Raw genomic sequence first — 113,569 nt, 5'->3', positions numbered from 1 at the left:
GAAGAGTAGGCCAAGGCCGCCAACGAAAACGCCGCCCGATGGGCGGCGTTTGCATATCCGTAGGGTGCGCCGCGCGCACCAGATTTTCGGACCGCGATACCACTAGGCGGCCCCGCGACACCCTACGGGCGGCGTAGCTTACGTAGGGTGGATCACGCTCTATCGATCCACCGAGTCGGTGGATGTGAAAAGCGACATCCGCCCTACGCGCTAAATAGCCCTCTCCCGCCCTACGGGCACCCTCGGCTTTAGCTCCTGCGTCGCCCTACCTCCTGCATCCTTGCAGTCGTCTCCCATAAATGGGAGAGGGTCATCAGCTGGGCCGCAAGCGGCCGCTTTCTTTACTGACGGACACCTTCGATGGAGAGGATCAGCTCGACGGTCTCGGACGCCGGGCCGAGGTCCATGGCGATATCGAAGTCCTTCAGCTTCAGCGTGGTGCTGCCCTCGAAACCGGCGCGGTAGCCGCCCCAGGGATCGGAGCCTTCGCCGATGAACTTGGCGGCGATCACCACCGGCTTGGTCACGCCGTTGAGGGTCAGGTTGCCGCTGATGTCGGCGCTGCCTTCGCCGGTGGACTTCACCGAGGTGGACTCGAAGGTCGCGGTCGGGTGCTTGCCGACGCTGAGGAAGTCGTCGCTGCGGATATGCTTGTCGCGCTCGGCATGGTTGGTGTCGACGCTGGCGGTGTTGAGGGTGACGCTGACGGTGCTCGCCTCAGGATTGGCGGCGTCGAAGCTGAACTTGCCGTCGAAGTCCTTGAAGGTGCCGTAGAGCCAGCTGTAGCCCAGGTGGCTGATCTTGAAGTTGACGAAGGCGTGCTGGCCTTTCTTGTCGATGGCGTAGTCGGCGGCCAGGGCCTGGCCACCGATCAGGGCGCTGCCCAGTGCCAGGGCGACGAGGGTTTTCTTCAACATGGGTGAATCTCCTGCTGAGGTTGAGCGAAGGGCGCGGCTCACGGCCCGCGCCGGAAGGAACGACGAATCAACGGCCGAACATGCGCAGCAAGGTGCTGTCGCGGTCGATGAAATGGTGTTTCAGCGCGGCCAGGGCATGCACTCCGGCGAACAGCACCAGGCCCCAGGCCAGGTACTCGTGCACCAGGCCGGCGACGTCCTCCTGCTGCGGCAGGCCGGTAACAGTAGCCGGCACCGCGAACAGGCCGAACACCTCGATGGCGCGGCCGTCGGCGGTGGAAATCAGGTAACCGGAAAGCATCAGCACGAACAAGCCGAGGTAGAGCAGGCGGTGACCCAGCTTGGAGGCCAGGCGGGTGGCCCGGTCGTGGCTGGCCAGGGCCGCCGGCGGCGGGCTCAGCCAACGCCACAGCATGCGCAGCAGCATCAGCGCGAACAGCGCGATGCCGATGCTCTTGTGCAGCTCGGGGGCGCGCTGGCGCCAGGGGTCGTAGTAACCCAGCTCCATCATCCACAGGCCCAGGCCGAACAGGCCGAAGACGGCCAGGGCCACCAGCCAGTGCAGCAGCACGCTGACCAGGCCGTAACGGGAGGAAGTGTTGCGCCACTGCATGGGAAGGCTTCCGGAGACGAGAGGTTGAGCAAGACTAGCGACAAATCTATCGATTTAAAGCGGAAAATTTCGCTATGAAATATCGAGAAATACGATATTTGCACGATGGATTTCCGACCAGCCAGCTTAGTCCAACGCCGCCACCGCGAAGTTCGTCGGCAGGCGCCAGACGGCAGCTGGGGGCGGATCGACGGCAGCGCCTTCTGGTAGGCTGTGCCGCTGAAGATTGGGAGATGCGCCATGAGCTTGAACGACCAGTGGATGCAGCGCGACCTTAACGTGCTGTGGCACCCCTGCACCCAGATGAAGGACCACGAGCGCCTGCCGCTGATTCCGATCCGCTCTGGCTCCGGCGTCTGGCTGGAGGACTTCGACGGCAAACGCTACCTGGACGCGGTCAGCTCCTGGTGGGTCAACGTGTTCGGCCACGGCAACCCGCGGATCAACGCGCGCATCCGCGAGCAGCTGGACAGCCTGGAGCATGTGATGCTGGCCGGTTTCACCCACGCACCGGTGGTCGAGCTGTCCGAGCGCCTGGTGCAGATCACCCCGCAAGGGCTCTCCAAGGTGTTCTACGCCGACAATGGCTCCTCCGGCATCGAGGTGGCGCTGAAGATGAGCCACCACTACTGGATCAACAGCGGCAAGCCTGAGAAGAAGCGCTTCGTCACCCTGACCAACAGCTACCACGGCGAGACCGTGGCGGCCATGTCGGTGGGCGACGTGGCGCTGTTCACCGACACCTACAAGGCGCTGCTGCTCGACACCCTCAAGGTACCGAGCCCGGATTGCTACCTGCGCCCCGAGGGCATGGGCTGGGAAGAGCACTCGCGGACTATGTTCGCCGCCATGGAGCAGACCCTGGAGCAGCACGCCCACGAGGTCGCCGCGGTGATAGTCGAGCCGCTGATCCAGGGCGCCGGCGGCATGCGCATGTACCACCCGGTGTACCTCAAGCTGCTGCGCGAAGCCTGCGACCGTTACGGCGTGCACCTGATCCACGACGAGATCGCCGTCGGCTTCGGCCGCACCGGGACCCTGTTCGCCTGCGAGCAGGCCGGCATCACCCCGGACTTCCTGGTGCTGTCCAAGGCGCTGACCGGCGGCTACCTGCCGATGGCCGCGGTACTCACCACCGACCAGGTCTACGGCGCCTTCTACGATGACTACGCCACCCTGCGCGCCTTCCTCCACTCGCACACCTACACCGGCAACCCGCTGGCCTGTGCCGCGGCCCTGGCGACCCTGGATATCTTCCGCGATGACGATGTCATCGCGAAGAACAAGGCCCTGGCCGCGCGGATGGCCAGCGCCACCGAACACCTGAAGGATCATCCGCATGTGGCCGAGGTGCGCCAGACCGGCATGGCCCTGGCCATCGAGATGGTCGCCGACAAGGCGAGCAAGACCGCCTACCCCTGGCAGCAGCGCCGCGGCCTGGCGGTGTACCAGCACGCCCTGAGTCGCGGCGCCCTGCTGCGCCCGCTGGGCAGCGTGGTGTACTTCCTGCCGCCCTACGTGATCAGCCCGGAGCAGATCGACTTTCTCGCCGAGGTGGCCAGCGAGGGCATCGATATCGCCACCCGCGAAACCGTCAGCGTGGCGGTGGACAACCGCTATCCCGGGCATCGCGATCCAGGCTGAGGCGGTAGCGCTGACAGCTCCGTCCGTAGGGAGCGCCGTGCGCACCAGCGCCTGATCCCAGCCCGCAAGCAAGGGCTGCGGGGCGGGGACGCGGTGCTTTAAACTTGCCGCTTCGAACTGACCGCCGGCAGCTGCCCCTATGCGCCTATCCCGTTTCTTTATCGACGCTCCCCTGTCCCTCGGCCAGCACGAGCTGCCCGAGGCCCAGGCCCACTATATCGCCCGCGTGCTGCGGCATGCCGCGGGCGACGCGGTGCAACTGTTCGACGGCAGCGGCCGCGAGTACCAGGGCGAACTGATCGAGGTGGGCAAGAAGGCGGTGCGCGTGGAGCTGCGCGAAGCCTTCGATGGCCTGGCCGAATCGCCGCTGCGCATCCACCTGGGCCAGGGCCTGTCGCGCGGCGAGCGCATGGACTGGGCGATCCAGAAGGCCACCGAACTGGGCGCGGCGGAGATCACCCCGATCGTCTCGGCGCGCTGCGAGGTGCGCCTGAAGGACGAACGCGCCGACAAGCGCCTGGCCCACTGGCGCCAGGTGGCTATCAGCGCCTGCGAGCAGTGCGGCCGCTCGGTGCTGCCGGTGATTCATGCGCCGCAGGAGCTGGGCGTCTGGCTCGGCGCGGTCGAAGCCGAACTCAAGCTGGTGCTGCACCCGGTGGCCGAGCCCTGGGCCGGCCATGCGCCGCCGCGCTCGCTGGCGTTTCTGATCGGTCCGGAAGGCGGCCTCGGCGAGGCGGAGGTGGCCCAGGCCAAGGCGGCCGACTTCCACGCCGCGCGCCTCGGCCCACGGGTGCTGCGCACCGAGACCGCGCCCGTGGTGGCGCTGGCCGTGGCGCAGCAGCTGTGGGGGGACCTGTAGGGCGGATGCAGTGCGGGCATGCCGGCACGCCCGCACTGCTACAGGCGTGGCCGCGGCTAGGGTTGCGGCCGTTGCCAGGTAGGTTGGCGCTGAGCGCAGCGAAGCCCAACAGGAAGCCCAAAGGACTGCGCTCGACAATCCCTGGCGTCCCACAATCCACCGTTGGGCTTCGTCGCACGCTCCTCAACCCAACCTACAGGCTGCACCCTGACCCACCACAGGTTGCGGCCGTTGCCAGGTAGGTTGGCGCTGAGCGCAGCGAAGCCCAACAGGAAGCCCGAAGGACTGCGCTTGGCAATCCCTGGCGTACCAAAATCCGCCGTTGGGCTTCGTCGCCCGCTCCTTAACCCAACCTACAGGCTGCCCCCTAACCCACCACAGGTTGCAACCGTTGCCAGGTAGGTTGGCGCTGAGCGCAGCGAAGCCCAACAGGACGCCCGAAAGGCTGCGCTCGGCAATCCCTGGCGTCCCACAATCCGCCGTTGGGCTTCGTCGCACGCTCCTCAACCCAACCTACAGCAGCCCGGCGTCTTCCAGCAGTTGCTCCAGGCCGACCAGATCGGGGATGCGCACCACGTCCTCGCCGACTCGCGCCGCGCCCAGCTCCAGCGGCGCCAACGCGACGTCGGCGGCCGCCAGGTCGCTGGCGACCTTCAGCGAGCGCGGAATGCCCTGCACCAGCAGGGCGATGAACTTGACCTTGGGCCGGCCGCCCAGGGCGTTGATCACCGCCACCCGCGCACCGCTGGCGACCTGCGCCTGGCCGCCGCTGGCGGCCTCGAAGGACAGCAGCGGCAGGCGCAGGTCGCGCCAGGCGATCTGGCCGAGGAACCAGGCCGGCATGCCTTCGCTGACCTGCGGCGCGCGGTAGGGGATCAACTCGGCCACCGCCACGTTGGGCAGCAGCAGGGTGCGGTCGGCCAGGGGCACCAACAGACCGGTCAGGTTGGCGGCGCTGTTCTGGGCGGCGACGGCTTGGCTCATTGAAACGTCCTCAACTGCAGTGTTCGGCGAGGTGGTTGACCAGCGCCACGGCCAGCTCGCGCGGATCGGCGCTGAAGCTGCTGTAGCCGCCCTCGCGCAGGCTGTCGGGCATGCTCGGGCTGGCGCAGCTGTCGCCGCGCTGGGTCCAGATCAGGCCGCCCTGGCGCTTGACGTAGGCCGCCGCGGCGCTGCCGTCGCTGCCCATGCCGCTGAAGGCGATCACCCCGCACTGGGCGCCGAACTGCTGCGCCAGGTTGAGCATCATCTGGTCGATGGACGGGCTGTAGGGCTCGGGCCAGCCGCGTTCGGCGATCTGCATCGCGCCGTCCTCGGCGAAACCCAGCTCGTGCTGGATCGGCGCCACCACCACCTCGCCGCAGCGCACCGGGTCGCCCTGGCGCGCCGGGTTGACGTGCCACTGGCTGTGCCGACCGACCGCCTGCGGCAGCGCCGCTTCGAAACTGGCGTCGATATGCTGGGCATAGACGAAGCCGATCGGCAGGCCGCCGGGCAACGCATCGAGGAACGCCTTGACCGCCGCCGGGCCACCCAACGAGGCGGCCAGCAGCCAGACCTGACGCGCCGGTTCGCCGGCTTTCAGCGGCGTGTCGGCCAGCGCCTGCGGCAACTCCAGACGCGCCGGGCGCTGCGCCTCGTCGAGCAGCGCCTGCAGGCTCGGGCCGACCGCCTGGGTCGGATCGCCTACCAGGCGCTTGAGCTTGCCGAACAGGCTGCGCTCCCAGCGCGGGTAATTCTCCGAATGGCGCTCGGGGGCGTGCCCCTCGCCGAACAGCACCGGCGCGCTGGCGCGCTCCAGCAGGCTGTCGACCAGCGGCGAGTCGTCCGACTGGGCCAGGTCCACCAGCCACAGGTCGGTCTCGCAGGCGGCCAGCTGCTCCTCGTCGAGCCGCGCCGGGTCGCTGTTGAGCACCACCTGATAACCGCCACCGGCCAATGCCTGCTGCAACACATGGCGCTGCAACGAGGTGTCGGCGATCACTGCAATACGTGCCGCGGATTTGTCTGTCATGTCCGTTTGATCCGGTGGCTATCCACCAACTGAGCGATGGTGTCGAGCAGCAAGGACTCCTGATAGGGCTTGCCGAGGTACTGGTTGACGCCGATGGCCATGGCCCGCTCGCGGTGCTTCTCGCCGGTACGCGAGGTGATCATGATGATCGGCAGGTCCTTCAGGCGCTCGTCGTGGCGCACCAGGGTGGCCACCTCGAAGCCGTCCATGCGCGGCATCTCGATGTCCAGCAGCATGATGTCGGGCTTGTGCTCCTGCAGCTGGGCGATGGCGTCGACCCCGTCCTTGGCGGTGACCACGTTCATGCCGTTGCGTTCGAGCAGGCGGCTGGTGACCTTGCGCACGGTGACCGAATCGTCCACCACCATCACCAGCGGCGGCCGGTCGACTTCCACTTCCTCGCTGATCGCCACCTGGCGCGAGGCCAGGCGCGGAGTCAGCTGACTCTGCAGGTGCGCATGCAGCACGCGGATGGTCGCCAGCAGGTCGAGAATCACCACCACCCGGCCGTCGCCGAGGATGGTCGCCCCGGAGATGCCATGCACCCCGGCGAACTGCGGGCCGAGGCTCTTCACCACGATCTCGCGCGAGCCGGCCAGGCTGTCCACCTGCACCGCCACGGCGTGCTCGCTGGAACGCACCAGGATCACCGGCAGCGGCAGGCTCTGGCCGACCAGCTTGGGCTGCTGGCCGTTATTCAGCAGGTCGCCCAGGTACTTCAGTTCGTAGGCCTGCCCGGCGTACTCGAAGCGTGGCGCAGTGGGCGCGCCTGCGGCGGAGCCGCCCTGCTCGTAGAGCGCCTCCAGCTCGTAGGGCGAAACCCGCACGATGCCTTCGATGGTGTTCAGCGGGATGGCGTACAGGTCCTCGCCGGAATACACCATCAGCGCGCGGTTGACCGACACGGTGAACGGCAGACGGATGGTGAAGCGGGTGCCCTGGCCGACGACCGAGTCGATGCTCATCGAGCCGCCGAGCTGCTTAACCTCCGAGTGCACCACGTCCATGCCGACACCGCGGCCGGAAATCTGGGTGACCTTCTCGGCGGTGGAGAAACCGGCCTCAAGGATGAACTGGAGGATCTCGTGGTCGGTCAGGTCGCTGTCGGCATCCATCATGCCGCGTTCGATGGCCTTGCGCCGCACCGCGTCGAGGCGGATGCCGCCGCCGTCGTCGTCGAGGGTGAGGACGATGTCGCCGCCCTCGCGGCCGAGGTTGAGGCGGATGGTACCGGTTTCCGGCTTGCCGACGTCGCGGCGCACGGCAGTGGGCTCGATGCCATGGTCGACGGCGTTGCGCAGCATGTGCTCCAGCGGCGCGACGATGCGTTCGAGCACGGTGCGGTCCATTTCCCCTTCGGCGTTGCCGACGACGAACTCGACCTGCTTGCCCAGCTCGCCGGCCACCTGCCGCACGATACGGCGCAGCCGCGGCACCAGGCGGTCGAAGGGCACCATGCGGGTGCGCATCAGGCCTTCCTGCAGCTCGGTGTTGACCCGCGCCTGCTGCAGCAGCAGGGTTTCCGCGTCGCGGTTCTTCGCCGCCAGGGTCTCCTTCAGGTCGAGCAGGTCGGAGGCCGACTCGAACAGCGCCCGCGACAGCTGCTGCAGCTGCGAGTGGCGGTCCATCTCCAGCGGATCGAAGTCCTCGTAACCGGCGCGCTCGGCCTCGGCCTGGTAGCGGCTGAGGATCTGCGCCTGGGTCTCGGTGTCGAGGCGGCGCAGCTGGTCGCGCACCCGGTCGATGGTGGCTTCCATCTCGCTCAGGGTAAAGCCGACGTCGCTCACCTGCTGTTCGACCCGACCGCGGAAGATCGAGGTCTCGCCGGCCAGGTTGACCAGGCCTTCGAGCAGCTCGGCCGGCACCTTGACCAGTTCCTGCGGGGCGCGACGGGACGCGGCCTCGGCCGCCGCCTCGGCGGCGCGGCGCACGAACGGCAGCACCTTGGGCGCCTGCACCTGGCTCGGCAGCTCGCTGGCGGCGACTAGCGGAACGACCAGTTGGGCCGCCAGTTGGGCCGCCAGTTGGGCGGCCGGTTGCGGCGCGGCCTGGCTCGGCGCTGTCGGCTCGGGCTGGGCGACCAGCTGCGGCTCGGCCAGGCTGGCGCTGAGGCGCTGGCGCAACAGATCGAGCTCCTTTTGCAGCCCTTCGAAACCGGACTGCACATCGAGCAGCAGGCTCTCGGGCCAGGGGGCGCCCTGCTGCAGCGCCTCGCTGAGGTGCTGCTCGAGGTCGTGGCTCATGTCGCCCAGGCGCTTCTGCCCGGCCAGCCGCGCACCGCCCTTGAGGGTGTGCAGAATGCGTAGCATCTCGTCGATGGCGGCGCCGTCGTCGCGCTGCTCTTCCCAGCGGCCGATGGCCGCCTCCATCGCCTCGAGTAGGTCGTCGCCCTCCTCGAGGAAGATGTCGAGGATGTCGCTGTCGGCCTCCTCGCCGTCGTCGCTCTCGACGAAGGCCTTGAGCTGGACCGCAGACGGCATGCTCAGTTGCTCGTCGGGGTTGGCGCGAAAGCGCTTGATGGTCTCGATCAGGGCGTCGCCCGGCGGCACCGCACGCTGGCCGCGCACCGCCTCGAGCATCTCGGCCAGGCGGTCGTGGCAGGCCTGCAGCAGGCCGAACAGCTCGGTGCTGGCGCGCAAGCGACCGCCGCCCAAGCCTTCGTAGAGGAATTCCAGTTCGTGGGCCAGGTCGCCGATCTCGCGGATTTCGGCCATCCGCGCACCGCCCTTGAGGGTGTGCAGGTCGCGCTGCAGGGCTTCCAGCTCCAGGCTGTTGTCGACGTCGGCCATCCAGCGCTGCAGGGCGGCGCCGGCGCTGTCGATGATGTCGAAGCCTTCCTCGAGGAAGATCTCCACCAGCTCCGGATCGCGCTCCTCGTGCCAGCTGGTCGGCGCCGCGGCCTGCGGCTCGCGCTCGGCCGGCGTCGGCAGCTCCGCCGCGGACTCATCGACTGCCGGCGGCGCCTGATCGAACGGCGCCTCGGCGGGATCGTCGAGCACCAGCAGGTCTTCGTCCTCGACCAGGGCCAGCGGCGGCAGCTCGCCGGCATCCAGATCCAGTTCGAGCGGTTCGGCGGCCTCCAGCGCGTCCTCGTCCAGGGACGGATCGGCCAGGGTCGCCGCGGCCGACAGGCTCTGCGCGCCGCCCTGGCGGAACTGGCGGATGGCCTGGATCAGGTCTTCGCCGGCCGCCAGCGGCTGGCGCGCCTGCAACTGATCGAGCATCAGCGCCAGGCGGTCGTGGCTCTGCTGCAGCAGGCCGCCCAGGGCCTCGCCGTAGTTGTAGCGGCGGTCGACCAGGCCTTCGTAGAGCGATTCCAGCTCGTGGCCGAGGTCGCCGATCGGGCGGATCGCGGCCATCCGCGCGCCGCCCTTGAGGGTGTGCAGGTCGCGCTGCAGGGACGACAGCGGCAGGCTGTTGTCCGGTTCGCCGAGCCAGCGCTCCAGCGCCTGGCCGGCGCTTTCGAGGATATCCACCGCCTCTTCGAGGAAGATTTCCACCATCTCCTCGTCGAGGTCGGCATCGGCCGGGCTGAAGCTGGCTTCGGCTTCGGGCTCGGGCTCGGGCTCGGGCTCGGGCTCGGGCTCGGGCTCGGCAATGCTGTCCTCGGGCAGCTCGAAGACGGCGAACTCCGCGCCCGACGCCTGCGGCTCCGGCTCCGGCTCCGGCTCGGGCTGTTCCTCAGCCTGCAGCAGTTCGGCCGTGGCCTGGTCCAGCTCGATGACTTCGAAACCCTCGGCGCCGGGGGCGAGCAGGGCCAGGGTGGCCGGGTCGATGGCTTCGCCGAGCAGGTCGCGCAGCGCCTGCACACGCTCGGGCTGGGCGCTGACCTGCAGCGCCGCGGCAACCTGATCCATCATGCCGATCAGCGCCTCGTGGGCCTTTTCCGCCTCGTCGAAGAAGCGCTCGCTGACCGCCAGGCTGCCCTCCTCGACCGCGCCATAGAGGTCCAGCAGGGCCTCGCACAGCTCGTCGATCTGCGGCAGCTCGGCCATCTCGGCGCCGCGGCCGAGGGTGGTCAGCTCTTCCAGCAGGGCGGACAGCTCCTGGCGCTCGGACGGGTGCTCGCGCCACTTGCGCAGCAGGTCCTCGGCGTCCAGCAGGATGTCCATGCCCTCGGCGAGGAAGATGCCGATCAGTTGCGGGTCGCGGCTCTCGCCGCTCTGCCCGAGGCGTTCGCCTTCGGCGGCGTCGAGGCGCTCCTGGTGCAGCTTGTGGACCCGGGCGAGGAAGTCCTCGGCACCGGCAATCGGCGCCAGCGGCTGGCTTTCCAGCTGCTCCAGGGCGGCGCGGAACAGCTTCTCGGCGCGGCTGAGCAGCTCGGCCTCGGCCATGTCGACGCGAATCAGGTTGGTCTTGAATTCCTTGACCAGCTTCTCCAGCGGCGCGGCGATCTCCGCCACCGGCAGGATGCCGGCCATATAGGCGCTGCCCTTGAGGGTGTGCAGCGCGCGCTGCAGGTCGTCGGTCACCGGCTGCGGCAGTTCCTGCGCGCAGTCGGCGAGAAAGCCGACCAGGGTGTCCAGATGGGTCTCCGCCTCGTTGCGGAAGATTTCCAGCAACTGCGGGTCGAGGGGCTCGCCATCGAGGGGCTCGCTCTCCTCCACGGCGGCGGTAGCCTCGACAGCGCCCGCGGGCTCGGCTACCTGCTCGGCGGCCGGGGCGTCAGATTTTGGGAGGGCTTGGCCCTTGGCCAGGGCATGCGCGGTGGCAGCCAGCCGGTCGACGTCGTCGCGCTGGCGCTGCGCCTTGGCGGCGAATTCCTCGACCAGCGCCGGCATCAGCGCCACCACGTCGAGCACCACCTGCTGCACCGGCTCGCTCGGCGCAATGCTGCGATCCAGCACGCGGTTGAGCAGGTTCTCGATGGACCAGCCCAGCTCGCCGATGATCAGCGCGCGAACCATGCGCCCGCTGCCCTTGAGGGTGTGGAAGGCACGCCGCACTTCGATCAGGGCGTCCTTGTTCTCGGTATCGGCCTGCCACTGCGGCAGGTATTCGGCGATGGTTTCCAGCACCTCGCCGACTTCTTCGATAAAGACTTCCAGCAGCTCTTCATCCACCGGCTCTTCATCAGCAGGCGGCGGCAACAGGCTCGGCGGCACCTCGGCGGCCGGCGGGTTGATCGCCTGCACCGGCGCGGCCATCACGTCGGCCATCGACAGCGGCTTGGCAAGGTCCTCCACCTCGATCAGCGGCGCCGGCTCGGGGGCGCTGGGCAGCTCGACCTCGGGCAGTTCCAGCTCGGCCAGGTCCAGCTCGTCCCACTGCTGCGGGGCGGACAGCTGTTCCAGGCTCAGCTCTTCCAGTTCCAGCTCAGGCTCGGGCTCGGCGGCGAGGCCCTGCGGGCCGTCGTCCAGCTCAAAGGCGAAATCGTTGAGCGGCTGCAGCTCCTCCAGTTGCGGCTCGGCCGCGACCTCGAAGGGCTGCTGGTCGGCGTCGGCCGGCTCGGCCAGGTCGAACCCCGGCGCGAAGGACGACTCCTGCGCGGCGGCGACCGGCTCGCCGTCGGCCAGGGGTTGCTCCAGCTGGCTGTCCTCGGCGCCGAGCAGCTCGATTTCCTGCAGCGGGTCGGCCAGCGGCGCCAGCGACTCCTCCTGCGGCTCGACGCGATCGAGGATCGACGGCTTTTCCTTGAGCGGATAGCCCAGCGCTTCCAGGCTCTCCTCGGCCACGTCGAGAATCAGATCGCCCTGGCTGCCGTGGTCCTCGGACAGGCGCTCGAGGTAGTACTCGACGCTGGTGATGGCGTCGGCCAGGGTGTCCAGGCTCTGCCAGTTGGGCACGGCCTTGCGCGCCAGCAGCTGTTCCTGGATATAGCGGTTGCAGGCGTTGAGCAGGTCGGCGGCGCGCTGCAGCGGGATCATCGCCAGGCCGCCACGGACCTGGGTGAGCAGCTCGGGCACGCGCGCCAGGTGCTCGTGGTTCCACTGCGAGGCGATGAACTCGATGATCGCGTCCTTGGCCTGTTCCAGGCCGTTGCGCGCTTCCTTGATCACCAGCTGGTGGATCTGCGCCACGTCGGTGGTCGGCAGGTGGCTCTGTTCGCTCTGCCCGTCGTCGCTCGGGCCAACCATGCCGGCCAGGGTCGCCTCGACGTACAGCAGGGCGCCGGCGACGTCCATCAGCACCGCGTCGCTGGGCTCGCGCTGGCCGAGGGAGAGGCCGTGGATCACGTCGATCTGATCGAGGATGACCTTGCGCGGCTGGCCGAAGCCGAGCACCGCCAGGGTATCGGCGATCTGCTTGAGCGGCGCCAGCAGGCCGTCCAGCTCGCCGGCCTGGCTGCGGTCGCTGCGCACGAACAGGTCGAGGCTGTCCTTGACCCGCACCAGCTCCTCGCACAGGGCGGCGACCACCGAGCGCATGGCGTCGCGGTCGGGGCCGGCCAGGCGGGCGCGCTCCTCGTCCACCACCTCGTTGTCGGGCAGGGCGTCGTCGAGGCGGTACTGTTCCTTGAGCGCGCGGATGCGCGGCGACTGCGCCGGCGCCTTGGCCACGTAGAACAGCAGGTTCTTGGTCAGCTCGTCCGGCGCGGCCTGGTTGATGCCGTCGGCGCCCTGCTCGACCAGGCGCTTGAGCTCCTTGTCGACCTGGCGCAGCAGGGTGCGCACCGAGGTGCCGTTGACCACGCTGCCGTTGGCCAGGCCCTCGACCATGCCGGAGGCGATCTGCCACAGGCCGCCCAGCGGGGCGTCCTTACACAGGGTTTCCAGGCGGGCGAACACGCGCGCCATATAGCCGAGGTTGGTGGCCAGGTCCTGGCCGCGGATCACCCCGACCAGGGCCATCTGCAGCATCTGCCGCAGCTTGCGCAGCAGCACCGGCAGCTCGGCGGTGCGCAGCCGCGCCAGGCTGTCGGATGGCAGCGCCGGCTGGCGCACCGACATGTCCGGGGCGAACAGGCTGGTTTCCGACAGCAGCTTCTCGCCGCGCGCGGCGCGCAGGTCGTTGAGCAGCGGCAACACCACCATCGGCAGGTCGCGGCGGGCGGTCTGGATACGGTCGAGGTACACCGGCAGCTGCAGGATGGCCTGCATCAGCACTTCCAGGGCTTCGCCCTGGTTGGCCACGCGGCCTTCCATCAACGCCTTGGCCAGCTGCTCCATTTCCTCGGCGAGCAGCGCGGCGCCGTAGAACTCGACCATCTGCAAGGTGCCGTGGACCTGGTGCACATAGGTCAGGCAGAAACGCATGCGCGTGGGGTCCTGCGGGTTCTCGACGAACGCCTCCAGGGCCTGCCGCGCCTGCTTCAGGGTTTCCGCGATCTCGCCTTTGACCCACTCCAGGGCGACATAGTCATGCCGATCACCCATAGCCACTCCACTCATAAACTTGGCCTTATCCCTTGCGGGTAAACGCCAGGACTCGCTCGTCGGCCACCGGCACCAGCGCCGGATGCTGCCAACCGGCTACTTCACCCACGCCCACCACCAGCAGCCCCCCGGGCGCCAGGCTCTCGGCCAGGCGGTTGAGGATGTCGCGGCGACGCCAGCGGCGGAAATAGATCAGCAAGTTCTGACAGAAAATCACGTCCATGCCGGACATCGGCGCCTTGGCCAGTTCCAGCACATTGAGCTTGGCGCAGCACACGCGCGCCGCCAGACTCGGCACCACCTTGAAACGTCCGTCGGCCTGGGCGAGGAAGTAACGCTCGCGCAGGTCGCCGTTCACCTGTTCCAGACGCCGCGCCGAGTAGCTGCCCTCGCGGGCCTTGCTCAGCGCGCCCTGGCTGATATCCGTGCCGGTCACGGCGAAATGCTCGGGCGACTCGCTGCCCTGCAGCGCTTCGGCCGCCAAAATCGCCAGCGAATAGGGCTCCTCGCCGCTGGAACAGCCCACGCTCCACAGCTCCCAGGGCCGCGTCAGGCCGGCGGCCAGTCGCTCCTGCAGGTACTGCGCCAGCACCTCGAAGGACGGCGGGTGGCGGAAGAAGCGGGTTTCCTGCACGGTCAGACGATCCAGCAGGGTCGACCACTCCACCGCGCCACGCGGCCCGTCGGTGACCTGGCGGTAATAGCTGGCGTAGTCCGTGACGCCCAGTTCGCGCATGCGCGCACTCAGGTTGGTCTGCAGGAAGGCGCGCCGCTGCTCGCTGATCACCACGCCGGTGCGCGCTTCGAGCAGCGCCTGCCAGTCGTGGAAGTCGGCTTGCGACATATCGGCCACCGGGCGCAAGGCCCACACGCCGCTTGACTGCATACCTTCGCCCTGAGTCATGGCTGTCGTGCGGCGACTGCGAGCAGCCGCCGCCCTCCTTTATCAGGCGTCCGGGAGGGTGAAGCCGGACACCGACTTGCGCATCTCACTGGCCATCTTGGCCAGGTTACCGATGCTCTTGGCGGTGGCGGTGGTACCCGAGGACGTCTGCGAGGTGATTTCCTGGATCACGTTCATGGTGTTGGAAATATGGCCGGCCGAGGAGGCCTGCTGACGGGCGGCGTTGGAGATGTTCTGGATCAGCGCCGCGAGGGTTTTCGATACCTTCTCGATCTCCTCCAGGGCCACCCCGGCGTCCTGCGCCAGGCGGGCACCGCGCACCACTTCGGAAGTGGTCTGCTCCATGGAGATAACGGCTTCGTTGGTGTCGGTCTGAATCGTCTTGACCAGCGCCTCGATCTGCTTGGTCGCCGCCGAGGAACGTTCCGCGAGGCGTTGTACCTCGTCCGCTACCACGGCGAAGCCGCGGCCCGCATCACCGGCCATGGACGCCTGGATCGCGGCGTTCAGGGCGAGGATGTTGGTCTGGTCGGCAATGTCGTTAATCAGGCTAACGATGTCACCGATCTCCTGGGACGATTCACCGAGGCGTTTGATCCGCTTCGAGGTGTCCTGGATCTGCTCACGGATGTTATCCATGCCGGTGATGGTGTTGTGCACCACCTCGTTGCCCTTGTTGGCGATGGCTACGGAACGTTCCGCTACCGCGGAGGATTCCGAGGCGTTCGCCGATACCTGGTCAATGGAGACCGCCATTTCGTTGATCGCCGCCGAGGCGCCGGCGATTTCCTGGGCCTGGTGCTCGGACGCCTCGGCCAGGTGCATCGCCGTGGCCTGGGTTTCCTGGGCCGCACCGGCGACCTGAACGGCGGTCAGGTTGATGGTGGCCACCAGGTCGCGCAGCTGGTCGATGGAGTAGTTGATGGAGTCGGCGATGGCACCGGTGAAGTCTTCGGTCACCGTCGCGGCCACGGTCAGGTCACCGTCGGCGAGGTCGGCGATCTCGTCGAGCAGTCGCAGAATCGCCGCCTGGTTACGCTCGTTCTTCTCGGCGGTCTCGGCCAGACGGCGGTTGGTCTCACGCACCATCACCAGGCCGATGAGGATGATCGAGCCCAGCGCCAAGGCGCCCAGCACATAGCCAAACAGAGTGTTGATGGCACGACCCGAGGCCAGGTCTTCGAAGCCGCCGGCCAGCTCGGACGCCTTGTCCAGCAGGGTCTGCGACACGCTGAAGATGGCGTTCGCCGATTCGCGCACCTGGAACAGTTCCGGCGAGGTCTCGAGAATCTCGTCCACCGAACCGGATACGAATTCGAACAGCTCGGAAATCTCGGCCAGACGCTCGAGGGCTTCCTCGTCGGTCACCTGGCTGATTTCCATCGCCGCGTTGCCTTCGAGCATGGCGGCCAGTACCCGGCCGAACAGGCTGGCGTCGCGACCGAACATGTCGGCGGCCTGCACCGAGTCTTCGTCACCGGCCAGCACCTTGTTCACCGAGCCGAGGATACGTTCGGCCAGCAGCGACTGGCGCTGGGCCACCGAGACCTGGGCCGCCGGCGCACCGCTTTCCAGCAGGATGTCGACCACTTCCTCGTACTCGACCTGCAGCTGCGGAATGGTTTCCGCCAGGGTCGCGGCTACCTGGTGCAGCGACAGTACGGTCTGCTCGCTGGCGAGAATGGCGTCGGTGTTCTGCCGCAGGCTGTCCCAGTCCTGCTGCACCGCGGCCATCTGCGCCTGCACCGCTTCCGGTGCCGGCGGCAGGCCGCTGTTGGCGTCGCCGTCGGTCAGATAACCCCAGCGCTGCTGGAAGTCGTTGCGCGCGTCGCGCAGCAGGCCGAAGGCCTCGGCGGTACCCGCCGCCGCTTCCGTGGCGTTCTTGGCGATACGCTGGGACAGTACGCGCAGCTCACCGGAGTGGCTGATGTACTCGGTATCGTAGTTGGACTGGGTGTTGATGTAGGCGAAGTTCGCGAACAACAGCACGATGGAGACGATCAGCACGACGAACAGCGCCGCGATCAGCGTGCTGCTGCGTGCCCCAACCAACAAATTGCCTGCATTGAGTTTTTTCATTATCTGGCCCCCGCCTGGACCGACCGCACTACGGTTCCCATGTAACGCCAAAGGGTCGGCAGAACCGACCCAACCGATTTTTTCTAATAAGCGACATCGAGAAAGCCCGGATCGCTGGCCAGCGCATGAGGGCTGAACACCAACCAGGGCTGTTCCCGTTGAAAGACACCGTGGATAAAGGGCGCGATGCTCGCCTCGAGGGGCGGCAACTGCTCGGAGAAGGCATCCACGGGAAAATGTTGCATGCCGAACACCTCGTCGACCGTGAGGCCAGCGAAGATTTCCTGGTGATCGACCACCAGCACCCGCCGCAGCTTGCGCAGCGGCGACAGTTCGTTGCCGAAGAAGCCGCACAGGTCCATCACCGGCAGCAGACGACCGCGCACGTTGGCGACGCCCTTGACCCAGCCCTTGACCCCCGGCAGCAGGGTGTGACGCGGCTCGTGCAACACCTCGCCGACTTCCCCCATCGGCGCGACGAACAGCCGTTCGCCCATGCGAAAGCCGATGCCGCTCCAGGTCTGCACCGCCGCCTGCTGCGACGGCAGGCCGGCCGCCAGGGCGCGGCAACGCTGGTCGATGTCGAGGAGAATCTGGAAAGGGGTCTGCACGTCCGACATGCCAGCCTTGGCCTTCTTCTTATTTAATACGCGGACGACGCGGCATCAGCCGGCCAGCACCGCATTGAGGGTTTTCAGCAAGGTGTCTTCGTCGACCGGCTTGGTCAGGTAGTCCTTGGCGCCCTGGCGCTTGCCCCAGACCTTGTCGGTCTCCTGATCCTTGGTGGTGACGATGATCACCGGAATATGGCTGGTCTCGGCGTCCTTGGTCAGCTGACGGGTGGCCTGGAAGCCGTTGAGGCCCGGCATGACGATGTCCATCAGTACGGCGTCGGGCTTCTCCTGGCGCGCCAGGGCGACGCCGTCGGCGCCGTTTTCCGCCTTGAGCACCTGATGGCCGTGCTTTTCCAGCATGGCGGTCAGCTTGTACATCTCGGTCGGGGAGTCATCAACAATCAGAATTCGAGCCATGGTGTTTCCCAATACAGAAGAGGCGTACGGCCCTGCAGGCCGCGGCGTCAGGAGGCTTGTTCCACCGGGATGAAGTCCGGCACGTGGGCCTTGATCGCCCCGAGCAGCTCTTCCTTGCTGAAGGGCTTGGTCAGGTACTGATCGGAGCCGACGATGCGCCCCTTGGCCTTGTCGAACAGGCCGTCCTTGGAGGACAGCATGATCACCGGGGTGGATTTGAAAGCACTGTTGTTCTTGATCAGGGCACAGGTCTGATACCCATCGAGACGCGGCATCATGATGTCGACAAAGATGATGCTGGGATGGGTGTCGGCAATCTTGGCCAGGGCATCGAAGCCATCGACCGCGGTGATGACCTCGCAACCCACCTTTTTCAGCAGAGTTTCCGCGGTGCGACGAATCGTTTTCGAATCGTCGATCACCATTACTTTCAAACCCTCGGAATGCTGTTCCATTTTCGCCCTACCATCGCCTCGGTGAGTCGTTATATTCGCGTTATCAGTGTGCCTGAGGCCCTGTCACCGATGGGCTTGACCCAATCGTCGGGCCTTTTTAGCACACTCTCCCCATGCAAGCTATAAGCCCGCCGGGGCGGCTCCCGCCCTTGACCAAGGCCCCGGCCGACGCCACCCTGACAGCCTGTGCTCGGCGCGGCCAACCCGGCCGCCGCCCCATTTCTCGCGGAGAGTTACCCCCATGAGCCTTCGTCTCGGGATCGTCATGGATCCGATTGCCAGCATTTCCTTCAAGAAGGACAGCTCGCTGGCCATGCTGCTGGCCGCTCAGGCGCGCGGCTGGTCGCTGTTCTATATGGAACAGCAGGATCTCTACCAGGCCCGCGGCCAGGCCCGTGCCCGCCTGCGCCCCCTGGAAGTGTTCAACGACGCCCAGCGCTGGTTCGCCCTGGGCGCCGAACAGGATGCCGCCCTCGCCGAACTGGACGTGATCCTGATGCGCAAGGACCCGCCCTTCGATAACGAATTCCTCTATTCCACCCACCTGCTGGAGCAGGCGGAACGCGACGGCGTGCTGGTGGTCAATCGGCCGCAGAGCCTGCGCGACTGCAATGAAAAGCTGTTCGCCACCCAGTTTCCCCAATACACGCCGCCGACCCTGGTCAGTCGGCGCCCCGACATTCTGCGCCAGTTTGCCGATGAGCACCGTGACATCATTCTCAAACCCCTGGACGGCATGGGCGGTTCGCAGATATTCCGCCACCGCGAAGGCGACCCCAACCTCTCGGTGATCCTCGAGGCGCTGACCCGGCATGGCCAGCAGCAGATCATGGCGCAAGGCTACCTGTCGGCGATCAAGGACGGCGACAAGCGCATCCTGATGATCGACGGCGAAGCGGTGCCCTACTGCCTGGCGCGCATCCCGGCCGCCGGCGAGACCCGCGGCAACCTGGCCGCCGGCGGCCGCGGCGAGGCGCGCCCACTGACCGCGCGCGACCACGAGATCGCCGCCGCGGTCGGCCCGACCCTACGCGAGAAGGGGCTGCTGTTCGTCGGCCTGGACGTGATCGGCGAGCACCTGACCGAGATCAACGTCACCAGCCCCACCTGCATCCGCGAGATCGACGCCGCCTTCGACACCCGCATCGGCGAGCGTCTGATGGACTGCATCGCGGCCAAGCGCGCGGCAAAAGCTTGACGCAGGTGGCAGCCTGGCGCTTCAGGCTTGCAGCCTGAAGCGTCGCGCCGCAGACTGCGCGACATCCGCCAGCAGACCCGATATGCGATGAACGCAGCAGCCACCCCACCCGCCGTTTCCACCGCCGCCGTCCGTCCGGCGGATCGCCTGGGGTTCACCCTGTTCCTCGCCGCGGCCCTGCACGTGGCGCTGATCCTCGGCGTCGGCTTCGGCCTGGAGCCACCGAGCCAGATCAGCAAGACCCTGGAAATCACCCTGTCCACCTTCAAGAGCGAGGAGAAGCCCAAGCAGGCCGATTTTCTCGCCCAGGACAACCAGCAGGGCAGCGGCACCCTGGAACACGCCGCCGCGCCGAAGACCACCGAACAGGCGCCGTTCCAGGACAGCGAGGTGCGCAAGGTCACCCCGCCGGCCACCCCGCAGCAGCCGGCTACCCGCCAGGAAGCGCCCAAGGCCGCCGTCGCCACCCGCGCACCGCAGCAACAGAAGACCCCGGTCAAACGCAAGGAAGCCAAGCCGGTTGCGGAAACGCGCCCGGCGCCAGTGTTCGACTCTGCCCAGCTGTCGGCGGAAATCGCCAGCCTGGAGGCCGAGCTGGCCCAGGAAGTCCAGGCCTATGCCAAACGGCCGAAGATCCACCGCCTCAACGCCGCCTCGACCATGCGCGACAAGGGCGCCTGGTACAAGGACGAGTGGCGCAAGAAGGTCGAGCGCATCGGCAACCTCAACTACCCCGACGATGCCCGCCGCCAGCGCATCTACGGCAGCCTGCGCCTGCTGGTCTCGATCAACCGCGACGGCTCGCTGTACGAGGTGCAGGTGCTGGAATCCTCCGGCCAGGCCGTGCTCGACCAGGCGGCCCAGCGCATCGTGCGCCTGGCCGCGCCCTACGCCCCCTTCACCGGCGACCTGGCCGATATCGACCGCCTGGAAATCATCCGCACCTGGCGCTTCGAGCGCGGCGACCGGCTGTCGAGCAACTGACAGATCGGCGTACACGCGGTAAGCGCAGTCGCAGGTAGGGCGCACTCGCGGAGCAGTAGGCCGGGCGATCTTGTAGTCAACGCCGATGGCGGACAGCTAGCCTCACTACGAGCGGCCGGCGATCCGGTCCGCCCTACAGCTTGAAGCCTGCCCGCTTAAGGCCGAAACTAGCGCCATGAAGATTTCAGCCCCCACCTCACTCAAGCACCACTTCCTGATCGCCATGCCGCACATGGCCGATCCGCATTTCGCGCACACCGTCACCTACCTGGTCGAACACAACGAACAGGGCGCCATGGGCCTGGTGATCAACAAGCCCAACGGCCTCAACCTGGCCGACGTGCTGGAACAGCTGCGCCCCGAGGAGGAGCCGGCGGCGCTGTGCCACAGCCTGCCGATCTTCGCCGGCGGCCCGGTGCAGACCGACCGCGGCTTCGTCCTGCACCCGGCCGGCCCGCAGTTCCAGGCCACCCTGGAGCTGGGCGAGCTGGGCCTGTCCACCTCGCAGGACGTGCTGTTCGCCATCGCCGACGGCACGGGCCCGGACAAGTACCTGATCACCCTCGGCTACGCCGGCTGGGAGGCCGGGCAACTGGAAGCGGAGCTGGCCGACAACGCCTGGCTGACCTGCCCGGCCGACAGCGCCATTCTCTTCGACCTGCCCTTCGACCAGCGCCTCAATGCCGCCGCCGCACGCCTGGGGGTCAACCTCAGCCTGCTCACCTCGCAAGCCGGGCACGCCTGATGGCCGAGGGCAAGCCGCTGCGCCTGCTGCTGGGCTTCGACTACGGCACCAAGCAGATCGGCGTCGCCGTCGGCCAGGTGATCACCGGCCAGGCCCGCGAGCTGTGCGTGCTCAAGGCGCAGAACGGCGTGCCGGACTGGAGCCGGGTCGAAGCCTTGATCAAGGAATGGCAGCCGGATGCCGTGGTGGTCGGCCTGCCGCTGAACATGGACGGCACGCCCAGCGAGATGAGCGCCCGCGCGGAGAAATTCGCCCGCCGCCTCAATGGCCGCTTCAACCTGCCCGCCTACACCCACGACGAACGCCTGACCACCTTCGAGGCCAAGGGCCAGCGCCTGCGCGAAGGCCAGAGCGGCGGCTACCGCGAGCGCCCGGTGGATGCCATTGCCGCCGCCCTGCTGCTGCAGGGCTGGCTCGAGGAAAACTGTCCGGGCTGAGCGACTCGGCCCGCACCAAGGAGTTTCGCCATGCTACCGAACCCCAACGAGCTGCTGCCGGCCATGGCCAGCGCCCTGACCCAGCACCTGAACCAGCGGCAGATCGCCGAGCCGCGCTTTATCGGCATCCGCACCGGCGGCGTCTGGGTCGCCCAGGCCCTGCTCGCCGCCTTGGGGCGCGACGACGCGCTGGGCGTGCTCGACGTGTCCTTCTACCGCGACGACTTCACCCAGAACGGCCTGCACCCGCAGGTGCAACCGTCCGAACTGCCGTTCGAGATCGAAGGCCAGCACCTGGTGCTGATCGACGATGTGTTGATGAGCGGGCGCACCATCCGCGCCGCGCTGAACGAGCTGTTCGACTACGGCCGTCCGGCTAGCGTGACCCTGGTCAGCCTGCTCGACCTGGGCGCCCGCGAGCTGCCGATCCGCCCCGACGTGGTCGGCGCCAGCCTGTCGCTGGCAGCCAACGAGCGGGTAAAATTGTCCGGCCCCACGCCGCTGACCCTCGAACTCCAGACGCTCGCCAACTGAGACTCCCGCGATGACGCCACTCGCCGCCAAGCGCCCGCTGCAGCTGAACGACCAAGGCCAGCTGCGCCATTTCCTCTCACTCGACGGCCTGCCCCGCGAGCTGTTGACCGAAATCCTCGACACCGCCGACTCCTTCCTCGAGGTCGGTGCGCGCGCGGTGAAGAAGGTGCCGCTGCTGCGCGGCAAGACCGTGTGCAACGTGTTCTTCGAGAACTCCACGCGCACCCGCACCACCTTCGAACTGGCGGCCCAACGGCTGTCGGCCGACGTCATCAGCCTCAACGTGTCGACCAGCTCCACCAGCAAGGGCGAGACCCTGTTCGACACCCTGCGCAACCTCGAGGCCATGGCCGCCGACATCTTCGTCGTGCGTCATGCCGACTCCGGCGCCGCGCACTTCATCGCCGAGCACGTCTGCCCGAACCTGGCGATCATCAACGGCGGCGACGGCCGCCACGCCCACCCGACCCAGGGCATGCTCGACATGCTCACCATCCGCCGGCACAAGGGCGACTTCGAGAATCTGTCGGTGGCCATAGTCGGCGACATCCTGCACTCGCGGGTAGCGCGCTCGAACATGCTGGCACTGAAGACCCTGGGCTGCCCGGACATCCGCGTGATCGCGCCGAAGACCCTGCTGCCCATCGGCCTCGAACAAAGCTACGGCGTGCGCGTGTTCAGCGACGCCAACGAGGGCCTCAAGGACGTCGACGTGGTGATCATGCTGCGCCTGCAGCGCGAGCGCATGCAGGGTGGCCTGCTGCCCAGCGAAGGCGAGTTCTACCGCCTGTTCGGCCTCAGCGAGCAGCGCCTGGCGCTGGCCAAGCCCGACGCCCTGGTGATGCACCCGGGGCCGATAAACCGCGGCGTGGAGATCGAGTCGGCGGTGGCCGACGGCCCGCAGTCGGTGATCCTCAACCAGGTCACCTACGGCATCGCCATCCGCATGGCCGTGCTGTCGATGGCCATGAGCGGGCAGAACGCCCAACGTCAACTCAATGCCGAGGAGGCCAACTGATGCGCACCGCAATCCTCGGCGCCCGCGTGATCGATCCCAGCAGCGGCCTGGATCGGGTCGCCGATCTCTATCTCGACGGCGGCAAGCTGGTCGCCATCGACCAGGCGCCGGCCGGCTTCATCGCCGAGCAGACGCTCGCCGCCCAGGGCCTGATCGCCGCCCCCGGCCTGGTCGACCTGTCGGTGGCCCTGCGCGAACCGGGCTACAGCCGCAAGGGCAGCATCGCCAGCGAAACCCTGGCCGCCGCGGCCGGCGGCGTCACCAGCCTGTGCTGCCCGCCGATCACCCGCCCGGTGCTAGACACCCCGGCGGTGGCCGAGTTGATTCTCGACCGCGCCCGTGAGGCCGGCCACACCAAGGTCTTCCCCATCGGCGCGCTGAGCAAGAACCTCGCCGGCGAGCAGCTTGCAGAACTCGTCGCGCTGCGCGATGCCGGCTGCGTCGCCTTCGGCAACGGCCTGGACAACTTCCGCAGCAGCCGCACCTTGCGCCGCGCGCTGGAATACGCGGCCACCTTCGACCTGCAGGTGATCTTCCACTCGCAGGACGCCGATCTGGCCGAAGGCGGCCTGGCCCATGAAGGCCCGACCGCCAGCTTCCTCGGCCTGGCCGGCATCCCGGAAACCGCCGAGACCGTGGCCCTGGCCCGTGACCTGCTGCTGGTGGAACAGAGTGGCGTGCGCGCACACTTCAGCCAGATCACCAGCGCCCGCGGCGCCGAGCTGATCGCCGCCGCCCAGGCGCGCGGTTTGCCGGTGACCGCGGACGTGGCGCTGTACCAGCTGATCCTCACCGACGAGGCGCTGATCGACTTCTCCAGCCTCTACCACGTGCAGCCGCCGCTGCGCTCGCGGGCCGACCGCGACGGCCTGCGCGAGGCGGTGAAGGCCGGGGTGATCGCCGCCATCGCCAGCCACCACCAGCCGCACGAGCGCGACGCCAAGCTGGCGCCCTTCGCCGCCACCGAGCCGGGCATCAGCAGCGTGCAGCTGCTGCTGCCGCTGGCCCTGAGCCTGGTGCAGGACGGCCTGCTGGACCTGCCGACGCTGCTGGCGCGTCTGTCCAGCGGCCCGGCCGACGCGCTGCGCCTGCCGGCCGGTCGTCTGGCCGTCGGCGCCGCAGCCGACCTGGTGCTGTTCGATCCGCAGGCCTCCACCCTGGCCGGCGAACGCTGGTACTCCAAGGGCGGCAACTGCCCCTTTATCGACCATTGCCTGCCCGGCGCGGTGCGCTACACCCTGGTGGATGGTCATATCAGCTACCAGGCCTGATGCGACCAGCAGTGCACGAGCCCGCCATCCGGCGGGCTTGTTGTTAGTGCGCATCCACCTGGAAAACCCTTGCTGCGCGCGGCGCCCCCCCCGGATCCGCCCCTGGGATTAACGACGCCCACGACGAGCTGTCCTGCCCGCGGCATGCTTTTCGCTCGCCACGACATTGGTCGGATGAGTGACTCGACGGTCATGATCCACGTCAGGATAGGCAGCCGAATCTTTGCATACGCCACCGCTTTGGGATCCGCGCCCGCGCCGCAAGGCGCCGGCTCGGCGTCGCGCTGGCCCAGTTCAGGAGCTTTTGAGTTATGTCGCGCTTACCTGTGATCGTGGGTTTTGGGGGGTACAACGCAGCCGGGCGCAGCTCCTTCCACCATGGCTTTCGCCGCACCGTGATCGAGACCCTGGACGCCCGCGCGCGCCAGGAGACGCTGGCCGGGCTGGCGCAGATGATGAAGCTGGTGCGCGTGGTCGACGGCCAGTACCGCGATCAGGACGGCCAGCCGCTAAGCCTGGGGGAAATCGAGAGCCGCTACGCCGAGCAGATTCTCGCCGGCACCCTGGTGCGCCGCATCGAGAAGCAGCATCTCGACCCGGACGCCGCCCACTGGCAGAAGAGCATCGGCCTGGCCCCCGGCCATAGCGGCAGCCTCAGCTTCCTCACCCTGCGCAAGCAGCTGCCCGAACCGCTGCCGGCCAACTGGTCGGTGCAGGAGCTCAATGCCAGCGAGGTGCAGGTCACCCTGCACGACAGCTGCGAGTTCAAGGTCGACAGCTACCGCCCGCTGGCGGTGAAGTCCGCCGGCCAGCTGCCCACCGGCTTCGAACCGAGCGAGCTGTACAACTCGCGCTTCCACCCGCGCGGCCTGGCCATGACCGTGGTCGGCGTCACCGACGCGCTGCGCTCGGTGGGCATCGACTGGCAGCGCATCGTCCAGCATGTGGCGCCGGACGAGATCGCCGTGTTCGCCAGCTGCATCATGAGCCAGCTCGACGAGAACGGCTTCGGCGGCATGATGCAGTCGCGCCTGAAAGGCGGCCGGGTCACCGCCAAGCAGCTGGCCCTGGGCCTGAACACCATGCCGGCCGACTTCATCAACGCCTACGTGCTCGGCAGCGTCGGCACCACCGGCAGCATCACCGGCGCCTGCGCCACCTTCCTCTACAACCTGCAGAAGGGCATCGAGCAGATCGCCTCGGGCAAGGCGCGCGTGGTCATCGTCGGCAGCAGCGAGGCGCCGATCAACCAGGAGTGCATCGAGGGCTACGGCGCCATGGGCGCGCTGGCCACCGAGGAAGGCCTGCGTCAGATCGAGGGCAAGCAGGATGTCGACTTCCGCCGCGCCAGCCGCCCGTTCGGCGACAACTGCGGCTTCACCCTGGCCGAGGCCTGCCAGTTCGTGGTGCTGATGGACGACGAGCTGGCCCTGGAGCTGGGCGCCGACATCCACGGCGCGGTGCCGGACGTGTTCATCAACGCCGACGGCTTCAAGAAATCCATCTCCGCCCCCGGTCCCGGCAACTACCTGACCGTGGCCAAGGCCGTGGCCAGCGCCGTGCAGCTGCTCGGCCTGGACGCCGTGCGCAGTCGCAGCTTCGTCCACGCCCACGGCTCCAGCACCCCGGCCAACCGGGTCACCGAGTCGGAGATTCTCGACCGCGTCGCCAGCGCCTTCGGCATCGAGCAGTGGCCGATCACCGCGGTCAAGGCCTTCGTCGGCCATTCCCTGGCCACCGCCAGCGGCGACCAGGTGATCGCCGCCCTCGGCGCCTTCAAGTACGGCATCCTGCCCGGCCTGAAGACCATCGACGCGGTGGCCGGCGACGTGCACCAGCAGCACCTGAGCCTGTCCACCGTCGATCGGAAGCTGGGTGAGCAGGCAATGGACGTGGCCTTTATCAACTCCAAGGGCTTCGGCGGCAACAACGCCAGCGCCCTGGTGCTGGCCCCGCACGTGGTCGAGCGCATGCTGCGCAAGCGCCACGGCCAGGCCGCCTTCGACGCCTACCTGGCCCGCCGCGAAGCCACCCGCACCGCGGCCGCGGCCTACGATAGCCAGGCGCTGCTGGGCCAATTGAACATCATCTACAACTTCGGCAACGACATGATCGACGACCAGGCGATCTCCATCACCACCGAAGAAGTGAAGGTGCCCGGCTTCGACCAGCCGCTGGTGTTCAAGAAGGACGAGCGCTACCGCGATATGCTCGATTGAGCGTGTGGCGCTGTGGGAGGGGCTTCAGCCGCGACAATCGCCACTGAAGCCCCTCCCGCTGGTTTTATGCCAACCCGCGCGCCAGCTCGATCAGCTCGCCACGCCACTCGGCGGCGGCCGGCAAGGCTAGGAACGACGGATTGAGAAAGGATTCGCGCGCCTGGTAAGCCAGCGGCGCGCCGGCCAGATCCAGCACTTCGCCGCCCGCCCCTTCCAGCACGCCCTGCGCCGCCGCGGTGTCCCACTGCGAAGTGGGCGCCAGGCGCGGGTAGCAGTCGGCATTGCCCTCGGCCAGCAGGCAGAATTTCAGCGAACTGCCGATATTGGCCAGCGCCGGCTCGCCGAAGCGCGCGGCCAGGCCGCCGAGCAGGCGCTCCTGGGCCGGGCTCGAATGGCGCTTGCTGGCCACCAGGGTAAAGCCCTGCGCCGGCGCCAGACGCACGCCGATCGGCTGCTCGCCACCCGGCACTTCGCTGCGCCAGGCACCCAGACCAGCGCCACCGTAATAGCAGCGCCCATTGGCCGGAATGCCGACCACGCCGAACACAACGCGGCCGTGCTCGATCAGCGCGACATTGACGGTAAATTCTTCCGACCCGGCGATAAATTCCTTGGTGCCATCGAGCGGGTCGACCAGCCACCAGCGCGTCCAGCCGGCGCGCTCGGCCAGGGGAATGTCGGCGGCCTCCTCGGACAGCACCGGCACCGCCGGTGCCAGCGCGCGCAGGCCATCGAGCAGGATATGGTGGGCAGCCAGGTCGGCGGCGGTGACCGGCGAGGCATCGGCCTTCTCCGTCACCGCCACGTCGCTGCGCCAGTACGGCAGGGTCGCCGCGCCGGCGGCGCGTACCAGTTCGATCACCTGGGGAATATAGGGATGACTCACTGCACGAACTCCCCACGCTGACTCAGCAGGTCGCGCACCAGGTACAGCGCGGCCAGGGCGCGGCCCTCGCTGAACTGGGCGTGCTGGGCCAGGCTGGACAGCTCGCGCAGGTTGATCCGGTCGACCCGCATCGGCTCCGGCTCGTCGCCCGGCAGGCGCTCCTCGTACAGGTCGCGCGCCAGCACCACCTGGATCTTCTGGCTCATATAGCCCGGCGACAGGCTCAGCTCGGTGATGTATTCCAGCTCGTGCGCCCCAAAACCCGCCTCCTCCTTGAGTTCGCGGTTGGCCGCCACCAGCACGTCTTCGCCCGGCTCGATCAGGCCCTTGGGCAGCGACAGCTGGTAGTCGTCGGTGCCACCGCAGTATTCCTCGACCAGCACCGCATGCTCGGCATCGAGCATCGCCACCACCATCACCGCGCCGTAGCCGACGCCCTTGCCCACCAGACGCTCGTAGGTCCGCTCGACGCCATTGGAAAAGCGCAGCTGCAGCTCCTCGACGCGGAACAGGCGGCTGCTGGCGACTATTTCACGGGCGAGTACCGTGGGCTTCTGACGCATGGGACGACTCCTTGGCGTGACCTGGCGGGTTATCATACCGCGGCTTTTCCGATTATCCCCGGCGCAGATTGCACGTTCGCGACGCAGGCCGGCAGATTCACGACCTTCGAGCGCAAGACGTCCCCATGCTTCCACTGCCCTGGCACCAGATCGACACCGTCCTGCTGGATATGGACGGCACCCTGCTCGATCTGCACTTCGACAACCACTTCTGGCTCAAGCACCTGCCGCAGCGCTACGCCGAGCACCACGGCCTCAGCCTGGCGCTGGCCGAGGCCGAGCTACTGCCACTGTTTCGCCAGCACGCCGGCACGCTGAACTGGTACTGCACGGATTTCTGGAGCCGCGAGCTGAACCTCTCGATCCGCGATCTCAAGCGCGAGGTGGCCGATCTGATCGCTCTGCGTCCGGATGCCGAGCTGTTCCTGCGCGCCCTGCGCGAGGCCGGCAAGCGCGTGGTGCTGATCACCAACGCGCACCGCGACTCGCTGTCGCTGAAGCTCGAACGCGTGGAGCTGGCGCCCTGGTTCGAGCGGCTGATCAGCTCCCACGACTACGGCTTTCCCAAGGAGGACCAGCAGTTCTGGTTCGCCCTGCGCCAGGACGTCGAGTTCGACCCGGCGCGCAGCCTGTTCATCGACGACAGTCTGCCAATCCTGCGCAGCGCCGGACGCTTCGGCGTCGCCCAGCTGCTCGCCGTACGCCAGCCGGACAGCCAGGCCGGTCCCAAGGACACCGAGGAGTTCGCCGCGGTGGAGGATTATCGGGCGCTGTTGCAGGGGCTAGCCGGGATGCGCTTGTCGTAGGCGCCGGCTGACCGCCCCCTGCAGGGGAGGCGTGTTTATTCGGGAATGCGCAATACCTGCCCCGGATAGATCTTGTCCGGGTGGCCGAGCATCGGTTTGTTGGCCTCGAAGATCTTCATATAGGCATTGGCGTTGCCGTATTCGATCTTGGCGATGGCGCTCAGGGTGTCGCCCTTCTTCACCGTGACGAAGCGCGCCGCCAGCGCCGGCGTGGCGACGCCGATCTGGTCGTCCACCTCGCCGACCCCGGCGACGTTGCCCAGGACCAGGAGGATCTTCTCCTTCTCTTCCTGGCTGGCCACCTCGCCGCGGGCGGTTACCTTGTCGCCCTCGACGCTGACCTCGATATTCGGATTGCCCAGGCCGACCTTGGCCACGTGCTCCTTGAGCGATTCGGCGGCCTGCGCCTCCTGACCCACCAGCGACTCCCACAGCTTGACCCCGGCTTCTTTGACAAAGGCGAAGATACTCATGGCGATTCCTCTCGTGCCTTGTGGATGGCCGGGCAGGCAGCGCCCGGAAGCGCAAGTCTAGATGCTGCAGGGCGGGTGGGCGTGCCGTTGGTCTCAGAGTGGCGCCGGGCTGTAGACCCTCGGCGCGCTATGGTGCGGCAGGTGGATCAGGTTGAGGCGGTGCTGGCGCGCCCAGCGCACGCACAGGTCGGTGGGCGCGGAGAGGCTGACCAGGCTGGCGAAGCCGGCGCGCACCGCCTTGTGGATCAGCTCCAGGCTGCAGCGGCTGGTGACCACGGCGAAACCGCGGCGGCCGTCGCGGCCCTCGCGGCGCAGCGCGCCGATCAGCTTGTCCAGGGCGTTGTGGCGGCCGATATCCTCGCGGCACAGGACGATCTCGCCCTGCTCGTCGACGAACAGCGCGGCGTGCAGCGCGCCGCTGTGGCGCGCCAGGCGCTGCACCGCAGCGATGCGTGCGCGCAGCTCATGCAGGTGCGCGGCCGGCGGCAGGGGGCTGTCGGCCAGCTCGGTCAGTTGCGGCAGCGCCTGCTCCAGCGCCGCCACCCCGCACAGGCCGCAGCCGCTGGTGCCGGCCAGACTGCGCCGCTGCTGCTTGAGCGCCCAGAAGGCGCGGTTGGCGATCTGCACCTCGGCGTGGAAGGCCTCGCCCTGACGGCCGATCTGGATGTCGTAGATTTCCTCGACGCCCTCGACCAGCGCGCCGCTCAGGCTGAAGCCGACCACGAAATCCTCCAACGCGCTGGGCGAGACCATCATCACCGCATGGCTGATGCCGTTGTAGGCGATGGCCAGGGCGCATTCCTCGGCCAGCACCGCATGACCGCTGCGCGCCGCCTGGTCCAGCTCGACATAGGCGTAGCCGTCCCGCGCCGGGTGGGCGGTGCGATCATCGGCGAGCGGGTCGGCGGTACGGCGTGACATGGGATGCTGGCTCCTCGCGAGGATCGTAGGGTGGATCACGCTTTACCGATCCACCGTGGTGCCGCAATGGTGGATGAAAAGAGCGTCATCCACCCTACGCCGAACCGAGACTTTAGGTTATCCGACACTTGCAGCTGTCTGGTGCGCACAGCCTGGGCGGCCCCGCGACACCCTACAGGGCTCGCGCGGCCTGCGGCTCGATCTGCCCGCGCAAATCGCGCAGCACCTGCAGCACGAACTCGCTCAGGCCCTCACCGCCGCTGGCGTCCAGGTGAGCGTAGAGCGCCGTGCGCATCTGCGGGTCCCACTGCCGCTTGAGGTGCTGGGCATACTCCGTGCGCGCCTGGGCGGGATCGGGCTGGGAGGCGAAGAAGGCGCCGATCTGGTTGGCCATCTTGATCAGTTGCGTGGCGTTCATGCCCATCGAAAAGTCCCCCTGGGTAGGATGGGTCGGGCCGCGTAGGTCGAGCGCAGCGATAGCCAGGCCGCCGGGCAGGTGCCCCGCACGCCGGTCATAGCTGCACCACCTTGATCTGCGGCAGCAGGTTGACCTGCTCGCGGGTGAAGGTATCGAACTCCTGCTGCCAGTCTGATGGCGCCTCGACCTTGCGCACCTGTACCGCGGTGACCTTGTACTCCGGGCAGTTGGTGGCCCAGTCGGAGTTGTCGGTGGTGATCACGTTGGCGCCGGATTCCGGGTGGTGGAAGGTGGTGTACACCACCCCCGGCTGCATGCGCTCGGTGACCCTGGCGCGCAGCACCGTCTCGCCGGCGCGGCTGTCGATGCCGACCCAGTCGCCGTCCTTGATGCCGCGGTCCTCGGCGTCCACCGGGTGCAGTTCCAGCACGTCCTCGGGGTGCCAGGCCGTGTTGGCGGTGCGCCGGGTCTGCGCGCCGACGTTGTACTGCGAGAGGATGCGCCCAGTGGTCAGCACCAGCGGCCGCTTGCGCGAGGTGCGCTCGTCGGTGGGGATGTACTCGGTGACCATGAAGCGCCCCTTACCACGCACGAAGGCGTCCTCGTGCATGATCGGCGTGCCTTGCGGCGCCTCGTCGTTGCACGGCCACTGGATGCTGCCCAGGCGCTCGAGCTTGGCATAGCTGACGCCGCTGAAGGTCGGCGTCAGCGCGGCGATCTCGTCCATGATCTCGGACGGATGGCGGTAGTGCATCGGGTAGCCGAGGGCGTTGGACAGCGCCACTGTCACTTCCCAGTCTTCCTTGCCGGCCAGCGCCGGCATCACCTTGCGCACCGGCGAGATACGCCGCTCGGCGTTGGTGAAGGTGCCGTTCTTCTCCAGGAAAGAGGCTCCGGGCAGGAACACGTGGGCGTACTTGGCGGTTTCGTTGAGGAACAGGTCCTGCACCACCACGCACTCCATGGCCTTGAGCGCATCGGTGACGTGCTGGGTGTCGGGGTCGGACTGCGCCGGGTCCTCGCCCTGGATGTAAATGCCCTTGAAGGTGCCGGCATGGGCCGCGGCGAACATGTTGGGGATGCGCAGGCCCGGCTCGTCGAGCAGCTTGACGCCCCAGGCCGCCTCGAACTGCGGCCGCGCCACCGGGTCGGAGACGTGGCGGTAGCCCGGCAGTTCGTGGGGGAAGGAACCCATGTCGCAGGAGCCCTGCACGTTGTTCTGTCCGCGCAGCGGGTTCACCCCCACCCCGGGCCGGCCGATATTGCCGGTGGCCATGGCCAGGTTGGCGATCGCCATCACGGTGGACGAGCCCTGGCTGTGCTCGGTGACGCCCAGGCCGTAGTAGATCGCCGCGTTGCCGCCGCTGGCATACAGGCGGGCGGCGGCGCGCACCGAGGCGGCCGGCACGCCGGTCAGGGCTTCCATGGCCTCGGGGCTGTTGCGCGGTTCGCTGACGAAGGCGCGCCACTGTGCGAAGGCTTCGGCCTCGCAGCGCTCGGCGACGAAGGCCTCGTTGATCAGGCCCTCGGTGGCGATCACGTGGCCCAGGCTATTGAGCAGGGCGACGTTGCTGCCCGGACGCAGCTGCAGGTGATGCTCGGCCTTGATGTGCGGGCTGCGCACCAGGTCGATGCCGCGCGGGTCGGCGACGATCAGCTTGGCACCCTCGCGCAGACGGCGCTTGAGCTGCGAGCCGAATACCGGGTGGCCGTCGGTGGGGTTGGCGCCGATCACCAGCACCACGTCGGCGGCCAGCACCGAGTCGAAGTCCTGGGTACCGGCGGACTCGCCGAGGGTCACCTTGAGGCCGTAGCCGGTCGGCGAATGGCAGACCCGCGCGCAGGTGTCGACGTTGTTGTTGCCGAAGGCGGCGCGCACCAGTTTCTGCACCAGGTAGGTTTCCTCGTTGGTGCAGCGCGAGGAGGTCAGCCCGCCGACCGCGTGGCTGCCGTACTGCGCCTGTATCTCCTTGAAGCGCCGGGCGGCATGGCCGATGGCCTCGTCCCAGCTCACCGGGCGCCAGGGCTCATGGATGCTGTCGCGGATCATCGGCGTCTTGATGCGGTCCGGGTGGGTGGCGTAACCCCAGGCGAAGCGGCCCTTGACGCAGGCGTGGCCGTGGTTGGCGTGGCCATTCTTGTTCGGCACCATGCGCACCACGGTGTTGCCCTTGACCTCGGCGTTGAACGAGCAGCCGACGCCGCAGTAGGCGCAGGTGGTGGTGACGCTGCGCTCGGCCTGGCCCAGCTCGATCACCGACTTTTCCATCAGCGTGGCGGTCGGGCAAGCGTTGACGCAGGCGCCGCAGGACACGCACTCGGAGTCGAGGAAGTCCTCGTCCTGGCCGGCAGCCACGCGCGAATCGAAGCCACGGCCGTCGATGGTCAGGGCGAAGGTGCCCTGCACTTCCTCGCAGGCGCGCACGCAGCGGTTGCAGACGATGCACTTGGCCGGGTCGTAGCTGAAATAGGGGTTGGACTCGTCCTTGGCCTCGGCCAGGTGGGTCTTCACCGGGTCGTAGCGCACCTCGCGCAGGCCGACCACGCCGGCCATGTCCTGCAGCTCGCAGTTGCCGTTGGCCGAGCAGGTCAGGCAGTCCAGCGGGTGGTCGGAGATGTACAGCTCCATGGTGCCGCGACGCAGTTCGGCCAGTTTCGGGCTCTGCGTGCGCACCACCATGCCCGCCTCCACCGGGGTGGTGCAGGACGCCGGGAAGCCGCGGCGGCCTTCGATTTCCACCATGCACAGGCGGCACGAGCCGAAGGGTTCCAGGCTGTCGCTGGCGCACAGCTTGGGCACGGCGATGCCGGCCTCCTGGGCCGCGCGCATCAGCGAGGTGCCGGCCGGCACGGTGATGGCGTTGCCGTCGATTTCCAGGGTTACCGGAGCACCGCTGCGAGCAGGGGTGCCATAGTCGAGTTCACGATACAGGGCCATGGGGACGCCTCCGGATCAGCGGGCTTCGGCGGCGTCTTGCGCCATGCCGAAGTCCTCGGGAAAGTGGTTGATGGCGCTCATCACCGGATAGGGGGTCATGCCGCCAAGGGCGCAGAGCGAGGCGCCGAGCATGGTGTCGCAGAGGCTCTTGAGCAGCTCGATGCGCCCCGGCTGCGGGCCTTCGGAGCGAGCGACTATGATCTGCGCCAGCAGCTCCTCGCCGCGGGTCGAGCCGATGCGGCAGGGCGTGCACTTGCCGCAGGACTCCACCGCGCAGAACTCCATGGCGTAACGGGCCATGTCGGCCATGTCGACGCTGTCGTCGAATACCACGATGCCGCCGTGGCCGAGCACCGCGCCGAGGGCGGCGAAGGCCTCGTAGTCCAGCGGCGTGTCGAACTGCGACTCGGGCAGGTAGGCGCCGAGCGGGCCGCCGACCTGCACAGCGCGGATCGGCCGGCCGCTGGCCGAACCGCCGCCGTACTCGTAGAGCAGCTCGCGCAGGGTGATGCCGAAGGCCTTCTCGATCAGGCCGCCGCGGGCGATGTTGCCGGTCAGCTGGATCGGCAAGGTGCCGAGCGAGCGGCCCATGCCGTAGTCCCTGTAATAGGCGCCGCCCTTGTCGAGGATGATCGGCACCGAAGCCAGCGAGATCACGTTGTTGATCACCGTCGGCTGGCCGAACAGGCCCTCGATGGCCGGCAGCGGCGGCTTCGGCCGCACGGTGCCGCGCTTGCCCTCGATGCTTTCCAGCAGCGCGGTTTCCTCGCCGCAGATATAGGCGCCGGCGCCGCGGCGCAGCTCCAGGTGGAAGGCCTTGCCGCTGCCGAGCAGGTCGTCGCCCAGGTAGCCGGCGGCCGTGGCGCGGGCGATGGCCTCGAGCAGCACCGCCTCGGCGTGCGGGTATTCCGAGCGCAGGTAGATGTAGCCCTTGGTCGCCCCAACGGCCAGGCCGGCGATGCACATGCCCTCGATCAGCACGTAGGGGTCGTCTTCCATCACCATGCGGTCGGAAAAGGTGCCCGAGTCGCCTTCGTCGGCGTTGCAGACGATGTACTTCTGCTGGGCCTGGCAGCCGAGCACGGTGCGCCACTTGATGCCGGTGGGGAAGGCCGCGCCGCCACGGCCGCGCAGGCCGGACTCGGTGACCTCGGCGACTATCGCCTCGGGCGTCATGCCGAGGGCGCGCTTGAGGCCGCGGTAGCCGTCGTGGGCGAGGTAATCCTCCAGCGACAGCGGGTCGGTGATGCCGACGCGGGCGAAGGTCAGGCGCTCCTGGCGCTTGAGGTAGTCGATCTCCTCGGTCAGGCCCTGGCCCAGCGCATGCGCCTTGCCTTCGAGGAAACCGGCATCGAACAGGCCGGCGACGTCGCGCGCCTTGACCGGACCGTAGGCGACGCGGCCGGCCGGCGTGGCGACCTCGACCAGCGGTTCGAGCCAGAACAGCCCGCGCGAGCCGTTGCGCACCAGTTGTACCTCGATACCGCGCGCCGCAGCCTCGGCGACTATGGCCTGGGCCACCTTGTCGGCGCCCAGGCTGAGCGCGGTGGCGTCGCGCGGGACGAAGACCTTGATCGACTCGCTCATGCGCGTGCCTCCTGTTCGGCCAGCAGCGCCAGCAGTTCATCGGCATCGACACGGCCGTGCAGCTCGCCGTTGAGCATGGCGTTCGGCGCACAGGCGCAGTTGCCCAGGCAGTACACCGGCTCGAAGCTCAGGCTGCCGTCCGCGCGGGTCTCGCCCAGCGGCAGGCCGAGTTTCTCCTCGAGCTCGGCGGTCAGCGCCTTGACCCCCATCGACTGGCAGGCCTCGGCCTGGCACAGCTTGAGCACCTGACGACCGGGCGGCGTGGCGCGAAAATCGTGATAGAAGCTGACCACCCCGTGCACCTCGGCGCGCGACAGGCAGAGGTCCTCGGCGATCAGCGGCAGCAGCTCGGGCGGCACCGCGCCGAGGCGGTCCTGGATGTCGTGGAGGATCGGCAGCAGGGCGCCGGGCTGGCCGCGGTGGGCGGCCAGTACCTCGCGGGCGACGGCCTGGCACTGCTCGGGGGCAAAGCGCTGGGGAAGAACAGCCATATTCGATGCTCCAGCCGGCGGAGGTCGCCGGTACTGTCGGGGGAGATAATCCGCGCCAGTCACGGCTGCTGGTCGGCTTATCCCAAGCGAAGCCATTGGGCTCGCCATATATGAAGTAAAGTTCTTATACTCGGACGCAAAGCGCCCATGCACGGCAAACTAACATGGGAAATTGGCCACACAAATATGAAGCCTTGAACATATGATCCGTATCGATATCCAGCCGCGCTGGCGTTTCCACCAGCGCGACGGCAGCAGCCTCGACCCGCAGGGGCTGGAACTGCTGCAGGCGGTACACGACACCGGCAAGCTCACCGAGGCCGCCGCCCGCGTCGGCTATTCCTACCGCCATGCCTGGAACCTCTTGGGCAAGTGGCAGGCGTTCTTCGGCAGCCCGCTGATCGAGCTGGAACGCGGCAAGGGCGCGCGCCTGGCGCCGCTGGGGGAGAAACTGCTGTGGGCCGACCAGCGCATCCGCGCGCGGCTGTCGCCGCAGCTGGACAACCTGGCCGGCGAGCTGGAGCTGGAGCTGAACCGGGTGCTGCAGGCCAGCAACCCCGGCCTGCGCATCCATGCCAGCCACGGTTTCGCCGTGGCGGCGCTGCGCGAGTGGCTGGAGCGCGACCCCAGCTGGCAGTGGGAGGTGCAGTTTCGCAGCGGCAGCGAGGCGATCATCGCCCTGCATCGCCACGACTGCGAGGTGGCCGGCCTGCACGTGCCGGCCGGCCCGCTCGGCGCGCTGAGCATGGCCCGCATCCAGCCCTGGCTGCGCCCCGACCAGCGGGTGATCACCTTCGTCGTGCGCACCCAGGGGCTGATGCTCGCCCCCAGCAACCCGCACGGCGTGCGCGGCCTGGCGGACCTGGCGCGCGGCGAGCTGCGCTTCGTCAACCGCGAGCCCGGTTCGGGCACCCGCCTGCTGCTGCAGGACCTGCTGCAGCGCGCCGGCCTGGACAGCGCGGCGATCAGTGGTTTTCACAACGAGGAGTTCACCCACGCGGCGGTGGCCGCCTACGTCGCCAGCGGCATGGCCGACGCCGGCTTCGGCGTCGAGGCGGCGGCGCGCCGCTTCGGCCTGGATTTCATCCCCATGGCCCGCGAGCACTATTGCCTGCTGTGCCGCGAGGACAGCCTCGAGCTGCCGGCCATGACCGCCCTGCTGCGGGTGCTGCAGAACCCGGAGTTCCAGGCGCGCATCGGCCAACTGCCCGGCTACGCCCTCAGCCGCCCCGGCGAGGTGCTGCCGCTGACCCAGGCGCTGGAGCAGTGGGGCCGCGAGAGCCTGCTGTGAGCGCCACCCCTGCGCCCGTTTGGCGAAACCGTGAACCAGTTCCACAACCAGACCAGTGGCCGACGGGAGGTCGGGAACCCGGCATGGGCGCCGCAGGTCAATGGAGCAACTCTCGCCGCAAGGCGGCTCTGTCATCGAGGTGTTCATGAAGTCACTGCAACTGCTGTTCCTCTCCCTTAGCCTGACCAGTGGCGCCGCCCTGGCCGGCAATACCGAAGCCGGTATTGGCGGCGCTCTGGGTGGAGTGCTGGGCGCTGCGGTCGGCAAACAGGTCGGCGGCAATACCGGCGCGGCCATCGGCGCCGGTATCGGCGGCGCGGCCGGCAGCGCGGTCGGCGCGGATCGACGCAGCCGCACCGAAGCCGCCATCGGCGGCGCCCTGGGCGCGGCCGGCGGCAACGTGATCGGCCAGCAGGTCGGCGGCAACACCGGCGGCCTGGTCGGCGCGGCGGTGGGCGGCGGCGCCGGCGGCGCGCTGGGCAACCATATGGGCAACGCCAGCTACGATGATCGCCATTACCACCGCGACGACCGTCGTTACCGCCGCGACGTGCATCACCACCACTACCACGGCAAGCGGAAGCACAAGAAGCACTGGCATCGTCATCACTGACGAACGCTGAGCACCCAGGGCTCATGGCGACGGCCGAAGGCGACTTCGACCTGCACCTTGGGCCCTGTTTCGTCATGGCCCCGCGGCCAACCGCGAAACAGCTCGCGGTTGGCGCGGGGCAGGCTCAAGCGAGCGCCGTCCAGGCGGATACTGGCACCGTAATCCGCCTGCGCGCCGTGCCGATAGGGCTCGATCCGCCCGGACAGCAGCACCTGCCGTCGCCGATCCGGCCAGCGCCGACGCAGCGCCTCGGCATCTACGCCCGCATCCACCAGCATCAGCCGACTGGCCTGCTGCTCCTCGTATTGCAGCTGGCGGCGGTGTTCGTCGCGCTGGCGCTGCAGCTCCTGGTTGTCCGGCGCCGCCTGCAGGGCGCTTTCGGCGGCCTGCAGGGCCTGGCGCGCGCCGTCCAGCTGGCGGCGATAAGCCGGACCGTCCAACTCCAGCACCAGCCAGACCCTGCGCGGCAACTGACGGCTTAGCGGCCGCTCCAGGTCATCGGCGCTGAAGCCCAGTTCGTCCAGCTTGGCCGCGTCCAGCCAGGGCAGCCGCGCATTGCCGGCCGCATGGCGCCAGGTCAGCCGCAGACGCAGCCCGCTGTTCTCCTCGCCGCGCAACAGGGCATCGGACACCGGCTCCAGCTCGCGCGGGCTCAGCGTCAGGCGCGCCTCGGGCTCGCCGCTGCGGTTGTACCAGACGCCGCCGAGGGCGACCGCGTTGCTCAGCAGGATCAAGCCCAGGCCCAGCCACAGCGCGCGGTTCATGCCGCACCGTCCTGGGCGCTGCGCCGCCAGCGTTGCAGCAGCACCAGCAACAGCAGGGCGATCAGCCCGAGCAGGAGGAAGAACAGGTAGCGCGGCAGCAGCTGCCACCACCAGTCGAACAGCTTGGCGAACAGCATGAGCAGGGCGAAGACCAGGCCGCCGTTGACCACCTCGCCCCAGCCGCGGCGGATGCCGAGCCAGACCGCCAGGCCCGCCAGGACGAAGCCCAGCACCTGGTAGAAGGCCTCGACGCCACGCACCGGCCAGTCGAGGTAGCTGGTCTCGCCCCAGTAGGACAGCAGCAATACCGGGCCGAGCAGGTAAAGCAGGCCCAGCGCCCGGTAACAGGCGGCAAACCCCGGGTAGCGGCGCTGGTCGAGCCATTGCGGCAGCAACAGCAGCATCGCCAGCGGCATGAAGTGCTCCGGCCGCTGGCCCAGCGCCCACCAGTGCCAGCCAGCCCAGTCGCTCAGCCACGCGGCGACGAACAGCCCCAGGCACAGCAGCGCCGCCACCAGCAGCAGGCGCTGGCGCACCGAGTAGGCCAGCAGCAGGGCCAGCGCAGCCCAGGGCAGCAGGGCATTGGGCGAGGGGGTGATATTGAAGATCTGCCCGAGCAGCGTCAGGTTGAGCACGAAGCAGACGAAGGCCAGCACGGCCGCCAGTTTGGCGTAGTAACCCGAGGCGTCGCGGCGCTGCAGCCAGAAGCACAGCGCCAGGCTGCCGAGGCTGCTGCCGAGCAGGATGGCGACCTGGGCCGCGGCGTCGAACAGCCCCCAGAACTGGTAGAACAAAAAGAACAATCCGGCCGCCAGAGCCAGCGCGCCGAACAGCGAGGCCAGGCGCATGCCCAGCGACAGCTGGCGCGCGCGGACATCGGCGTCGATATCCAGGGTCTGCCGGTAATGCGTCAGCAATTGCCGATGATGGGCGGCGACCGCCTGTTCCTGCACCTCGCTCAGCTGCAGCACCTGCTCGCGACGCAGCTCGGCCAGCTCCTCGGCGAAGGCGGCGATGCGCGCGGCGCGTTGCTGCGCCTGCTCGCGCTCGAGATCGGACATGGACACTACCTGGCAGATGACTGCCCACAGCCTAGCAGGCTGCTCGATCCTGGCGAACCCGGACTAGGCCACCAGCAGGCGTTCCAGCGCCGCGCGCAGGGCCGGCGGAATCGGTACTGGGCGATTGCTCGCACGGTCGACGAACACATGGACGAAGCGTCCGGCGGCGCAGGCCTGCTGCTCGCCGGCCTTGAACACCGCCAGCTCGTACTGCACCGAGCTGTTGCCCAGCTTGCCGACGCGCAGGCCGACCTCGATGGCGTCGGGGAAGGCGATGGAGGCGAAGTAGTCGCAGCTGGAGCTGACGACGAAGCCGACCACCTCGCCGGCATGGATGTCCAGGCCGCCCTCGGCGATCAGGTAGGCATTCACCGCGCTGTCGAAGTAGCTGTAATAGGTCACGTTGTTGACGTGGCCGTAGAGGTCGTTGTCGTGCCAGCGCGTGGTGATCGGCTGAAAATGGCGGTAGTCGCCACGCAGGTGTTGGGGTTGGCTCATCGATAATCCTTGGGGTGGCTTCGGTGCGCGCGGCGCACCTTACGGCAAGCTCGTCTCAATAGGCCGCCTGATAGATGGCCAGCGCCTGCTGCTCGTTCATTTCGCGCGGATTGTTCACCAGCAGGCGCTGCTGCAGCATGGCGTCCGCCGCCAGCGTCGGCAACATGGCCTCGCTCACCCCGGCATCGCGCAGCCGCGTCGGCAGGCCGCTGCGCTGGCTGAAACCGGCCAGGGCCTCGATCAACTGCTCGGTCTGCGCCGCCGCACTGCCCGCCCGCAACTGCTCGCCCAACACCAACGGCGCCAGCTCGGCGTACAGCGGCGCGGCCATTGGCGCATTGAAGGCCAGCACCTGCGGCAGCACCAGGGCGTTGGACAGCCCGTGGGGAATATGGAAATGCCCGCCCAAGGGATAGGCCAGCGCATGCACCGCCGCCACCGGCGCGTTGGCGAAGGCCTGCCCGGCCAGGCAGGCGCCGAGCAGCATGGCCTGGCGCGCGTCGCGGTTGCCGCCGTTGTGCACCACCTCATCGAGGTTGGCTGCCAGCAGACGCAGCGCTTCGCGCGCCAGCAGGTCGGAAAGCGGGTTCTTCTTCAGCGCGCTGGTATAGGCCTCGATGGCATGCACCATGGCGTCGATGCCGGTGGCCGCGGTGACCGCCGCTGGCAGGCCGAGGGTCAGGTCGGCGTCGAGCAGGGCCAGATCCGGCAGCAGCAGCTGCGAAACCACACCCATCTTGGTGGTCTCGCCGGTGGTGACGATGGCGATCGGCGTCACCTCCGAGCCGGTGCCGGCGGTGGTCGGCACCTGGATCAGCGGCAGGCGCCGCCCGCGGGCATTGCCCACGCCATAGATCTCGCCCAGCGCCTGGGCGCAGTCGGGATGCGCCAGCAAGGCCACCAGCTTGGCCACGTCCATCGAGCTGCCGCCGCCGAAACCGACCACCAGCTCCGCCTGCAGCTCGCGGGCCTGGGTCACGGCGGCCAGCACCACGGCCTCGGGCGGATCGGCCAGCACCTGGTCGAACACCTGCACGCCCATGCCGGCGCGGGCGAAGCCCGGCAGCAGGGGTTCCAGCAGGCCCAGGCGGGTGATGCCGGGATCGGTGATGATCAGCACGCGCTGTGCGCCGCGCTCGCGGCACAGTTCGGCCAGACGCAGGCTGGCGCCGGATTCGCAGAGGATCTGCGCGGTGGTGGCGAAGCTGAAGGGATGCATGGGGTGCTCCTCTTGTTGTAGCCCGGATGCAATCCGGGGTTGATCGTGCAATCGGTGGCAGATGGTGCGCACAGCGCACCCTACGTACGAGGCGCACCCTGAAGACGCAGGGTGCGCCGCGCGCACCAATAACCCGCGCTAGAACGCGAAACTGTCCTCATCCATAGCCATCAGGCACTGCGCGCCGCCCAGCAGGGCTTCGCGGTGCGCACTGGCGCGCGGCAGCACGCGGCGCAGGTAGAACTCGGCACTGTGCAGCTTGGCCTGGTAGAACGCCGCCTCGCCGCTCTCTGCCTCGAGCGCATCCTGCGCCCGCGCCGCGGCCTGCAGCCAGAAACCGGCGAGCAGCACATAGGCCGAGTACTGGAGGAAATCCACCGAAGTGGCGCCAATCTCCTGCGGGTCGCGCTGGCAGGCGGCGAGCACTTGCGTGCTCAGCTCACGCCATTCGCCCAGACGGGCCTGCACGCCGGTCGCCATTTCCTTCAGCACCGGGCGCGTGCTCTGGGCATCGCACAGCTGGCTGAACTCGGCCTGCAGCGCGCTCAATTCGGCGCCGCCGTCGCCCAGCAGCTTGCGGCGGATATAGTCCAGCGCCTGGATGCCGTTGGTGCCTTCGTACAGCTGGGTGATGCGGCTGTCGCGCATCAGTTGCTCCATGCCCCATTCGCGGATGAAGCCGTGGCCGCCATAGACCTGCACGCCATGGCTGGCCACTTCCTGGCCCATGTCGGTGAAGAACGCCTTGACGATGGGGATCAGCAGCGCCGCGCGCTTGCCGGCCGCCTTGCGCGCCTCGGCCGACTCGGCACCGTGCTCGAGATCCAGCTGGCGTGCGGTGTAGGCGGCGAGCATGCGGCTACCCTCGACCAGGGTCTTCTGCGTCAGCAGCATGCGCCGCACATCCGGGTGCACGATGATCGGATCGGCCGCCTTGTCCGGCGCCTGCACACCCGCCAGGCCACGCGACTGCAGGCGTTCACGGGCGTAGCGCAGCGCACCCTGGAAGGCTGCCTCGCCAATGCCGAGGCCCTGCAGGCCGACCTGAAAGCGCGCGTCGTTCATCATGGTGAACATGCAGGCCAGCCCCTGGTTGGCCTCGCCCACCAGCCAACCGGTGGCGCCGTCAAAGTTCATCACGCAGGTGGAGGCACCCTTGATGCCCATCTTGTGCTCGATCGCGCCACACGACAGCGTGTTGCGTTCGCCCGGTGTGCCGTCGGCGGCAGCGATAAATTTCGGCACCAGCAGCAGCGAAATACCCTTCACGCCAGCCGGTGCATCGGGCAGACGCGCCAGCACCAGATGGACGATGTTTTCCGACAGATCCTGCTCGCCGCCGCTGATAAAGATCTTGCTGCCGCTGACCTTGTAGCTGCCATCGGCCTGCGGCTCGGCGCGGGTGCGCAGCAGGGCCAGGTCGGTGCCGGCCTGCGGCTCGGTCAGGCACATGGTGCCGGTCCACCGGCCGCTGACCAGCTTTTCCAGATAGGCCTGCTTGAGCGTTTCGCTGCCGTGCTTGTGCAGCGCCAGCACGGCGCCCTCGGTCAGCCCGGAGTAGACGCGAAACGACAGCGACGCGCCCATCAGCATTTCGTGGAAGGCGAAGGCCACCAGCTGCGGGAAGCCCTGGCCGCCGTACTCCACCGGCCCGGTCATGCTCGCCCAGCCGTTGTCCACGTACTGCCGGTAGGCCTCGGCAAAGCCCTTGGGCGTGCTGACCTGGCCATTCTCCAGGCGGCAGCCCTCCTCGTCGCTGTTGCGATTGAGCGGCGCGACCTCGCCCGCGGCGAAGGCCGCCGCCTCTTCCAGTACGCCGTCGATCAGCTCGCGATCCAGGCCGTTGCCCAGGCGCTCGCAGTGGCCGGCGGCGTCGAACAGTTCGTGCAGCACGAAGCGCATATCGCGCAATGGCGCCTGATAGCTCATACCCGGCCCTCCTGTACGTCGCTGAAATGCTTGTTCTCCGCGGCCAGGCGCTCGATCAGCGCCGCCGGCTGCCAGTGCGCGCCGAAACGCTCGGTCAGTTGCAGCAGACGCCGATGAATCGCCGCGACACCCTCGCCGTCGGCCCAGCTCATCGGCCCGCCGCGCTCGGCGGGAAAGCCGTAGCCGTTCAGATACACCAGATCGATGTCGCGGCTGTTGGCGGCGATGTTCTCCTCGAGAATCTTCGCCCCCTCGTTGACCAGCGCCAGCAGGCAGCGCTCGAGAATTTCCTCGGTGCCGATATCGCGGCGGGTGAAGCCCAGGCGTTCGGCCTCGGCCTGTACCAGCGCGTCCACTTGCGGATCGTGCTCGGCCTGGCGGCTGCCGGGTGCGTAGCGGTAATAGCCCTGGCCGCTCTTCTGGCCGAAGCGACCCAGCTCGCACAGGCGGTTATCCACCTGCACCGCCGGGTCGTCCTGGCCCCGGCCGGCCAGCTCGCGGGCGCGCCATTCCAGGTCGATGCCGACCACGTCGTACATGCGAAACGGCCCCATGGCGAAGCCGAAGCCCTGCAGCGCCGCATCCACCTGCTGCGGCCAGGCGCCCTCGAGCAGCAGCATGCGCGCCTCACGCACGTAGGTATGCAGCATGCGGTTGCCGATAAAGCCGTGGCAGTTGCCGGCCACCACCGCCACCTTGCCCATGCGCTTGCCCAGCTCCTGCGCGGCCTGCAGCACGGCAGGCGCGGTTCTGGCGCCGCGGACGATCTCCAGCAGCTTCATGATGTGCGCCGGGCTGAAGAAGTGCAGGCCCAGCACCGCCTCCGGCCGCGAGGTGACGGCAGCGATGGCGTCGATATCCAGCGCCGAGGTATTGCTGGCGAGGATGGCGCCGGGCTTCATCAGCCCGTCCAGCTCGCGGAAGATGCGTTGCTTGAGCTCGAGATTCTCGTACACCGCCTCGATCACCAGATCGGCATCGGCCAGCGCCGCGTAGCCGTCCACCGCCTCGACACGCGCCCGCCGCGCTGCGGCCTCGGCCGCGTCGATGCGGCCCTTGGCGACGTTGTGCGCCCAGGTGTCCGCGGCCATCGCCAGGCCCTGCTCGACCATCTGCGGGTTGTTGTCCAGCCACAGCACACGCAGGCCGGCATTGGCCAGGCTGATGACGATGCCGCGGCCCATGGTGCCGGCGCCGATCACGGCGGCACAGCGAAGCGGCGAGACGACTTGAGTCATTGTTGTTCCTCTCGGGTACGCAGGAAAAAGCTTGGGTCACCATAAGCAAGCCGCTACTATTTTTGAAATTTAGTCTTGTGATACGACGTATTCAGTAGATGAATTTCACCAACTTCGATCTCAACCTGCTGCGCGTGCTCGACGCCCTGCTGCGCGAGCAGAACGTCTCGCGCGCCGCCGAACGCCTGGCGCTGAGCCAGCCGGCGGTGAGCAATGCCCTGGGGCGTCTGCGCGAACTGCTCGGCGACCCGCTGCTGGTGCGCGTCGGCCGGCGCATGCAGCCGACGCCGCGGGCGCTGGCGCTGGAGGCGCCGATCCGCAGCGCGCTGCGTCAGCTGGAGCAGAGCCTGAGCGCCGGCGAGACCTTCGAGCCGGGCGAGAGCCGCCAGCGCTTTCGCATCGCCGTCACCGATTACGTCGAACTGGTGTGCATGCCGCGCCTGCTCGACCGCCTCAGCCAGAAGGCGCCGGGCATCGGCATCGACATCCGCCACCTCAGCCCCAGCCTGCCGATGGAGGCGTTGGACAAGGGCGAGCTGGACCTGGTGCTGGGCCGTTTCGACGAGATGCCGGCGCGTTTCGCCCGTCGCCACTGGATGAGCGAGACGCTCAAGCTGGCGGTGCGCCGCGAGCATCCGCAGCTGCGCCAGGGCAGCCTGGATCTGGAGACCTTCCTGCGCCTGCGCCACCTCTGGGTGCACGGCGGGCAGACCCGCGGCATGGTCGATCAGTGGCTGGGCGAACAGGGCCTGTCGCGGCAGATCCTCTACACCACGCCGAACTACCTGCAGGCGGCGCACATCGTCGCCGGCAGCGAGCTGGCGGCGGTGCTGCCCACCGCCCTGGCCCGGCATTTCGCCACCTTGCTGCCGCTTGAGCTGTTCGACCTGCCCTTCGCCTTGGGCCCCTTCCACCTGGAGATCGTCAGCCTGGCGCAACGTCAGCGCGACGCCGCGCTGCAGTGGCTGATCGAGGAAATCGTCGCAGTGGCGTAGGACGGGAGCCCCTCAATGACGTTTCACCCGCCCGACCTTTGCGCCTGGCGATCGGCGCGCCCGCCCAGGTACCAGCCGAGCACGCTCCATAGCGCGGCGCACAGCGCACCGACCAGCGCCACCAGCCAGGCACCGTGGCCGAGCAGGTCCAGCCCGGCCTTGGCCCAGCCGCTCAGGGCATCGCCGCCGCGATAGACCACTGTGTCGATAAAGTTCTTCGCCTTGTATTTGCTCTCGGCGTCCAGCGGGGCGAAGAGCATCTCGCGCCCCGGCCGGACGAAGGCGTACTCGCCGATGCGCCGCACTATCATCAGCGCCGCCAGCACGGCGAAGGTCGGCGCCAGCGCCAGGCCGAGAAAACCCAGGCACACCAGCGCCGGCACGGCGGACAGCAGCACGCGCACGCCGAGCCGCTGCGCCACCCGCCCGGTGACGAACAGCTGCGCGGTCAGCGCGCCGGCCTGCACGAGGAAATCGATCACGCCGAACACCCGCACCTGGGCGGCGCGATCCGGGAACAATTCGGCCACCAGACGCGCCTGCTCGAAGTAGAGGAAGGTGCTGACCGAGGTCAGCAGCAGGACGAAGGCGGCGATGCCCAGCAGATAGCGCGAGCCCAGCACCCGGGTCAGACCGCTGAAGGGATTGCCCGGCACCGGCCGCCGCGGGCTTTCGCTGGGCGTCGCGCCGGGGCGGCCAGCGCCGGCGCGTGCGCGCCAGGCCATCAGGTAGCGCTTGAGCGCCATGGCCGCGCCGAGCAGCAGCGCGGCCAGCAACATCAGCCCGGCCTCGCCCAGCGCGCCGATCAGCAGCGCGCTCAGCAAAGGGCCGCACAGCCCGCCGACACTGGCCCCGGCGGCGATGAAGGCGAACAGCCGGCGCGCCTGGGCGCCGTCGAACACGTCGGCCATCAGGCTCCAGGCCACCGAGATGACGAACAGGTTGTAGACCGAGATCCACACATAGAACACCCGCGCCAGCCAGACGCTGTCGTGATCGAGGCGAAACAGCTGGACGAAAACCAGCAGGTTGAGGCCGAAGAAGCCGTACACCCAGTCGATGAAATGGATGCGCGGCACCCTGGAGTTGAGCCAGGCCAGCAGCGGCACCGCCAGCAGCATGGCGACGAAGGTGGCGCTGAACAGCCACTGCAGGTTCTCTACCCCGCCGGCGATGCCCATGGCCTCGCGAATCGGCCGCAACATGAAGTAGCCGGCGAACAGGCAGAAGAACAGGGCGAAGCCGGCCAGCACCGCGACCAGCTCCTGCGTCTCGGCATTGATCGCCCGCGCCAGGCGCCGCTCGAGCGCCGTCATCTCAGGCGAACAGCTCGGCGATGCGCTTACGCTGCGCCGCGTCGGGCAGGCGGCCCTGGCCGGCCAGCAGGTTGTCGGCCATGTAGCGCGGGTTGGAGGTGGCCGGAATCACCGCGGTCACCGCCGGGTGGGCGAGGATGAACTTGAGCATCAGCTGCGCCCAGGAGCTGGCGTCCAGCTCCACCGCGGCCCAGTCCGGCAGCGCCTGGCCGCGCACCCGGTCGAACAGGGCGGCGCGCTGGAAGGGGCGGTTGATCAGGGTGGCGATGCCCTTGTCGGCGCAGTAGGGCAGCAGCTCGCGCTCGGCGTTGCGCTCGCCGATGGAGTAGTTGAACTGGACGAAATCCACCGGTTCGCGACGCAGCACCTCGAGCAGGCGCTCGTGGGCCGAGTCGAGATAGTGGGTGATGCCGATATAGCGCACCCGCCCCTGCTGCTTCAGCTCGCGCAGCAGGCCGAGCTGGGTGGCGGTGTCCTGCAGGTTGTGCACCTGCACCAGGTCGAGGGTGTCGGTCTTGAGCGCGGCGAAGCTGGCCGCCAGCTGGCGCTCGCCGGCAGATCGCCCGGTGGAGGACACCTTGGTGGCGAGAAACAGCTTGCGCCGCAGGCCGTCCTCGGCCGCCAGCGCGCCGCACACCGCCTCGGCGCGGCCGTAGCTGGGCGCGGTGTCGATCAGGCTGGCGCCGCCGTTGACCAGGGTCCGCAGCACCTCGCGCAGCGGCGCCAGCGCCGCCTCGCTCAGGGCCACGTCGTGGGTGCGCGAAGTGCCCAGGCCGATCACCGGCAGCAGCTCGCCGCTGCTGGGAATCTGGCGCTGCAACAGGCTGCCGGCGGCGAATGCGCCGGCGGGCAGCCAGGGCGTCAACGCGGTCAGCGCGGCGAGGCTGGCGCTGTGCTGAAGAAAGCGGCGGCGACTGGGCATGGCGTGGCTCCTCTGTGACGGGACGAACGCAGTCCGTTCGTTATAGGCACAGACGCCGCGCAGACCAAGGCGTTGCCGGGCGCGGGAGGGCAGGTGCAGGGAAACGCGAAAGGGCTACAGGCCCCTGTTCAGGGAGGCGCAGAGGCGAACGGGCGGGCAGCGGATGCAATATCCGGTAACCAAAAGCCCCGCCGCGCCAAGGGGGGAAGGCGGCGCAGCGGTTGGGAAAAATGCGCGGGACGGCTCAGGCGGCCCGGCTGGTGGACTCGCTGATCAGCATGCCGTGGGATACCAGGTAGCAGCGGTGACCGTTCTGCAGGGTCAGCGGGCTGCGGCTGGCAATGACCCAGCCCTTGTTCAGCAGTTGCTCGATATGGGCGCGCAGGGCGGGCAGGTGACGCTGTTCCTTCATGGCCGGGTCCTTCTCAGGCGGGTTTGGCGCAAGGCAAAGTGCTATGACGCCGCTAGGTTCATCCGTGACACAGTCGGCAAAAGTGTAGTGGCGCAGTGCCAGGCCGTTAAGCCGCTAAACGGCGTCAGTCGCTGTAGGAAAATCGCCATGGACGGCGCCGTTCAGGAGGGCGCCAACGCCTCGTCCTGCGCGGCGCTCGGCTGGGAAAACTGCAGGTAGCCGTCCTCCAGCTTGCCGTAGCGCAGCAGCGCCAGGTCGAGGGCGTAGTTCTGGTGCAGCCTCCACGGCGCGCGGTCGCCCTGCGCCGGCAGCAGGTGGGCGGCGCGCTCGATATAGCCGGACTTGAGGTCGAGAAAGGGCGCCGGGCGTACGTCGCCCGTGCTATCGCGCGGGGTCGCCTGGCGCATGCCGATGGCATCCAGGTGGCGGATCAGGCGGCAGAAGTATTCGCTGGACAGGTCCGCCTTGAGCGTCCAGCTGGCGTTGGTGTAGCCCAGTATCACCGCCAGGTTGGGCAGGTCGCGCAGCATGATGCCGCGATAGCCCATGCTGCGCGGCGCCTCGAAGGGCGCGCCGTCGACGCTCACCGCGATGCCGCCGAACAGCTGCAGCTGCAGGCCGGTGGCGCTGACGATGACGTCGGCGGGCAGCTCCTCGCCGCTCTTCAGCCGCACGCCGCCGGCGGTGAAGCGCTCGATCTCGGCGGTGACCACCGCCGCCCTGCCCTGACGCAGCACGCGGAACAGGTCGCCGTCCGGCACCGCGCAGACGCGCTGGTCCCAGGGTTTGTACGACGGGCTGAAGTGGCGCATGTCGAAACCGGCGCCGAGCTGGCGCCGCGCCAACCCCAGCAACAGCCGGCGGACCAGGTTGGGGCAGGCCTTGGCCAGCTTGTAGAACAGCAGCTGCAGGCTCACGTTGCGCCCGCGCGCCAGACGGTACACCCAGGTTTCCGGCAGCACCCGGCGCAGGGCGTTGGACAGGCCATCGCGCTGCGGCAGGTTGATCACGTAGCTGGGCGAGCGCTGCAACATGGTCACCTGCGCGGCGCGCTCGGCCAGCGCCGGCACCAGGGTCACCGCGGTGGCGCCGCTGCCGATCACCAGCACGCGCTTGCCGGCGTAATCGAAGTCCTGCGGCCATAGCTGCGGGTGGATGAAGCTGCCCTGGAAATCCTCGCGCCCGGCGAAATCCGGGGTGTAGCCGGCCTCGTAACGGTAGTAGCCAGTGCACATCATCAGGAACTGGCAGCTCATACGCAGCGGTTCGGCCTCGTCGCCGCGCTGCACCAGCAGTTGCCAGGTGGCGCTGGCGCTGCACCAGTCGGCCTCGAGCACGCGGTGGCGGTAGCGGATCAGCCGGTCGACGCCGTGCTCGCGCGCGGTGTCCTCGATATAGCGGCGGATCGCCGGACCGTCGGCGATGGCCTGCGGGTCGCTCCAGGGCTTGAAGTTGTAGCCCAGGGTGTACATGTCCGAGTCGGAACGGATGCCCGGGTAGCGAAACAGGTCCCAGGTGCCGCCCAGCGCCTCGCGTCCTTCGAGGACGGCAACGCGCTTGCCCGGGCACAGGCGCTTGAGGTGACAGGCGGCGCCGACCCCGGACAGGCCGGCGCCGACGATCAGGACATCCAGGTGTTCGATGGACATGGGGACTCGCCCTGCACTAAGGGTGACAGAGCTTTACCTTAGCCCATCGCGCTGTCAGCCGATCTTTGGTGTTGCCGGCTCAGGCGAAGACGAAATACTTGCGCACCGTCTCCACCACCTCCCAGGTGCCGCACATGCCCGGCTCGACGATGAAGATGTCGCCGGCGCGCAGGTGGATCGGCTCCTGACCGTCCGGGGTGATGATGCAGTAGCCCTCCTGGAAGTGGCAGTACTCCCACTTGTCGTAGGCCACCCGCCACTTGCCCGGGGTGCAGATCCAGGTGCCCATGATCTTCTTGCCGTCTTCCGAGGTGTAGGCGTTGAGGTTGACGGTGTGCGGCTCGCCGTCCAGACGCTGCCACTTGCAGGCGTCGAGCACGGGAACGGGCTGGGTGTCGCGCAATACGGTGATAGGTTGCATAAGGGCTCCTCGAGCGGGGTGACAGAACCCGCCCAGGCTAGGGCCGCGGCGCCTGGCGCAGTTGTCTGAACTCGACCTGCAACTGCCTGTAAGCGCGCTCGCCGCGCGCCACTGGCCGGGCGAGCCCGGGCAAGGCTAAGCTGTGGGCCATGACCCGGCCCTACCTGACCCCGTCCCAGAGCAGCCCCACGGATGCCGCCACCGGCCTGCGCATCGGCGGCGACTGGACGCTGGCCCACTACAGCCACCTCGAACCCCAGGTGCTGGCGCTGCGCGAGCGCCTGGCGGCCGAGACGCCCGTCGACCTGGGCGAGCTGGCGGCGCTGGACACCGCCGGCGCCGCGCTGCTGCTGGAGCTGCTCGGCAGCGCGCGTCTGCGCCAGCTGGCGCAGCAGGCCGAACTCAGCGCGCAGCGCCGCGCCCTGCTGCTGGCAGTGGCCGATGCCATGGCCGGCAGCCGCCAGACGCAACCGCCGCCTGCGCCCTCGGTGCTGCGCGAGGTGCTCGGGCATATCGGCGAGGTGGTCGAGGGCCTGTGGCACCAGGGCCGGGCGCTGCTCGGCTTTATGGGCCTGACCCTGGCCAGCATGCTCGCCATCGCCCTGCGCCCGACGCGCTGGCGCCTGACCTCGCTGGCCGCGCACCTGGAGCAGTGCGGCCTCAACGCGGTGCCCATAGTCGCCCTGCTGACCTTCCTGGTCGGCGCCGTGGTGGCCTTTCTCGGCGCCACCATCCTCGCCGACTTCGGCGCCAGCATCTACACGGTCAACCTGGTGGCCTACTCCTTCCTCCGCGAGTTCGGCGTGCTGCTTACCGCCATCCTCATGGCCGGGCGCACCGCCAGCGCCTTCACCGCGCAGATCGGCTCGATGAAGGCTAACGAGGAGATCGACGCCATCCGCACCCTGGGCCTGAGCCCGGTGGAGCTGCTGGTGCTGCCGCGGGTGTTCGCCATGCTCATCGCCCTGCCGATCCTGACCTTTATCGCCATGCTCAGCGGCATGCTCGGCGGCGCCCTGGTCTGCGCCCTGAGCCTGGACATCTCGCCGACCATGTACCTGTCGATCCTGCACGACAGCGACCTGCTGCGGCACTTTCTGGTCGGCCTGCTGAAGGCGCCGATCTTCGCCTTTCTGATCGCCCTGATCGGTTGCCTGGAAGGCTTCAAGGTCAGCGGCAGCGCGCAGTCGGTGGGCGAGCACACCACCTCGGCGGTGGTGCAGTCGATCTTCGTGGTGATCCTGCTCGACGCCCTGGCGGCGCTGTTTCTGATGGAGATGGGCTGGTGAGCCGCGAGACCGTCATCGAAGTGCGCGAGCTGTGCAACCGGTTCGGCAGCCAGGTGGTGCACCAGCACCTGGATTTCGATCTCTATCGCGGCGAGATCCTCGGCGTGGTCGGCGGCTCGGGCACCGGCAAGTCGGTGCTGCTGCGCAGCATCGTCGGCCTGCGCCAGCCCGATGCCGGCACCGTGCGGGTGTTCGGCGAAGAGCTGCTGAGCCTGCCGGCCGAGCGCCGCTCGCAGCTGGAACGGCGCTTCGGCGTGCTCTACCAGCGCGGCGCGCTGTTCTCCTCCTTGACCGTCGGCGAGAACATCGCCCTGCCGCTGATCGAGCACGCCGGCCTGTCGCGCGCCGCCGCCGAGCGCCTGGCGCGGGTCAAGATCGCCCTCGCCGGCCTGCCGCAGGACGCCGCCGACAAATACCCCAGTTCGCTGTCCGGCGGCATGGTCAAGCGCGCCGCCCTGGCCCGCGCCCTGGCGCTGGACCCGGACATCCTGTTTCTCGACGAGCCCACCGCCGGCCTCGATCCCATCGGCGCGGCGGCCTTCGACCAGCTGATCCGCACCCTCTGCGACAGCCTGGGCCTGAGCGTGTTTCTGGTCACCCACGATCTGGATACGCTGTACAGCATCTGCGATCGGGTCGCCGTGCTGGCGCAGAAGAAGGTGCTGGTGGCCGACCGCCTGGAGGTGGTGGCCGCCACCGACGACGCCTGGATTCAGCAATATTTTCACGGCCCGCGTGGACGCGCGGCCGCACAGGCCGCCACCGCGGCAGGGAGTGGATGAATGGAACCCAGAGCCCATCACGTGCTGATCGGCCTGTTCACCGTGCTCACGCTGGGCGCCGCGCTGCTGTTCGCCCTGTGGCTGAACAAGGCCGGCGCCGAGCGCGCCTTCACCGATTACGAGGTGATCTTCAACGAGGCGGTCAGCGGCCTGTCGCAGGGTAGCGCGGTGCAGTACAGCGGGATCAAGGTCGGCGACGTGATCAGCCTCGGCCTCGACCCGGACGACCCGCGCACCGTGCGCGCACGCATCCGCATCGTCGGCCACACGCCGATCAAGCAGGACACCCGCGCGCGCCTGTCGATCACCGGCATCACCGGCCTGGCGGTGATCCAGCTGCACGGCGGCAGCCCGGAAAGCCCGCCGCTGCGAGGCGAGGACGGCCAACCGGGCATCATCATCGCCGACCGCTCGCCGCTGTCCCGGCTGATGGCCAACGGCGAGGACCTGGTGGTCAACATCACCCGCCTGCTCAACCGCGCCAACCGCATGCTCTCGCGCGAGAACGCCGAGCGCGTGGCGCGCACCCTGGACAACCTGGAACAGGCCAGCGCCGGCCTCGCCGGCCAGCGCGACGAACTCAGCGCCGCCCTGCAGCAGGCCGGTGCCGCCACCCGCGAGGCGGCCGAACTGATGCGCACCGCCAACCGCCTGCTCGACGGCCAGGGCAGCCAGGCTCTGGACAACGCCGAGCGCCTGATGGCCTCGCTGGAGCGCAGCAGCCGCAGCATCGAGCAGTTGCTGGAAAGCAATCGCAGCGCGCTGGACAGCGGCCTGCAGGGCCTCGGCGAACTGGGCCCGGCGATCGGCGAGCTGCGCGACACCCTCGGCGCCCTGCGCAGCTTCTCCCAGCGCCTGGAACGGGACCCCACCGGCTACCTGCTGCGCAACGACAGCATCAAGGAGTTCCAACCATGAAGCTTCTGCCCCTGCTGCTGGCCGCCGGCCTGCTCGGCGCCTGCTCGATCCTGCCGCAGAGTGAGCCGCTGGACGTCTACCTGCTGCCGGCGGCGCAACTGCCGGCCCAGACTCAACGGGTCGACTGGGCGCTGCGGATCAATAGTCCCAGCAGCAATCAGCTGCTCGACGGCACGCGCATCGTCGTGCTGCCCGAGCCGGAGCGGGTCAACACCTACCAGGGCGTGCGCTGGAGCGAACGCACCCCACAGCTGCTGCAGGCGCGCCTGCTCGACGCCTTCCACGACGACGGCCGCATCCGCGCGCTGAGCAGCGACGCGCAGCGCCTGCAGGCCGACCTGGAACTGGTCAGCGAGCTGCGCGCCTTCCACAGCCAGTACCAGGGCGAGCGGCCCGAGGCGCTGATCCAGCTCGACGTGCGCCTGGTCGATGCGCGCGACCAGCGCATCCTCGCCAGCCGCCGCTTCAGCGCGACCCAGCCGGCCAGCGATAGCTCGGTACCGGCGGTGGTCGCCGCCTTCGGCCAGGCCGGCGATCGCCTGGCCCAGGAGCTGGTGGACTGGACGGTGGCCGAAGGGCAACGCCGCCGCTAAGCGCGATCCCATGGGGTGGCGCGGGACCGCTCAGGTCGTACGCAGCAGCCGGTATCGCTGCGCGCGGCGCACCCTACGAACGGGCCGCCAGCCAATCGCGCACTTCGCCGTAGGGGTAGTCCTCCAGCGCGGCGAAGCCGGCCAGCTGACGTGCCTTGAGCTTGGTGAACAGCGGCGTGGTCACGCCGCAGAGAAAGCGCGTCAGGCATTCGCGGCTCGGCATCTGTCCGGCGTGCTGCAGGTGCGTTTCGCTAAAGGCCGCACACAGCGCCTGCGCATCGCGCCCGCTTAGCGGCGGCCGGTCTGGCGGCGCCGGCAAGGTGGCGACACGCCCCTGGCACACCGAACAATGCCCGCAGCTCTCGGGCGCCTGGGCGTCGCCGAAGTACAGCGCCAGGCGCCGGCTCAGGCAGTCGCGACTCTCGAACAGGGCGAGCATGGCCTGGATACGGGCGATCTCGCTGGCCTCGTGGGCGCGGAAATGGCCGTGCAGCTGCTCGGCCAGGGCGACGGGGTCGAATTCGGCGTCCAGCAGGGCATAGACCTCGGTCATCTGCTTGCTTTCCAGCTCGACCCAGCCCTTCTCCTGGAAGTAGTCCAGCGCCTTGATCACCCGCGCGCGCTCGGCGCCGTGGTCGCGATACAGCGCATCGAAATCCAGGGTGAACCAGGTGCGCGCCCGGCGCGAGCTGGAGAGAATCGCCTCGACGAACCGGCGTCGTTCGCCCTCGAACTGCGCCAGCAGCGCCGCTTCGTCCAGCAGCAGCTTGAAGCGGTATTCGGCGAAGTAGGCGTAGCGCGGCGCGATGATGCCGCGCAATTCCAGCTGCACCAGAAGGGTCTTCAGCGGCAGCGCGCGGATATTGCTCTGTTCGGCCAGCTGGCCCAGCATCAGCTCCCACTGCCCGCCCATGCCGACCGCGTGCAGCTCGTCGAGCACGGCGCGAATGCCGCTGAGCTCCGGTGTGTCGCCATAGACGAAGTTCTCCAGCACGCTGAGGCTGTCGCGGTTGGCCAGCACCAGGCAATCCGAGGCCTGGCCGTCGCGGCCGGCGCGGCCGATCTCCTGGCTGTAGTTCTCGATGGATTTCGGCAGGTCGAAATGCACCACGTTGCGGATATCGCGCTTGTCGATGCCCATGCCGAAGGCGATGGTGGCGACTATGCACTGCAGTTCGCCGGCCATGAAGCGGCGCTGGATCGACTCGCGTACCTCGTGCGCCATGCCGGCGTGGTAGGCGCTGACCGCCAGACCGTCGCGCGCCAGGCGCTCGGCGACCTGCTCGGCGGTCTTCTGCTGAGTGACGTAGACGATGCTGGCCTGCTCTCGCCGCGGCGTCAGCCAGTCCTGCAGACGGCGCAGCTTGGCGCTGCCTGCCACCGGCTCGACCAGCAGGTTGAGGTTGGGCCGGTAGAAGCCGGTGGTGACCACGTCGGCGTCGGCGATGGCGAATTTCTCGCGCATGTCGGCGATCACCTTGGGCGTCGCCGTGGCGGTGAGCAGCAGCACCTGGGCGATGCCGAACTGCCGCTGGTAGTCGGGCAGCTTGAGGTAGTCGGGGCGGAAGTTGTGGCCCCATTCGGAGATGCAGTGGGCCTCGTCGACCACCAGCAGGGAGATCGGCACCTGGGCGATGAAATGGCGGAAGCGCTCGTTCTTCAGGCGCTCCACCGAGATCATCAGAATCTTCAGCTCGCCGGCCTTGGCCCTGGCCATGACCGCACTGGCCTCTTCGCGGCTTTGCGCCGAGTCGATGCTGGCCGCCGCGATACCGCGGGCGTGGAGGAAGGCCAGTTGATCCTGCATCAGCGCCAGCAGCGGCGAGATCACCAGGGTCAGGTGCGGCAGGTGCAGGGCCGGCAATTGGTAGCACAGCGACTTGCCCGAGCCGGTGGGAAAGATCGCCGCCGCCGAGCGACCGGCGAGCACGGCGCTGACCACCTGCTCCTGGCCGGGGCGCAGCTGATCGAAACCGAAGACGCGCTTGAGGGTGGACATAAGCCGTCACTCCATTGACCGCCGAATGGCCCATGACCATAACGCGGTTCGGTAGGGTGCGCCATGCGCATCGGCAGAGTCCCGTGAAGAACCGGTGCGCGCGGCGCACCCTACCCGGAAATGACAAAGCCGCCCGAAGGCGGCCTTGTCGTAGCGCGCGGCGCGAGCTTAGAGCTGCGGGCCGGCGTTCTTGATGGCGTCGCTGACGTCGAACTTCTGGAAGTTGTCGATGAACAGCTTGGCCAGGGCCTTGGCGGCTTCGTCGTAGGCGTTCTGGTCTGCCCAGGTGTTGCGCGGGTTGAGCAGGTTGGTCTCGACGCCCGGTACCGACTTCGGCACGTTGAGGTTGATGATCGGCAGTTGCTCGGTCTCGGTGCCGATCAGCGCACCGCTCTGGATAGCGGCGATCACACCACGGGTGGTGGGGATGCTGAAACGCTTGCCGACGCCATAGCCGCCGCCGGTCCAGCCGGTGTTGACCAGGTAGACCTTGGAGCCGAAGGCCTTGATCCGCTTGATCAGCAGCTCGGCGTAAACGCCGGCCGGGCGCGGGAAGAACGGCGCGCCGAAGCAGGTGGAGAAGGTCGACTTGATGCCGGCGCCGCTGCCCATCTCGGTGGAACCGACCAGCGCGGTGTAGCCGGAGAGGAAGTGGTAGGCGGCCTGTTCCTCGTTGAGGATCGACACCGGCGGCAGTACGCCGGTCAGGTCGCAGGTGAGGAAGATCACCGCGTTCGGCTCGCCGCCGAGGTTCCGCTCGCTGCGCTTCTCGACGTGGGTCAGCGGGTAGGCGGCGCGGCTGTTCTGGGTCAGGCTGTCGTCGGCGTAATCCGGGATACGGTTCTCGTCGAGCACCACGTTTTCCAGCACGGCGCCGAACTGGATGGCCTTCCAGATCACCGGCTCGTTCTTCTCCGACAGGTCGATGCACTTGGCGTAGCAGCCGCCCTCGATGTTGAACACCACGCCCTCGCCCCAGCCGTGCTCGTCGTCGCCGATCAGGTAGCGCGACTCGTCGGCCGACAGGGTGGTCTTGCCGGTGCCGGACAGGCCGAAGAACAGGGTGACGTCGCCTTCCTCACCGATGTTGGCGGCGCAGTGCATCGGCAGCACGTCGGCTTCCGGCAGCAGGAAGTTCTGCACGCTGAACATGGCCTTCTTCATCTCGCCGGCGTAGCGCATGCCGGCGATCAGTACCTTCTTGGCGGCGAAGTTGATGATCACGCAGCCGTCGGAGTTGGTGCCGTCGCGCTCAGGCACGCACTCGAAGTTGGCGACGTTAAGGATCTGCCACTCGGTCTTGCCCGCCGGGTTGTAGGTTTCCGGCTCGATGAACAGGCAGCGGCCGAACAGGTTCTGCCAGGCGGTGGCGGTGGTCATCTTGACCGCCAGGTAGTGCGCTTCGGCGGAGCCGACGTGCACGTGGGAAACGAAATGATCCTGGGCGTTGTTGAACGCCTCGACGCGGTCCCACAGGGCATCGAACTTGTCGGCCGGGAACGGACGGTTGATCGCGCCCCAGGCGATCTGCGCCTCGCTGCTCGGCTCCTGAACGATGAAGCGGTCAGCCGGCGAGCGACCGGTACGGTGGCCGGTGCGGACCACCAGCGAGCCGTTGGCGGCCAGTTCGCCTTCGCCACGGCGGATGGCTTCTTCGACCAGTTGCGCGGCGCTGATGTCGGTGTACACGGCGGTGTTGGCTTGCGTCATGAGGGTCCCCGTCGGCCGCTGGCCGAGTCTTCCGAACGTTGCGTAGTACAGGGGCAACTGCACTACAGCGGTAAAAAAGTCGCGGGAGTATGCCAGAAAAGCGAACTGCTTGGCAGCCTCCGATCCGATAGAGAGCGGCTATCGCCCAGAAAAGTTCATCAATGACGGGTCTGCGACGGCGCCTCACTGCCGCCGCCGGCGAACAGCTGGGCGATGTCGGCGGCGTCGAAGGCGTAACGCTCGTTGCAGAACTGGCAGTCGATCACCACCTTGCCGCCCTGCTCGCCGAGCAGCAGCTCGGCATCGCTCTGACCGAGGCTGACCAGGGCGCTGGCCGAGCGCTCGCGCGAGCAGCTGCAGCGGAACTGCAGCGCCTGCTCGTCGAACAGGCGCACGGTCTCCTGGTGGTAGAGACGGTGCAGCAGGGTCGGGTTGTCCAGGCCGAGCAGCTCCTCGGCGGACAGGGTGTCGGCCAGGGTCAGCAGGTGGTTCCAGCTTTCCTGACGCGCCTCCGGCTCGGTCTGCTGATGCGGCGGCAGCTGCTGCAGCAGCAGGCCACGAGCGCGCTGGCCGTCGGCCTTGAGCCAGAAGCGGGTGGGCAGCTGCTCGGAACTGGCGAAGTAGTTGGACAGGCACTCGGCCAGGTCGACGCCGTCGAGGGCGACGATGCCCTGGTAGCGCTGGCCCTTGGCCGGGTCGATGGTGATCGCCAGCACGCCGTCGGGCATCAGGGCGTGCAGGTCGGCGTCGGCCGTGACTCGCTCGCCGTCGTAACGGGCGATGCCGCGCAGTTCGCGGGCGCTGGAGCATTCCACCATCAGCAGCGACACGGGCCCCTCGGAGCGCGCCTGCAGCACCAGCAGGCCGTCGAACTTGAGGGTGCCGACCAGCAGGGCGGCGGCGGCCATCAGTTCGCCGAGCAGTTGCGCCACCGGCTGCGGGTAGGCGTGCTTGGCCAGCACATGGGCGTAGCTCTCGCGCAGGGCAACCATCTCGCCGCGCACGTCGGTGTCGTCGAAGAGAAAGCGTTGGCTGAAATCGGTCATAGCGGGCTGGCCTGCCTGGGTCTGCAAAAAAGGCTGGCGATTTTATGCACAAATGCCCGGACAACCAAGGCCCGGGTGTCGCGTGAGGGCGATCACGGAATCGCTGCCGCTCGCTGAACCCCGGCTGAACCGATCGGCCGCCGGCCTTGTGCCGGGAAAACCAGGTCCTAAGATGCGCGCGCCCAGGTAGGGCCGTCATAAATCTGCAAAGGGACTTCCGATGTCGACCGCCGTGTTCAACCGCCGCTGGCGCCCGCGCGCCCTGCTGATCTGCCACCTCGCCGCCGCCCTGCTGCTCGTCAGCTGGCTGTGGCAGCCGAGCCGCCAACTCTGGGACGGCTTCGACCTGTGGCTGTTCCGCCTGCTCAACGACCCGGTGCACGCGGCCGGGCTGTGGGCCAAGGTCTGGGCCATCGGCAGCATGCGCCCGGTGGATCTGGGCGTGGGTCTGGTGCTGCTGGCGGTGATGCTCAAGGCCGATCTGGTGTTCGCCGGCGCCCGGGTGCGCCGCGCGCTGTTCGCCTTTCTCGTCGCGCTGGTCACCCTGCTGCTGTTGCGCGTGGGCTTCGCCGAGCTGGTCAAGGCCATGGACTGGCAGCGCCCCAGCGCCTCGCTGGTGGTCGAGGGCAGCGCGCGCCTGAGCGAGCTGTTCCCCGCCTGGGAAGAGCGCTGGGACATGAAGGACAGCGCCAGCCGCAGCTTCCCCGGCGACCATGCCTCGGTGCTGCTGATCTGGGCCCTGTTCATGAGCTTCTTCGCGCGCAACTGGCGCCTGCTGCTGGTCTGGGCGATTGCCGTGATCGGCATGCTGCCGCGCCTGGTGGCCGGCGCCCACTGGGGGGCGGACGCCCTGGTCGGCGGCCTGCTGCTGGCCCTGCTGGCGCTGGCCTGGAGCTGCTACACGCCGCTGGCCTGGCGCACCAGCGAGCGGCTGGAACGGGTCACCCTGCCCATCACCTCGCGACTGGCCCGGTTGCCGCTGCTGGGCCGGCTGAGCATCGTTAGCGGGCGCTGAACCGGAACCGCAAGACAACGGAGACGGTGGCAGCGAGCTCTGTTCGCGAAGCTTTTACCGTCGTTCGCGAGCAGAGCTCGCTCCTGCAGGCTTGCGCCTAATCTTCGTCCGCCCAGGGATGACGCAGGCCGCCGTCCTGCTGTTCGTTGAAGTGCTGGATCTGCCGGCGCTGTTTCTTGCTCGGCCGGCCGTCGGTCTGCACGCCGAGGGCGCCGGCCTTGCGCAGCGCCGCGGCCTGTTCGCGGCGGGCGATGCTCGCCTCGGTCTCGCGATACAGCAGCTGCGCCTCCGGCGCGCCGCGGCGCACCGCCGACAGCGCCAGCACCACCACGGTGCGTTCGTCGAAGCCGGTGCGCAGCACGTATTCGTCGCCCACCCTGGGCTCCTTGCCCGGCTTGCAGCGCTCGCCGCGGTGGTGCACCTTGCCGCCCTCGATGGCCGCCTTGGCCAGCGCGCGGGTCTTGTAGAAGCGTGCTGCCCACAACCATTTGTCCAGGCGCACCTTGTCGTCGTCTTTGTCGCTCATCTCACCTCTGCTGGGTTTGCCAGCCGGCAGAAACTGCCTGATGCAGTTGTCACACGGCGCTACTAGAATGCGCGAAATCATAGGCCTGTCAGCCGCAGAGGGATACCGCCCGCTTGAAGACCTTCGACCAGCTCAGCGTGATCGGCCTGCGCGAGTGGATCAACCTGCCCGAGCTCGGCATCATCGGCCTGCGCGCCAAGATCGACACCGGCGCCAGCACCTCGAGCCTGCACGCCAGCGATATCCAGCCGTTCCAGCGCGATGGCGAGGACTGGGTGCGCTTCACCGCCTACCTCGGCACCCAGGTGCAGCGCCGCCACCGCTGCGAGGCGCAGATGGTCTCGGTCAAGCGCATCAAGAGTTCCAACGGCCTGGCGCAAAGCCGCTACGTGATCCGCACCCACCTGGCCCTGGGCGATCGCCTGTGGCCGGTGGAGTTCACCCTGGCCTGCCGCAAGACCATGCGCTACCGCGTGTTGCTCGGCTCCAAGGCGCTGATCGCCGGGCAACTGGTGGTCAACCCGGCGCTCAGCTACGTGCAAGACAAACCCACCCTGCCCTCCTCCGTTCCAGGTGCCCAATGAAGATCGCCGTGCTGTCGCGCAACCCGCGCCTGTATTCCACCCGCCGTCTGGTGGAGGCCGGGCAGCAGCGCGGCCACGAGATGCAGGTGATCGACACCCTGCGCGCCTATATGAACATCGCCAGCCACAAGCCGCAGATCCACTACCGCGGCCAGGCGCTGGAAGGCTTCGACGCGGTGATCCCGCGCATCGGCGCCTCGGTGACCTTCTATGGCTGCGCGGTGCTGCGCCAGTTCGAGATGATGGGCGTCTACCCGCTCAACGAATCGGTCGCCATCAGCCGCTCGCGCGACAAGCTGCGCGCCCTGCAGCTGCTGTCGCGCAAGGGCATCGGCCTGCCGGTGACCGGCTTCGCCCACTCCCCCGACGACATCCCCGACCTGATCCAGATGGTCGGCGGTGCGCCGCTGGTGATCAAGGTGCTGGAAGGCACCCAGGGCAAGGGCGTGGTGCTGGCCGAGACGCACAAGGCGGCCGAGTCGGTGCTCGAAGCCTTCTTCGGCCTCAAGCAGGACATCATGGTCCAGGAGTACATCCAGGAGGCCGGCGGCGCCGATATCCGCTGCTTCGTGGTCGGCGACAAGGTGATCGCCGCGATGAAGCGCCAGGCCAAGGCCGGCGAGTTCCGCTCCAACCTGCACCGCGGCGGCACCGCCAGCCTGATCAAGATCACCCCCGAGGAGCGCATGACCGCGGTGCGCGCCGCCCGGGTGATGGGGCTGAACGTCGCCGGGGTGGACATCCTGCGCTCCAATCACGGCCCGCTGGTGATGGAGGTGAACTCCTCGCCGGGCCTGGAAGGCATCGAGACCACCACCGGCAAGGACGTCGCCGGGATCATCGTCGAACACCTGGAAAAGTACGCCGAACCCGGGCAGACCCGCACCAAGGGGCGTGGCTGAGCCGCGCTACGCCGGGTCGGTCGCAAACGCCCCTTATCCCCACACGGCCTGGGCGGTCCCGCGCCACCCTAGCGGTGATGCGCCTCCAGCCAGGCGAGAAACTCCGCTTCCGCCAGCGGCCGGCTGAGCAGGTAGCCCTGGCCCAGCGAGCAGCCGTGCTCGCGCAGCAGCTCCAGCTGGGCGGCGCGTTCGATGCCTTCGGCCACGCACTCCAGGTCGAGGTTGCGGGCGATCACCAGGATGGTCTGCACCAGCAGGCGGCCGCTCTCCTCGCCGTCGAGGTCGGCGACGAAGCTGCGGTCGATCTTCAATCGGTCCAGCGGCAGGCGCTTGAGGTAGGTCAGCGACGAGTAGCCGGTGCCGAAATCGTCGATGGCGAAGCGCACGCCGAGGGCCTTGAGCCGCTGCATGGTGGCGATGCACTGGTCGACGTCCTCCAGCAGCACCCCTTCGGTGATCTCCAGCTCCAGCGAGGCCGGCGCCACGCCATGGCGCTGCAGGCAGGCCTGGATACGCGCCACGCAATCGGCCTGGCGCAGCTCGCGCGGGCTGAGGTTGACCGCCAGCACCAGCTGCGGCCACTGCCGATGCCAGCGCGTGAGCGCCGCGCAGGCCTGCTCCAGCACCCAGTGGCCGACGTCCTGGATCAGCCCGGTTTCCTCGGCCAGGGGGATGAACTGATCCGGGGCGATCTCGCCGCGCTCCGGGTGACGCCAGCGCAGCAGCACCTCGGCGCCGGCCACCTTGCCGGTGGCCAACGCCAGCTGCGGCTGGAACACCAGGTGCAGCTGCTCGCGGGCGATGGCCTGGCGCAGCTCGCTCTGCAGCTGCAGGCGCTGGTCGATGGCCGCCTGCATTTCCGGAGCGAAGAAGTGCAGGGCGTTGCGCCCGGCGTGCTTGGCCCGGTACATCGCGGTGTCGGCCTGCTTGAGCACGTCGGCGGCGTTCTGCCGCTCCAGCGGGTGCAGGGCGATGCCGATGCTGGCGCTGATCGAAAGCTCGTGGCCGTCGATGGTGCAGCTGCCGAGCAGGCCGCGCAGCAGCTTGTCGCCCACCGCCGCGGCGTGTTCGGCGACCACCCGCGGGTCGTCGCCGAGCGCCTCCAGCAGCACCACGAACTCGTCGCCGCCGAGCCGCGCCAGGGTGTCCTCGGCGCGCAGCTCGCGCGCCAGGCGGCTGGTCACCTCGCGCAGCAGGCCATCGCCGATCAGGTGGCCGAGGCTGTCGTTGACCGTCTTGAAGTGATCCAGGTCGATGAACAGCAACGCACCCAGGCGGCCCTCGCGCGCCTCGCGGTCCATGGCGTGCTGCAGGCGGTCGAGCAGCAGGCGGCGATTGGGCAGCCCGGTCAGTTCGTCGCTGTAGGCCAGGCGCTCGATCTCGCGCTGGTAGCGCTGGCGCTCGGAGATATCGGTGACGCTGCCACGGATCAGCAGCTGCTCGCCGGGCATGCGCACCAGGCGCACCTCGCAGGGCAGCTGGCGGCCGGCGCTGTCGCGGTGCAGCCATTCGAACACCGGTGCCTCGCCGGCGATGGCGCGCTTGAGATGCACCTTGCCGATCTCCGCCGAGAGCTGGCCGTCGGCCTGACGCAGCGGGCTGATCTCCAGCACCGTCTTGCCCAGCAGTTCCTCACGGCGGTAGCGGAACAGGCGCAGGGCGTTCTCGTTGAAGTCGACCATGCCGCCCTTGGGGGTGAACAGCATGATCGCCTCGGGCGCGTGCTCGACCAGGGTGCGATAGCGCGCCTCGGCCTCGCGACGGGCGCTGACGTCCTCCACCAGCAGCAGGAACATGCCCGGGCGGCCCAGGCCGTTGCGTACCGCGCGCAGGCTGAGGCGGGTGTGCACCTGCTGGCCGTCGGCGCGCAGGAAGCGCTTGTCCAGCTCGAAGCCGTCGCTGCTGCCGCCCAGCACCGCATCCAGTTGCTGCTGCTCGGCGGCCAGGTCGTCCGGGTGCGACAGCTCGTCCCAGGTGCAGCGCAGCAGCTCCTCGCGCGAACGGCCGAGGATGGCGCACAGCTTGTGGTTGACCTCCTCCCAGCCGAAGGTCGGCGTGGTCAGGGCCATGCCGATCAGCGGCGCCTCGAAGAACAGGCGCAGGCGTTCGTCGCGCTCGCGCAGCTGCTGCTCGGCGCGCTTGCGCTCGCTGATGTCCTGGATCGCGCCGTAGACCCGCACCAGCGTCGTGCCGTCGCGCTCGGCCACCCCGCGCAGGCGCACCCAGCCGTTGCGCGCCGCCAGGCGCGCCTCCAGGTCGAAGTGATTGCGCCCGGCCAGCGCCTCGGCCAGGTTGTCGCGGATCAGCGCCTGGCTGGCGCCGTCGTAGTAGTCCAGCGCCTGCTCCAGCAGCGGTGCGCCGAGCGCCAGGTCGCGGCCGACGATGCGGTAGCAGCCCTCGCTCCAGAACATGCTCAGGTCGGCCAGCTCCAGCACCCAGCCGCCGATGTCGGCGATGCTCTCGGTCTGGCTGAACAGGTGGCTCTGGCGCAGCATGGCCAAGCGCTGCTGCTCGACCTTGGCGGCCAGCTCCTCGCGCTCGGTGACGTCGTGCTGCAGGCCGACGAAGTGGCTGATGCCCTGCTCGTCGCGCATCGGCGCCAGCACCACCTCGTTCCAGAACGGGCTGCCGTCCTTGCGGTAGTTGCGCAGCACCGCATGGCCGCTGCGCCCCTCGCGCAGCGCCGCGCGCAGCTGTTTCAGGTCGCGCTGGTGGCGGTCATCGCCGGCGAGGAAGCGGCAGTTGCGCCCCAGCACCTCCTCGACGGCGTAGCCGGTGATGCGGCTGAACGCCGGGTTGCAGTAGATCAGCGGCAGGTCGGGCTGGCGCGCGTCGGCGATGGTCACCCCCAACGGGCTGGCCTCCATGGCCAGGTTGGCGCGCGCCAGTTGCTGCTGCATCTGCGCGCTACGCGCCAGTGCCTGGCGCAGGTCGCCGAGGGCGCGGCCGACCAGCAGCGCGGCGCTCATCAGCAACAGCACGGTGAGTTGCAGCTGGCTGCGTTGCAGATCCGGAGCACCGAGGCCGAGGCCATCGCGCAGCAGCGGCAGCAGCAGGGTCGCGGCGAAGGCCAGGACCACGCCGTACAACGCCCCGGCGAAGGCGTGCCGCAGGGCCAGCACCAGCATGCAGATGCCCAGCAGTGGCAGGCCGAGCAGCGTCGGCAGGCTGCCGAGCAGCGCCGCCAAGAGCAGCAGGGCGCCGCCGGCGAACAGCCAGCCCAGCGGCGAGCGGCTGAGGCTCAGCGCCGGCGCGGCGTCCGTCACGTCCTTATGCAACCAGCCACGCACGCGCAGCAGCGGGCTGGCGTAGGCCAGCAGCAGCGGCGCCAGCGCCAGCAGGCCGATGCCGTCGCTCAGCCACACCCCCAGCACGGCCAGCGCCCACTGCTCGCCGCCCTGCAGGCCGGTGAGCCACAGGTTGCCCTGCAGACCGAAGGCCACCAGGGTGGTCGGCAGCAGCACGCCGAAGGCGAGAAAGCGCAGCAGATCGGCCAGGCGGCCGAGCGCGGGGTCGAACGGCTGGCGCCGCAACAGCCACCAGCCCAGCGCCACCGCGGCGGTTTCCGGCACGGCATAGAGCGGCGCCCACTGCCAGGGCAGGCCCCACAAGGGCGTGCTGAGCAGGGCGTTGAGGTACAGCGCCGGCAGCACCCGCGGCCCCCACCACAGGCACAGCACCAGGCCGAGCAGCAGCGGCAGGTAGCACAGCGCCACCCCGTCATCCAGGCGGGTGGTCAGGGATAACCAGGTTCCCAGGTGGAAAAGCGGCAGCGGCAGCCACCAAGTCCATTTGGGCAGGCGGTCGGATACGGCAGCGGGCATGCGGGCCTCGAGTCGGTACGCTGGCACAGCATAGCCCAGCGCCAGAGCCTTTGGCTGCAGATTGCCAGCATGCCTCGGACGGCTCGGACGGCTGGTCGCCCGAGTCGCTCAGAGCCTGTTCAAAGTCTCGCGAGCTAGAGCAGTGCAAGGCAAAAATAGGCGAGGAAGCGGAGTGTACTTTTGTACATGAGCATTGCGAGCCTGTTTTTAACGCAGCAGTGCCGACGCGCAGCAGACTTTGAACAGGTTCTCAGACCGCGTCGCGTGGCAGCAGCAACCCCAGCGGCAGGCGCACGCGCGCCTCCAGGCCGCCGCCGGAGCGGTTGCGCAGCTCCACGCTGCCGCCGTGCAGGGCGGCGATGCGTTTGACGATGGCCAGGCCGAGGCCGGTGCCGCGCCCGCCGCGAGCGCGGTCGCCGCGGATGAAAGGGTTGAAGATGCTGTCCAGCTCGGCCGGGTCGATGCCGTTGCCGCGGTCCAGCACGCTGAGCACCACGTAGGGCGCGTTGTGGTCGCCGGCCAGGCTGGCGACCACTTCCACGGCGTCGCCGCCGCCATGGTTGAGGGCGTTCTCCACCAGGTTGGTGAGCAGGCGCTTGATCGACACCCGGCGCAGCGGGAAGGGCGGAATGGCCTCCAGGCACAGGCGCACGCGCTCGCCGTTCTGGTTGTAGGGCGCCAGCGTCTCGCGCACCAGTTCGGCGAAGTCGGCCTGCTCCACCGGCTCGTCGCGGCCGTCGCGGATAAAGGCGAGGAACTGGTCGAGGATGGCGTCCATGTCCTCGATGTCGCGCACCATGTCCTCGGTCAGTTCGGAATCGCTCTGCATGAATTCCAGCGCCAGGCGCAGGCGGGTCAGCGGCGTGCGCAGGTCGTGGGACACCCCGGCCAGCATCAGCGCGCGCTCGCGCGCCGCCTGCTCGACGTCCTCGGCCATCTGGTTGAAGGCGCGGTAGACCTCGGCCATCTCGCTCGGCGTGTCGCTGATCGGCAGGCGCACGCTGCGCCCCTGACCCAGCTGGCGGGCGGCGAACACCAGGCGCTTGAGCGGCGCGCTGAGCTGGCGGACGAAGATCCAGGCCGCCGCGGTGGACAGCAGGCCGATGCCGAGGAACCAGCCGAGCACGCTCCAGATGCGCTGGCCGCGCAGCGGGTGCGGGTACATCGGCACCCGCAGCCACTCGTCGCCCAGGCTCGGCGCGCGTACCCAGAGCGCCGGCGGCGTGGTGGCGCGCACCCGCACCTCGGTGTCCGGCCCCAGCTCGGTCTGCATCTGGCGCTGGAAGATCTCGCTGTAGGGCCAGTGCTGCTCGCTGGCCGGCACCTTGTCGCGGGGGATGCGCTTGAGCCCGGCGGCCTGGGCGATGTGTTCGCGCTCCGCGGGGTTGGCCGCCCAGTAGGCGCGCAGGGTCAGCGCCGCACCGTGGCTGTACTGGCGGTCGACCAGCACGTCCTCGTTCATCATCAGATAGACCAGGGTCAGCGCCTTGGAGAACAGCACGACGATCAGCACCAGCCAGAGGGTGCGGGCGAAGAAGCTTTGCGGGAACCAGAGCGGGGTTTTCATAACGCTTCGATGTAGGTTGGGTTGAGGCGCGCAGCGCTGAAGCCCGACGCCGGGCTATCGGACAGGACGCAGTGGGCGTTGGGCTTCGCTCCGCGCAGCGCCAACCCAGGAATCACTTATTGCCGTCCGGCACGAACACATAGCCCACGCCCCACACCGTCTGGATATAGCGCGGCTTGGACGGATCCGGCTCGATCAGCCGGCGCAGGCGGCTGATCTGCACGTCGATGGAGCGCTCCAGGGCGTCCCACTCGCGGCCGCGGGCCAGGTTCATCAGCTTGTCGCGGGTCAGCGGCTCGCGCGCATGCTGCACCAGCGCCTTGAGCACGGCGAACTCGCCGGTGGTGAGCATGTGCACCTGCTCGCCGCGCTTCAGCTCGCGGGTGGCCAGCGACAGCTCGTACTCGCCGAAGCTGACGCTCTCGTCCTCGCTGCCCGGCGCGCCCGGCACCACCGGCGCCTGGCGGCGCAGCACGGCCTTGATCCGCGCCAGCAGCTCGCGCGGATTGAACGGCTTGGCCAGGTAGTCGTCGGCGCCCAGCTCCAGGCCCTGGATGCGGCTGGACTCGTCGCCCTTGGCGGTGAGCATGATGATCGGGATCTGGTTGTTCGCCTCGCGCAGACGGCGGCAGGCGGACAGGCCGTCCTCGCCGGGCAGCATCAGGTCGAGCACCACCAGGTTGAACAGCTCGCGGGCCAGCAGGCGATCCATCTGCTCGACGTTCTCCACGGCGCGCACGCGATAACCCTGTTCGTCGAAGAAACGCTCGAGCAGGCGACGCAGACGGGCGTCGTCGTCGACGATCAGGATCTTCTCGCCTTCGGCGGCGGGGGCGCTGTGGCTCATGGCAACTCCTTGGCTGAAGCCCGCTCGCGCGCCGCGCGGCCAGGCTGGAATGGCGGCATTATGGCTCAGGCGCCCTGGCGGGCGCTCCAGCCATTGTTAGCAGATTTTTCCCCGAACGGTTCCCAGCGCCGGCGGATGCGGTGTTTATAATGCGCCGCCGCCTCGACCTGGCAGTCGCGCAGCGCCCCTCCTCCTCCCTTCAGCCGCCACGGCATGGAAGCGGGCCAGGGTGCTCACGGCCAAGTCGACTCAATTGATTCGCGCGCGCCGTGCCGCCGGCATGGCCGCCCTGTGGGTAGCTTTTTTATGGACAGCATCAACAACCGCATCGCCGAAGAACTGGGCGTGCGCCCGCAACAGGTCGCCGCCGCCGTGGCCCTGCTCGACGAAGGTTCCACCGTGCCCTTTATCGCCCGTTACCGCAAAGAGGTGACCGGCAGCCTCGACGACACCCAGCTGCGCCACCTGGAAGAGCGCCTGCGCTACCTGCGCGAACTGGACGAGCGTCGCCTGGCGATCCTCGCCAGCATCGAGGAGCAGGGCAAGCTCACTCCCGAACTCAAGCGCGAGATCGCCCTGGCCGACACCAAGACGCGCCTGGAAGACCTGTATCTGCCGTACAAGCAGAAGCGCCGCACCAAGGGCCAGATCGCCCTGGAAGCCGGCCTCGGCGAGCTGGCCGATGCGCTGTTCGGCAATCCCGAGCTGTTCCCGGAAAGCGAAGCCGAACGCTTTATCGACGCCGAGAAAGGCTTCGCCGACGTCAAGGCCGTGCTCGAGGGCGCCAAGTACATCCTGATGGAGCGCTTCGCCGAGGATGCGAGCCTGCTCGACAAGCTGCGCAGCTTCCTCAAGGACCACGCCACCCTCAGCGCCCGCCTGGTGCCGGGCAAGGAACACGAAGGGGCCAAGTTCAGCGACTACTTCGAGCACGACGAAGCGCTCAAGGGCGTGCCGTCGCACCGCGCCCTGGCGATCTTCCGCGGCCGCAACGAGGGCATCCTCAGCGCCAGCCTGAAGGTCGGCGAGGAGTTGCCCGGCACCCTGCATCCCTGCGAGCTGATGATCGGCGAGCGCTTCGGCATCAGCGCGCAAGGCCGCGCCGCCGACAAGTGGCTGGCCGAGGTGGTGCGCTGGACCTGGAAGGTCAAGCTGTACAACCACCTGGAAACCGACCTGCTCGGCGAGCTGCGCGAGAAGGCCGAGGACGAGGCCATCGCCGTGTTCGCCCGCAACCTGCACGACCTGCTGCTGGCCGCGCCGGCCGGCCCGCGCGCCACCCTGGCGCTCGACCCGGGCCTGCGTACCGGCTGCAAGGTGGCGGTGGTCGATGCCACCGGCAAGGTGCTGGAAACCGCCACCGTCTACCCGCACGCGCCGCGCAACGACTGGGACGGCACCCTGGCGGTCCTCGCCAAGCTCTGCGCCAAGCACGGCGTCGACCTGATCTCGATCGGCAACGGCACCGCCAGCCGCGAGACCGACAAGCTGGCCGCCGAGCTGATCAAGAAGGTGCCGGGCCTGAAGCTGACCAAGGTGATGGTCTCCGAGGCCGGCGCCTCGGTGTACTCGGCCTCGGAGCTGGCCGCGCGCGAGTTCCCCGACCTCGACGTGTCGCTGCGCGGCGCCGTGAGCATCGCCCGCCGCCTGCAGGACCCGCTGGCCGAGCTGGTGAAGATCGACCCGAAATCCATCGGCGTCGGCCAATACCAGCACGACGTGTCGCAGCTCAAGCTGGCGCGCAGCCTGGACGCCGTGGTCGAGGACTGCGTGAACGCCGTCGGCGTAGATGTGAACACCGCCTCCGCCGCGCTGCTGGCGCGCATCTCCGGGCTGAATGCGACCCTGGCGCAGAATATCGTCGCCCACCGCGACCAGAACGGCGCGTTCAAGACCCGCGCCGAGCTGAAGAAGGTGCCGCGCCTGGGCGAGAAGACCTTCGAGCAGGCCGCCGGTTTCCTCCGCGTGATGAACGGCGACAACCCGCTGGACGCCTCGGCCGTGCACCCGGAAACCTACCCGCTGGTCGAGCGCATCGCCCAGGACACCGGCCGCGACATCCGCTCGCTGATCGGCGACTCGGGCTTTCTCAAGCGCCTCGACCCGGCCAAGTTCACCGACGAGCGCTTCGGCCTGGTCACCGTCGGCGACATCCTCAAGGAACTGGACAAGCCCGGCCGCGACCCGCGTCCGGAGTTCAAGACCGCCGAGTTCCAGGAAGGCGTGGAAACCCTCAAGGACCTCGAGCTGGGCATGGTGCTCGAGGGTGTGGTGACCAACGTCACCAACTTCGGCGCCTTCGTCGACATCGGCGTGCACCAGGACGGTCTGGTGCACATCAGCGCGCTGTCGGAGAAGTTCATCAAGGACCCGCACGAGGCGGTCAAGGCCGGCGACGTGGTCAAGGTCAAGGTGATGGAGGTGGATATCCCGCGCAACCGCATCGCCCTGTCCATGCGCATGGGCGATACCCCCGGCGAGAAGGTCGACGGCCAACGCGGCGGACAATCGCGCGCTGGCAACCGTGGCGGCAACGCGCCGCGCAGCGAGCGTCATTCCAGCCAGGACAAACCGGCCCCCGCCAGCGGCGGCATGGCTGCCCTGTTCGCCAACGCCAAGCAGTTGAAGAAATGAGCACGAGCGACAACGTCGGCGCCAGCAGCGCCTTTTCCCGCCTGCTCGGCCTGGAGATTCTCCAGGTCGGCGGCGGCGAGGCGCGTGTGCGCCTGAGCCTCACCGACGAGCTGCGCAACCTGCACGGCAAGCTGCACGGCGGCGCGCTGTTCTCGCTGATCGACACCGCCATGGGCCAGGCCAGCCACAGCCTCGGCGATGGCGGGCCGAGCAGCGTGACCCTGGAGTGCAAGATCAACTACATCCGCCCGGTGTCCGAAGGCAGCGTGCTGTGCCACGCCAAGGTGCTGCACGCCGGGCGCCGCACCCAGGTGGTGGAGGCCGAAGTGCTGCAGGGCGACAAGCTGGTCGCCAAGGCACAAGGCACCTTCGCCTGCGTGTAATCGGCGCCGCTCGGGCTGGTCTAACCTGGGTAACCGTTCGCCCCTTGCAGAGTGCCGGGGCGATCCCCATATTGTGGCGACTGCCCAGTTAGGAAGTGCATCTTGAGCGACCTTCTCTCCCGCCGCCTGGCCCTGCTCGGCGAGCCGGCCCACCTGTCCCTGCTGGGCCAGTGCCTGCACGGCATCGAACGCGAATGCCTGCGCATCGACCAGGACGGCCAGCTGGCCCTGACCCCGCATCCGCAGGGGCTGGGCTCGGCGCTGACCCATGCGCAGATCACCACCGACTATTCCGAATCGCTGCTGGAATTCATCACCGGCACCGCCACCGACCCGGCGGCCACCCTCGACGAGCTGGAACGCATCCACCGCTTCGCCTACGCCAAGCTGGGCGACGAGCTGCTGTGGAGCCCGTCGATGCCCTGCGCCTTGCCGGATGAAGAAACTATCCCTATCGCCCGCTACGGCAGCTCCAATATCGGCCGGCTCAAGTACGTCTACCGCAAGGGCCTGGCGTTGCGCTACGGCAAGACCATGCAGTGCATCGCCGGCATTCACTACAACTTCTCCCTGCCCGAGGGCCTGTGGCAGCTGCAACAGCAGGCCGAAGGCGACACGCAGAGCGCGCGCGACTACCAGTCGGCGCGCTATATCGCGCTGATCCGCAACTTCCGCCGCTACAGCTGGCTCTTGATGTACCTGTTCGGTGCCTCGCCGGCGCTGGACAAGGGCTTCATGCGCGGCCGCCCGCACCAGTTGCAGGAACTGGACGCCAGCACCCTGTACCTGCCCTACGCCACCAGCCTGCGCATGAGCGATCTGGGCTACCAGAGCAGCGCCCAGTCCGGCCTGACCCCCTGCTACAACGACCTGGCCAGCTACACCGACAGCCTGCGCCTGGCCGTGGCCACGCCCTACCCGGCCTATGTCGAGGCCGGCATCAAACGCGACGGCGAGTGGCTGCAGCTCAACACCAACATCCTGCAGATCGAAAACGAGTACTACTCGAGCATCCGCCCCAAGCGCGTCACCCGCAGCGGCGAACGGCCGATCCAGGCGCTGATGAGCCGCGGCGTGCAGTACGTGGAAGTGCGCTGCCTGGACATCAACCCCTACCTGCCGCTGGGCATTGACCTCAGCGAATCGCGCTTTATCGACGCCTTCCTGCTGTTCTGCGCGCTGGCGGACAGCCCGCTGCTGGAAGGCGGCGAGTGCCGCAGCTGCACCGACAACTTCCTCAAAGTGGTCAAGGAAGGCCGCCGTCCCGGCCTGCACCTGCAGCGCGATGGCCGCCCGGTGGAACTCAAGACCTGGGCCCTGGAGCTGATCGAGCAGATCCGCCCGCTGGCCGAGCTGCTCGACCGCAGCCAGGGCGGCGCGGCGCACGGCGAGGCCCTGGCGGTGCAGCAGGCCAAGGTCGAGGACGCCGACCTGACGCCCTCGGCGCAGGTGCTGGCGGCGTTGCGCCAGGGCACCAGCTTCGCCGACTTCGCCCTGCAGCAGAGCCGACGCCACGCCGAGTACCTGCGCAGCCGGCCGCTCGACACCGAGCAGCAGGCCGCGTTCGAGCAGGCCGCGCAGCGCTCGCTGGCCGAACAGGCCGAGCTGGAAGCCCAGCCGCAAGGCGACTTCGATGCCTTCGTCGCCGCCTACCAGGCCAGCATCCTGGCCCTGGCGGTGTAAGGGGGCTACGCCATGGGGGGGTGGGCCGGGCGGCGATCCGCTGCAGCCCACCGCTTGCGACCCTGACTCCCCACTCCGCGGGAGCAACGGCCGCTGGCGGGCGCCGAGCGAGATTTGCCGACTGCATCACAAAGGCCGCCAACGGAGCAAAAGCCGGGATGGGCGGCCGCGTCGCGGCGCGCCCGGGCGGCTAGCATGGCGGGTAACGGATGCAGACGAGCAGCGCCCATGGCCGACGACGCCACGCCGCAATGGAGCCTGGAGAGCCTGACCAAGGCCTACCAGCAAGGCTATATGGCCGGCCTCACCGGCCAGGCCAAAGACCGCCAACCCTACCCCGACGAAGTCCCCGCCGCGGCCTGGGAGGCCGGCTGGGACGACGGCTTCGAGCAGCTGCGCCTGCAGCAGCACAGCGCCTGACGTTCTGCACGCATCGTGGGAGGGGCTTTAGCCGCGACCGGTCAACCAAGTCGCGGCTAAAGCCCCTCCCAGCGCATTCGCCCCTCTATAAGGTCTTCTCGAACACCTTGGAATTGCGCTGGTAGTTGTACAGCGAGGCGCGCGCCGCCGGCATGCGTTCGACGCTGCTCGGCTCGAAGCCGCGCTCGCGGAACCAGTGGGCGGTGCGTGTGGTGAGCACGAACAGGGTCTTGAGCCCCAGCGCCCGCGCCCGCGCCTCGATCCGCGCCAGCAGCTCGTCGCCGCGGCCGCCGTGGCGATAATCCGGGTTGACCGCCAAACAGGCCAGCTCGCCGCAGTCGGAGTCGGCCAGCGGATAGAGCGCGGCGCAGGCGATGATCAGCCCCTCGCGCTCGACGACGCTGAACTGCTCGATCTCGCGCTCCAGCACCTCGCGCGAACGGCGCACCAGTATGCCCTGCTCCTCCAGCGGGCTGATCAGCTCGATCAGCCCGCCGACGTCCTCGATGGTCGCCTCGCGCAGCGACTCGAACTGCTCCTGGGCCACCAGGGTGCCGTTGCCGGTGCGGGTGAACAGCTCGCTGAGCAACGCGCCGTCGGTGGCGTAGCTGACGATATGGCTGCGCTTGACGCCGCCACGGCAGGCCTCGGCCGCGGCATCGAGCAGCTCGCCCTGGTAGTTGCTGCCCAGGCGCGCCAGGTGCGCCGGCACCTGCTGCGGGCGCAATTCGCGCACCAGCTGGCCGTGCTCGTCGAGCAGGCCGTCCTCGGCGCCGAACAGCAGCAGCTTGTCCGCCCCCAGGTCGATGGCGGCGCGGGTAGCGACGTCTTCGCAGGCCAGGTTGAAGATTTCCCCGGTGGGCGAGTAGCCGAGCGGCGACAGCAGCACGATGCTGCGCTCGTCGAGCTGGCGGTTGATGCCCTTGCGGTCGATGCGCCGCACCTCGCCGGTGTGGTGGTAATCCACGCCGTCGAGCACGCCGATCGGCCGCGCGGTGACGAAGTTGCCGCTGGTCAGGCGCAGGCGCGAGCCCTGCATCGGCGAGGCGGCCATGTCCATCGACAGGCGCGCCTCGATGGCGATGCGCAGCTGGCCGACGGCGTCGATCACGCACTCCAGGGTCGGCCCGTCGGTGATGCGCAGGTCGCGGTGATAGTGCGGGGTCAGCCCGCGGGCGGCCAGGCGCGCCTCGATCTGCGGGCGCGATCCGTGCACCAGCACCAGGCGCACGCCGAGGCTGTGCAGCAGCACCAGGTCGTGGACGATATTGGCGAAGTTCGGGTGGGCGATGCCCTCGCCGGGCAGCATGACCACGAAGGTGCAGTCGCGGTGGGCGTTGATGTAGGGCGAAGCGTGGCGTAACCAGTTGACGTAGTCGTGCATGAAAGATCCGTGTGAGCGTCGAGACAGGGGGCGGGTCAAGCCGCCATGGCAGGTTCGAAGGCTTCTCTCATCGTCGCAGCACGTCTTCGCTCCGACTCAGGCAATAGTGTTGGATCAGTTGGCGCAGCAGCTGCACGGTCGGCTCGATCCGCGCCAGTTCCAGGTGCTCGCCGGGCTGGTGGGCGCAGTCGATGTCGCCGGGGCCGAGCACCAGGGTCTCGCAGCCCAGCTGCTGCAGATAAGGCGCCTCGGTGCCGAACCCCACCGCCTGCGCCGCGTGCCCGGTGAGGCGTTCGGCCAGACGCACCAGTTCGGCGTCGGCGGCCTGCTCGAACGGCGGCACCGCCGGGAACAGCGGGCCGTAGTCGATGCGCACCTGGTGCTTGAGCGCCAACGGCTGCAGCTTGCCGCGAATCGCCGCGCGCAGCTGCTCCGGGTCCATCCCCGGCAGCGGGCGCAGGTCGAACTCCAGCGCGCACTGGCCGCAGATGCGGTTGGGGTTGTCGCCGCCATGGATGCAGCCGAGGTTCAGGGTCGGTTGCGGCACGCCGAACTGCGGGTTGTTGAACTCGCGCTGCCACTGCGCGCGCAGGCCGCGCAGCTCGCCCATGACGTCCTGCATGGCCTCCAGCGCGCTATGGCCGAGACTGGGATCGGAGGAATGGCCGCTCTGGCCGAGGATATCGATGCGCTCCATCATCACCCCCTTGTGCAGGCGGATGGGCTTGAGGCCGGTCGGCTCGCCGATCACCGCGGCGCGCCCCAGCGGCCGCCCGGCCTCGGCCAGGGCGCGGGCGCCGGCCATCGAGCTTTCTTCGTCGCAGGTGGCGAGAATCAGCAGCGGTTGCTGGAAGGGCTGATCGAGCAAGGGCCGCACGGCCTCGATGGCCAGGGCGAAGAAGCCCTTCATGTCGCAACTGCCGAGGCCGACCCAGCGTCCGTCGACCTCGGTCAGCTTGAGCGGGTCGCTCTGCCACAGGGCGGCGTCGAACGGCACGGTGTCGCTGTGGCCGGCCAGCACCAGGCCGCCGGGGCCGCTGCCATAGCTGGCCAGCAGGTTGAACTTGCCGGGGGCGATCTGCTGGGTTTCGCAGGCGAAGCCGAGGTCGCCGAGCCAGGCGGCGAGCAGCTCGATCACCGGCCGGTTGCTCTGATCCCAGTGCGGCTGGGTGCAGCTCACCGACGGCGCGGCGATCAGCGCGGCGAATTGCTCTTGGAAGGACGGCAGCGGCATCGGCGCTCTCCTGGGACGGTGTCCCAATCATAGGGGCATCGTCGGCCAGGGGCACCTCTAAAAACTACCTGCGTTGTCATCGCTGCGTTGAAAGCAGGCTCAGAAGCTCATTTACAGCTCGTAAACTGCGCTTCTTCGCCTGCTTTCGCCTTGCGCTGACTGCCTCGCCTACGTTTTTAGAGGCCCCCTAACGGGAACCGTCAGACGCCGCCGAACAGCCCGCGCAGGATAAAGAAGAACAGGATCGACAGCGCCGCGCCCACCGGCAGGGTGATGATCCAGGACAGGAAGATCTTGCCGATCATGCCCAGGTTCAGCGCACCGATACCGCGCGCCAGACCGACGCCGAGAATGGCGCCGACCAGGGTGTGGGTGGTGGACACCGGCAGGCCCAGGCCGGAGGCGCTGACCACGGTGGTGGCGGCGGCCAGCTCGGCGGCGAAGCCGCGGCTGGGGGTCAGCTCGGTGATTTCCTTGCCGATGGTGGCGATCACCTTGTAGCCGTAGGTGGCCAGGCCGACCACGATGCCCACCGCGCCGAGCAGCAGAATCCAGCCCGGCACCAGAGACTTCTCGCCGGCGGCCAGGTCGCCGCCACTCTGGATCACGCCGACGATGGCCGCCAGCGGACCGACCGCGTTGGCCACGTCGTTGGAGCCGTGGGCGAAGGCCATGGCGCAGGCGGTGAAGATCATCAGCACGGCGAACACCTTCTCCACGCTGGCGAAGTGGAAGGCCTTGTCGGCTTCGGCGTCGACATGAATGCGGCTGAGCAGGGCGATGCCGAGCAGCATGACGGCAGCGCCGATGCCCAGCGAAAGCATGAAGCCTTCACTGCTGGAGAGGTTCAGGCCGACGTGCTTGAGGCCCTTGGTCATGGTCATCAGCGAGATCATGAAACCGGTGAGGAACATGTACAGCGGCACGTAGCGCTTGGCATTGAGGAAGGGGTTGTCGGTGTCGATGATCAGCTTCTGCACGCTGACGAACAGGCCGAAGGAGATGATCCCGGCGAGCAGCGGGGTGACCACCCAGCTGGCGACGATGGGGCCGACGCCGCCCCAGTGCACCGCATCCACCGACACGCCGACCGCGGCGAAGCCGATCACCGCGCCGACGATGGTATGGGTGGTGGATACCGGCCAGCCCTTGGTCGAGGCGACCAGCAGCCAGCTGCCGGCCGCCAGCAACGCCGACATCATGCCCAGCACCATCAGGTTGGGGCTGATCAGCGAAGCATCGACGATGCCGTTCTTGATGGTTTCGGTGACTTCGCCGCCGGCCAGGTAGGCGCCGCAGAACTCGAAGACCATGGCGATGATGATCGCCTGTTTGATAGTCAGTGCGCGCGAGCCAACGGATGTACCCATAGCATTGGCTACATCGTTGGCCCCAACACCCCAGGCCATGAAAAAACCGAAAAGGCAGGCAAGCACCAGCAGGACGAGCCCGTAGTCCGCAATCAGAGACATAAGTTAGTTTCCGTCGATCCCAGAAAGGACACTGGCGCTTAGCGCGCCAGCAGTTGTTCCAGTCGGTTGCCCACACGTTGGGCGCGGTCGGCGACATCGCCGATCCAGTCGATGATCTGATAGAGGAACATCACATCGACCGGGGGAAGGTCCTTCTCCAGCTTGAACAGGTTGCGGCGCACCTCGATCTGCAGGCGATCGGTGTCCTGCTCGATCACGCCCAGCTCCTCGATCAGGGTCTCCACCAGCACCGCTTCGCGGCCGGCGAAGCCGGTTTCCAGCAGCTCGTCCAGCTCGTTCATCGCCTTCAGCGCCTGGGCGCTGGCATCCACGCTGCGCTGCACGTAGGTGCGCATCAACGGCTGCAGCGCCTGCGGAATGGCCATCTGGCGGCCGAGCATCAGCCCGGCGATGTCCTTGGCACGGTTGGCGACTTTGTCCTGTACACTGAGCAGCTCCAGCAGGTCCGAGCGCGGCACCGGCAGGAACAGACTCTTGGGCAGGTGCAGGCGCACGCTTTTCTTCAGCTTGTCGGCCTCGTGCTCGAGCCGGGACATCTCCTGTTGCACCTGTTCCACCCGATCCCAGTCCTCGGCCATCACGGCCTCGAAGAAGGGCACCAGGTTCGCCGCGCACTCATTGGCCTTGGCGATATGCTGTTGCATGGGGCCGATGGGTGAACGGCCGAACAGGCTGACAAAGGGATTGATAGGCATAGGGTAAGCCCCCGTTTTGAGAAGGCGGCAAGTATAGGGATCGCCTTCGTCTATCGCCAGCGCGCGTCATCGGGCTGTCACATTTTTCATACTAGGCATCTTGCTTCCCACCATGGTCAAAGAAACCGAAATCAAACTGCGCGCCAGCCGTGCCACCCTGGCCGCCTTGCGCGAACACCCGCTGCTGAAGAAGCGCAACAAGAGCGGCTGGCAGCGCGCCGAGTTGTTCAACCAGTACTACGACACCCCGGCCCGCGAGCTGGCCGGGGCCCGTGTCGCGCTGCGCCTGCGCCGCGACGGCGAGCAATATATCCAGACCCTGAAGACCCGCGGCCAGAGCGTCGCCGGCCTGTCCGAACGCAACGAATGGGACTGGTACCTGGCCAAGCCCAAGCTGAACCTGAAGAAGCTCGACGACAGCTGCTGGCCGGCCAGCCTGGCCGAGCTGGACAAGAAAACCCTGCAGCCGCTGTTCACCACCGATTTCGTTCGCGAGAAAGCCGAGATCGCCTGGGGTCGCGGCAAGGCCAAGGTGGTCATCGAGGCCGCCCTGGACCTGGGCAAGGTGATCGCCGGCGAGGGCGAGGAAGAAATCTGCGAGCTGGAGCTGGAACTGCGCCAGGGCGAACCGGCGGCGCTGCTGGAGCTGGCCTGCGAACTGGCCGCCGAGCTGCCGCTGATGCCCTGCGACATCAGCAAGGCCGAGCGTGGCTACCGCCTGTTCGATGCCGGCAGCTACAGCCTGAGCCTGCCGGCGCCGCAGCCGAGCGCCGAGACGACCCTGGACGATGCCTTCGCCGCCCTCGCCTGGCACCTGCTCGGCGCCAGCCAGCGCCTGGCCGAGCAATACCGCTGGAGCGGGCACTGGAGCCTGCTGCAGAACTGGTTGCAGCAACTGATCGATCTGCGCGCACTACTCGCCAGCCTCGGCCAGGCCGCGCCGCGCGCCAGCTCGCGGCAGCTGCGCGAGCAACTCGACGCCCTGCTGGCTGACTGGCGCCCGCGCCTGGCCGCCGGCCAGCTGGACGACAGCATGCGGCGCAACGCCCCGGCAATGTTCGCCGCCGAACTGGACGGCTGCCGCTGGGGCCTGCTGTCTCTGCAACTGTCGCACTGGCTGCTGAACCGCGGCTGGACCGCCGCGCGCAACCACCGCGGCAACCGCCAGGGCGGCGCGGCGCTGGGCAACTGGCTGCCGACCCTGCTCGCCGAGGAAGGCGCGGCGCTGCAACTGCGCCGCTACCAGCAGCAACCGGAAGACCTGGCCGAGCAGCTGCCGCGCCTGGAACGCCTGCTGGTCTGGCTGCGCCTGGCCCGCGGCGTGCTCGAGGTGGCCGAGGTCGACCGCCTGTACGGCGAGCTGAACAAGTTCCAGCTGCTCGCCCAGCAACCGCTGGACGACGAACAGCGCCAGCTGCGCGCCAGCCAGGCGCAGATCCTGCAAAGCCTCAAGCCCTGGAAGGCGCTGGTGAAGTAAGTCCCCGATGCCTCCGGGCGGCCTGCGGCCGCCCGGATCGGGCCACCGCGCGGCGACGCCTAGCCCAGCGGCAAGCTGGTGGTGGACTTGATCTCCGACAGGGCGACGATGGAGTTGACTTCCTGGATGCCAGGCACCAACGACAGTTTCTCGAAGAAGAAGCGCTCGTAGGCCTCGATGTCGCGGGTGACGATGCGCAGCATGAAGTCCACCGCGCCCATCAGCACATGGCACTCCAGCACCTCGGGGAACTCGCGCATGGCCTCGGCGAACTCGGTGAGGTTGGAGCGGCCGTGGGCGTTGAGCTTGACCTGGGCGAACACCTGGGTGTGCAGGCCGACCTTCTTGCGCTCGAGCAGGGTCACCTGGCGGCGGATCACCCCCTCCTCCTTGAGCCGCTGGATGCGCCGCCAGCAGGGCGATTGCGACAGGCCGACGCGCTCGGCGATCTCGGCGGTGGAGAGACCGGCGTCCTCCTGCAGCAGGGCGAGAATGCGCTGGTCGTAAACATCCAGGGCGACGGACATAAAAATTCCTCGATAACGGCAGTCAACGGCAAGACTATCCACAAAACCCGGGTTTTCACAGAAAACCAGGCAGAACTTTTGCCGCGCGAAGGGCGAAACTGGAGCAAATCCACCGCGAGATGCCGCCATGCCCGACGCCACGCCCTTCCCCGCTCCGCACAGCCGCCGCGATCCCTGGCAGGATCGCCCCGAGTCGGCCGTCGAATACCGCCTGCGCACCGAGGCCGAGGCCGACGTGCTGTGTCGCCTGCTCGGCCTGTTCGCCCAGTTGCAGCTGCTGCCGCAACAGCTGCAGGTGCAGCGCCAGGACGGCGATCTGCAGGTGCGACTGCAGCTGCACGGCCTGTCGCTGCATCGCGCCAGGGTGCTGGCGGAGAAACTGCGCGGCCTGGTGTGCGTCTGGCAGGTCGACTGGCGGCAGCTGGATCACAGCCCGGAGCAGGTGGCGCTGCGCACTGGGTAATGGGTCACGCCGGGGCCTTAGCCCCGTCCGCGCTTTTCGGGCATCCTAGCGGCTACGCTTGTTCAGGCTGAACCACCGAGGAGCCCGCATGTCCGCCTTCGCCACCACCGCCCAAGACCGCGTACTGGATCTCGGCGACCTGCTGCGCGAGCTGGTCGCCCAGGGCCGGGTCGGTCAGGACGCGGCCGAGCAGTGCCTGGCGATTCGTCGCAGTTCGCTGAACCACCAGCAGCACCCGCTGGAGTTTCTCGCCGCGCAGCAGGTCGACGACCTCAGCCGCCCGGGCAAGAAGCTCGACCTGGAGAGCCTCACCGTCTGGCTGGCACAGTTCGTCGGCCAGCCCTACCTGCGCATCGACCCGCTGAAGATCGACGTGCCGGCCATCACCCCGCTGATGTCCTACGCCTTCGCCCAACGGCACAAGATTCTCGCCGTGGCGGTGGACAGCGAGAGCGTGACCATCGCCAGCAGCCAGCCGCTGGTGCACAGCTGGGAAGCCAACCTGGTGCACGTGCTCAAGCGCCCGATCAAGCGGGTGGTGGCCAACCCGGCGGACATCCAGCGCTTTACCGTGGAGTTCTACCGCCTGGCCCGCTCGGTCAGCGGCGCCACCTCGGTGGATCAGAAGATCAGCGGCGTCGGCAACTTCGAGCAACTGCTCAGCCTCGGCGCCCAGGACCAGGAGCCGGACGCCAACGACGCGCATATCGTCAATATCGTCGACTGGCTGTTCCAGTACGCCTTCCAGCAGCGCGCCAGCGATATCCATATCGAGCCGCGCCGCGAACAGGGCAGCGTGCGCTTTCGCATCGACGGCGTGCTGCACACCGTCTACCAGTTCCCGCCGCAGGTGACCATGGCGGTGGTCAGCCGCCTCAAGTCCCTGGGCCGGATGAACGTGGCGGAGAAACGCAAGCCGCAGGACGGCCGGGTCAAGACCAAGACCCCGGACGGCGGCGAGGTGGAGCTGCGCCTGTCGACCCTGCCCACCGCCTTCGGCGAGAAGATGGTGATGCGTATCTTCGACCCCGAGGTGCTGCTGAAAAGCCCGGACCAGCTGGGTTTCTCCGCCGACGACCTGCGCCGCTGGGAGAGCATGACCCGCCAGCCCAACGGCATCATCCTGGTCACCGGGCCGACCGGCTCGGGCAAGACCACCACGCTGTACACCACGCTCAAGCAGCTGGCCACCGCCGAGGTCAACGTCTGCACCATCGAGGACCCGATCGAGATGATCGAGGGCGCCTTCAACCAGATGCAGGTGCAGCACAATATCGACCTGACCTTCGCCAGCGGCGTGCGCGCGCTGATGCGCCAGGACCCGGACATCATCATGGTCGGCGAGATCCGCGACCTGGAGACCGCGGAAATGGCGATCCAGGCGGCGCTCACCGGCCACCTGGTGCTGTCGACCCTGCACACCAACGACGCGCCGAGCGCCATCACCCGCCTGCTCGAACTGGGCGTGCCGCACTACCTGCTCAAGGCCACCGTGCTCGGGGTCATGGCCCAGCGCCTGGTGCGCACCCTGTGCCCGCACTGCAAGGCGCCGCTGCAACTGGACGAGGACGGTTGGCAGAGCCTGACCAAGCCCTGGAGCGCGCCGCTGCCGACCGGCGCGCAGCAGGCCGTGGGCTGCCTGGAATGCCGCGACACCGGCTACCGCGGCCGCGCCGGGGTGTACGAGATCATGCTGCTCAACGATGCGATCAAGCCGCTGATCACCGCCGACACCGACCTCGTCGCCCTGCGCCGCGCGGCGTTCAAGGAAGGCATGCGCAGCCTGCGCCTGTCCGGCGCGCAGAAGGTCGCCGCCGGCCTGACCACCATCGAGGAAGTGCTGCGGGTGACCCCGCAGAGCGAGCAGAAGTGACGCATCCGGGGCGCAACGCTCGGCTGGCGGCTCGATACCGCCATCTGCGACGCCTTGAACGGGGGCATGGCCTGCGCTAATGCGCGGCGTAGGTTGGGCTGAGGAGCCTGCGACGAAGCCCAACGGGCGATGGTCGGCGCGACGACGGCACCAGACCGGGCATCGGCGCGTGAGGACGCCTTACGGACGCCGTGCGGAGTGCTGCGCACTCCCCGTTGGGCTTCGCTGCGCTCAGCGCCAACCTACCCCTCGCCAGCGCGGCTCAATGCCGCCATCTGCTGCGGCTTGCACGCCAGGTAGGCCGAGCCCGCCAGCCAGCGCGGGTCGGAGTGCCAGGCGAAGAGGAACTGGCCGCCCTTGAGCTGATCGACCACCAGCCGCGCCACCTCGCGGCGCACCGCCGGGCAACCCAGGCTGCGGCCGATGCGGCCATGCCGCTGCACCCAACGCGGGTTCACGTAGTCGGCGCCGTGGATGACGATCGCACGTTCGCGCGCCAGGTCGTTGAGGCCGGGCTCCAGGCCGTCCATGCGCAGCGAATAGCCGTGCTTGCCGCGGTAGCTCTCGGCGGTGCGGAACAGGCCGAGGCTGGTCTGGTGGCTGCCCAGGTCGTTGGAGAAGGCCTCGGCGAAATTCTCCCCGGAGCGCCGGCCATGGGCGACGAAGTCGCGCAGCAGCAGGCGCTTGCGCTGCAGGTCGAAGATCCACAGGCGGCGCTCGGTCGACGGCCGCGAATAGTCGATCACCGCCAGGCGCCGGGCATCGCCGGCCCCATGGTTGACCGCGCACTGCATGGCTGCCAGGGCATGGCGCAGCGCTTGCGGCTCGAGCCCGGGAGCCTGCCGCGCCAGCTCGGCGAACAGCCCATCCTGCGCCGCGCTCGCCCACAGCGGCGCACCGAGCAACCACAAACCCGCCAACCAGCACCGGCCGATACGTCCAAACATCTGCGTAATCACCTCTGCGCACAGACTCCGGGACGTCCTGTCGCTGAATCCCATGGCGGCCCGCCTATACTGGACGCTCGGCGCCGACCCGGGTGGCGCCTTTTCTGAGCCAAGGACTGGAGCAGTATGTTGTTCAAAAAACGTGCATCTTACCTGAGCGGCCTGCTGCTCACCCTGCCACTGGTCGCCGCCACGGATGCCGCCGCCAGCGTCGACCTGCGCCCGTTGCTGGAGCAGCTGCCGCAGCACTGCGCACCCTTACCGACAAATCTAGACGATAACGCGCGCCAGCAACTGCGCGACTTCTACGCCCAGCGCGAGAACCAGCCGGCCTGGGCCGACGCCAGCCGTCGCCAGCAGCTCGCGGCGCAGCTTGCCGCCCTCGCCGACGACGGCCTGGAGCCCGACGAATACGCCCTGCCCGCGTACGACGGCCCGTGCAGCGAGCTGCTGCACAGCCACAGCTACCTGCAGGCGCTGCTCCATCTGCGGCGCGGGCGCCTGCCGCCGCCGCGCCAGGAAAGCCTGTGGCATTCGCCCGCCAACCCGCTGCCGGACCTGCGCCTGGCCACCCTGTCGCTCGCCCTGCTGCACCTGCAGGCACCGGCCGAGGCCTTCGCCGCGGCGCGCCCGACCGGCATCGCCTACCGCCGCCTGCGCGCCGCCTACGCCGAATTGCGCCAGCGGCCGCTGGCCGCCTGGCAGCCCCTGGCCGACGGCCCGCTGCTCAAGGCGCAGCGCCGCGATGCACGGGTGCCGGGGCTGCGCGAACGCCTGCGCGCCGAGGGCTACCTGAGCGTGACGACGGTTGCCGGCGAAGCCTTCGACCCGGCCACGGTGCTGGCCCTGCAGGCCTTCCAGGACGACCACGGGCTGAATCCCGATGGCATCCTCGGCCCGGCCAGCCTGGCCGAACTGAACGTCGCCGCGCCGATGCGCCGCGCCCAGCTGCGCCTCAACCTGGAGCGCCTGCGCTGGTGGGCCGACGATCTGGCCGAGGCCGAGGTGCTGATCAACGTCGCCGCCGCCGAGCTGCTGGTGCTGCGCCAGCAACGGGTGCTGTGGCGCACCCGCACCCAGGTCGGCCGCGCCGGTCGCGAAACGCCGCTGCTGGCCTCGCGCATCCAGCGTCTGACGCTCAACCCGACCTGGACGGTGCCGCCGACCATCCTGCGCGAGGACAAGCTGCCGGCGATCCGCGACGACCTCGCCTACCTCGCCCAGCAGGAGCTCAGCGTGCTCGATCGCGACGGCCAGCCGCTCGACCCGGAGCTGGTGGACTGGGACAACCCCGGCGCCATCGTCCTGCGCCAGGCCGCCGGCACGCGCAACCCGCTGGGCCGGGTGGCGCTGCGCTTCGCCAACCCCTTCGCGGTGTACCTGCACGACACCCCCAGCCAGCGCCTGTTCGACAAGTCGCCACGGGTGTTCAGTTCCGGCTGCGTGCGCGTCGAGGCGGTGGGCACCCTGCTGGCCTGGCTGCTCCGGCCGCAGGAGCTGGAGCCGGTGCAGCAGCGCATCGCCAGCGGCAAGACCCAGGAATACCGCCTGCAGCAGCCGGTGCCGCTGCTGATCGCCTACTGGACGGTGGAGGCGCGCAGCGACGGCACCCTGCGCTACGCCCCCGACATCTATGCCCGCGACGCCCAGCTGATCGCCGCCCTGGCCCGCGCGCAAGGCCTGAGCGCCGCGTCACAACCCGATATGCAGCGCACCATCGCCGCCAGGCACTGAGAAGGGGTCGGCGGCAATTGGCCAGCGGCTATGCTTAGATGCCGACAAGGCCGTTCGTCACGTCGCGACGGTCAACTGCACGCACGCAAGAGGGAGATCGCTTTATGGAAATCGGTGGCGTCCTGCTGCTGTTCGTCGGCCTGGCTCTGGCCATCGTCTACATGGGCTTCAAGGTGGTGCCGCAGGGCTCGGAGTGGACGGTGGAGCGCTTCGGCCGCTACACCACCACGCTTAAGCCCGGGCTCAACATCATCGTGCCGGTGATGGACCGCATCGGCCGCAGGCTCAACGTCATGGAAAGCGTGCTGGACATCCCGCCGCAGGAAGTGATCAGTGCCGACAACGCCATCGTGCAGATCGACGCGGTGTGCTTCTTCCAGGTGATCAACGCCGCCCAGGCCGCCTACGAGGTGAACAACCTGGAGCACGCCATCCGCAACCTGGTAATGACCAATATCCGCACCGTGCTCGGCTCCATGGAGCTGGACGCCATGCTCAGCCAGCGCGACGCGATCAACGAACGTCTGCTCAAGACGGTCGACGAAGCCACCGCGCCCTGGGGCATCAAGATCACCCGCATCGAGATCAAGGACATCAGCCCGCCCGCCGACCTGGTCGAAGCCATGGCCAGCCAGATGAAGGCCGAACGCCTCAAGCGCGCGCAGATCCTCGAGGCCGAGGGCTCGCGCTCGGCCGCCATCCTCACCGCCGAAGGCCACAAGCAGGCCGAGATCCTGCGTGCCGAGGGCGAACGCCAGGCCGCCTTCCTCGAGGCCGAGGCGCGCGAACGGGCGGCCCAGGCCGAAGCCGAGGCGACCCGCGTGGTGTCCCAGGCCATCGCCAGCGGCAACGTGCAGGCGGTCAACTACTTCGTCGCGCAGAAGTACATCGAAGCGCTCGGCCAGCTGGCGGCGGCCGACAACAGCAAGGTGGTGCTAATGCCGCTGGAGGCCAGCCAGGTGATCGGCGCGGTCGGCGGCATCGGCGAAATCGTCAAGGCCACTTTCGGTGCCGGCGGCCCAGGCGAGAAGCAGGGCTGACGTCATGATCTATTACCTGCAACACCTGTCGTTCTGGGACTGGCTGGCGCTGGCCACCGTCCTGCTGATCCTCGAAGTCTTCGGCGCCGGCGGCTACCTGCTGTGGATCGGCCTGGCCGCCGCCTGCGTCGGCGTGCTCACCTACCTGTTTCCGGAGCTGCCCTGGGTCTGGCAATTCTTCCTGTTCGGCCTGCTGGCGATCCTCACCGCCGTGCTCTGGTGGCGCCGCCAGCGCAGCGCCACGCGTCCCAGCGACCAGCCGGGGCTGAACCAGCGCGGCAGCGAACTGCTCGGCCGGCGTTTCGCCCTGCACGAGGCGATAGTCGGCGGCCGCGGCAAGATCAAGGCCGGCGACAGCCTGTGGCTGGTCAGCGGTCCCGACCTGCCGGCCGGCAGCTCGGTCAAGGTGGTGGCCCAGGATGGCGTGATTCTGCGGGTCGAACGCGACGCATGAGCGAGGTGCGCCTGGCGCCGCTGTCGGCGGCGCAGGCCGACGCGGCCCTGGCGCTGCTCGATGCGGCCTTCGCCGACGACCCGAGCCTGGGCTGGTACCTGATGCGCGAGCGCCCCGGCTTCGGCGCTAGACGCCGCGCGTACCTGCAGGCCTACCTGACGTTTCATCGTGACAATCGCCTACCGGTTCTCGCCGCCTGGCGCGGCTCGGCGCTGTGCGGCCTGAGCCTCTTTGATCTGGCCCAGACACCCAGCAGCGATAGCGTGCATGAGCTGGGCCGGCGCATCGCCGACGCCTGCGGTGCGGACTGCCTGGCGCGCCTGGATCGCCTGCTCGCCGCCTTCGACCAGCAACTGCCGGAGGGTTGCGCCCGCCTGGAGTTTCTCGCCGTGGCCCGGCACAGCCAGGGACAGGGCCTCGGCGGCGCCCTGCTGCAGGCGACGCTGCAAGCGATGGCCGCCGCCGGCTGCCGCGCCGCGGCCCTGGAAACCGGCTCCGAGCGCAACCTGGCGCTGTACCGACGGCATGGCTTCGAGCTGCTGGGCAGCGCGGATTTCGATGCACTGCGCCAGTACAGCCTGTGGCGACCGACCATCGCGTAAGAGGAACCCCAAATAGCCCTGATGACTCCTAATAGCCGAGTCAACTCACAGGAGTACCGCCCATGCGTGTATCGAGCCGAGCAGCCCTGGCAGTGGCCGCCTGCCTGATAGTCCAGACCGCCGCAGCCGACAGCCTGCTGCGCGATATCCTTTCCTCCGGGGCGACCACCGCCTCCACCTACCTGACCTTCAAGGACGACAAACTGGTCGCCGCCGCCGAGGAGGACGCCGGCAGCTTCGTCGCCAGCGCCGGCGAGATCCGCGGCCCGCACCTGGAGGCGGCGCTTCAGCGGCTGCGCAGTGAACATCCCGAGCTGCAGGGCGCCGGCGATATGGAACTGGCCAGCGCCATTCTCGCCGCCTCGGCCGGCCCGCTCGAGGCCAGCGACGCCCGCTAAGCCCAACGCGCGCATAAAAAATGCCCGCATCCCGAAGGATGCGGGCATTTTTCTTATCGCGCTCGGGACGACAGGCCTGATCAGCCTGTCGAACCTCCGCCGGCTGATTACATCAGCGGCAGGGTGTAGCTGACGATCAGACGGTTCTCGTCGATATCGTTGGCGAAGTTCGAACGCACACTCGCATTGCGCCAGCGTACGCCGAGGTTCTTCAGCGCACCTTCCTGGAACACGTACATCAGCTCGGTGTTGCGCTCCCACTCGCGGCCTTCGGATACGCCAGCACCGCGGTCGACGTTGTCGCCGGTCAGGTAGCGGGTCATGAAGGTCAGGCCCGGGATGCCGATGGAGGCAAAGTTGAAGTCGTAGCGCGCCTGCCAGGACTTCTCGTCCTTGTTGGCGAAGTCGCTGATCTGCACGTAGTTGACCAGGAACGGGTCGGTACCGTTGATATAGGCGAAGCCCGTGTCGCCATCCATCTGCTGGTAACCCAGACCGAAGGCATGACCGCTCAGGGCGTAGGTGACCATGGCGCCGAAGGCCTTGTTGTCGACGTTGCTGCGGTTGCCGTCATCGGTGGAGCGGGCATAGCGCAGGTCGGTCTTCAGGCTCTGCTGATCGCCCAGCGGCAGCACATGCACGGCGTTGAAGGAGTGCTGCTTGTACAGCTCGTCCAGGTTGGAATAGTAGTAACCGGCGGTCAGGTCGTTGGTCAGCTTGTAGGTGCCGCCGATAAAGTCGAACGAATCGGCGGTGGCGCCGCCAGAAGTGGCGATGCCGCGACGGCCGCCGCTGGTGATGGCGATATCTTCGTAGTCGCCGGAGTCACGATGGTTCACCTCGCGCACGTGCGCGGCTTCCAGCATCAGGCCGTCGATTTCCTGGGATACCAGGTGACCGGCTTCGAACACCTGCGGCAGCAGGCGGGCGTCGCTGGAGGCGATGGCGGCGTTCTTGAACTGCATCTGGCCGACACGCAGGGTGCTGTTGGAAATCTTGGCCTTGGCCGCTACGGCCAGATCCGAGTAGTTGTCCTGCGAACCGCCCGAGGAACGATCCGGGACCAGCAGACCGCTGCCGGCGGTGCCGTCGCCGGAATCCAGCTTGAAGCCGAACATGCCGATGGCGTCGGCGCCGAAGCCCACGGTGCCCTCGGTGAAGCCGGAGTTCATGCGCAGGATAAAGCCCTGGGCCCACTCTTCGGACTTGGAACGAGTGGGGGTTGGCGTATCGTTGTGCCCCTGACGGAAATCACGGTTGAAGTAGAAATTGCGGGCTTCCAGGCTGACCTTGGTGTCGCCGATCAAATCGGCAGAGGCCACTTGGCTCAGGCCCAGGGTGCTGGCGGCTACGGCCAGTGCCAGGGAGGTCTTTCTCATTATGTTTCTCTCCAGTGTGTTTAAGGTGACGCATCGCCCGAACACCGACTTCGGCACGAAGAGGCAGGCTCGGGACGAATCAGGCGAACGCAGGCGCGCGCGGGCACGGCAGGGCCCTCGCTGGCGCGGGTGCGTGGCAAACTCAGGAAGAACGGGACAACGGCGGACGCAACGGGGCGAACGGACGGGAACGGGCAGGACGACTCATGGGAGGGCTCTCGCGTCGTTGTTATTGTGCGCCGGCATCCGGGCCGGCATCTTGACGTGAGTTCAGGCAGATAGCGTGCCAGCTCTTCCAGAGCGCCGTGCAACGCCTCTAGAACGGGAGGCTAGCGCTTTTTGGCAGGGGCGTTATCGCTCTATTACGCTACGCGACCGGCAATTTTCCGCTTATGCGACGCGCCGCTCAGGCGGAAAATCGCCAACGCCTTCAGCCCAGCACGATCTGGTTCTTGCCCTGGCGCTTGGCCAGGTACATGGCCGCGTCGGCACGGGCGTACAGCGCCTCCAGGTTGGCGTCGGCGGCGCGCAGGCTGGTCAGCCCCTGGCTGACGGTGATGCCGAAGCTTGTGCCGTCGTGCTGGAAGTTCAGGCGCTGCACCTCGCGCTGCAGACGCTCGGCCACCTGCAGGGCGATATCCGGCTCGCAACCGGGGAACAGGGCAGCGAATTCCTCGCCGCCGATGCGGCCGAACAGGTCGCCGCGGCGCAGCGCGTTGGCACCGCACTGGGCCAGGCGCTGCAGCACCTGGTCGCCGAGCTGGTGACCGTACTGGTCGTTGATCTTCTTGAAATCGTCGAGGTCGAGCAGGAGGAAGGCCAGCGGGCTGCCGTACTGCCGCGCATGCTCGAACTCGCGGCGGGCGCACTCGAAGAAATGCCGGCGGTTGCTGCTCTGGGTCAGCACATCGGTGGTGGCCAGGCGATGCAGCTCGCCCTCCAGGCGTTTCTTCTCGGTGATGTCCTCGGCGATGCCGACTATCACCTTGCCCTGAGCCGAACCGGGCCGCGGGCTGACGAAGCACTTGTCGCTAAGCCAGCGCAGCTGGCCGTCGGCGCGGATGATGCGGTACTCGCGAAACTCCACCGCACCGGTTTCCAGCACCTTGGCCAGGCTTTCCGCGGCGTACTCCACATCGTCGGGGTAGATGCTGTTGCGCCACTCGCCGTAGTCGGCCAGCAGCAGTGCGGCGGAGCGGCCGAAGATACGCTCGTAGGCCGGGCTGACGTAGATCACCCGTTGTGCGTCCCAGTCGAACGCCCAGAGCGCGGCGTTGACGCTGCCCAGCAGGCTGCTGAACAGCTGCTCGCGCTCGCGCAGGCGCTCCACCTCGGCCCGGCTGTGCAGCAGGGCCAGGGTCAGTTCTTCCAACTCGGAAACGGCGTTGCCTTGATCATCCATTACAGCGGCCATCCAATCCCTCGCATCAGCATTGCAATGAGCATAGTGCGAGCTGTTGGACAAACACAAAGGCCCGCCGTTCGGCGGGCCTTTGCAGGAAACGCGCGGCGATCAGGCAGCGGTTGCGGCAGGGCGCAGCGAGTAGGTCTTGAGCTGCTCGGCGAACTCGCGCAGCGACTGGATGCCGCTGGCCTCGGCCTCGTGCACCCACTGCTTCATCGCCTCGAGCATGTCGTGGCCGTTGCTGCTGGTCTTGACCCAGATCTGCTGCAGCGCCAGGCGCTTCTCGTAGATCACCTTGAGCGCCTGGCTCTGCGCCAGCAGCTCGCTGATGCGTGCCTGGTGCTGCTCTTCCAGCAGGCTCGGCTCGCGCGACAGCAGGCGCTTGGCGCGGCGGAACAGGTGGCGCACCGACTCGTCGGCCTTGGCCACTTCCTGCTTGACCAGCGGCGCGATCACCAGCTTGCGGTACTGCGCCATGATCTGGAAGCGGTTGTTGAGGATGGCCATGGCGGTGTCCATGTCCAGGCTGCGCTTGCCCTCGACCCGGTGGGCAATGGGCGCGACGCGCTGCACCTGGGCCAGGCCGAGGAAGCTGAACAGCTTGATCCAGGCCCAGCCCATGTCGAATTCCCACTTCTTCACCGACAGCTTGGCGCTGTTGGGGTAGGTGTGGTGGTTGTTGTGCAGCTCCTCGCCGCCGATCAGGATGCCCCAGGGCACCAGGTTGGTGGCGGCGTCGCGGCACTCGAAGTTGCGGTAGCCGACGGCATGGCCGAGGCCGTTGATGACGCCGGCGGCCCACACCGGAATCCACATCATCTGGATCGCCCAGACGGTGATGCCGAGCACGCCGAACAGGGCCAGGTCGATGATCGCCATCAGCGTCACGCCGCCAATCGGATAGCGGCTATAAACATTGCGTTCGATCCAGTCATCCGGGCAGTTCTTGCCGTAGATGCGCAGGGTTTCCTGGTTCTTCGCCTCTTCCTGATAGAGTTCGGCGCCCTTGCGCAGCACGGTGCCCAGGCCCTTGACCACCGGGCTGTGGGGGTCGTCGACGGTTTCGCACTTGGCGTGGTGCTTGCGGTGGATGGCGGTCCACTCGCGAGTGTTCTGGCCGGTGGTCAGCCACAGCCAGAAACGGAAGAAATGCTTGAGCGCCGGGTGCAGTTCCAGTGCACGGTGCGCGGAGTAGCGGTGCAGATAGACGGTGACGCTGACGATGGTCACGTGCGTCATCAGCAGGGTCGCAGCCACCAGCTGCCAGACCGACAGGTCGAGTAAACCGTTGTACCACATGGACACTGTTGCCTCTTGAAAGGAAAACGCGGCCTGTCCTACAAGGACGAGCCTGGGCGCATTATCCCTGACCCAAGGCAGAAAACCAGTTGGTCTTTTAGATAAGAATGTTTCAGCCTCTAAGGCATCTATACTGCCCAGCATTTACAGGGAGCGTAGCCGCTTGCCCATGCGTATCGACACCGCCGCCTTGCGCCTGACCCTGGGCTATCTGCTGCTCGCCGCCTCGTGGATTCTCCTCAGCGACCAGCTGCTGGCCGCCCTCGGCCTGTCCGCGGCCCAGCAGGACCACCTGCAGTCGTTCAAGGGTCTGCTGTTCGTCGCCCTCACCGGCGCCCTGCTGTACCTGGTGCTGCAGCGCCACGCCCGGCACCATCGGCGCGCGCGGCTGCAGCTGGCGGACAACGAGGAACGCCTGCGCCTGGCCCTGGATGCCACCCGCGACGGCCTGTGGGACTGGGACTACGCCAGCCAGCGGGTGTTCTTCTCCGACGGCTACGCCGCCCTGCTCGGCCTCACCCCGCAGGCCCTCGGCGATACCCGCGAGGCCTGGGTCGCGCGCCTGCACCCGGAGGATCGCGAACGCGCGCTGCAGGCGCTCGACGCGGAAATGAGCGGCGCGCAGTACGAGAACATCTACCGCATGCGCCACGCCGACGGCAGCTACCGCTGGCTGCACTCGCGCGGCCGCCTGCTGCGCGACGAGGCAGGTCAGCCGCAGCGCTTCATCGGCGTGGCCAGCGACATCACCCAGCGCCGCGCCGACGAGGACAGCCTGCGCCAGGCCGCCGCGGTGTTCGACGCCACCCAGGAAGGCGTGCTGGTCACCGACCCCGAGCAGCGCATCGTCCACGTCAACCCGGCGTTCAGCCGCATCACCGGCTATAGCGCCGAGGAAATCCTCGGCCAACAACCCAGCCTGCTCAAGTCCGGCCGTCACGACGCGGCCTTCTACCACAGCCTGTGGCACGCCCTGCACAGCCGCGGCGCCTGGAGCGGCGAGGTGTGGAACCGGCGCAAGAGCGGCGAGATCTACCCGCAGTGGCAGTGCATCCGCGTCATCCATGACGAGCAGGGGCGCATCAGCCACTACGTCGCGGTGTTTTCCGACATCACCGCGCTCAAGCGCTCGCAGCGCGAGCTGGACTACCTGGCCCACCACGACCCGCTGAGCAACCTGCCCAACCGCCTGCTGTTCACCGAGCGGGTCGCCCATGCCCTGGAGCGCAGCGCCGGCGAACAGCTGCACGGCGCGGTACTGCTGATCGACCTGGACCACTTCAAGCACATCAACGAAAGCCTCGGCCACAACGTCGGCGACCTGCTGCTCAAGGAGGTCGGCGAGCGCCTGCTGGCGGCGGTGCCGGCCGCCAGCACCCTGGCGCGCCTGGGTGGCGACGAGTTTGGCCTGCTCTGCGAGCACTGCGCCGAGGCGCCCCAGGCCGCCGAGCTGGCGCAGCGCCTGCTGCGCTGCCTGGATGCGCCGTTCCGCCTGCACGGCCACGAGCTGTACATCGGCGCCAGCATCGGCATCAGCCTGTTCCCGGACGACGCCGCCAGCGTCGAACAGGTGCTGCGCAACGCCGACTCGGCGCTGTTCAAGGCCAAGAGCAGCGGCCGCGAGGGCTACGCCTTCTACGTCCAGGAGCTGACCGACTACGCCCGCCAGCGCGTGGAGCTGGCCAGCAGCCTGCGCCACGCCCTCGACAACCAGGAGCTGCGCGTCTACTACCAGCCGCTGCACGATTTGCAGGACGGCAGCGCGGTCGGCATGGAGGCGCTGGTGCGCTGGCAGCACCCGCAGCGCGGCCTGGTGTCGCCCGCCGAGTTCATCCCGATCGCCGAGGACAACGGCCTGATCGGCGCCATCGACGCCTGGGTGCTGGAACAGGCCTGCCGCCAGATGGTGCGCTGGCACGCCGCCGGCAGCGCGCTGCACTTCGTCGCGGTGAACGTCTCCAGCCGCCTGTTCGGCCGCGGCGAGCTGGAGCAGCACGTCGCCCAGGTGCTGGCCGACACCGGCCTGGCGCCGGCGCAACTGGAGCTGGAAGTGACCGAGAGCGCGATCATGGAAGACCCCGACGCCGCCCTGCTGCTGCTCACCCGCCTGCGCGGGCTCGGCGTGCGCCTGGCCATCGACGACTTCGGCACCGGCTACAGCTCGCTGGCGCGCCTCAAGCGCCTGCCGGTGGACAAGCTCAAGCTCGACCAGAGCTTCGTCCGCGGCCTGCCCGACGACGCCGAGGACGCCGCCATCGCCCGCGCGGTGATCGCCCTCGGCCACAGCCTGGGGATCAAGGTGCTGGCCGAAGGCATCGAGCAGGCCGCACAGGCCGATTTCCTCCGCGAACTCGGCTGCCACTACGGCCAGGGCTACCATTTCGGCCGCCCGCAACCGGTGCCCAGCCAGCCCATCGGCGTGCCCGAAGCCACCCAGGCTGAGCGGGCCAGCACGGGAGACTGAACATGCGTGTGCTGATCCTCGAAGACGATCCCTGGATCGCCGATCTGCTCAAGCAGATCGTCCTCAGCCTGCGCCCGGGGGCGCGGGTCGACTGCCGCACGCGGGTCGCCGACGCCCTCGCCGCCTGGCAGCAGGAGGCGGCGCAGCTGGTGATCTGCGACTGGAACCTGCCCGACGGCAGCGGCACCCGTCTGCTCGAGGCGGTGCGCCGCAGCGACCGCGCGGTGCCACTGCTGATGGTGACCTCGCGCGCCGACCGCGACAGCGTGCTGGAAGTGCGTCCGCTGGGCATCAGCGCCTTTATCAGCAAGCCGTTCCAGGTGCCCAAGGTGCTCGACTGCCTGCAGCGCCTGCTGCCCGCCGACGACGCCGCGCCGGCGGCGTCACACAGCGACGACGACTTCGTTCGCCACCTCGGCGAGCTGCCGGCCGAGGCCCTCGACCTGCCGCTGCGCGACGAGCTGTACCAGCAGCTGCATGGCGCCGCAGGCGCGCCGAGCAGCCTGCAGCAGCTCGGCGAGCACTGGCAGCAGGACCCGGCGGTGCAGGCGCGGCTGATCGCCGCGGCCAACAGCACCGTCTACAACAGCGCCGGGCAGCCCTGTATCAGCCTGCCAGAAGCCGTCCAGCGCCTGGGTGCGGCCACCGCGCTGAACCTGATCCAGGGCCTGGCGCTGCGCCCGGCGGCGCGCCTGCAGGACGCCGCGCTCCAGGCCCTCGGCCAGGCCCAGGTGCAGGCGCTGCTGCACCTGCACCAGCGCGTCGGCGAACTGGCCGGCGCCTGCCGCCTCGACCCGGCGCCGCTGCAGAGCGCCGCCCTGCTGCAGCGCATGGGTGAGCTGGCCGTGCTGCAGCAGGCGCAACTGTGGCGCCAACGCGACCTGGCGCTGAGCGACGAACAGCTGCAGCAGGCGCTGCGCCAGCACAGCGGCGAACTGGCCAACCGGCTCAAGGCGCACTGGCGCCTGCCCATAGCGCTGCGCGAGCTGATCGGCGCCTGCTACGGCCTGGCGCCCGGCAACACCCGCCGCGAGCCGATCCTGATGCGCCTGGCCAGCGCCGAACTGCAGGGCGCCGACGACCAGGAACTGCAACGCCTGCGCCGCCTCGCCGGGCTGGCCTGAGGCGAGCGGATGAGACGTCCGGCCCTGCTCCGCCACTGGCTTGCCAGCCACTGGGACGCCAGCCGCTGGAATGCCAGCCACTGGGTAGTGATCGGCGGCAGCCTGTGCCTGGCGCTGTTCTTCGCCTTTCTCGGGCGCCAGGCGCTGGACGAGCGCGAGACCCTCTGGCAACTGCAGATGAACAAGCAGGCGGAAGTCCAGCGCATGGCCCTGCACAGCACCCAGCACGGCCTGCAGGAGCGCGCCCAGCTGCTCGCCGAAACCATCGCCGCCGACGCCTGGGTGGTGGAACTGGTGCGCCAGGCCCACGCCCTGCCGGCCAACGAGCTGGACGCCCTGGCCAGCATCCGCAGCCAGCTCTACACCCGCCTGGCGCCGCGCTGGCGCAACCTGCAGGCGCACCAGACGTTTCGCCTCTACGTGCACCTGGCGCCGGACATCAAGGTGCTGCTGCGGGTACACGAACCCGAACATTTCGGCGACCTGCAGATCGGCTGGCGGCCGATGGTGCTGGAAGCGCTGCGCAGCGCCACCAGCCAGGCCGGCCTGGGCCTGAGCCGCGGCAGCATCGGCATGCGCGCCATCGCCCCGCTGCTGGTCGAGGGCGCAGACACGCCGCTGCAGGTCGGCGCCATCGAGGTGGCCATGGGCGTGCTCGACGACCTCGCCCAGCTCGACCGCGACCTCGGCAGCGGCGTCGCCCTGCTGCTGCGCGAGGAGCTGCTGCTGGGCACCGACAGCGGCGAGGAGCTGCGCGGCCTGGCCAGCGACCCGCAGCGCTGGCGGCTGATGGGCGCTTCGCGGCCGCAGGCACTGGCTTGGCAACGCCAGCAGGCGCTGCCGCCGCCGGCCGCCGGCGATGCGGTGCGCCTGCTGGCCGACGGCGAACGCCACTACCTGCTCAACCAGATCGTCCTGACCAGCTACCGCCAGCGACACGACCCGACCGCCGCGCCGCAGGCCGTGGCCCTGGTGTGGCGCGACGTCAGCGAGCAGTTCGACCTGCACCGCAGCGACAAGCGCTGGCTGGTGGTCAAGTGGCTGCTCGCCTGGTGCGGCGCCGAGGCCCTGCTGCTGGTGCTGCTGCGCACCACCAAGCGCAGCACCCAGCGCCTGATGCAGCGCCAGCAGGCGGCGGTGCGCGAGGCGCGCGCCTACCTGCAGGCGCTGCTCGATTCAGCCACCGGGGTGTCGATCATCGCCACCGATCCGCAGGGCCGCATCAACCTGTTCAATTCCGGCGCCGAACGCCTGCTCGGCTATAGCGCCGCAGAGATGATCGGCAAGCAGACCCCGGCGGTGTTCCACCTCGCCGAGGAGATGCAGGCGCGCGCCGCCGAACTGAGCGCGCAGGCCGGCCGCCCCGTCGAAGGTTTCGAGGTGTTCGTGCACAACCCCCGCGGCGGCGAGCCGGAAACCCGCCAATGGACCTACCGCTGCCAGGACGGCAGCCTGCGCCCGGTCAACCTGACCGTCAGCGCCATGTTCGACGGCAGCGGCCGGATCACCGGCTTCCTCGGCATCGCCAGCGACATCGGCGAACTGCAGCAGGCCACCCGCGCGCTGCAGAAGAGCGAGAGCCGCTTCCGCGGCCTGGTCGCCAACCTGCCCGGGGTGGTCTACCGCTGCGCCAACGACGCCGACTGGAGCATGCGCTACGTCAGCGAGGAGATCCTCAGCCTCAGCGGCTACCCGCCCAGCGACTTCATCGACAACCGCGTGCGCAGCTTCTCCAGCATCGTCCATCCCGACGACCTGGCCATCACCTACCGCGCTGGCGAGGCCATCGAGCGCCAGGAAATCTTCGAACTGACCTACCGCCTGCGCCACGCCGACGGCCACAACGTCTGGGTGCGCGAGAAGGGCCGCGGCGAGTACGACAGCCAGGGCCGGCTGCTGTGGGTCGACGGCTTCCTCTGGGACATCAGCGAGCGCCAGGCCATCGAGGACGAGCTGCGCCTGAGCCAGCAGCGCTTTCGCAATGCCTTCACCACCGCGCCGCAGGGCATGGCCCTGGTCGCCCCGGACGGCCGCTGGCTGGAGGTCAATGACGCGCTGTGCCAGATGCTCGGCTACCCGCGCGAGGAACTGCTGGCCACCTCCTACCAGTCCGTGACCCATCCCGAGGACCTCGAGGCCGACCTGGAGAACGCCCAAGACCTGCTGGCCGGACGGATCAATGCCTACCAGATGGAGAAGCGCTACCTGGACAAGCAGGGTCAGGTGCTCTGGGTGCTGCTCAGCGTGTCGCTGGTGCGCGACGGCGAGGGCCGGCCGGTGCACTTCGTCGCGCAGATCCAGGACTTCAGCGACCGCGTCGCCGCCGAACGCGCGGTACGCGAGCGCGAGCACTACCTGCGCACCCTGCTCGACAACGTCATCGACGCCATCGTCACCATCGACGAGGCGGGCCGCATCGAGACCTTCAACCACGCCGCCGAGCACATCTTCGGCTACCGCCACGCCGAGGTGGCCGGGTGTAACGTCAGCCTGCTGATGCCCGAGCCCTACCGCAGCGCCCACGACGGCTACATCCAGCGCTACCTGCGTACCGGCGAGGCCTGGGTGGTCGGCCAGAGCCGCGAGCTGGAGGGCCTGCGGCGCAGCGGCGAGCGCTTCGCCATGGAGCTGGCGGTGTCGCAGATCAGCCACCAGGGCCAGCGCCGCTTCATCGCGGTGATCCGCGACATCGCCGAGCGCAAGCGCATCGAGCAGATGAAGAACGAATTCGTCTCCACCGTCAGTCACGAACTGCGCACCCCGCTGACCGCCATCGCCGGCTCGCTCGGCCTGATCAACGGCGGCGCCCTCGGCGCGGTGCCGGACACCATGCAGCAGATGCTGGCCATCGCGCAGAGCAACAGCCAGCGCCTCAACGAGCTGATCAACGACCTGCTCGACATGGACAAGCTGGTGGCCGGCAAGATGCACTTCGAGCTGCAGGCGCAGCCGCTGCAACCACTGCTGGAGCAGGCGCTGCTGCACAACCAGCCCTACGCCGACCAGCACCGGGTACGCCTGCGGCTGCAGGTCGAAGGCGACGCGGCGGTACGCGTCGACGGCCAGCGCCTGGCCCAGGTGATGGCCAACCTGCTGTCCAACGCGGCCAAGTTCTCGCCGCCGGGCGGCCAGGTCGAGGTGCGCCTGCAGCGCTGCGCCGAGGTGCTGCGGGTCGCCGTCACCGACCACGGCCCGGGCATCCCCGACGCCTTCAAGCCGCGCATCTTCAGCAAGTTCTCCCAGGCCGACGCCGGCGACACCCGGCAAATGGGCGGCACCGGCCTGGGCCTGGCAATCTGCAAGGAAATCGTCGAACGCATGGGCGGGCATATCGGCTTCGACTCGCGCGAAGGCCGGGGCGCCTGTTTCTGGTTCGAACTGCCCATCACCGGGAGCGAGACATGAGCCAAGCGCCGATACCCCACAACGAGCAGCAGCGGCTGGCCGCGCTGCAGGCCCTGGAGCTGCTCGACACCCCGGCCGAGACGCTGTTCGACCACATCACCGCGCTGGCCGCGCAGATCTGCGCCACCCCCATCGCGCTGATCTCGCTGATCGACGCCGAGCGCCAGTGGTTCAAGAGCCGGGTCGGCCTGGACACCGAGCAGACCGCGCGCGAACTGGCCTTCTGCGCCCACGCCGTGGCCGCCGACGCGCCGCTGGAAGTGGACAACGCCCTGGAGGATGCGCGCTTTCGCGACAATCCGCTGGTCACCGCCGCGCCGCATATCCGCTTCTACGCCGGCATGCCGCTGCACGACCGCCACGGCCTGGCCCTCGGCACCCTGTGCGTGATCGACCGCCAGCCGCGCCACCTCGATGCGCACCAGCGCCAGCAGCTGCAGCACCTGGCGCGGCTCACCGGCGAGCTGTTCGAGCTGCGCCTGCAGGCGCGCCGCCAGGCCGAGCAGAGCGCCATGCACCAGGCCATGCTGGACAACGCCGGCAGCGCGGTGCTGGTGCTCGACCCGCAGGGCCGGGTGCTGCGCAGCAACCCCGAGGCGCAGCAGCTGCTGGAGCATTCGGCCGCGGCCCTGAGCGGCCAGCACATGCCGCGCCTGCTGGTCGAGGCCGGCCAGTTCGAGCGCCTCTGCGCCGCCTGCGCCAACGGCCCGCAGAGCGCCGAGGGGCGCCTGCGCACACGCGGCGGGCAGAGCCTGCCGGTACGCCTGAACCTGTCGCCGATCCGCGCCGAGGAGCAGGCGCTGCAAGGCTACCTGCTGGTGGCCAACGACCTCAGCCAGCGCGACGAGGCGCGCCTGCGCCTGCAGCGCATCGCCGCGCAGCTGCCGGGGATGGTCTACCAGTACCTGCTGCGCGCCGACGGCAGCAGCTGCTTTCCCTATGCCAGCGCCGGCATCCTGGATATCTACGGCTGCGCCCCCGAGGAGGTCGCCGAGGACGCCGCGCCGGCCCTCGCCCGCCTGCACCCGGACGACGCGCCGCAGGTGCGCGCGGCCATCGCCCGCTCGGCGCAAGACCTGAGCACCTGGCACCAGGAATACCGCGTGCTGCACCCGCTGCACGGCCCGCTGTGGGTCGAGGGGCGCGCCGCGCCGCAGCGCCTGCCCGGCGGCGACGTCCTCTGGCACGGCTTCATCAGCGACATCAGCGAACGCAAGCGCGGCGAGCAGCTGCAGAACGAGTTCGTCTCCACCGTCAGCCACGAGCTACGCACCCCGCTGACCGCCATCGCCGGCTCGCTCGGCCTGATCAACGGCGGCGCCCTTGGCGCGGTGCCGGAGGCCATGCGGCAGATGCTGGAGATCGCCCAGAGCAACAGCCAGCGCCTGCGCAAGCTGATCGACGATTTGCTCGACATCGACAAGCTGGTCGCCGGCAAGATGCGCCTCGAGCTGCAGCCGCTGGCCCTGCGCGCGCTGCTGGCGCAGGCGCTGCAAAGCAACCAGCCCTATGCCGAGCGCCATCGGGTGCAGCTGCGCCTGCTGCCCGGCGCCGACTGCCAGGTGCTGGCCGATGCCCAGCGCCTGGAGCAGGTGCTGGCCAACCTGCTGGCCAACGCCGCCAAGTTCTCCGCCGCCGGCCAGCGCGTGGAGCTGAGTGCCGCGCCGCGTGAGGGCTGGGTGCGGATCAGCGTGCGCGACCATGGCCAGGGCATCGCCGAGAGCTTCCAGCCGCGCATCTTCAGCAAGTTCGCCCAGGCCGACGCCGGCGACACCCGCCAGCAGGGCGGCACCGGCCTCGGTCTGGCGATCAGCAAGGAGCTGGTCGAACGCATGGGCGGGCAGATCGGCTTCGACTCGACGCCGGGCCAGGGCAGCACCTTCTGGTTCGACCTGCCGCTGGCTGGGGGCAGCCATCAGTAACGCCAACGGGCTGCGTCTGCAACTGCTCGGCCAGCTGTTCGGCCGCGCCAATCTGCTGGCCTGGGGCGTGCTGGCGCTGGCCCTCGGCGCCACGCTGCTGGCCTGGCACAACCTGCGCCAGAGCCAGAGCGAAGCGGCCGCGCGCCAGCTCGAGCTGCTCGCCGACGAGCTGAGCGAAGCCATAGTCCAGCGCATGCAGAATCAGGAAAGCATCCTGCTCGGCGCCGCCGCCTTGCTCGACACCAGCGACGAGGTCAGCCGCGACGATTGGCGTCGCTATGCCGAGCGCCTGCGCCTGGGCGAGCGCTACCCGGGCATCCAGGGCCTGGGTTTCAGCCAGGTGCTGCGCGCCGAGCAGTTGCCCGCCTTCGAAACCGCGCTGCGCACCGAGGGCTTTATCAACTTCCGCGTGCGCCCGTTCGGCCAGCGCCCGCTGTACAGCGCCATCCGCTATATCGAGCCGTTCGCCGGGCGCAACCTGGTCGCCTTCGGCTTCGACATGCTGTCTGAGCCGGTGCGCCGGGCCGCCATGCTGGATGCCGCGCGCAGCGGCCAGAGCCGCCTGTCCGGGCGGGTCACCCTGGTTCAGGAAACCCACGGCCGGGTGCAGCCGGGCCTGCTGCTGTACGTGCCGGTGTACTGGCCGGGGCAGCCGCTGGACAGCCCCGAGCAACGCCTGGCCGCCCTGCGCGGCTTCGCCTACAGCCCCTACCGGGTGCACGACCTGATGCACGGCATCCTCGGCGGCCGCCAGCGCGAGCTGGACTTCGAGCTCTACGCCAGCCCCGCCGCCGCGGCCGGCGAGCTGCTCTACAGCAGCCGCGGCGATACCCCGGCCAGCACACCGGCCGCCGCCCAGCGCCAGCTGGAGCTGTTCGGCCAAAGCTGGCGCCTGCACTTTCACCATGCCCCGGGCTTTCTCGCCGACGCCCACCGCGGCGAGAGCTCGCTGCTGGCGCTCGGCGGCTGCATCGGCCTGCTGTTGTTCTTCCTGGTCAGCAGCCTCAGCCAGCGCCGCGCGCAGGTGCAGCAACTGGCCGACCGCATTACCGAGCAGCTGCGCCTGAGCGAGGAACGCCTGGCCCTGGCGCTCAAGGGCAGCAACGACGGCTGGTGGGACATCGACCTCAAGGCCGGCAGCTTCTTCGCCTCGGCGCGCGGCTGGCAGATGCTCGGCCACCCCGAACAGGGCCCGCCTGGCTTCGCCGACGACCCGCTGGGCTGGGAGCGCCTGGTGCACCCGGACGACCTGGCGGCGGCGCGTGCCAGCCTGATGCAGGCGCTGCGCCAAGGTGCCACCTACTTCACCATCGACTGCCGCCTGCTGTGCGTCGACGGCACGTCGCTGCCGGTGCTATTGCGCGGCTATATCCAGCGCGGCGCCGACGGCTATCCGCTGCGCATCACCGGTACCACCATGGACCAGAGCGAGGCCAAGCGCATCGAACGGCTGAAAAGCGAGTTCGTCTCCACCGTCAGCCACGAGCTGCGCACCCCGCTGACCGCCATCGCCGGCTCGCTCGGCCTGATCAACGGCGGCGCCCTCGGCGCGGTGCCGGCGGGCATGCAGCAGATGCTCGGCATCGCCCAGGCCAACAGCCAGCGCCTCAGCCACCTGATCAACGACCTGCTGGACATGGACAAGCTGGAAGCCGGCAAGATGCAGTTCGACCTGCAGCCCTGCGCGCTCGCCGAGCAGCTGGCGGAGGCCCTGGCCAGCAACCAGGCCTATGCCGCCCAGCACCAGGTGCAGCTGCGCCTGGCCGAGTGCCCGCCACTGCGGGTGCGGGTCGACGCCATGCGCCTGCAGCAGGTGCTGGCCAACTTCCTCTCCAACGCGGTGAAGTACTCGCCGCCCGGCGCCGACGTGCTGCTGCACGCCGAGCGCCGCGGCGCGCGGGTACGGGTCGCGGTCAGCGACAGCGGCCCGGGCATCGCCGCGGCCTTCCGCGAGCGCGTCTTCGCCAAGTTCTCCCAGGCCGACGCCAGCGACAGCCGCAAGAAGGGCGGTACCGGCCTCGGCCTGGCGATCAGCAAGGAGCTGATCGAGCGCATGGGCGGGCAGATCGGCTTCGACTCCGTCGAGGGCCAGGGTGCCAGCTTCTGGTTCGAGCTGGCCCTGCTCGCCGATCCGCCGGCAGCGGCCACCGATGGCGCGCATCCCGGCCTGCTGGTGGTCGAGGACGAACCGGACATCGCCGCGCTGCTGCGTCAGCTGCTGGAGCATGCCGGCTACCGCGTGCGCCTGGCGCACAGCCTGGCCGAGGCACGCCGCGCCCTGGCCGCCGAGCGTCCGGCGGCGATCAGCCTCGACCTCAAGCTGCCGGACGGCGACGGCCTGCAGCTGGTGCGCGAGCTGCGCGCCGATGCGCGCTACCGCGAGCTGCCGATCCTGGTAGTCTCGGCCGCCTGCGAACAGGGCCGCCTGGCACTCGGCGGCGGCGTGCCGGCGCTGGACTGGCTGAGCAAGCCGATCGACCCGCAGCGCCTGCTCGACAGCCTGGCCCGCGCCCTGCGCGGCCTGCCGGAAAGACCGCGGGTGTTGCACGTCGAGGACGACCACGACCTGCGCCAGGTGGTCGCCGAACAGGGCCGCGAACTGGCCGAGTTCGTCGCCGCCGAGAACCTCGCCCAGGCCCGCCGCCTGCTCGCCGGCCCACCCTTCGACCTGGTCCTGCTCGACCTCGGCCTGCCCGACGGCAACGGTCTGGAGCTGGTCGAGGAACTGCGCCGCAGCCAGCCGCAACTGCCGGTGGTGGTGCTCTCGGCCAGCGAGCTGGATGGCGCCCAGCTGGCCAAGGTACGCTCCGCGCTGGCCAAATCGCGCAACGATGGACAACACTTGCTGCAGCTGCTCACCCGCCTGCTACCCGCCAAGGAGACCGGCCATGACTGAACTCAAGCGCATCCTCCACGTCGAGGACGACCCGTCGATCCAGGCCGTGGCCAAGGTCGCCCTGGAGGCCGTCGGCGGCTTCCAGGTGCTCAGCTGCGCCAGCGGTCAGGAGGCCCTCGACCAGGTACAGGGCTTCGCCCCCGACTTCATCCTGCTCGACGTGATGATGCCCGGCATGGACGGCCCGCAGACCCTGGAGCGGCTGCGCGCGCTGGTCGACATCGGCGAGATCCCGGTGGCCTTCATGACCGCCAAGGTGCAGCCCGGCGAAGTGGCGCATTACCGCAGCCTGGGCGCGCGCGATGTGATAGTGAAACCCTTCGACCCCATGCAGCTCGCCGCCCAGGTGCGCCAGATCTGGAGCCAGCGCCATGGATAAGCACGAAGGCAATGCCATTCCCCAGGCCCTGCAGCAGCACCTGCAGCAGCTCGGCCAGCAGTTCGCCGAGCGCCTGCGCCAGGAGCTGCCGCAACTGGCGCAGCAGGCCGGGCAGTTGCTCGACGCCGCCGGCAACGAGCGCCAGCGCCTGCTGCAAGCCCTGCGCGAGCAGCTGCACCGCCTGGCCGGCAGCGCCGGCACCTTCGGCTTCGTCCAGCTCGGCCAGCAGGCGCGCGAGCTGGAGCAGCAGGCCGAGCGCTGGCTGGAACGCCTGCAGCGCCAGCAGCAGGGCCTCGGCGAGTTCGTCGCGGCGCTGCAGCAGCTGGGCAGCCAGCCGCTGGCCGCGACCGCCGTCGGCGAAGCGCCGCGCCCGGCGCGCAAGGCGACGCGCAGCGATAGCGGCAGCCGGCACATCTACATCCTCGAGGAAGAGGCCGCGGCGGGCGAAAGCATGCGCCTGACGCTGAACAACTTCGGCTACCAGGCCGAGCACTTCAACTCCATCGCCGGCCTCGACGCCGCCCTGCAGCAGCACCTGCCGGACGCGCTGATCGTCGACGTCAACCTGCCCGGGGAAAGCTGCAGTGGCCTGGACTACGCCGCGCGCCTGCAACAGCGCCTGGACGCGCCGCTGCCGCTGCTGGTGCTGACCCAGCAGGACGACTTCGCCACCCAGCTGCAGGCGGTGCGCGCCGGCGCCCTGGGCTTCTTCGCCAAGCCGGTGGACATCCCGCAGCTGGAGAGCCGCCTCGAGCGCTGCTTCGCCCAGCAGCACGGCGAGCCCTACCGGGTGCTGATCGTCGACGACGACCAGGACCTGGCCAGCCGCTACAGCCTGGTGCTGCGCGGCGCCGGCATGCTGGTGGAGGTGCTGCGCGAGCCGGCGCAGATCTTCGCCCACCTGCGCGACTTCAACCCCGAGGTGGTGCTGCTCGACGTCAACATGCCCGACTGCACCGGCCCGGAGCTGGCGCAGATCATCCGCTGCAACGACGACTGGCTGCGCATCCCGATCATCTACCTGTCGGCGGAAACCGACATCGCCAAGCAGATGAGCGCCCTGATCAAGGCCGGCGACGACTTCGTCAGCAAACCCATCTCCGATCATGCCCTGGTCGCCACGGTGTTCTCCCGCGCCCAGCGCGCCCGCCTGCTGTCCAACGCCCTGGCCCGCGACAGCCTGACCGGCCTGCTCAAGCACGGCGACATCAAGGAACAGGTGGCCATCGAACTGGAGCGCGCGCTGCGCAGCGGCGACCGCGCCAGCGTGGCGATGCTCGACATCGACCACTTCAAGCGGGTCAACGACAGCCACGGCCACGCCGCCGGCGACAACGTCATCCGCGCCCTGGCCAACCTGCTGCGCCAGCGCCTGCGGCGCATCGACAGCCTGGGTCGCTACGGCGGCGAGGAGTTCCTCGCGGTGCTGCCGGACTGCCCGCCGGAGCAGGCCAGGCTGATCCTCGACGAGATCCGCCAGCGCTTCGCCGAGCTGCGCTTTATCGCCGAGGGCGGCGAATTCTCCTGCACCCTCAGCGTCGGCATCGCCGGCACCGACGTGCACAGCGACGCCGAGCAACTGCGCGAACGCGCCGACAAGGCGCTGTACGCGGCCAAGCACGGCGGCCGCAACCAGGTGCGCCTGGCCGAATGAGCCGCGCCCGACACGGGCCCTCAGAGCTTGGCGATAGACACCTCGGTGGATTTGACGAAGGCGATCACCTCGCTGCCCACCTGCAGTTCCAGCTCGCGCACCGAGCGGGTGGTGATCACCGAGGTGACGATGCCGGCGGCGGTCTGCACGTCGATCTCCGACAGCACGTCGCCGATGACGATTTCCTTGATGCTGCCCTTGAACTGGTTACGCACGTTGATGGCTTTGATGGTCATGGTGTTGCTCCTGATGGTCGACTGATGGTGCCCGGATGCACTCCGGGGAGTCTTGGGGCCGCCCCGGACAGAGTCCGGGCTACGGGTTTAAAGCGCCCAACGCAATTGCGTGGGCAGGGGTGATAGGGGGTCGGGCGGCGTCGGCAGCTCCGGCTGCGCCAGTACCCGGTCGAGCACGCGCGCTTCCAGCGCGGCCAGCAGCGGCGAGCCGTGCGGGCGCGGACGCAGCAGTTGCACATCCAGGTCGAGGCCGATCTGGCCGTCCTCGATCAGGATCACCCGATCCGCCACGGCCACCGCCTCGGCGACGTCGTGGGTGACCAGCAGCACGGTGAAGCCATGCTGCTGCCACAGGCGCTCGATCAGTTGCTGCATCTCGATGCGGGTAAGCGCATCCAGCGCGCCCAGCGGCTCGTCGAGCAGCAGCAGGCGCGGGCGATGGATCAGCGCCCGGGCCAGCGCCACGCGCTGCTTCTGCCCACCGGACAGCGCCGCCGGCCACTCACCCGCGCGATCGGCCAGGCCGACCGCGGCCAGGGCTTCCTCGGCCTGCTGGCGCCAGTTGCCGGACAGGCCCAGGCCGACGTTGTCGATCACCCGCTTCCAGGGCAGCAGGCGCGCATCCTGGAACATCAGGCGAATGTCCTCGCGCACCGCGTTGAGCGCAACGCTGCCGGCCAGCAACTGGCCGCCGCTGGGCTGATCCAGCCCGGCCAGCAGGCGCAGCAAGGTGCTCTTGCCGCAGCCGCTGCGGCCGACCACGGCGACGAACTGGCCGGCCGGGATATGCAGGTCGATGCCCTTGAGCACCCGGCGCTCGCCGAAGGATTTCTCGATTTTCTCGATCGCCAGGGGAATGCCCTGACGAATGCTGTGCAGTGCGGTCATTGCCCACCTGCCTTGGCCTGGTAGGCCGGGTGCCAACGCAGCCACACCCGCTCCAGGCCCCTCGCGACGACGTCGGCCAGCTTGCCGAGCAGCGCATAGAGCAGGATCGCCAGCACCACCACGTCGGTCTGCAGGAACTCGCGGGCGTTCATCGCCAGGTAGCCGATGCCGCTGCTGGCGGAGATGGTTTCCGCCACGATCAGCGTGAGCCACATAAAGCCCAGGGCGAAGCGCACACCGACCAGGATCGACGGCAGCGCACCGGGCAGGATCACCTGGCGGAACAGGGCGAAGCCCGACAGGCCATAGCTGCGCGCCATCTCCACCAGCGCCGGGTCGACGTTGCGGATGCCGTGGTAGGTGTTGAGGTAGATGGGGAACAGGGTGCCGAGCGCGACCAGGAACACCTTGGCCGCCTCGTCGATGCCGAACCACAGGATCACCAGCGGGATCAGTGCCAGGTGCGGCACGTTGCGGATCATCTGCACCGAGCTGTCGAGAAAGCGCTCACCCCATTTCGACAGCCCGGTGATAAAGCCCAGCAGCAGGCCGATGCCGCCGCCGATGGCGAAACCGATGCCGGCGCGCTGACCGCTGATCGCCAGGTGCTGCCAGATTTCGCCGGAGGCCAGCAGCTGCCAGCCGGCGGCGAGCACCGCGCTGGGCGCCGGCAGGATGCGGCTGGACAGCCAGCCGCTGGCCACCGCCAGCTGCCAGGCGGCCAGCAGCCCCAGCGGCAAGGCCCAGGGCGCGGCGCGCAGGGCCAATGTGTTAAGGGTCGTGTTGCTCATGGTTGCCTCGAAGAATCCTGTGTTTCTGTTCCCGGATTGCATTTGCGGACCGCCGTGGGAGCGAGCGGGATGCTTTTCAGCTCGCCGAAGCCGCCTTCGGCAGGATGTCGCTGGAGATCATTTCGCCGAACGGGCTGACGTAGCCGCGACTCTCCGGACGCTGCGGCTGGGCCACGTCCAGGTGCGGGAACAGCAGTTCGGCGACCCGGTACGACTCCTCCAGATGCGGGTAGCCGGAGAAGATGAAGGTGTCGATGCCCAGCTCGGCATACTCCTTGACCCGCGCCGCCACGGTCGGGCCATCGCCCACCAGCGCGGTGCCGGCGCCGCCGCGCACCAGGCCGACACCGGCCCAGAGGTTCGGCGACACTTCCAGGTTGTCCGTCTTGCCGCCGTGCAGGGCGGCCATACGCTGCTGGCCGACCGAGTCGAAGCGCGCCAGCGACGCCTGCGCGCGGTCGATGGTGTCCTGATCCAGGTGACTGATCAGGCGATCCGCCGCGGCCCAGGCTTCCTCGTTGGTCTCACGCACTATCACGTGCAGGCGAATGCCGAAGCGCACTTCACGGCCCTGCCTGGCCGCCTTCTCGCGCACCTGGGCGATCTTCTCGGCCACCGCGGCCGGCGGCTCGCCCCAGGTCAGGTACAGCTCGACCTGCTCGGCGGCCAGGTCCTGCGCCGCGTCGGAGGAACCGCCGAAATACAGCGGCGGACGCGGCTGCTGGATCGGCGGGTAGAGCAGCTTGGCGCCCTTGACCTGGATGTGCTGGCCGGCGTAGTCGACGGTTTCGCCTTCCAGCACGCGGCGCCAGATGCGGGTGAACTCGACCGACGCCTCGTAACGCTCGGCATGCGACAGGTGCAGGCCATCGCCGGCCAGCTCGTCCGGGTCGCCGCCGGTCACCAGGTTGAACAGCGCGCGGCCGTTCGACAGGCGATCCAGGGTCGCCGCCTGGCGCGCGGCCACGGTCGGCGAAATAATCCCCGGGCGCAGGGCGACCAGGAACTTCAGGGTCTGCGTCACCGGGATCAGCGAGGCCGCCACCAGCCAGGAGTCCTCGCAGGAACGCCCGGTGGGGATCAGCACGCCGCCGTAGCCGAGGCGGTCGGCGGCCTGGGCGATCTGCGCCAGGTAGCCGTGGTCGACGGCGCGCGCGCCTTCGGCGGTGCCCAGGTACTTGCCATCACCATGGGTAGGCAGGAACCAGAAGATATTGAGGCTCATGGAGGGGTCTCCTTGGATTCGCTCCCCTCTCCCGCCGGGAGAGGGGCTGGGGGTGAGGGTTCTATTGCGCCTGGGCGACCTTGGCCGGCTGCCGCCAGATCACCTCGGCAATGCTCAGGCGCTTGGGGATCAGCTTCAGCTCGCTAAAGGTGTCGGCGATCTTCTGCTGCGCACTCACCACCTCGGCGGTGATCAGCTGCGCGCCGTAGCTCTGCCGCTGCACCGCGGTGCGGGTGATCTCGGGGGACAGGCCCAGCAGCGGTGCAACCTGGGCGGTGGCCTGGTCGACGTTGGCGCGGGTCCACTCGCCGGTCTTGCGGATTTCTTCCACCAGGGCGACCACTACCTCGGGGTGCTTTTCGGCGAAGGGGCGCGCGGCCAGGTAGAACTGGTGGTTGCTCACCAGGCCCTGGCCGTCGCGCAGGGTGCGGGCCTGCAGCTGCTGTTCGGCGGCAGCCTGGAAGGGGTCCCAGATCACCCAGGCATCGACGCTGCCACGCTCGAAGGCGGCGCGGGCATCGGCTGGCGGCAGGTACACGGGGGTGATATCGGTGATGCTCAGACCGGCTTCCTCCAGTGCGCGCACCAGCAGGTAATGCACGTTGGAGCCCTTGTTCAGGGCGACCTTCTTGCCCTTGAGTTCGGCCACCGTTTTGATCGGTGAATCCTTGGGCAGCAGAATCGCCTCGCTGAGCGGCGCCGGCGGCTCGAACGCCACGTAGAGCAGGTCGGCACCGGCGGCCTGGGCGAATACCGGCGGCGTCTCGCCCGTGGTGCCGAAGTCGATGGAGCCCACGTTGAGCCCTTCGAGCAGCTGCGGGCCGGCCGGGAACTCGGTCCACTGCACCTTGACGCCCTGTGCGGCCAGGCGCTTCTCCAACGCACCGCTGGATTTGAGCAGCACCGGGGTGCCGTATTTCTGATAACCGATCCGCAGCGTCTCGGCTTGAGCTTGAGTGATGGCGCCGAAGGAAATGGCCGCGGCAAACAGGGCGACCAGACTCCGACGCAAAGTGTTGGCGCCCATGGCGACCTCCTTTGCAAGTTGAGTGTGGGCCTGCTTGCCCGTTGGCGGGCGAGTAAGGCGGGGTATTACGGGTGGATCAAATACTCCAGCGGGCGTTTACCAGCCGGTCGTTCAACAGCTTCGGATCGATCGGTTGCGGCCGCCGCGCCAGTGCGGCGAGCAGCTGTTCGACCGACTCGTCGAGGCGTTCGCGCAGCTCCTCGTCGAGCTGCGCAGGCTCGCCGCCTTCCGGGTAGGCGATCTGCTGGTCCACGGCGAACACGCCGGAGAGCATTTCCTGCGCCTTCAGCGCGGCCAGCACCGGCTTGAGCGCGTAATCCACCGCCAGCAGATGGGCCGGGCTGCCGCCACTGGCCAGCGGCAGGACCACCTTGTGCGCCAGGGCCCGCTCGGGCAGCAGGTCCAGCAGCACCTTCAGCGCGCCGGTGAAGGACGCCTTGTACACCGGCGTGCCGACCACCAAACCATCGGCGCTGGCCACCACGGCCCGCAGCTGCTGCACCGCCGGGCTGCCTGCGCGCGCATGCAGCAGGTCCTCGGCGGGAAAATCGCGCACCCGCAGCAGGCTCACTTCCACCTGCTGCGCCTCCAGACGCCGGCGCACATGGTCCAGCAGCACTTCGGTGCGCGAACGCGCCGCGGGGCTGCCGGACAGCAACACGACATGCATGGTCAGTCCTTAGCGATTCGGCTGCGGGGTCAGACGCAGGTAGGGTTTGACCGCGCGATAGCCCTTGGGGAAGCGCTCGGCGATCTCGGCCTCGTCCTTGAGCGACGGCACTATCACCACCTCGTCACCGTCCTGCCAGTTGGCCGGGGTGGCGACCTTGTGATTGTCGGTCAGCTGCAGCGAATCGACCACGCGCAGGATCTCGTGGAAGTTGCGCCCGGTGCTGGCCGGGTAGGTGATGGTCAGGCGCACCTTCTTGTGCGGGTCGATGACGAACAGCGAACGCACGGTCAGGGTGTCGTTGGCGTTCGGGTGGATCAGGTCGTAGAGGCCCGAGACCTTGCGGTCGGCATCGGCGATGATCGGGAAGTTGACCGCGGTGTTCTGCGTCTCGTTGATGTCGTCGATCCATTTCAGGTGCGAGTCCACCGGGTCGACCGACAGGGCGATGGCCTTGACGCCGCGCTGGGCGAATTCGTCCTTGAGCTTGGCGGTAAAGCCCAGTTCGGTGGTGCACACCGGGGTGAAATCGGCCGGGTGGGAGAAGAGGATGCCCCAGCTATCGCCCAGCCAGTCGTGGAAACGAATGCGGCCTGCGCTGGAATCCTGTTCGAAGTCGGGGGCGATGTCGCCCAGACGAATACTCATGGTGGCGCTCCTGTGCCAGTGGCTTGCGTGGGGCTCACTATGCTGAGGAACGCAGAGAAACAAAAAGAATAAATAAAAATTTATTTATAACTTAAAGCTATTTAAACGAAACGAATGGAACCGCCCCATGCCCAACCCGAGCCTGCACAGCGTCCCCGGGGACCAGGCGCCGATGCACCTTTTGCTGGAAGCCGATCCCAGCGCTGAGGCGATCGCCGGCTATCTGCACGACTGCCACTGCGTGGTGGCACGCCTGGGCCGAACAACCGTCGGCGTCTACCTGCTCAAAGCGCTGACGCCCGGCACCTGGGAGCTGATGAACATCGCCGTGGCGCCCGAGCACCAGGGCCAGGGCATCGGCCGCCTGCTGCTGGACGACGCCATCACCCAGTCCCGACTACTGGGCGCGCGGCGCCTGGAGCTGGGCACCGGCAGTTTCGGCCACCAGCTGACCTTCTACCAGCGCGCCGGCTTTCGCGTGGTGGCGGTGGAGCCGGATTACTTCCTCACCCACTACCCCGAGCCGCTGTTCGAGCACGGCCTGCAGCACAGGGACCGGCTGCGCCTGGCATTGACCCTATAGCAGCAGATGCACCGCCAGGCCGACCAGGGCGCAACCGGCGATGGTCTCGATCACCCCGCGCTTGAACAGGAACAGGGCCAGCGCCGCGCCCAGGGCGATCAGCGCCGAAGGCCAGTCGAAGCGGCCGGCGAAGCCCTCCGGCCAGAGCACGTGGTAACCGAAGAACAGCGCCAGGTTGAGGATCACCCCGACCACCGCCGCGGTGATGCCGGTCAGCGGCGCGGTGAATTTCAGCTCGCCGTGGGTCGACTCCACCAGCGGCCCGCCGGCGAGGATGAACAGAAACGACGGCAGGAAGGTGAACCAGGTGACCAGGCAGGCCGCCAGCGCGCCACTGGCGAAGGCCGAGTCGGCGCCGAACACCGGCTGCCCATAGGCGCCGACGAAGGCGACGAAGGCCACCACCATGATCAGCGGCCCCGGCGTGGTCTCGCCCAGGGCCAGGCCGTCGATCATCTGCGTCGGCGTCACCCAGCCGTAATGGCCGATGGCGCCCTGGTAGACGTAGGGCAGCACCGCGTAGGCGCCGCCGAAGGTGAGCAGCGCGGCCTTGGTGAAGAACCAGCCCATCTGCGTCAGGCTGCCGTCCCAGCCGAACAGCGCGGTGAGCAGGCCCATGGGTAGCAGCCACAGCGCAGCGCCCACCAGCAGGATCAGCGCCAGGCGCGGCCAACGAAAGCGGGTATGCGCCGGCGGGGGCGTGTCGTCGTCGATCAGCGCCGCGCCATAGGACTTGTCCGCCGCACCGTGGCCGCCGCCGACGGCGAAATGCTGCGGCGCCAGGCGCCCGCCGAGATAACCGAGCAGCGCGGCGCCGAGCACGATCAGCGGGAACGGCAGCTGCAGCACGAAGATGGCGACGAAGGCCGCCGCGGCAATCGCCCACAGCCAGCGATTCTTCAGCGCCCGGCCGCCGATGCGCCAGGCCGCCTGCACCACGATGGCGGTCACCGCCGGCTTGATGCCGTAGAAGATCCCGGCCACCAGCGGCACGTCGCCGAAGGCGATATAGACCCAGGACAGGACGATCAGGATCAGCAGCGACGGCAGCACGAACAGCACCCCGGCGATCACCCCGCCCCAGGTGCGGTGCAGCAGCCAGCCGATATAGGTGGCCAACTGCTGCGCCTCCGGCCCGGGCAGCAACATGCAGTAGTTCAGCGCATGCAGAAAACGCCGCTCGGACAGCCAGCGGCGCTTCTCCACCAGCTCCTGGTGCATGATCGCGATCTGCCCGGCCGGCCCGCCGAAGCTGATCAGCCCCAGCTTGAGCCAGAACCAGAAGGCCTGCAGCAGACTGACGGGGGCGGGTCGCTCACCAGCATCGGACATCGAATGCACTCCACGGGGTAAAAATCGGCCGATCACTATAGCCGCTCGCTATGCCACAAGCATGACCCTGCACGGAAAATCACCAGCGCCGCGCAGCCCCGATGCCGCCTGGCCCGACGCGGTTTTCCCGCATCTTATCCACAGCGCTTTCCCCAGATTCTGTGCATGAGCGTGCGGATGACCTCATGGCCACCCGCCACTGTTGAAAATTCGGGGCAAGGCATTGATCCACAAGGATATAGCGCCTGGCGATAACCCCTATGAGGCGCCCTTGAACAAAAACTGCACGGCCCCCGCCAGACCGCCTGAACGCTGGGCGGCAGCGGCTTTTGCGCAGTTTATCCACAGGACTGCCAACAGATTCTGTGGGTGGTAAGGGAGGCCTCGACCCCCGCCCTTCCAGGCGGATACCGATAGCGACGCAGGCGCAATGGCATTTCGCCCACTCGGCATGGACAGGCTCGCTATGGATGGACTAGTTTCGGGCGTGAATCTGCTGGCGCAGTCGATCCAGCAGCTTGGGCTTGCCGTCATCCCTGTCGCGTTTCTCCCTGAGTGCTGTCGCGTTTACCGCGAGCATCTTCAGGCCAGACAAGGACTTGCAGGACGACAAGGAAGGTTATGCGACAGCTGTCGTGGGCAAACGCGACAGCCGTGTCGCCTAATTAATAGTTAGCTAACCGCATTTTGCTTAATGGTTTTTTGCACGGTGTACATCCGCAATATCGCTCCATTGCTTTCGGGTTTACAGCGGTTCGAAATTTGCGTTTACTGAACGATCGCCGCCACTATCGGGGCACGTTGAAATTGCGGCTCGACAGCAACATCGAAACATTGAAGTTATTGCGTTTCGCCAAGTTCATTGCGCAACGCGTTACAAGCGGGAAAGCGGTGCTTTAAATTATGCGTACATCCGAGCGTCTAACAATTGGTATATGGACTCTCCCCGCAAGTAGCGAGCAAAGCTTTGCTTTTGCGCCTGTCGTCAGCGCGGTTGCATTCGTATATCCGGCCTTGAGTCGGGCATCGCCCTGGCCATTCTGTAGTTCGCGCAGCGGGGGCCAAGCGTTCAATCGATCATGCAGATCATGATTGTTATCGGCCTTGTTCCGCTGCAGGACTCGCCTGTTCCGACAGTGCTGCTGCTCACCACAACCACCAGAAAACCACCCTCCTGATTACCCCCGCCGTCAGGCGGGCTTCGCACTTTGCCAGTCTCCGCTGAAACGCCGCTCATGGCACCACACCGCCCAGCAGATCCGCACCAGCTTGTTCGCCAAGGCCACCGCCGCCTTGTTGTGACCAATACGGGCCGCGGTCTCGACGGCCCAGCGCTGCAGCGGCGTCAGTTTCTCCGGCGTGCGTGCCTGACAACGCTGGGCCGCCAGCAGCGCCGCGCGCGAGCCATGGATCAGCAAGGTGCGCACGTAAACATTGCCCTGTCGGCTGATATGCCCCAGCTTGCGCCGCTCGCCGCTGCTGAACTCGCGGGGCGTCATGCCCAGCCAGGCACTGAGTTGCCGGCCACTGGCAAAGCGTTCGGGCCTGCC

At 68.4% G+C, this 113,569-nt stretch carries 96 protein-coding genes (1 of these 96 cut by a window edge); 42 read left to right on the top strand and 54 right to left on the bottom strand.

All coding sequences use genetic code 11. The annotated features are described in order from the left end of the window. Window positions 1-9, top strand: partial view of a DEAD/DEAH box helicase gene (locus ACIGFL_RS00480; protein ID WP_397495762.1) — the end only. Its footprint begins 1,875 nt before the window's first position; 9 of the gene's 1,884 nt are visible here — the last part of the coding sequence; its start codon lies off the left edge, out of view; its stop codon occupies window positions 7-9. A 332-nt stretch (window positions 10-341) separates the two neighbouring features. Here ACIGFL_RS00480 and ACIGFL_RS00475 read toward each other — a convergent pair whose 3' ends face one another. Together ACIGFL_RS00475 and ACIGFL_RS00470 are read right to left on the bottom strand one after the other, a co-directional pair. Continuing rightward, entirely contained in the window at window positions 342-917 is a 576-nt protein-coding gene (locus tag ACIGFL_RS00475) for a YceI family protein (RefSeq protein WP_397486771.1), read from the bottom strand. A 67-nt stretch (window positions 918-984) separates the two neighbouring features. Further along, window positions 985-1,530, bottom strand: coding sequence for a cytochrome b (locus tag ACIGFL_RS00470; protein WP_397495761.1), 546 nt, complete (start codon window positions 1,528-1,530; stop codon window positions 985-987). Window positions 1,531-1,770: 240 nt separating this feature from the next. On the opposite strand from ACIGFL_RS00470, the gene ACIGFL_RS00465 reads away from it, so the two are divergent. Beyond that, on the top strand, window positions 1,771-3,174 hold the full coding sequence (locus tag ACIGFL_RS00465) for an adenosylmethionine--8-amino-7-oxononanoate transaminase (protein WP_397495760.1): 1,404 nt from the start codon (window positions 1,771-1,773) through the stop codon (window positions 3,172-3,174). 139 nt (window positions 3,175-3,313) lie between these two features. Then, on the top strand, window positions 3,314-4,033 hold the full coding sequence (locus tag ACIGFL_RS00460; RefSeq protein WP_397495759.1) for a 16S rRNA (uracil(1498)-N(3))-methyltransferase: 720 nt from the start codon (window positions 3,314-3,316) through the stop codon (window positions 4,031-4,033). Between the two features lie 513 nt (window positions 4,034-4,546). Here ACIGFL_RS00460 and ACIGFL_RS00455 read toward each other — a convergent pair. The 8 genes from ACIGFL_RS00455 to pilG form a co-directional block, all read right to left on the bottom strand. Continuing rightward, on the bottom strand, window positions 4,547-5,017 hold the full coding sequence (locus ACIGFL_RS00455; protein ID WP_397486775.1) for a chemotaxis protein CheW: 471 nt from the start codon (window positions 5,015-5,017) through the stop codon (window positions 4,547-4,549). 10 nt (window positions 5,018-5,027) lie between these two features. Next, on the bottom strand, window positions 5,028-6,047 hold the full coding sequence (locus tag ACIGFL_RS00450) for a chemotaxis protein CheB (protein WP_397495758.1): 1,020 nt from the start codon (window positions 6,045-6,047) through the stop codon (window positions 5,028-5,030). Beyond that, on the bottom strand, window positions 6,044-13,363 hold the full coding sequence (locus ACIGFL_RS00445; RefSeq protein WP_397495757.1) for an Hpt domain-containing protein: 7,320 nt from the start codon (window positions 13,361-13,363) through the stop codon (window positions 6,044-6,046). The genes ACIGFL_RS00450 and ACIGFL_RS00445 overlap by 4 nt, the downstream gene beginning before the upstream one ends. A gap of 25 nt (window positions 13,364-13,388) precedes the next feature. Next, window positions 13,389-14,249, bottom strand: coding sequence for a protein-glutamate O-methyltransferase (locus ACIGFL_RS00440; RefSeq protein ID WP_031302685.1), 861 nt, complete (start codon window positions 14,247-14,249; stop codon window positions 13,389-13,391). Window positions 14,250-14,309: 60 nt separating this feature from the next. Next, entirely contained in the window at window positions 14,310-16,346 is a 2,037-nt protein-coding gene (locus ACIGFL_RS00435) for a methyl-accepting chemotaxis protein (RefSeq protein WP_397495756.1), read from the bottom strand. 83 nt (window positions 16,347-16,429) lie between these two features. Then, the gene (locus ACIGFL_RS00430; RefSeq protein ID WP_397486779.1) at window positions 16,430-16,966 is read right to left on the bottom strand and encodes a chemotaxis protein CheW; all 537 of its coding nucleotides are present in this window, start codon (window positions 16,964-16,966) and stop codon (window positions 16,430-16,432) included. Window positions 16,967-17,011: 45 nt separating this feature from the next. Beyond that, window positions 17,012-17,377 carry a twitching motility response regulator PilH gene (pilH, locus tag ACIGFL_RS00425; protein WP_013713612.1) on the bottom strand — a complete coding sequence of 122 codons (366 nt, stop codon included), beginning with the start codon at window positions 17,375-17,377 and terminating at the stop codon, window positions 17,012-17,014. A gap of 47 nt (window positions 17,378-17,424) precedes the next feature. Continuing rightward, window positions 17,425-17,832: a twitching motility response regulator PilG gene (gene pilG, locus ACIGFL_RS00420; RefSeq protein WP_031302687.1), complete on the bottom strand. Its 408-nt coding sequence runs from the start codon at window positions 17,830-17,832 to the stop codon at window positions 17,425-17,427. Window positions 17,833-18,073: 241 nt separating this feature from the next. On the opposite strand from pilG, the gene gshB reads away from it, so the two are divergent. The 8 genes from gshB to ACIGFL_RS00380 all read left to right on the top strand — a co-directional run bounded on the left by gshB (window position 18,074) and on the right by ACIGFL_RS00380 (window position 26,238). Next, window positions 18,074-19,030 carry a glutathione synthase gene (gene gshB, locus ACIGFL_RS00415; RefSeq protein ID WP_397495755.1) on the top strand — a complete coding sequence of 319 codons (957 nt, stop codon included), beginning with the start codon at window positions 18,074-18,076 and terminating at the stop codon, window positions 19,028-19,030. Window positions 19,031-19,117: 87 nt separating this feature from the next. Beyond that, entirely contained in the window at window positions 19,118-20,014 is an 897-nt protein-coding gene (locus ACIGFL_RS00410) for a TonB family protein (RefSeq protein ID WP_397495754.1), read from the top strand. A 175-nt stretch (window positions 20,015-20,189) separates the two neighbouring features. Next, window positions 20,190-20,759 (top strand): YqgE/AlgH family protein, encoded by a 570-nt coding sequence (locus tag ACIGFL_RS00405; protein WP_397495753.1) that lies wholly within the window; start codon window positions 20,190-20,192, stop codon window positions 20,757-20,759. After that, on the top strand, window positions 20,759-21,196 hold the full coding sequence (gene ruvX, locus ACIGFL_RS00400) for a Holliday junction resolvase RuvX (protein ID WP_021444025.1): 438 nt from the start codon (window positions 20,759-20,761) through the stop codon (window positions 21,194-21,196). Before ACIGFL_RS00405 ends, ruvX begins: the two co-directional genes overlap by 1 nt. Window positions 21,197-21,226: 30 nt before the next feature. Further along, on the top strand, window positions 21,227-21,730 hold the full coding sequence (pyrR, locus tag ACIGFL_RS00395; RefSeq protein ID WP_021444026.1) for a bifunctional pyr operon transcriptional regulator/uracil phosphoribosyltransferase PyrR: 504 nt from the start codon (window positions 21,227-21,229) through the stop codon (window positions 21,728-21,730). A 10-nt stretch (window positions 21,731-21,740) separates the two neighbouring features. Next, complete coding sequence (locus tag ACIGFL_RS00390) at window positions 21,741-22,748, top strand: aspartate carbamoyltransferase catalytic subunit (RefSeq protein ID WP_021444027.1); 1,008 nt, start codon at window positions 21,741-21,743, stop codon at window positions 22,746-22,748. Beyond that, window positions 22,748-24,019, top strand: a complete 1,272-nt coding sequence (locus ACIGFL_RS00385) for a dihydroorotase (protein ID WP_397495752.1) — start codon at window positions 22,748-22,750, stop codon at window positions 24,017-24,019. Before ACIGFL_RS00390 ends, ACIGFL_RS00385 begins: the two co-directional genes overlap by 1 nt. 311 nt (window positions 24,020-24,330) lie before the next feature. Then, a complete protein-coding gene (locus ACIGFL_RS00380; RefSeq protein ID WP_397495751.1) occupies window positions 24,331-26,238 on the top strand; it encodes a beta-ketoacyl synthase in 1,908 nt (635 codons plus the stop codon). Between the two features lie 64 nt (window positions 26,239-26,302). Here the strand turns inward: ACIGFL_RS00380 and cysQ are convergent, their stop codons facing one another. Both cysQ and nudE read right to left on the bottom strand, forming a co-directional pair. Continuing rightward, window positions 26,303-27,124 carry a 3'(2'),5'-bisphosphate nucleotidase CysQ gene (gene cysQ / locus ACIGFL_RS00375; RefSeq protein ID WP_397495750.1) on the bottom strand — a complete coding sequence of 274 codons (822 nt, stop codon included), beginning with the start codon at window positions 27,122-27,124 and terminating at the stop codon, window positions 26,303-26,305. Beyond that, window positions 27,121-27,687 (bottom strand): ADP compounds hydrolase NudE, encoded by a 567-nt coding sequence (gene nudE / locus ACIGFL_RS00370; protein ID WP_021443835.1) that lies wholly within the window; start codon window positions 27,685-27,687, stop codon window positions 27,121-27,123. The genes cysQ and nudE overlap by 4 nt, the downstream gene beginning before the upstream one ends. A 125-nt stretch (window positions 27,688-27,812) precedes the next feature. Here nudE and yrfG point away from each other — a divergent pair, with 125 nt between their 5' ends. Next, window positions 27,813-28,493, top strand: coding sequence for a GMP/IMP nucleotidase (yrfG, locus tag ACIGFL_RS00365; protein ID WP_397495749.1), 681 nt, complete (start codon window positions 27,813-27,815; stop codon window positions 28,491-28,493). 35 nt (window positions 28,494-28,528) lie between these two features. Here yrfG and lysM read toward each other — a convergent pair whose 3' ends face one another. From lysM to ACIGFL_RS00335, 6 genes are all read right to left on the bottom strand, one after another. Beyond that, on the bottom strand, window positions 28,529-28,966 hold the full coding sequence (gene lysM, locus ACIGFL_RS00360) for a peptidoglycan-binding protein LysM (RefSeq protein WP_397495748.1): 438 nt from the start codon (window positions 28,964-28,966) through the stop codon (window positions 28,529-28,531). Between the two features lie 93 nt (window positions 28,967-29,059). Continuing rightward, on the bottom strand, window positions 29,060-29,887 hold the full coding sequence (fdhD, locus tag ACIGFL_RS00355; RefSeq protein WP_397495747.1) for a formate dehydrogenase accessory sulfurtransferase FdhD: 828 nt from the start codon (window positions 29,885-29,887) through the stop codon (window positions 29,060-29,062). 172 nt (window positions 29,888-30,059) lie between these two features. Further along, on the bottom strand, window positions 30,060-30,305 hold the full coding sequence (locus ACIGFL_RS00350; RefSeq protein WP_397495746.1) for a formate dehydrogenase subunit delta: 246 nt from the start codon (window positions 30,303-30,305) through the stop codon (window positions 30,060-30,062). 94 nt (window positions 30,306-30,399) lie between these two features. Further along, on the bottom strand, window positions 30,400-33,243 hold the full coding sequence (gene fdhF, locus ACIGFL_RS00345; RefSeq protein ID WP_397495745.1) for a formate dehydrogenase subunit alpha: 2,844 nt from the start codon (window positions 33,241-33,243) through the stop codon (window positions 30,400-30,402). A gap of 15 nt (window positions 33,244-33,258) precedes the next feature. After that, window positions 33,259-34,830: a formate dehydrogenase beta subunit gene (locus tag ACIGFL_RS00340; RefSeq protein ID WP_397495744.1), complete on the bottom strand. Its 1,572-nt coding sequence runs from the start codon at window positions 34,828-34,830 to the stop codon at window positions 33,259-33,261. Beyond that, on the bottom strand, window positions 34,827-35,321 hold the full coding sequence (locus tag ACIGFL_RS00335; protein ID WP_021443503.1) for a formate dehydrogenase subunit gamma: 495 nt from the start codon (window positions 35,319-35,321) through the stop codon (window positions 34,827-34,829). Before ACIGFL_RS00335 ends, ACIGFL_RS00340 begins: the two co-directional genes overlap by 4 nt. Window positions 35,322-35,523: 202 nt before the next feature. On the opposite strand from ACIGFL_RS00335, the gene ACIGFL_RS00330 reads away from it, so the two are divergent. Next, window positions 35,524-36,612: a substrate-binding domain-containing protein gene (locus ACIGFL_RS00330; RefSeq protein ID WP_397495743.1), complete on the top strand. Its 1,089-nt coding sequence runs from the start codon at window positions 35,524-35,526 to the stop codon at window positions 36,610-36,612. A 145-nt stretch (window positions 36,613-36,757) separates the two neighbouring features. Beyond that, complete coding sequence (locus ACIGFL_RS00325) at window positions 36,758-37,225, top strand: glycine zipper domain-containing protein (protein ID WP_397495742.1); 468 nt, start codon at window positions 36,758-36,760, stop codon at window positions 37,223-37,225. Here the strand turns inward: ACIGFL_RS00325 and ACIGFL_RS00320 are convergent. From ACIGFL_RS00320 to ACIGFL_RS00295, 6 genes are all read right to left on the bottom strand, one after another. Next, window positions 37,219-37,989: a DUF4824 family protein gene (locus ACIGFL_RS00320; protein WP_397495741.1), complete on the bottom strand. Its 771-nt coding sequence runs from the start codon at window positions 37,987-37,989 to the stop codon at window positions 37,219-37,221. The two genes, ACIGFL_RS00325 and ACIGFL_RS00320, sit on opposite strands and share 7 nt — an antisense overlap. After that, window positions 37,986-39,050, bottom strand: coding sequence for a DUF2157 domain-containing protein (locus ACIGFL_RS00315; protein WP_397495740.1), 1,065 nt, complete (start codon window positions 39,048-39,050; stop codon window positions 37,986-37,988). Before ACIGFL_RS00315 ends, ACIGFL_RS00320 begins: the two co-directional genes overlap by 4 nt. A gap of 63 nt (window positions 39,051-39,113) precedes the next feature. Beyond that, complete coding sequence (locus ACIGFL_RS00310; protein WP_397495739.1) at window positions 39,114-39,548, bottom strand: acyl-CoA thioesterase; 435 nt, start codon at window positions 39,546-39,548, stop codon at window positions 39,114-39,116. A gap of 55 nt (window positions 39,549-39,603) precedes the next feature. Next, window positions 39,604-40,767: an iron-containing alcohol dehydrogenase gene (locus ACIGFL_RS00305; RefSeq protein ID WP_397495738.1), complete on the bottom strand. Its 1,164-nt coding sequence runs from the start codon at window positions 40,765-40,767 to the stop codon at window positions 39,604-39,606. A gap of 138 nt (window positions 40,768-40,905) precedes the next feature. Then, on the bottom strand, window positions 40,906-42,696 hold the full coding sequence (locus tag ACIGFL_RS00300; RefSeq protein ID WP_397495737.1) for an acyl-CoA dehydrogenase C-terminal domain-containing protein: 1,791 nt from the start codon (window positions 42,694-42,696) through the stop codon (window positions 40,906-40,908). Next, window positions 42,693-43,934: a 3-hydroxyacyl-CoA dehydrogenase NAD-binding domain-containing protein gene (locus ACIGFL_RS00295; RefSeq protein WP_397495736.1), complete on the bottom strand. Its 1,242-nt coding sequence runs from the start codon at window positions 43,932-43,934 to the stop codon at window positions 42,693-42,695. The genes ACIGFL_RS00300 and ACIGFL_RS00295 overlap by 4 nt, the downstream gene beginning before the upstream one ends. A 98-nt stretch (window positions 43,935-44,032) precedes the next feature. On the opposite strand from ACIGFL_RS00295, the gene ACIGFL_RS00290 reads away from it, so the two are divergent. Then, complete coding sequence (locus ACIGFL_RS00290) at window positions 44,033-44,929, top strand: LysR family transcriptional regulator (protein ID WP_397495735.1); 897 nt, start codon at window positions 44,033-44,035, stop codon at window positions 44,927-44,929. A gap of 23 nt (window positions 44,930-44,952) precedes the next feature. Here the strand turns inward: ACIGFL_RS00290 and ACIGFL_RS00285 are convergent, their stop codons facing one another. The 5 genes from ACIGFL_RS00285 to ACIGFL_RS00265 form a co-directional block, all read right to left on the bottom strand. Then, window positions 44,953-46,245, bottom strand: a complete 1,293-nt coding sequence (locus ACIGFL_RS00285) for an NTP/NDP exchange transporter (RefSeq protein WP_397495734.1) — start codon at window positions 46,243-46,245, stop codon at window positions 44,953-44,955. 1 nt (window position 46,246) lies between these two features. Continuing rightward, entirely contained in the window at window positions 46,247-47,167 is a 921-nt protein-coding gene (locus ACIGFL_RS00280) for an aldo/keto reductase (RefSeq protein ID WP_397495733.1), read from the bottom strand. Between the two features lie 244 nt (window positions 47,168-47,411). After that, window positions 47,412-47,579 (bottom strand): hypothetical protein, encoded by a 168-nt coding sequence (locus tag ACIGFL_RS00275; RefSeq protein ID WP_397495732.1) that lies wholly within the window; start codon window positions 47,577-47,579, stop codon window positions 47,412-47,414. 161 nt (window positions 47,580-47,740) lie between these two features. Then, complete coding sequence (locus ACIGFL_RS00270; RefSeq protein WP_397495731.1) at window positions 47,741-49,228, bottom strand: flavin-containing monooxygenase; 1,488 nt, start codon at window positions 49,226-49,228, stop codon at window positions 47,741-47,743. Window positions 49,229-49,307: 79 nt separating this feature from the next. Next, a complete protein-coding gene (locus ACIGFL_RS00265) occupies window positions 49,308-49,649 on the bottom strand; it encodes a cupin domain-containing protein (RefSeq protein ID WP_021444215.1) in 342 nt (113 codons plus the stop codon). 149 nt (window positions 49,650-49,798) lie between these two features. Here ACIGFL_RS00265 and ACIGFL_RS00260 point away from each other — a divergent pair, with 149 nt between their 5' ends. The 4 genes from ACIGFL_RS00260 to ACIGFL_RS00245 are packed head-to-tail and all read left to right on the top strand — an operon-like array spanning window position 49,799 to window position 53,231. Next, on the top strand, window positions 49,799-50,938 hold the full coding sequence (locus ACIGFL_RS00260) for an MlaE family ABC transporter permease (protein ID WP_397495730.1): 1,140 nt from the start codon (window positions 49,799-49,801) through the stop codon (window positions 50,936-50,938). Then, window positions 50,935-51,720: an ABC transporter ATP-binding protein gene (locus ACIGFL_RS00255; protein ID WP_122109317.1), complete on the top strand. Its 786-nt coding sequence runs from the start codon at window positions 50,935-50,937 to the stop codon at window positions 51,718-51,720. The genes ACIGFL_RS00260 and ACIGFL_RS00255 overlap by 4 nt, the downstream gene beginning before the upstream one ends. Continuing rightward, the gene (locus ACIGFL_RS00250; protein ID WP_397495729.1) at window positions 51,721-52,638 is read left to right on the top strand and encodes an MlaD family protein; all 918 of its coding nucleotides are present in this window, start codon (window positions 51,721-51,723) and stop codon (window positions 52,636-52,638) included. Further along, window positions 52,635-53,231 carry an ABC-type transport auxiliary lipoprotein family protein gene (locus ACIGFL_RS00245; protein ID WP_397495728.1) on the top strand — a complete coding sequence of 199 codons (597 nt, stop codon included), beginning with the start codon at window positions 52,635-52,637 and terminating at the stop codon, window positions 53,229-53,231. Before ACIGFL_RS00250 ends, ACIGFL_RS00245 begins: the two co-directional genes overlap by 4 nt. A 73-nt stretch (window positions 53,232-53,304) precedes the next feature. On the opposite strand, the gene ACIGFL_RS00240 is transcribed toward ACIGFL_RS00245, so the two are convergent. The 3 genes from ACIGFL_RS00240 to hslO all read right to left on the bottom strand — a co-directional run bounded on the left by ACIGFL_RS00240 (window position 53,305) and on the right by hslO (window position 57,986). After that, the gene (locus ACIGFL_RS00240) at window positions 53,305-55,230 is read right to left on the bottom strand and encodes an ATP-dependent DNA helicase RecQ (protein WP_397495727.1); all 1,926 of its coding nucleotides are present in this window, start codon (window positions 55,228-55,230) and stop codon (window positions 53,305-53,307) included. Window positions 55,231-55,398: 168 nt separating this feature from the next. Continuing rightward, entirely contained in the window at window positions 55,399-56,940 is a 1,542-nt protein-coding gene (locus ACIGFL_RS00235) for a phosphoenolpyruvate carboxykinase (protein ID WP_021443470.1), read from the bottom strand. A 158-nt stretch (window positions 56,941-57,098) separates the two neighbouring features. After that, complete coding sequence (hslO, locus tag ACIGFL_RS00230; protein ID WP_397495726.1) at window positions 57,099-57,986, bottom strand: Hsp33 family molecular chaperone HslO; 888 nt, start codon at window positions 57,984-57,986, stop codon at window positions 57,099-57,101. 220 nt (window positions 57,987-58,206) lie between these two features. On the opposite strand from hslO, the gene ACIGFL_RS00225 reads away from it, so the two are divergent. Next, the gene (locus ACIGFL_RS00225) at window positions 58,207-59,001 is read left to right on the top strand and encodes a phosphatase PAP2 family protein (RefSeq protein ID WP_397495725.1); all 795 of its coding nucleotides are present in this window, start codon (window positions 58,207-58,209) and stop codon (window positions 58,999-59,001) included. A gap of 97 nt (window positions 59,002-59,098) precedes the next feature. On the opposite strand, the gene ACIGFL_RS00220 is transcribed toward ACIGFL_RS00225, so the two are convergent. Beyond that, complete coding sequence (locus ACIGFL_RS00220) at window positions 59,099-59,527, bottom strand: RNA-binding S4 domain-containing protein (protein ID WP_397495724.1); 429 nt, start codon at window positions 59,525-59,527, stop codon at window positions 59,099-59,101. 146 nt (window positions 59,528-59,673) lie between these two features. Between ACIGFL_RS00220 and ACIGFL_RS00215 the strand changes: the two genes are divergently transcribed. Both ACIGFL_RS00215 and rimK read left to right on the top strand, forming a co-directional pair. Beyond that, window positions 59,674-60,111, top strand: a complete 438-nt coding sequence (locus tag ACIGFL_RS00215; RefSeq protein WP_177342893.1) for an ATP-dependent zinc protease — start codon at window positions 59,674-59,676, stop codon at window positions 60,109-60,111. After that, window positions 60,108-61,013, top strand: a complete 906-nt coding sequence (rimK, locus tag ACIGFL_RS00210; protein ID WP_397486817.1) for a 30S ribosomal protein S6--L-glutamate ligase — start codon at window positions 60,108-60,110, stop codon at window positions 61,011-61,013. The genes ACIGFL_RS00215 and rimK overlap by 4 nt, the downstream gene beginning before the upstream one ends. Window positions 61,014-61,081: 68 nt before the next feature. Here the strand turns inward: rimK and ACIGFL_RS00205 are convergent, their stop codons facing one another. From ACIGFL_RS00205 to ompR, 3 genes are all read right to left on the bottom strand, one after another. Beyond that, entirely contained in the window at window positions 61,082-64,837 is a 3,756-nt protein-coding gene (locus ACIGFL_RS00205) for an EAL domain-containing protein (RefSeq protein ID WP_397495723.1), read from the bottom strand. A 250-nt stretch (window positions 64,838-65,087) separates the two neighbouring features. Then, on the bottom strand, window positions 65,088-66,404 hold the full coding sequence (locus ACIGFL_RS00200; protein ID WP_397495722.1) for an ATP-binding protein: 1,317 nt from the start codon (window positions 66,402-66,404) through the stop codon (window positions 65,088-65,090). A 112-nt stretch (window positions 66,405-66,516) separates the two neighbouring features. Continuing rightward, window positions 66,517-67,251 carry a two-component system response regulator OmpR gene (ompR, locus tag ACIGFL_RS00195; protein ID WP_021443583.1) on the bottom strand — a complete coding sequence of 245 codons (735 nt, stop codon included), beginning with the start codon at window positions 67,249-67,251 and terminating at the stop codon, window positions 66,517-66,519. Window positions 67,252-67,557: 306 nt separating this feature from the next. Here ompR and ACIGFL_RS00190 point away from each other — a divergent pair, with 306 nt between their 5' ends. The 4 genes from ACIGFL_RS00190 to rmf all read left to right on the top strand — a co-directional run bounded on the left by ACIGFL_RS00190 (window position 67,558) and on the right by rmf (window position 72,371). Next, entirely contained in the window at window positions 67,558-69,885 is a 2,328-nt protein-coding gene (locus ACIGFL_RS00190) for a Tex family protein (protein WP_397495721.1), read from the top strand. Then, entirely contained in the window at window positions 69,882-70,268 is a 387-nt protein-coding gene (locus tag ACIGFL_RS00185) for a PaaI family thioesterase (RefSeq protein ID WP_397495720.1), read from the top strand. Before ACIGFL_RS00190 ends, ACIGFL_RS00185 begins: the two co-directional genes overlap by 4 nt. A 102-nt stretch (window positions 70,269-70,370) precedes the next feature. After that, complete coding sequence (gshA, locus tag ACIGFL_RS00180) at window positions 70,371-71,951, top strand: glutamate--cysteine ligase (protein WP_397495719.1); 1,581 nt, start codon at window positions 70,371-70,373, stop codon at window positions 71,949-71,951. 228 nt (window positions 71,952-72,179) lie between these two features. Further along, window positions 72,180-72,371 (top strand): ribosome modulation factor, encoded by a 192-nt coding sequence (gene rmf, locus ACIGFL_RS00175; protein ID WP_021444802.1) that lies wholly within the window; start codon window positions 72,180-72,182, stop codon window positions 72,369-72,371. Between the two features lie 85 nt (window positions 72,372-72,456). Here the strand turns inward: rmf and argA are convergent, their stop codons facing one another. The 4 genes from argA to ACIGFL_RS00155 form a co-directional block, all read right to left on the bottom strand. Further along, entirely contained in the window at window positions 72,457-73,755 is a 1,299-nt protein-coding gene (gene argA / locus ACIGFL_RS00170; RefSeq protein WP_021444801.1) for an amino-acid N-acetyltransferase, read from the bottom strand. A gap of 67 nt (window positions 73,756-73,822) precedes the next feature. Further along, window positions 73,823-74,989 (bottom strand): acetylornithine deacetylase, encoded by a 1,167-nt coding sequence (gene argE / locus ACIGFL_RS00165; RefSeq protein WP_397486824.1) that lies wholly within the window; start codon window positions 74,987-74,989, stop codon window positions 73,823-73,825. Between the two features lie 200 nt (window positions 74,990-75,189). Beyond that, on the bottom strand, window positions 75,190-76,461 hold the full coding sequence (locus ACIGFL_RS00160) for an inorganic phosphate transporter (protein WP_397495718.1): 1,272 nt from the start codon (window positions 76,459-76,461) through the stop codon (window positions 75,190-75,192). A 38-nt stretch (window positions 76,462-76,499) separates the two neighbouring features. Next, the gene (locus ACIGFL_RS00155) at window positions 76,500-77,177 is read right to left on the bottom strand and encodes a TIGR00153 family protein (RefSeq protein WP_031303132.1); all 678 of its coding nucleotides are present in this window, start codon (window positions 77,175-77,177) and stop codon (window positions 76,500-76,502) included. A 112-nt stretch (window positions 77,178-77,289) separates the two neighbouring features. Here ACIGFL_RS00155 and ACIGFL_RS00150 point away from each other — a divergent pair, with 112 nt between their 5' ends. Continuing rightward, window positions 77,290-78,654 (top strand): inorganic triphosphatase, encoded by a 1,365-nt coding sequence (locus ACIGFL_RS00150; protein ID WP_397495717.1) that lies wholly within the window; start codon window positions 77,290-77,292, stop codon window positions 78,652-78,654. Between the two features lie 59 nt (window positions 78,655-78,713). Here the strand turns inward: ACIGFL_RS00150 and ACIGFL_RS00145 are convergent, their stop codons facing one another. Then, a complete protein-coding gene (locus ACIGFL_RS00145) occupies window positions 78,714-79,181 on the bottom strand; it encodes an Lrp/AsnC family transcriptional regulator (protein ID WP_397495716.1) in 468 nt (155 codons plus the stop codon). 127 nt (window positions 79,182-79,308) lie between these two features. Between ACIGFL_RS00145 and ACIGFL_RS00140 the strand changes: the two genes are divergently transcribed. Then, window positions 79,309-79,644 (top strand): hypothetical protein, encoded by a 336-nt coding sequence (locus ACIGFL_RS00140; protein ID WP_397495715.1) that lies wholly within the window; start codon window positions 79,309-79,311, stop codon window positions 79,642-79,644. An 88-nt stretch (window positions 79,645-79,732) separates the two neighbouring features. Continuing rightward, window positions 79,733-81,517, top strand: a complete 1,785-nt coding sequence (locus ACIGFL_RS00135) for a GspE/PulE family protein (protein ID WP_397495714.1) — start codon at window positions 79,733-79,735, stop codon at window positions 81,515-81,517. Window positions 81,518-81,759: 242 nt separating this feature from the next. On the opposite strand, the gene ACIGFL_RS00130 is transcribed toward ACIGFL_RS00135, so the two are convergent. Next, window positions 81,760-82,464 (bottom strand): murein L,D-transpeptidase catalytic domain family protein, encoded by a 705-nt coding sequence (locus ACIGFL_RS00130; protein ID WP_397495713.1) that lies wholly within the window; start codon window positions 82,462-82,464, stop codon window positions 81,760-81,762. A 129-nt stretch (window positions 82,465-82,593) separates the two neighbouring features. Here ACIGFL_RS00130 and ACIGFL_RS00125 point away from each other — a divergent pair, with 129 nt between their 5' ends. From ACIGFL_RS00125 to ACIGFL_RS00105, 5 genes are all read left to right on the top strand, one after another. Then, window positions 82,594-84,198: a murein L,D-transpeptidase gene (locus tag ACIGFL_RS00125; RefSeq protein WP_397496610.1), complete on the top strand. Its 1,605-nt coding sequence runs from the start codon at window positions 82,594-82,596 to the stop codon at window positions 84,196-84,198. A gap of 104 nt (window positions 84,199-84,302) precedes the next feature. After that, window positions 84,303-85,238 carry an SPFH domain-containing protein gene (locus ACIGFL_RS00120; RefSeq protein WP_021444759.1) on the top strand — a complete coding sequence of 312 codons (936 nt, stop codon included), beginning with the start codon at window positions 84,303-84,305 and terminating at the stop codon, window positions 85,236-85,238. 4 nt (window positions 85,239-85,242) lie between these two features. Continuing rightward, window positions 85,243-85,692, top strand: coding sequence for an NfeD family protein (locus ACIGFL_RS00115; RefSeq protein ID WP_021444760.1), 450 nt, complete (start codon window positions 85,243-85,245; stop codon window positions 85,690-85,692). Continuing rightward, on the top strand, window positions 85,689-86,294 hold the full coding sequence (locus tag ACIGFL_RS00110) for a GNAT family N-acetyltransferase (RefSeq protein ID WP_397495712.1): 606 nt from the start codon (window positions 85,689-85,691) through the stop codon (window positions 86,292-86,294). The genes ACIGFL_RS00115 and ACIGFL_RS00110 overlap by 4 nt, the downstream gene beginning before the upstream one ends. Before the next feature lie 62 nt (window positions 86,295-86,356). Beyond that, a complete protein-coding gene (locus tag ACIGFL_RS00105; protein WP_397495711.1) occupies window positions 86,357-86,692 on the top strand; it encodes a DUF2388 domain-containing protein in 336 nt (111 codons plus the stop codon). A gap of 107 nt (window positions 86,693-86,799) precedes the next feature. Here ACIGFL_RS00105 and ACIGFL_RS00100 read toward each other — a convergent pair whose 3' ends face one another. From ACIGFL_RS00100 to desA, 3 genes are all read right to left on the bottom strand, one after another. Next, the gene (locus tag ACIGFL_RS00100; RefSeq protein ID WP_397495710.1) at window positions 86,800-88,071 is read right to left on the bottom strand and encodes an OprD family porin; all 1,272 of its coding nucleotides are present in this window, start codon (window positions 88,069-88,071) and stop codon (window positions 86,800-86,802) included. Window positions 88,072-88,501: 430 nt separating this feature from the next. Then, window positions 88,502-89,473 (bottom strand): GGDEF domain-containing protein, encoded by a 972-nt coding sequence (locus ACIGFL_RS00095; protein WP_397495709.1) that lies wholly within the window; start codon window positions 89,471-89,473, stop codon window positions 88,502-88,504. A 111-nt stretch (window positions 89,474-89,584) separates the two neighbouring features. Beyond that, window positions 89,585-90,775 carry a delta-9 fatty acid desaturase DesA gene (desA, locus tag ACIGFL_RS00090; RefSeq protein ID WP_021443335.1) on the bottom strand — a complete coding sequence of 397 codons (1,191 nt, stop codon included), beginning with the start codon at window positions 90,773-90,775 and terminating at the stop codon, window positions 89,585-89,587. A gap of 169 nt (window positions 90,776-90,944) precedes the next feature. Here desA and dibA point away from each other — a divergent pair, with 169 nt between their 5' ends. The 7 genes from dibA to ACIGFL_RS00055 are packed head-to-tail and all read left to right on the top strand — an operon-like array spanning window position 90,945 to window position 104,619. Then, window positions 90,945-93,239: a phosphodiesterase DibA gene (gene dibA, locus ACIGFL_RS00085; RefSeq protein ID WP_397496609.1), complete on the top strand. Its 2,295-nt coding sequence runs from the start codon at window positions 90,945-90,947 to the stop codon at window positions 93,237-93,239. A 2-nt stretch (window positions 93,240-93,241) separates the two neighbouring features. After that, window positions 93,242-94,363: a response regulator gene (locus ACIGFL_RS00080; RefSeq protein WP_397495708.1), complete on the top strand. Its 1,122-nt coding sequence runs from the start codon at window positions 93,242-93,244 to the stop codon at window positions 94,361-94,363. 9 nt (window positions 94,364-94,372) lie between these two features. Continuing rightward, window positions 94,373-97,768, top strand: coding sequence for a PAS domain S-box protein (locus ACIGFL_RS00075; protein WP_397495707.1), 3,396 nt, complete (start codon window positions 94,373-94,375; stop codon window positions 97,766-97,768). Continuing rightward, window positions 97,765-99,690 (top strand): ATP-binding protein, encoded by a 1,926-nt coding sequence (locus ACIGFL_RS00070; protein ID WP_397495706.1) that lies wholly within the window; start codon window positions 97,765-97,767, stop codon window positions 99,688-99,690. Before ACIGFL_RS00075 ends, ACIGFL_RS00070 begins: the two co-directional genes overlap by 4 nt. Next, entirely contained in the window at window positions 99,683-102,586 is a 2,904-nt protein-coding gene (locus ACIGFL_RS00065; RefSeq protein ID WP_397496608.1) for a CHASE domain-containing protein, read from the top strand. The genes ACIGFL_RS00070 and ACIGFL_RS00065 overlap by 8 nt, the downstream gene beginning before the upstream one ends. Next, window positions 102,579-102,965, top strand: coding sequence for a response regulator (locus tag ACIGFL_RS00060; protein ID WP_021445650.1), 387 nt, complete (start codon window positions 102,579-102,581; stop codon window positions 102,963-102,965). The genes ACIGFL_RS00065 and ACIGFL_RS00060 overlap by 8 nt, the downstream gene beginning before the upstream one ends. Continuing rightward, entirely contained in the window at window positions 102,958-104,619 is a 1,662-nt protein-coding gene (locus tag ACIGFL_RS00055; RefSeq protein WP_397495705.1) for a diguanylate cyclase, read from the top strand. The genes ACIGFL_RS00060 and ACIGFL_RS00055 overlap by 8 nt, the downstream gene beginning before the upstream one ends. A 20-nt stretch (window positions 104,620-104,639) precedes the next feature. On the opposite strand, the gene ACIGFL_RS00050 is transcribed toward ACIGFL_RS00055, so the two are convergent. From ACIGFL_RS00050 to ACIGFL_RS00020, 7 genes are all read right to left on the bottom strand, one after another. Beyond that, complete coding sequence (locus ACIGFL_RS00050; protein WP_003242436.1) at window positions 104,640-104,855, bottom strand: molybdopterin-binding protein; 216 nt, start codon at window positions 104,853-104,855, stop codon at window positions 104,640-104,642. A gap of 87 nt (window positions 104,856-104,942) precedes the next feature. Next, the gene (gene ssuB / locus ACIGFL_RS00045) at window positions 104,943-105,743 is read right to left on the bottom strand and encodes an aliphatic sulfonates ABC transporter ATP-binding protein (protein WP_397495704.1); all 801 of its coding nucleotides are present in this window, start codon (window positions 105,741-105,743) and stop codon (window positions 104,943-104,945) included. After that, the gene (gene ssuC / locus ACIGFL_RS00040) at window positions 105,740-106,534 is read right to left on the bottom strand and encodes an aliphatic sulfonate ABC transporter permease SsuC (RefSeq protein ID WP_397495703.1); all 795 of its coding nucleotides are present in this window, start codon (window positions 106,532-106,534) and stop codon (window positions 105,740-105,742) included. The genes ssuB and ssuC overlap by 4 nt, the downstream gene beginning before the upstream one ends. A gap of 76 nt (window positions 106,535-106,610) precedes the next feature. Then, window positions 106,611-107,759 (bottom strand): FMNH2-dependent alkanesulfonate monooxygenase, encoded by a 1,149-nt coding sequence (ssuD, locus tag ACIGFL_RS00035; RefSeq protein ID WP_397495702.1) that lies wholly within the window; start codon window positions 107,757-107,759, stop codon window positions 106,611-106,613. Between the two features lie 61 nt (window positions 107,760-107,820). Next, window positions 107,821-108,786, bottom strand: coding sequence for a sulfonate ABC transporter substrate-binding protein (locus tag ACIGFL_RS00030; protein WP_397495701.1), 966 nt, complete (start codon window positions 108,784-108,786; stop codon window positions 107,821-107,823). 76 nt (window positions 108,787-108,862) lie between these two features. After that, window positions 108,863-109,456 (bottom strand): NADPH-dependent FMN reductase, encoded by a 594-nt coding sequence (ssuE, locus tag ACIGFL_RS00025; RefSeq protein WP_397495700.1) that lies wholly within the window; start codon window positions 109,454-109,456, stop codon window positions 108,863-108,865. A gap of 9 nt (window positions 109,457-109,465) precedes the next feature. Beyond that, on the bottom strand, window positions 109,466-110,104 hold the full coding sequence (locus ACIGFL_RS00020) for a peroxiredoxin (protein WP_397495699.1): 639 nt from the start codon (window positions 110,102-110,104) through the stop codon (window positions 109,466-109,468). A 127-nt stretch (window positions 110,105-110,231) separates the two neighbouring features. Between ACIGFL_RS00020 and ACIGFL_RS00015 the strand changes: the two genes are divergently transcribed. Beyond that, window positions 110,232-110,687 carry a GNAT family N-acetyltransferase gene (locus tag ACIGFL_RS00015; RefSeq protein WP_397495698.1) on the top strand — a complete coding sequence of 152 codons (456 nt, stop codon included), beginning with the start codon at window positions 110,232-110,234 and terminating at the stop codon, window positions 110,685-110,687. Here ACIGFL_RS00015 and chrA read toward each other — a convergent pair. Both chrA and ACIGFL_RS00005 read right to left on the bottom strand, forming a co-directional pair. Next, window positions 110,682-112,019 carry a chromate efflux transporter gene (chrA, locus tag ACIGFL_RS00010; protein WP_397495697.1) on the bottom strand — a complete coding sequence of 446 codons (1,338 nt, stop codon included), beginning with the start codon at window positions 112,017-112,019 and terminating at the stop codon, window positions 110,682-110,684. The two genes, ACIGFL_RS00015 and chrA, sit on opposite strands and share 6 nt — an antisense overlap. 1,190 nt (window positions 112,020-113,209) lie before the next feature. Beyond that, window positions 113,210-113,569, bottom strand: a 360-nt coding sequence (locus tag ACIGFL_RS00005; protein ID WP_397495696.1) for a transposase, incomplete at its 5' end; no start/stop codon positions are given.

It is taken from the genome of Pseudomonas sp. NPDC077649 (assembly GCF_044542855.1).
GTDB lineage: Bacteria > Pseudomonadota > Gammaproteobacteria > Pseudomonadales > Pseudomonadaceae > Aquipseudomonas.
This window is presented reverse-complemented; position numbering and strand designations above follow the sequence as displayed.

Coding starts and splice junctions, on each gene's coding strand:
- ACIGFL_RS00475 (WP_397486771.1), bottom strand. CDS start 917: ATGTTGAAGAAAACCCTCGTCGCCCTGGCACTGGGCAGCGCCCTGATC.
- ACIGFL_RS00470 (WP_397495761.1), bottom strand. CDS start 1,530: ATGCAGTGGCGCAACACTTCCTCCCGTTACGGCCTGGTCAGCGTGCTG.
- ACIGFL_RS00465 (WP_397495760.1), top strand. CDS start 1,771: ATGAGCTTGAACGACCAGTGGATGCAGCGCGACCTTAACGTGCTGTGG.
- ACIGFL_RS00460 (WP_397495759.1), top strand. CDS start 3,314: ATGCGCCTATCCCGTTTCTTTATCGACGCTCCCCTGTCCCTCGGCCAG.
- ACIGFL_RS00455 (WP_397486775.1), bottom strand. CDS start 5,017: ATGAGCCAAGCCGTCGCCGCCCAGAACAGCGCCGCCAACCTGACCGGT.
- ACIGFL_RS00450 (WP_397495758.1), bottom strand. CDS start 6,047: ATGACAGACAAATCCGCGGCACGTATTGCAGTGATCGCCGACACCTCG.
- ACIGFL_RS00445 (WP_397495757.1), bottom strand. CDS start 13,363: ATGGGTGATCGGCATGACTATGTCGCCCTGGAGTGGGTCAAAGGCGAG.
- ACIGFL_RS00440 (WP_031302685.1), bottom strand. CDS start 14,249: ATGCAGTCAAGCGGCGTGTGGGCCTTGCGCCCGGTGGCCGATATGTCG.
- ACIGFL_RS00435 (WP_397495756.1), bottom strand. CDS start 16,346: ATGAAAAAACTCAATGCAGGCAATTTGTTGGTTGGGGCACGCAGCAGC.
- ACIGFL_RS00430 (WP_397486779.1), bottom strand. CDS start 16,966: ATGTCGGACGTGCAGACCCCTTTCCAGATTCTCCTCGACATCGACCAG.
- pilH (WP_013713612.1), bottom strand. CDS start 17,377: ATGGCTCGAATTCTGATTGTTGATGACTCCCCGACCGAGATGTACAAG.
- pilG (WP_031302687.1), bottom strand. CDS start 17,832: ATGGAACAGCATTCCGAGGGTTTGAAAGTAATGGTGATCGACGATTCG.
- gshB (WP_397495755.1), top strand. CDS start 18,074: ATGAGCCTTCGTCTCGGGATCGTCATGGATCCGATTGCCAGCATTTCC.
- ACIGFL_RS00410 (WP_397495754.1), top strand. CDS start 19,118: ATGAACGCAGCAGCCACCCCACCCGCCGTTTCCACCGCCGCCGTCCGT.
- ACIGFL_RS00405 (WP_397495753.1), top strand. CDS start 20,190: ATGAAGATTTCAGCCCCCACCTCACTCAAGCACCACTTCCTGATCGCC.
- ruvX (WP_021444025.1), top strand. CDS start 20,759: ATGGCCGAGGGCAAGCCGCTGCGCCTGCTGCTGGGCTTCGACTACGGC.
- pyrR (WP_021444026.1), top strand. CDS start 21,227: ATGCTACCGAACCCCAACGAGCTGCTGCCGGCCATGGCCAGCGCCCTG.
- ACIGFL_RS00390 (WP_021444027.1), top strand. CDS start 21,741: ATGACGCCACTCGCCGCCAAGCGCCCGCTGCAGCTGAACGACCAAGGC.
- ACIGFL_RS00385 (WP_397495752.1), top strand. CDS start 22,748: ATGCGCACCGCAATCCTCGGCGCCCGCGTGATCGATCCCAGCAGCGGC.
- ACIGFL_RS00380 (WP_397495751.1), top strand. CDS start 24,331: ATGTCGCGCTTACCTGTGATCGTGGGTTTTGGGGGGTACAACGCAGCC.
- nudE (WP_021443835.1), bottom strand. CDS start 27,687: ATGCGTCAGAAGCCCACGGTACTCGCCCGTGAAATAGTCGCCAGCAGC.
- yrfG (WP_397495749.1), top strand. CDS start 27,813: ATGCTTCCACTGCCCTGGCACCAGATCGACACCGTCCTGCTGGATATG.
- lysM (WP_397495748.1), bottom strand. CDS start 28,966: ATGAGTATCTTCGCCTTTGTCAAAGAAGCCGGGGTCAAGCTGTGGGAG.
- fdhD (WP_397495747.1), bottom strand. CDS start 29,887: ATGTCACGCCGTACCGCCGACCCGCTCGCCGATGATCGCACCGCCCAC.
- ACIGFL_RS00350 (WP_397495746.1), bottom strand. CDS start 30,305: ATGAACGCCACGCAACTGATCAAGATGGCCAACCAGATCGGCGCCTTC.
- fdhF (WP_397495745.1), bottom strand. CDS start 33,243: ATGGCCCTGTATCGTGAACTCGACTATGGCACCCCTGCTCGCAGCGGT.
- ACIGFL_RS00340 (WP_397495744.1), bottom strand. CDS start 34,830: ATGAGCGAGTCGATCAAGGTCTTCGTCCCGCGCGACGCCACCGCGCTC.
- ACIGFL_RS00335 (WP_021443503.1), bottom strand. CDS start 35,321: ATGGCTGTTCTTCCCCAGCGCTTTGCCCCCGAGCAGTGCCAGGCCGTC.
- ACIGFL_RS00330 (WP_397495743.1), top strand. CDS start 35,524: ATGATCCGTATCGATATCCAGCCGCGCTGGCGTTTCCACCAGCGCGAC.
- ACIGFL_RS00325 (WP_397495742.1), top strand. CDS start 36,758: ATGAAGTCACTGCAACTGCTGTTCCTCTCCCTTAGCCTGACCAGTGGC.
- ACIGFL_RS00320 (WP_397495741.1), bottom strand. CDS start 37,989: ATGAACCGCGCGCTGTGGCTGGGCCTGGGCTTGATCCTGCTGAGCAAC.
- ACIGFL_RS00315 (WP_397495740.1), bottom strand. CDS start 39,050: ATGTCCGATCTCGAGCGCGAGCAGGCGCAGCAACGCGCCGCGCGCATC.
- ACIGFL_RS00310 (WP_397495739.1), bottom strand. CDS start 39,548: ATGAGCCAACCCCAACACCTGCGTGGCGACTACCGCCATTTTCAGCCG.
- ACIGFL_RS00305 (WP_397495738.1), bottom strand. CDS start 40,767: ATGCATCCCTTCAGCTTCGCCACCACCGCGCAGATCCTCTGCGAATCC.
- ACIGFL_RS00300 (WP_397495737.1), bottom strand. CDS start 42,696: ATGAGCTATCAGGCGCCATTGCGCGATATGCGCTTCGTGCTGCACGAA.
- ACIGFL_RS00295 (WP_397495736.1), bottom strand. CDS start 43,934: ATGACTCAAGTCGTCTCGCCGCTTCGCTGTGCCGCCGTGATCGGCGCC.
- ACIGFL_RS00290 (WP_397495735.1), top strand. CDS start 44,033: ATGAATTTCACCAACTTCGATCTCAACCTGCTGCGCGTGCTCGACGCC.
- ACIGFL_RS00285 (WP_397495734.1), bottom strand. CDS start 46,245: ATGACGGCGCTCGAGCGGCGCCTGGCGCGGGCGATCAATGCCGAGACG.
- ACIGFL_RS00280 (WP_397495733.1), bottom strand. CDS start 47,167: ATGCCCAGTCGCCGCCGCTTTCTTCAGCACAGCGCCAGCCTCGCCGCG.
- ACIGFL_RS00275 (WP_397495732.1), bottom strand. CDS start 47,579: ATGAAGGAACAGCGTCACCTGCCCGCCCTGCGCGCCCATATCGAGCAA.
- ACIGFL_RS00270 (WP_397495731.1), bottom strand. CDS start 49,228: ATGTCCATCGAACACCTGGATGTCCTGATCGTCGGCGCCGGCCTGTCC.
- ACIGFL_RS00265 (WP_021444215.1), bottom strand. CDS start 49,649: ATGCAACCTATCACCGTATTGCGCGACACCCAGCCCGTTCCCGTGCTC.
- ACIGFL_RS00260 (WP_397495730.1), top strand. CDS start 49,799: ATGACCCGGCCCTACCTGACCCCGTCCCAGAGCAGCCCCACGGATGCC.
- ACIGFL_RS00250 (WP_397495729.1), top strand. CDS start 51,721: ATGGAACCCAGAGCCCATCACGTGCTGATCGGCCTGTTCACCGTGCTC.
- ACIGFL_RS00245 (WP_397495728.1), top strand. CDS start 52,635: ATGAAGCTTCTGCCCCTGCTGCTGGCCGCCGGCCTGCTCGGCGCCTGC.
- ACIGFL_RS00240 (WP_397495727.1), bottom strand. CDS start 55,230: ATGTCCACCCTCAAGCGCGTCTTCGGTTTCGATCAGCTGCGCCCCGGC.
- ACIGFL_RS00235 (WP_021443470.1), bottom strand. CDS start 56,940: ATGACGCAAGCCAACACCGCCGTGTACACCGACATCAGCGCCGCGCAA.
- hslO (WP_397495726.1), bottom strand. CDS start 57,986: ATGACCGATTTCAGCCAACGCTTTCTCTTCGACGACACCGACGTGCGC.
- ACIGFL_RS00225 (WP_397495725.1), top strand. CDS start 58,207: ATGTCGACCGCCGTGTTCAACCGCCGCTGGCGCCCGCGCGCCCTGCTG.
- ACIGFL_RS00220 (WP_397495724.1), bottom strand. CDS start 59,527: ATGAGCGACAAAGACGACGACAAGGTGCGCCTGGACAAATGGTTGTGG.
- rimK (WP_397486817.1), top strand. CDS start 60,108: ATGAAGATCGCCGTGCTGTCGCGCAACCCGCGCCTGTATTCCACCCGC.
- ACIGFL_RS00205 (WP_397495723.1), bottom strand. CDS start 64,837: ATGCCCGCTGCCGTATCCGACCGCCTGCCCAAATGGACTTGGTGGCTG.
- ACIGFL_RS00200 (WP_397495722.1), bottom strand. CDS start 66,404: ATGAAAACCCCGCTCTGGTTCCCGCAAAGCTTCTTCGCCCGCACCCTC.
- ompR (WP_021443583.1), bottom strand. CDS start 67,251: ATGAGCCACAGCGCCCCCGCCGCCGAAGGCGAGAAGATCCTGATCGTC.
- ACIGFL_RS00190 (WP_397495721.1), top strand. CDS start 67,558: ATGGACAGCATCAACAACCGCATCGCCGAAGAACTGGGCGTGCGCCCG.
- ACIGFL_RS00185 (WP_397495720.1), top strand. CDS start 69,882: ATGAGCACGAGCGACAACGTCGGCGCCAGCAGCGCCTTTTCCCGCCTG.
- rmf (WP_021444802.1), top strand. CDS start 72,180: ATGGCCGACGACGCCACGCCGCAATGGAGCCTGGAGAGCCTGACCAAG.
- argA (WP_021444801.1), bottom strand. CDS start 73,755: ATGCACGACTACGTCAACTGGTTACGCCACGCTTCGCCCTACATCAAC.
- argE (WP_397486824.1), bottom strand. CDS start 74,989: ATGCCGCTGCCGTCCTTCCAAGAGCAATTCGCCGCGCTGATCGCCGCG.
- ACIGFL_RS00160 (WP_397495718.1), bottom strand. CDS start 76,461: ATGTCTCTGATTGCGGACTACGGGCTCGTCCTGCTGGTGCTTGCCTGC.
- ACIGFL_RS00155 (WP_031303132.1), bottom strand. CDS start 77,177: ATGCCTATCAATCCCTTTGTCAGCCTGTTCGGCCGTTCACCCATCGGC.
- ACIGFL_RS00150 (WP_397495717.1), top strand. CDS start 77,290: ATGGTCAAAGAAACCGAAATCAAACTGCGCGCCAGCCGTGCCACCCTG.
- ACIGFL_RS00145 (WP_397495716.1), bottom strand. CDS start 79,181: ATGTCCGTCGCCCTGGATGTTTACGACCAGCGCATTCTCGCCCTGCTG.
- ACIGFL_RS00140 (WP_397495715.1), top strand. CDS start 79,309: ATGCCCGACGCCACGCCCTTCCCCGCTCCGCACAGCCGCCGCGATCCC.
- ACIGFL_RS00135 (WP_397495714.1), top strand. CDS start 79,733: ATGTCCGCCTTCGCCACCACCGCCCAAGACCGCGTACTGGATCTCGGC.
- ACIGFL_RS00130 (WP_397495713.1), bottom strand. CDS start 82,464: ATGTTTGGACGTATCGGCCGGTGCTGGTTGGCGGGTTTGTGGTTGCTC.
- ACIGFL_RS00120 (WP_021444759.1), top strand. CDS start 84,303: ATGGAAATCGGTGGCGTCCTGCTGCTGTTCGTCGGCCTGGCTCTGGCC.
- ACIGFL_RS00115 (WP_021444760.1), top strand. CDS start 85,243: ATGATCTATTACCTGCAACACCTGTCGTTCTGGGACTGGCTGGCGCTG.
- ACIGFL_RS00110 (WP_397495712.1), top strand. CDS start 85,689: ATGAGCGAGGTGCGCCTGGCGCCGCTGTCGGCGGCGCAGGCCGACGCG.
- ACIGFL_RS00105 (WP_397495711.1), top strand. CDS start 86,357: ATGCGTGTATCGAGCCGAGCAGCCCTGGCAGTGGCCGCCTGCCTGATA.
- ACIGFL_RS00100 (WP_397495710.1), bottom strand. CDS start 88,071: ATGAGAAAGACCTCCCTGGCACTGGCCGTAGCCGCCAGCACCCTGGGC.
- ACIGFL_RS00095 (WP_397495709.1), bottom strand. CDS start 89,473: ATGGATGATCAAGGCAACGCCGTTTCCGAGTTGGAAGAACTGACCCTG.
- desA (WP_021443335.1), bottom strand. CDS start 90,775: ATGTGGTACAACGGTTTACTCGACCTGTCGGTCTGGCAGCTGGTGGCT.
- dibA (WP_397496609.1), top strand. CDS start 90,945: ATGCGTATCGACACCGCCGCCTTGCGCCTGACCCTGGGCTATCTGCTG.
- ACIGFL_RS00080 (WP_397495708.1), top strand. CDS start 93,242: ATGCGTGTGCTGATCCTCGAAGACGATCCCTGGATCGCCGATCTGCTC.
- ACIGFL_RS00075 (WP_397495707.1), top strand. CDS start 94,373: ATGAGACGTCCGGCCCTGCTCCGCCACTGGCTTGCCAGCCACTGGGAC.
- ACIGFL_RS00070 (WP_397495706.1), top strand. CDS start 97,765: ATGAGCCAAGCGCCGATACCCCACAACGAGCAGCAGCGGCTGGCCGCG.
- ACIGFL_RS00060 (WP_021445650.1), top strand. CDS start 102,579: ATGACTGAACTCAAGCGCATCCTCCACGTCGAGGACGACCCGTCGATC.
- ACIGFL_RS00055 (WP_397495705.1), top strand. CDS start 102,958: ATGGATAAGCACGAAGGCAATGCCATTCCCCAGGCCCTGCAGCAGCAC.
- ACIGFL_RS00050 (WP_003242436.1), bottom strand. CDS start 104,855: ATGACCATCAAAGCCATCAACGTGCGTAACCAGTTCAAGGGCAGCATC.
- ssuB (WP_397495704.1), bottom strand. CDS start 105,743: ATGACCGCACTGCACAGCATTCGTCAGGGCATTCCCCTGGCGATCGAG.
- ssuC (WP_397495703.1), bottom strand. CDS start 106,534: ATGAGCAACACGACCCTTAACACATTGGCCCTGCGCGCCGCGCCCTGG.
- ssuD (WP_397495702.1), bottom strand. CDS start 107,759: ATGAGCCTCAATATCTTCTGGTTCCTGCCTACCCATGGTGATGGCAAG.
- ACIGFL_RS00030 (WP_397495701.1), bottom strand. CDS start 108,786: ATGGGCGCCAACACTTTGCGTCGGAGTCTGGTCGCCCTGTTTGCCGCG.
- ssuE (WP_397495700.1), bottom strand. CDS start 109,456: ATGCATGTCGTGTTGCTGTCCGGCAGCCCCGCGGCGCGTTCGCGCACC.
- ACIGFL_RS00020 (WP_397495699.1), bottom strand. CDS start 110,104: ATGAGTATTCGTCTGGGCGACATCGCCCCCGACTTCGAACAGGATTCC.
- ACIGFL_RS00015 (WP_397495698.1), top strand. CDS start 110,232: ATGCCCAACCCGAGCCTGCACAGCGTCCCCGGGGACCAGGCGCCGATG.
- chrA (WP_397495697.1), bottom strand. CDS start 112,019: ATGTCCGATGCTGGTGAGCGACCCGCCCCCGTCAGTCTGCTGCAGGCC.